The following is a 115343-nucleotide window of genomic DNA, read 5'->3' on the forward strand; positions in this document are numbered from 1 at the left end:
GGTTCGGTGTAAATGCACTGAAGTTTTATGCTAAGTTGCTTATACAAAAACTAGGTAAAAGGTAAAACATGAACGCGAACATTGAATTGATTATTTTTGACTGTGACGGTGTATTAATTGATAGCGAAATTATCAGCGCTACGGTACTTATTGAGCAATTATCTACCATAGGTATAGAGATTAATATCAACTACATCCAACAGCATTTTTTAGGATGTAGTTTTAGCTCCGTAAAAGAAAAAATACATAAAGCGTTTAATGTAAAGCTGCACAATAATTTTGAAAACGAATACCGTATTGCACTATTAACAGCGTTTGAGAGTAATTTACAAACCACCAAAGGTATTAAAACAGTTTTGTCTCAGCTTAGCGTACCGTTTTGTTTAGCAACAAGCAGTAGCCCGCAACGTACTGAAAAAGCATTAAGTCTTGTTGGCTTAACACCTTTTTTTAAAGAGACTGTTTTTACCGCTAGCGAAGTTAAAAATGGTAAGCCGGCACCTGATTTATTTTTGCATGCCGCTAAAACAATGAAAGTAGCACCAGAAAATTGTTTGGTTATTGAAGACAGCATGGCAGGAGTAACCGCCGCTTTATCTGCAGGTATGCAAGTTATTCACTATGAAGGTGGGTTACATATGTCTGATGCAACTCATGCGGTTTCAATACAGTTTCCAAACGTTACGGTAATGCAACATTGGGATACGTTTATAACATTGCAGCCAACACTTATGGCAAATAAATAGTTAGATAGGCATTACTAAGTGCCACACAAAAAAATAAAATAATAAATAAAAATAACTAAACAAAGGCATCCTTATGGATAACAAATCAAATTCAGAACTAAAACGCTTAGAAGATGCTGCGCGTGCTGCTTGGCTTTATTACGTAGCTAAAAACACACAAGACGAAATAGCTCAAAAGTTAGAAGTTTCTCGTCAGTCAGCACAACGTTTAGTTGCCCTTGCAGTAAATGAAGGGTTAATTAAAGTACGTTTAGAGCACCCTATTACCGAATGTATGGAATTAGCCCAACAGCTAAAAGATACATTTAACTTACTTGAATGCGAAATAGTGCCGAGCGATCCTAACGCCCCAAATTCTAGTTACGGTTTAGCCCAGTGTGGAGCCACTATATTAGAACGTTATTTAAAATCAGACACACCTAAAACCTTAGCTTTTGGTACAGGTAGAGCATTAAAAGCTTGTATCGACGAGCTACCTTCAATGCAATGTCAGCAGCACAAAATAGTTTCATTATTAGGTAATATGATGGCAGATGGTTCAGCCTCAGCTTTTGATATTGTGGTAACCATGGCCAATAAAGTTAATGCTAAACACTTCCCGATGCCGCTTCCTGTTATTGCATCAACCGTTGCAGAAAAACAAATATTGCACAGCCTTAAACCCGTAAAAAGTATTTTTAGCTTAATTGAGCAAGCTGACGCTACTTTTGTCGGCATAGGCCAAATTACCGAAAACTCCCCTTTATTATTAGACGGTTTTATTAACGACTTTGAGCTTGAAAGCGTAAAAAACGATGGTGCACAAGGCGAAATTATTAGTTGGTTATATGATAAAAATGGTCAGCTCCTTAACAATACCACCAACGAGCGAGTGGTAAGTTCTCCGTTAACCATTAATGCCAGTAAACCTGTTTATGGTATTGCTGCAGGTAGCGATAAAGTCAAAGCAATTCATGCAGCCCTTAAAGGTAAATTAATAAATTCATTGATTACAAATGAGTATACCGCCAAGGCCATACTTAGCATGTAATTAAAGTAAGTCCCAAAAAGTAGCTCCACAGTTAAAGCCTTGGTTTATAACTGCGGACAACGCTACTTAAAATAAGATGAAACGGTTAAATATTATTCATAAAACGTTTCAATTTCAAAACACATATCATGCACTGTTTATTTAACAGCCATGATAGAAGGAAAGCAAAAAATGGCCAATATTCATAGAGATAACTCATTTAGTAATATAAATGAAGAACAAATGCCAGTTGCAAAAAACAAATTGCATGGGTGGAAACATTTTGCAGGTTTATATGCTGGGGAGCATGTAGCCGCAACTGAATTTGTAATAGGTGCAACCTTCGTCGCATTAGGCGCTGCAACTACTGATATTTTACTGGGTTTATTAATCGGTAATTTATTAGCCATGTGTTCTTGGTGGTTATTAACAGCACCTATCGCTGTTGAAACACGCTTAAGCTTATACAATTACCTCAATAAAATTGCGGGTAATTCTATGACCAAGCTCTATAACTGGGCAAATGTTGTGATATTCTCCGTAATATCTGCCGCCATGATCACCGTATCTTCCACCGCGGTTAGGTTTTTGTTCGACATTCCAGCTCAGCTCAATTGGTACCCCAACAGTTTTTGGTTTGTCGCTATTGTGCTCGCCGTAGGATCTATCGTGGTGTTTGTTGCTATGTATGGCTTTTCAACGGTAGCTGACTTTTCTAAAATTTGTGCCCCTTGGTTATTTGTTATTTTTATTGCCGGTTCGTTTACCCTATTCCCTGCTTTATCTAACCATGTATTAGGCACAACAACTCTTAGTGGTTGGAGCGACTTTATTACCATTGGCGACAGCTCCATTTGGACAGGCTTCACCAGCGATGGTGAAAAAGGTATCGGCTTATTTGAAGTTATCGGCTTTGCATGGGCAGCTAACTCTATTACTCACTTTGGTTTAATCGACATGGCAATATTTCGTTTTGCTAAACGTAAAAGTTACGGTTTATTCTCAGGTGTTGGTATGTTCTTTGGCCATTACTTAGCATGGATATCTGCAGGTATTATGGGCGCTGGTGCAGCCGTATTACTTAAAACAACCATCACTTCGTTAGATCCAGGTGATGTGGCTTACCACGCATTAGGTTTAACCGGTTTTGTGATAATTATTATTGCTGGCTGGACAACGGCTAACGCTAATTTATACCGCGCAGGTTTAGCTGCACAGTCTATTTTTGTTAATCAATCACGCGAAAAAACAACCGCTATTGTAGGTGTTGTTACTGTTATTATAGCCTGTTTCCCTTTTGTATTTTCGCAAATGTTACCGCTATTAACTTACGCAGGTTTATTAGTTGTTCCTGTAGGCGGCATCGTATTTGCTGAGCATGTGTTATTTCCAAAAATTGGTTTAACGCGTTACTGGGCTAAGTATCAAAATATATCTCGCAGCGTACCAGCCATAGCAACTTGGGCCTTAGCTTTAGTATTCGGTTTTGGCTTAAATATTTTAGATGTTATGTCGTTCTACTACTTATTCATTCCTACATGGATTTTCAGTATTGTTGTTTACACCGTATTAGCAAAAAAATACGGTGCAGATAAAGACTACACAAAAGAAGTTGCTGCTGAAAATTTTGAACAAAAACAAATTATTGTTTATCAAGCAGAACAAGCGCGAAACGACACCCCCTTTGTTGAAGATACCAGCACAATCAGCAAAATATTAAATGCGGTATCAACAGTTTCGTTACTTATTATTACCGCGTTTGCTACCCAAGTTATGTTTTTCAGCTCAACGATGGACATATACGACACAAACAAAGTGCAATTTGAATATTACTGTTTCATTTTTACTATCGTTTATTTTGCTAGTGCTTATGCATCTCTTAAGCGCCAAAAAGCACTCAACAACTAACAACAGTAATACAAACTAATAAACACGCGCACATTAACGTTTAGGTTAACTAACAACACGCTAATGTGCTGCGTTTAACATAAAAAATTGAGTAACTACAAAACAGTTACCCTAATTTATTTTTAGGTTTAATCCTATTAAGTAAGGCCAAACACATGACAAACACCACACTAAATGAAACACAAAACGGTTCATTAAACCAACTTACATTAGCTAACTTACCTAGCCATATTGATATTCCTACTTATGATCGTAGCCAGTTAACCGCAGGTATTGTTCATATTGGTGTCGGTGGTTTTCATCGTGCGCATCAAGCTATGTACATTAATGAGTTATTGAAAACACCGGGGTCAGAACAGTGGGCAATTTGTGGTGTAGGTTTATTAGAAAACAACCGTGGTTTGCGTGATATTTTAGTTAAACAAGACTACTTATATTCGTTAGTGGTACGCCACCCTAATGGCCAAATAGACAACAAAGTTATTGGTTCGATGATTGATTTCATCTTCGCGCCTGACAACAAACAAACCGTTATAGACAAATTAGCTCATAGCGAAACTAAAATAGTTTCGTTAACCATTACCGAAGGGGGTTACAACTTACACCCTACTACAGGCGAACTTGATTTATTAAACGAAGGCATCGCACACGATATTGCTAACCCTAACGACCCAAAAACAGCATTTGGTTATATTGCTGCAGCATTACAAATACGTAAAAACAAAGGTATGAAACCCTTTACGGTACAGTCTTGCGACAACATTCAACATAACGGCGCCGTAACACGAAAAATGTTACTTACGTTTACCCAGCAGCAAGATCCTGAGTTAAGCCAATGGATTAAAACACATGTTGAATTTCCAAATGCTATGGTTGACCGTATAACGCCAGTAACAACAAAAACAGATATTGACTACGTTACTAAAACTTATGGTTTAACCGACGAGTGGCCAATTACCTGTGAATCGTTTTCGCAATGGGTAATTGAAGACAATTTTAGCGACGGCCGACCTAACTGGAATTTAGCAGGCGCACAGTTTGTAACAGACGTAACTCCCTTTGAAAAAATGAAAATACGTTTATTAAACGCTGGCCATTCAGTACTCGGTTTATTAGGTTCTATTCATGGTTATGCCACGATAGACGAAACTGTATCCGACAAAGATTTTGCACAATACCTACGTGCATTTATGGACTTAGAAGTTACGCCGTTATTAGATAAATTAGACGGTATTGATTTAGAAGAATACAAAGACACATTAATAGAGCGTTTTTCAAATCCAAATATTAAAGACAGCCTCGCGCGTATTTGTTCTGAAAGTTCAGCCAAATTGCCTAAATTTTTAATTGCCTCTATTAACGAGAACTTAGCCGCAGGTCGCGATTGCTCTTTAGCCACTTTAGTGATTGCCACTTGGTGTTTATACAGCGACAAACAAGTAAACCAAGCGAATAATCCGTTAGATATTCAAGACGCAATGCGTGACGAACTAGCAGAGTATGCTCAACAAACTCGTACCGACCAACTCGCTTTTTTAAAGTTAACGAGCTTATTCGACAATTTAATTAATCAAGCTGATTTTAGTGAAAATTATACAACAGCAATTAACGCGTTATATTCGCCAACAAGTAACATTAAAACCATAATGAAAAACACGCTTGAGCAAAAATACCATACCCTTGCTAAAGGAAAATAACATGAACAGTTTATTTATTAATCATAAAGCCCCTAGCAATATCACTATTAATTGTTTTGGTGAAGTACTATGGGATTGTTTTAGTAGCGGTAAGCGTTTAGGTGGCGCACCTTTAAATGTATGTTTGCGCTTAAACTCTCTTGGCATTAAAGCCAATATGATCAGCGCCGTTGGCAAAGACACCTTAGGCAACGAACTACTTAACGTGATTACAGAACGCGAAATGAACACCCACTTTATCGCTGTCAATCCCGATAAAAAAACCAGTACAGTACAAGTTACGTTAGACAAAAGTGGCTCAGCATCGTACGAAATTGTTGCAGATACCGCTTGGGATAATATTGACTTAACCCCTGCCCTTATCGAACAAGTACAATCGTCAGATATTTTTGTATACGGCAGTTTAGTTGCTCGTCAAGAAACCTCGTTAAACACTTTAAAGCAGCTAATAAATGTCGCTCAATTTAAAGTGTTTGACGTAAACTTACGCAAACCCCATTACAACATTGAAACCTTAATAGAGTTAATGCAAGCCGCTAATTTTATTAAACTAAACGATGATGAGTTATACGAAATAGCTTACGCGATGGGTTCTAAATTTAACTCGCTAGAACAAAATTTAGAGTTTATTGCAGAAAAAACTAATACACCTTACATGTGTGTAACCAAAGGTAATCACGGTGCATTACTTAAAATTAATGATAAAAATTACTACAACTCAGGCTTTTTAATTAAAGTTGTAGATACGGTAGGAGCTGGCGATTCATTTTTAGGTTCATTAATTTATCAACTATGTAACACCACCAATGCACAATACGCAGTTAACTTTGCCTGTGCTGTTGGCGCTATGGTGGCACAAAGCCATGGTGCCACACCTGAACTGTCAATGGAGGAAATTGAACAGTTTATGAATCCAACCTCTTAAATAGGTAGTAAACAATTAAGCACGGTGAATCTATTGAGTTAAATAATAATATTTAACCTTAACTCGGGATAATGAATATTAGTTAACCAATTAAAACAATTACTTATCAACAGCTTAATTTGTATTATTGTTTTTCTAAGCTATATTAGTCTCTCAACATTGATATTTTTGCGTATAACAAGGCTAATTTTTCTACCTAATAGCTGGCTATTAGTCATAAATTCAACGAAGTTAGGCGTAAAAATAACTTGTTGAGTAACTTTGCTTATCCCGAGCTGAGGTTATTTAACCTTAACTCGGGATAATGAATGTTAGTTAACCAATTAAAACAATTATTTATCAACAGCTTAATGTGTATTATTGTTTTCCTAAGCTATATTAGTCTCTCAACATTGATATTTTTGCGTATAACAAGGCGAATTTTTCTACCTAATAGCTGGCTATTAGTAATAAATTCAACGAAGTTAGGCGTAAAAATAACTTGTTGAGTAACTTTGCTTATCCTGAGTTGAGGTTATTTAAGTTTACTCATCATCACCGCTATTTAGCCAAATATCAGCATTAATGGTGGGTTTCTTTTTACGCTTTTTCTTACCGCTTCCAGCCGGTGCAGCCATAGGTTTTGTTTGTTCGGCAAACTCAGCTAGCAAAGCATCAATGGTATTTTCGTCAACTTCAAAGCCTTCAACTTGCTCGCGTTCAAGCCAAATTTTGTTCTTTTTCTCAATCACTTTAAAGTGATGATAATCTTCATGATCAATCAGCGATAAAGCCAAGCCTACTTCGCCAGCACGACCACTTCGACCAATACGGTGCATGTAATCAGACGGGCTTCGGGGTAAATCAAAGTTAATAACCACAGGTAGTTTTTCAATATCTAAACCACGTGCAGCAATGTCGGTAGCAATTAATACTTCTATTTCACCACTCTTAAAGCCTTCAAGCACTCTACTACGAGCGCCCTGACCTTTGTCGCCATGAAACACTTCAGCCGTAATACCGCGTTTAGAAAGCTTTGCCGCTAAATGTTCACAACTGTTTTTAGCATTTACAAAAATAAGCGCTTGTCGCCACGAATGTTGAATAATTAAATGGGCTAACACCGCGGTTTTCTCGCCTTTGTTCACCTCAAACACACGTTGTACCAAGGTACTTGCGTCAGCACTTTGTACTTGTATTTCAATCGGGTTATTCAGTAATTCTTGCGTTAAGGCTTTTACTTGATCAGGAAAGGTTGCTGAAAACAATAAGGTTTGTTTTTTAGTGGGTAATAAAGCTAATAGCGCTGTTAGCTCTTCGGTAAAGCCTAAACTTAACATGCGGTCGGCTTCATCAAGCACTAAGGTTTTAACCTTATCGAGCTTAATCGCATTACTTGAAATTAAATCGAGTAATCGACCCGGTGTTGCCACTAAAACATCCGTACCACCACGTAACGCCAGCATTTGCGTATTAGCTGACACACCACCAAAAACAGCCACTGTTTTTATTTCGCCATTAAAATGTACCGCGTACGACTTAATGCTATCAGCCACTTGTTTAGCTAACTCGCGCGTAGGTACTAAAATTAATTGAGTAACAAAGTTACCTTTATTACCTACAGTTTTACCTGAAGCTTTTTCAGCGTCTTTACTTTTAGAAAGCTGCTGCAAAATAGGCAATGCAAAAGTAGCCGTTTTACCCGACCCTGTATTTGCTCCTGCAATTAAATCGCGCCCAGCTAACACACTAGGAATAGCTCGTGCTTGAATAGGCGTTGGCTGCTGGTATTCCAGCTCAGTTAATCGAGCTAATAATTGGGGAATCAGGCCAAGTTCTGTAAAGCTGGCAGGCGTTGTAGGTATGGTTGTAGCTGTGGTAGCAACATCAGTTGAATCAGTGTTTTTGGCAGAGGTCATTAATATAAAGGGCTTAAAGCTAAAATAATTGCGGCTATTTTAACTTATTTAAAGCGGGTAAGTTAGTGAAATTAGATATTCATAAATAAACCCATTGAATACTTACTGAAGTCACTTTGCAACAGGAATAATTCATTGTTCAACGTTTTGGTTTAATTCAAAATAAAGGAGTATTACGCATAATAGAGTTAAAGCTTACTTTTTATCTTCTGCTTTAAGGTATCTGCTTTCATTCTCTTGCGTGGGTAACATGCAGGTATCGTACTTGCCAAATAAAGCGTAACGATTAAGAGCAATTCGATCATACAGCCAGCTTCTTATCGGCTTTGGCAATATTTTGAATACGTACAACACACGCCACGGGTACCCTAACTTATTTATAATATGTAAGAATGCGTCGCTCTTATCAAAACACTGATTACCTTCTACATATAACATAGTGTCGAAATGTTCTGTTGGCATATTAAAGTGTTTTAATATGCTCTGCCCTTCTGGCGATTGAACACTGCATAATTTAAAAAGCTGTTGCGTGTCGTACTTAATAATAAACTGACTCCACGCGTTACAAAGCTTACAGACCCCGTCGAATAAAATAACGCAGTCGTTTTCAGTAATATGAGGTGGGTATTTTACAACGGGCATGAGCTTTCCTTGTTATATGCTAAAAGTATAATACAAAAATGGTTAACTCATGTGGCGTTGTTGTCGTTGTAACGACTTGTTCTTAACTACTTGTTCTACTTGCGGAACAGCATAAAGATTAAGGCTACTGAACAAGCTTTTCAATTTAGCGGCTTCATAATCTTGTTCTATTTTTTCAATCACTAACGCATGTTTTTCAGGATATAAAGCTTCAACCGATTGCGAAATCAACTCAAATAACTTCTTCAAATTAATTTTATGTATTTGTCCTGTTTTGTTAAAAATCCATTCGGTAATCGCCATAAAATCATCAAATGGTTCGTCCGATAATATATGTGGTAACGAATATTTAAAACGACCTGAATTACCTATCATATCCCAATAGCGAGCAAAGCGATTAATACGTTGCATCGTAGGAAAGCTAACTCTGTCGGTACTTAAAATATTAAACGGTGGTAACGGATTAAAACGTAAATCGAATGCTTCGGTATGCCTGATAATGGGGCTACCTTTTAAACGTTTTAAAATACCCATTTGAATTTCATGAGGTCGACAATGATAAAGCTGGTTGAAGCTGTCTTTAAAGGTATCAAAGGTTTCGCCAGGTAAACCAAAAATCAAATCGGCATGAATATGCGCTGAAGTATGATCTCTTAACCAAAGTAGATTCTCTTTCGACTTAGCATTGTTTTGCTTACGACTAATATTTTTTTGCACTTCCACGTTAAAGGTTTGAATACCAATTTCAAACTGTAAGCTACCTTCAGGAAACTGCGCTAACAATTCTTTGAGTTTTCTAGGAAGATGATCAGGCACCACTTCAAAATGCAGATAAAGATCGTCAGTCATTCTGTCTAAAAAGAACTGCATAATTTGCATGGTGGTTTTAATGTTTAAGTTGAAGGTTCTATCAATAAACTTAAAGTTACGCGCGCCACGTTCATACAATATTTCCATTTGCTCAAGAAACGTTGTTAACTCGAACGGCGTAGAGGCTTTGTCTAAAGACGACAAACAAAACTCACATTTAAACGGGCAACCACGCGACGCTTCAACATAAAGCAAGCGATGCGTTAAATCTTCATCGGTGTAATATTCATACGGCAAAGCAATATCTTCTAACCCTACAGGTTGCGACTTAAGCACTTTTTTGTCGGGTAACTTGTTATTGAGTATGTCTTTACAAAGTTCGTAAAAACTAATATCTGCCGGACCCGTTAAAACATAGTCAGAATACTTAACAATAAGCTGTTCTTCAGTTTCGTAACTGACTTCTGGCCCACCTAACACCACCTTAATTTCAGGCGCTATTACTTTTAATAAACTCACAACATCAGTGGTTTCAACAATATTCCAAATATAAACACCAAAGCCAACAATAGTAGGTTTAGACGCTAAAATTTGCTCAACAATATCGATAGCGCGCGTTTGAATAATAAATTCTTGAATCTCGCAAAGCGGCTGTAGCTCTTTTAAATTAGCGTACAAATAACGTAAACCAAAACTGGTATGAAAATATCGAGCGTTAAGCGTAGCAAGCACAATCTTAGGCGCACCATAATTTTCAGCACTACCACTTTCAACATAAGTAACTACATCAGTATTATTGTTGATATCTTCACTTGAAGAAGAAAGCTGTGGAGTAACTTCAATAAAGTTTGACGTGTTTAAATCTGGCGAAGTTGTGCTAGATGAATCTGTAGTATTCTCTTCAGTTAAATGAATCTGCGTAACCGCTATTTCGGGATGTTTATTTTGCTCAGTCATACTGAATTTGAATACCTTGATTGGGTCTGTTGATCTTTTAAAGCTGATTCAGGGATTATACGGGGAATGTGGAAGTTATTCAGTAATCTTATTTTAGTTATAAATATAACTAATCCTTTTTTGTAAATCTCAAAATGAATTCATCACAACTAAGACGAAAAAAGCGAATAATTAGTTACGTCTATATAGGCATGAGTAGACTAAGATGAAAATTTATTTTATTAAAAAAATAAAATACAAACCAAACAGCCAATAAGGATATTTGATTTGTTTTTTGAGTAAACATGATAACATTTAAATTAACTAAACTTTCTTTTAAGAGCTTCAATAATTGGAGGTTTTTTTATATTACGAGGAATTATCGGATCATCTTTTTTATCTAATACCATTATTTCAATATCATTTGGTCCTATCTCCCACGCATCGATAATTTTAATATCAAATTTTTTAATTATGCTTATCTTCTTTGATGATGGGGGTAAGATATTTCCATTTTTAATAACTGCATAACTAACTAAATAGTTTTTACAAGTGTTATAGTTCGCCAAAAAACGATCTAAATTCTCAGTTGTTGTGGGAGTCATAGTCATTTTTCGAGCATTCATTTGAACTCTTTTACTAGTATCAAAATTAAACCTTTCACTTATACAAATTCTATAATGAGAAGGTGATTTTTGATCAATATTACGAATAATAGATATTTTCATTCTATTTGAGTGATCTTCATGACCAACCTCACGAATAAGATCTTCAAAGATTAATTGAGCAGCCTTATCATCTTCGAATAATAACATTAACTCGGGCGTACCATCTTGATGAATAGAAAATCCAGTCCCGCCCCAAACGGTTCTATCCCAGAGCCGTGTTTTAATTAAATTTTGTATTTTCATATCATTATGTGATAAGTGCTCATTGTTTGTTAAGCTCTCAGGAGACTCATTATTATCAGAATAATAATGAGTCTCCTGATTATTGTCGTCTAGTTTCTTTGGAAATTGTTCATCCCAAGGCCTTGGCCGTTTCAAACAATATTCAGATAACTTGTCGTCCATAAGAAGTTCTTTAATCTCAATTACAGCATTATTTCCCATAACATTCTGGAGTCCAACAAAACATTTACCAAAAGAAATTGAACGCTCCAATGCTCTATCATTTCCTAACATTGATTCCAGAGTTACCTCTGTGTTTTGTGGCCTCATAACATGAGAAAAAACATCAATGACAAATCGGTTAAGCCATTTTTGGATATCATGTTGACCTGATAGATTGAGCATATCTGCTGTAAAAGAAGAACAAGTTACTTCCATTTTCAAAATTGAATTAGAACTATCTATTTCATGTGATATGGCTATTTCATCTTCATCATCTGCTATAATTTCGATATCTAGCCTAGATTCGAAAACTATTACATGATCGACAATACAAGTTGAAAAAAAGCCTTCGAGTACAGACAAGAGTGTTTCTGCTAGCTCAACTAAAGGAGTTCTGAAAGGAAACGATATTTTTATTTCACACCCCATGACAGAGCTTTTTAAATGAGTGTATTTCCCTTCGCAAACTAAAAGAATAGGCACTATAGCACCAAGTTCAACATCTCTAACTATTTGGAGATATTCAATATATTCTTGGTCAATCTTTAATTCATATTCACCTTCTACAATGTCTTCATAGCCTAATGCGTATAATAAAACTGATCTGCTAACGAATAATTGATTGCGATCTAACAAATCTGGTAACTTACTAAATGAGCTTAATTTATTATGTTCCGTGTTCAAGATACATTGAGAAAGAAATGCATCAAAACTGTGTAACTCTCTTTCGGACATGACTGACTCTTCTACATTGCTATCAACCATACACGCTAGCTTCCACCACGAAAGTGCATAGTTTAGCCTACCAATTAAAAGTTCAATTTTGGCTAATCTTGTATAAATATAGACTTGTGCAACAATGAGTTCGCCACTTCTCCAAAACTCATCAGTTATAATGGAAGCAGCTAGTAATAAGTTGGCACGTGCAGCCCAAAACAAACCAACTTTTTGATACGCTCTAGATAAAATATTTAAACCAGCATAAAGATCCTTTTTTGCTTCCTTTTTATAAAGCCCTGTTAGCGATTTACCAATAAGTTTAATCGCCTGATATGGTTCACCTGACTCCAGACGACGAGCCCCCCTTTTTAACAAGAGTAATGACCCTTTTCTCTGTCCTTCTCGACAAGATGCTTGTTCAGTAAAATAGTCCAACAGCAATTCATAACTAACTAAGTCACCAAAAACACTATCAAGATCATTCACCAAATTATAAAGCTCATTAAATGGAAAGCCTACAAGGCAATCCCCCTCTTTAACAATCAAAAGAAGTGATGAAAAGACTTCAGATGCTTCTTCAATGCTCTCTGTTGTAAGTAGATATATTAGCTCAATATAAGCACGACACATAAGAGAATTACTTGGCCTCTCACCTCTTAATGATAATTTTAATAACACCTCCTGGATGTCTTTCTGGATTGGAGCTATATCAGTTTCATATTTTCCTTGATCTTCTCTATAATAAGATGAGTACAAGCTGAGCAAAGACAATACATTTCCCCATTGAACTGATTGCTCAATGCCTTTTGCTAATTCGATACATTTTAGTAAATTTTCTTCAAATAGTGTCATGTCTTCAAACCACCAGTATGATGCCCATGCATATTGATAATGAGCTGTAAATAAATGGTGTTTTGTTCCATGCTTTTTGGATGCCCGAATAGCTCTATCAAAAAGGCCTTGCGTTTCTATTAGAGGATTTTCTAGTTCTTTCGAAAGTACCGCTTCTTCTAGCATCCAATTTAATTGGTGAGGAAGAATTTGGCTGACATTAACTTTTTCATTAATTTCTTTTTTTATTTCTTTTAAACGAAGTTTTTTAGAGTAGTCACTAGCACCAACCTCTACTTCTCTGCGCCAATCTATATCTATGGATAAGGTATCAATAGCTAATTGTTCATAACCATTATTAAAAATTTGGTCGAGTATCCATGATCTATCTAATATTCTTACATCAATGCCAGTTTCTTTAGATAAAGAATCTTCCAAATCGCTGCGTTGATTTGCTTTTGCATACATATTTGTTACAAAAAATGCTTTTTTGTAATTCCTATCAGTAGCTTTTATCTTCCTAACATCTTTTCTACACTTTGCTTTCCAGTCTTCTTGTGTACTTACAGCGAATGCCCACCTCTCATCATTTGAATTATCATTCACACCAACATACCATAAATCTTTTAATTGCTCTGACACAGGAAAGGTTTGTGAATCAACTTTCCCATCTCCTCCCGCTACAGGACCTGTTTGTTCTAGTAAATTTGGACATATGATTCGCTCACAAAGCTGCTTCGAAAAATCCTCAAATGCTAACTCCATACTTCTTCTGTTAAGGATAGATAATTGATATTCCAAAACTGAACGATCTAACCTTCCAACATCTTTTATGACAGAATCAGAAAACCTCTCTGGTCTTCTAGATTTAAGGAATGATTTAGGAGAAGGTTTTAGATTACGATTTTCATTCATTTGGTATCCTTTTCTACTTGTAATTGTCTAATGTAAAAAATTATTATGTTGTTTCATAAACCTCGTTTACATAATAGATGCTTCAACAACATTCCTACACTTTGGAAACGTACTACATCCCCAAAATTCATTACCTGCGTTCTTACCTTTACTGGCTTTTCTTAAAACCATTTCTGCTCCACATTTTGAGCAAGATTTAATATGAGACTTAGCTTCTATAATTTCTTTAACATGTTTAATGTGTTGGCGGTTTGTTTTAAAGCCACGTTCTAACCTACCACTTTCTATTTGCTCAATAATGCGTTGTGTTTCTTCGTTATTAAAAACAATATCAGTTTTACTTTTTATGTACTCGATACCACCGCGAGCGAACCTAACATTTTCAGGCATTTTAGTTTTAAAGCTACTGTCGCCAATAAAGATGATAACGGAGAATATAGCAGTGTTTTCGGTATCATTATGAGCAAGTAAGCAAGACTCTAAGGTTTTAACGTGTTTATAATTTTGATGAAGTGGGTTCTGAAACTTTGATTTGTGTTTATAAATTTGTTGCGTCCATTGCTTTTGATTTTCGCTACCAAAAATCCAACCTTTCATGTTTTTGGTTTCAACAACGAAGATGCCGTATTGAGATACGATAATGTGATCAATTTGTGTTGTGCCCTGCTGTATATCATCAACAAATGTTGGCAACGTTACGTTTTTAATCAAATGATAGTCATTTTTGTTTAAGAAGAATTTTATCAGCAAGTTTACTTGCCACTCTCCAAGCACGCCTTTAAACCATGCTGACTTTAAAACACTGATCAATATGACAAAGGGTATTAAGTACCAAACGGCACTGAATATAATATTAAGGTGAGGTGTTAAATCCATCTATTGCTTTGTCCTTGTGAAAACTACTTTTACTTTCTGACGAAAGTTAATTTCATAATAAAATCAGCAACAACTAATCTACTATATAAAGATATAAATAAACAACAAATTACAGACGAAAAAAAACCGCTATTTTATTAGCGGTTTTTAAAATATAGCGATATAAATATAATCGCTGATTTTATTCTATAAAATTTATCGCGATCATAAAATAGCTACTTGTATCTCTTTTAGGCTATGTATAAATGTATTTAAAACAAGCATGTTATTTGTTTTTATTGTCTGTTTTAACTACTTTTAAATGTGCCCTTCTACGCTCTTCGTCAGCTTTTTCCATAGACTCATTTTCAGCGTCAAGCTCTTCTTCTGATTGATAAAGAAAATCCCAAGAGCCACATAAAATATGTGTGTCTGGATCTAACTCAGGAACTTCTCTATTTTCATCAAAAAGAAAATCAGCAAACTCTTTAGCACGCTCATCAAGCCATATCGAAAGCTCTGGAGAGCCTTCGGGAGGACGCTCTTTTTTCTTGTTGTCGTATGCGAGTTTTAATTTTTTAGTCATTCTTTTTTATTGGCTTTTATCTTTATATGTAACTACTTAGTTAGCGTAAAACGCCATAAGGCCTTTAAAAGTGAGCTATTACGCCGACAAAAACACCTTTTAACTCAACATCTGCATACAAATTGTTTACGTTTTCAAATTCTATTTTCTCGGCTTGATAGCCTACGGTAAGATTAAAGTCCATTTCAGCTTGATCAAGTAGTCGATAACTTAAGCCAACTTGATAGTTATAAAGTGAATAGTCGTCTTTCAATGACACATTACCTTGTGCAAATACACTTAAATTAGCTAACGGTAAGCTAGCGTTAGTGGCAACATACAACATAGGCACAACTTTGCTTTTCTTTTTATTATCTGTTGTTACTGTATCTGTTGTTTCTGTAACAGAATGATCATGCCCTTCGTGCTCTTCTACATCCCAAATAAAATCAGACGTTGTAGTAACTGTATTTGTTGTTGTGGTTACTGTAGCTGTGACATCAAAATCTCTAGCGGCTATGCCTAAATCAAATGAAAACAACGAATTGTCAATTACTTGATAATATAAAGTGTAATCGATATAACTGATGTTAAAGCTTGCATTAAGATCAGAATTTACATGAAGATTAACATGAGAAGTTTCGTTGTCGAATTTAGATTCTTGCACTACATTCATTTTAGCTGTGGTATCAAACTTGGTATTCGAAATACGTACATTAGGGAGAAAAGGAAATGGGTGTTCGGCGGCAACAAAGTAGTTATTTTGTTGTGCTTTTTTTAAATCTGAGTTAATTGGGTTTTGTTTATCACCAAAAAATCCACTTGCTTCTCTTTGCCAAATTTGACCGCCAAGATATAAACCAACTGAATTTGCTTGCACGTTAGAGGTACAAAATACAGCAAGCGTTGCTGCAAAAAACGTTTTTTTCATGTGGTAACTGTCCTTGATTTACGAATGTAATATTCCATGTTTATACCCGTTATCTGAGCAATAAGGTTATATCAAAAATGTATTATACCGTGACTTTAATACTGCCATTATTAAAATAAATGATTAAATATAGGCTTCATATTAAAAAATTAGCGGTTAGTTAACCTGAGTTTTTTTACTACTTTTGCAATACATGTTTCTTTATCTACTACCCATAACCCGTAGCTAATAGGTAATACTTCAACACCCGCACGTTTAAATAATTTGTAGGTGTTTAATTCAAAAAAGTCTGCCCATGGGCCAGGAAAACCGATCAGGTCTATGGCTAAGTATTGCTCCTTATATCGACACAGAATATCTACGTCTGTTCCTGCAATTGTGTAACCTGCCCACGTTTCAATATTTAATGTCGCTAATTCAGATATTACACTTTGCTGAAATTCGTCAAGTTGAGATGATACTGAATGGCTAGCTTCAAATTCGCTAATAGAGCTTAAGTATCTACGTAGTAAGTTGTGTTCAGGCAATTGAGTTTCATCTATCGATAGAAATAATATTTGCTTTTGCCTTGCCCGTGTAATGGTAACGTTAAAAACATCTGCTTTGTTTAAATATACCGCTGCGCGTTTTGAATTGTTATCGACAGAAAAAGAGATAAGCATAATGTCTCTTTCTTCTCCTTGAAAACCATAAGGCGTTGCGGCACGAATTTTATGTTTAATAATTTCAGCTTGGCTAAAATTGACTTCAATTTCTTTAGCTATGTGTTCAGCTTGATGCCTAAATGGTGAGATAACACCTATGCTGTGATCAATTCCAACTTGTGTGTCTGCTTCTATTTGGTCTTTAATCGCCTTGATTACATACTCAGTTTCTAAATGATTAACACCGACTTTGTCTCTAACGCCATTGACTCTTTGTAAGTGAAGATGACCACTACTTGTGCAGGGGCGGTGTTGCATAACCTTTAACTTATTTTGATAAAAGTATTGATTACTAAAATGAATAAGCTCAGGTTTACTTCTAAAGTGTTCATCTAAAAAAGCTAGCTGCTGATGGCTGGAGAGTGCAGTTAAGGCTAAATCTAAAATTGAATTATCACGATAACTTACAACGCCTTCACTATTAGGTTTGAGATCGTTTTTAATCGTTATTTGGGCTTCTTTGCTTTTAGCCAAGAACGAGTAATGCCTTAGCTGTTTGGTATCTCCAACCACCATCGCCCTTTTTGCGCGATAAAGTGCAGGTAAACAACTGCTGATATTGCATTGTGTTGCTTCATCGATAATAACTAAATCGAACATTTCTGCTTTTAAAGGCAACACTCTGTAAAGTGTATTCAAACTAACAAGCCAAACCGGAAAGGCAGAAAGCAATGAGGAATATTCAATATCGTCAAAAAGCTCAAATTGCCTTTTAGATGTTCGACTACGGATTGCTTTATTAAAGGCTTGTAGCGATGATCTTTGTTTTTCGACTAAGGTTTTTAAATTTCTATTTTTTAAGGCATTTAAATAATCGGCGGCAAGCTTTTCTCGCTGAATGTGCTTTGTATTTATTTCATTTAAAGCTGACCACTCTTTAGTAAGTTTTTTAATGCCACTTTGCGCTAAAGCTAAATATAAACGCGTTAACCATTGTGCATCTCTTTGTTGTAGCCCTTTTAATCTTTGCCCTCTTACAATGGCTTTCTGACAAAATTTAACAAAGCGTTTTTCTAATACATTTAATGCGTTATTGATCGTTTTTAATTCTAATTCGCAAGTATCAGGTGCTTTGCTTAACTCTTCTGAAAAATACCCTGCTAAAAGATTTTCAATGTAAGTTTTTAACTTTTTAATAAACGCTTTTTGTCCTGCTCTAATTGATACGTCACTTAAACCAAAGTTATCGCCTAACTTATCAGCGATCACATCTAAAGCGGCATCGTTATTAGCAACGATAAGTACAGATTCACCGCGTGCCATATGCTCTGCGGCAATGGCGGCTATTGTATAGCTTTTGCCCGTACCTGGAGGCCCAGAAGCACAACCTAAGTTAGCGTTTGCGGCAATTGATATGATTTTTTTCTGTGGTGTTGACAGCAAACCTGGTAGGTAATCGTATTTTAGAGGTTTGATTGCTTGTGAGTTGTTGGTTGCCTTTTGTGAAGGCAATAACAGCTCTGATAACGGTGGAGATAGGTTGTCAGATTCAATGATCTCTTCCAATTCATGAAGAACTCCACGACTACTTGTCGATCTTTCAACAAAAACCAACATGGATGCAGGAAGCAAGGTGGGTGTTTTTCTTTTTAATGCTTTTTTAATTTCGTTTGAGTTAACAAGGTTAGGAAAATTAAGTAACTCAAGTAAGTTTAATTCTATGGGGCTATCTTTGAGCCACGAAACCCACGTAGATGTAGATTGAATGTTGGTGTTATCTTCTAAGTCAGGCCTGCCATCACTTTCAGGCATTAATAATTGCGTTAATAATTCATTTATTTCAGGCGTTTGATTGTTAACAGAAAAGTAGTAATTGTTCTCATCTTTTTCGATTACAGCTTCATTAAACAAAATGGGTGTAACCACCTCTTTTATTTCGCCTTTAATCTCCAACTTACCAACTAAAATAAAGCTCACGTAAAGTAATACACGCTCGCGTTGATATACTTCAACACGCTTCATCATTTGTTCTGCAAAGTTTTCAGGAATAGGCATTCGGGGAAGAAAACCAGAGCCTAAATCATCTTGCCCTTCTAAAATAAGACAGTCATCTTTTTTAAGTTTACTTAGGTTCCATAAATTCAGATCTGCACTGTCTTCTTTGTAGCAATCTCGGTAAAAGGAAAGGATATTTTGGATCGACACTGTTAGCTTTGTCCTGACTGAATAAATGGATTTAAGAATTGAAATAGATATAATTTAAACATTTAAAATCAATCTATTAATATATAAGTACCTGTTTAAGAAACTATATTATAGGTAAGTAAGAAAAGCCATTGATGTAAGAGCTAGAACGATAGTTAAAATAAATAATAAGAGGTTGCGCTAAAACAGTTATGTGCTCTTTATCAAATTTTAGACGAAAAAAAACCGCGAATAAATAAGCGGTTTTTTAGCATGTGGCGGAGCTAATTGAACAAGTGATTAAGCTGAATTAACTGTTTCAACTTACTGCTTTATTGCAAACAACACTTTTTGAATTTCTTACCACTGCCACAAGGACAAGGATCATTACGGCCCGCTGTAGCTAAAGAGCTAACAGGAACACTGTTTTTTAGAATGGTATTTTCGTCGTACAGGATATTATCTAATAAACCGCCTTTCTCCATTAACGAATCAAAGCCATCTAGTTCTTCATCTTCTGGTTCGTTAGCAATCCAAGTATTTAGGGTATCAACAACATTAAAGTTTGTTTGAATTATGCCAGATTCAATAAGCTTGTGTGAACTATCGCTATTCCATACCATTACTTCACTTGGTTTAAAGCGGTCTTCATCGAATAGGTCTTTGTCACACAATTCGTTAAATTGGCTTTTGAAACTATCGAGTTGATATTTAATACAATAGTCTGCTAATGCACTTATTAAAAAGCTATTGATTGAACTTGGTAAAGCCAAAAATCCTGCTAGCCATTGAGTTATATGATCTTCTAGTTCAATTTTATCAATAACACCTGCTTCGTATTGAGCAAATACCGCTTCAATAGCAGATGCTTTGCAATACATGGCTTGATGACTACCCGTAATATAATTACATAAGGCTTGTGTATTACCGTCGGCGACATTATAAAATAGCGTAGATGTTACCTCGGTGAGTGCGTCATCAAATATGGTATCAATGGGCGTTGCCAATGAATCGCTGCGAGCAAATAACTGTAAACACTTTTCTAACGCTGGTGAGTATTTTAATTCTGCTAATAGTAATGTTCCAAAAAATAAAATAGCTTCTTGTTCATTTGTTAACGATGTATCGTCTGCGCTAAATTGATCTATCAGCCGTTCTAATTCAGGATAAAATGCCGACCAATTTTCTTTCGCTGCTTCTATACCGGCAATAGTTAATTTGTTGTCGTTTGTATTACTTATTGCCAATAAAATTTGTTCTACGTTCATTTAAAGTTCCGCGTTAACTAATCAATTCTGAGTGCATATACTGAAGTTCGTATACTAACATTTATTATTCTGGTAACCACGCAAAGCATCAAATTACAGACGAAAAAAACGTTATCTTTCGATAACGGTTTCTTAGAATGTGGCGGTGAGGTAGAAGTTTGAACTCTATAACAGGTTTATCGCTACAAACCCTGAGGTTTATATCTCAATAAATTCTAGACGAAAAAAAACCGTTATCTTTCGATAACGGTTTCTTAGAATGTGGCGGTGAGATAGAGATTTGAACTCTATATCAGGTTTAGCGCTACAAACCCTCTATTCTAAACATCAAACTTCAGACGAAAAAAAACCTGTTATCTTTCGATAACAGGTTCTTAGAATGTGGCGATGAGATAGAGATTTGAACTCTACAGCAGGTTTAGCGCTACAAACCCTTTTGGTTTACTAAACACTAAATAGCAAAAAGCCGCTACAAGTAGCGGCTTTTTAGAATGTGGCGGTGAGATAGAGATTTGAACTCTAGAAGGGCTACAAACCCTTGCCGGTTTTCAAGACCGGTGCTTTCGACCACTCAGCCATCTCACCTGAATGTAATAAAGCAACTGCTTGCCTTAAGACGAGGCGAATATTAAAGTGTGAAAAATAACTTGTAAAGTATTTATTTACATTAAGTGTTTGTTTGCTGAGTAATTAGTCAGTTTGCTTTCTATTTATACGTTAAAAGATAAATTATGCCTGAAAATATGAAGTGTCGTTGTCCTTGGTTGGATGTTACCAAACCTGATTATGTAAAATATCATGATGAAGAATGGGGTGTTCCTGTGGTTGACGACCAAACCTTGTTTGAGTATTTAACTTTAGAATCAGCACAAGCAGGTTTAAGTTGGTACACCATTTTAGTTAGACGTGATGGTTATAAAGCGGCATTTAATCATTTTAATGTTGAAGACGTGGCGCTGTTTGATGAAAACAAAGTTAACGAGCTTTTGCTTAACGATAAAATTATTCGCCACAGGGGTAAAATAGAAGCTACGATAAATAACGCTAAATGTTTCATTTTAATTCAACAGGAGTTTGGTTCGTTTAGTGAATACTTATGGCGCTTTGTTAATAACCGCACTATTGTGAATAGCTGGCAAAATAAGAACGACTACCCTGCTACGACTCAAGAGTCTGACGCACTAAGTAAAGACTTAAAAAAACGAGGATTTAAGTTTTTAGGTTCAACCACTTGTTATGCTTTTATGCAGGCGTGTGGCATGGTGAATGATCACAGTGTTGGTTGTTACAAACGGACACAAATAATTAATGAATATCAACAAGGTTAGTCATAGCAATTTGAAAAAACCCGTGCCATAATATGTCACAATGGTTTGTCGAAGATAAGTAGTAAAAATACTTGAACTTCATTAGTATGACCATATCTAAGAAGTATAACTACGTTTTTAAAGGAAAACAGTATGCAATCAAATATTAGTTTAAATGCAACTAAAAGCTCTGCAATTGAAATTAATAAAGTATTAAAAAATACTTATATGTTGTTATCAATGACATTAGCATTTAGTGCAGTAACTGCTGGTATCTCTATGTCTATGGGCTTACCTCATGGAGCTGCTTTAATCATGACATTAGTTGCTTTTGGTTTGTTATTTGTTGTTAACAAAAAAGCTGACCAAGCAAGTGGTATTTATTGGATTTTTGCTTTCACTGGTTTAATGGGAGCTTCTTTAGGCCCAATGCTTAACCACTACGCAGCTCTACCAGGCGGACCTTCTTTAATTATGCAAGCGTTAGGCGGAACAGCATTAATATTTTTCGCTTTATCGGGTTATGCATTAACAAGTAAAAAAGACTTCTCATTTATGGGTGGTTTTTTGATGGTTGGTCTTATCGTTGCTCTTGTAGCGGGTATTGCTAACATCTTCTTTCAAATTCCTGCGCTTTCTTTAGCTGTAAGTGCTGCTGTTATTATGATTATGTCTGGCTTAATTTTATTTGATACAAGCCGTATTATTCATGGTGGCGAAACTAACTACATTAGAGCTACAGTGTCTTTATACTTAAATATTTATAATATTTTTGTTCACCTACTTAGCCTTTTAGGTGTTTTTGGTAGTGATGATTAATAATCATTAATTTAAAGTGATTATCGGTTTATAATAAAAGCCTCGCAATGCGAGGCTTTTTTTTACTTTGTTATTTACGTTTAGCTTTTTAAACTTTTGGAATTATTCGTGCAAACTCTATCAGTTGTTATTACCACCCCACCCTGTAGCTATTCAACGATTACAGCTATTGATTACATTAACCATGCAATTAAAGCCGGTGTTAATGTTGTGGGTGTGTTTTTTTATCAAGACGGTGTGTTAAACGCGAGTGCGAATATAGCGATTGCGAACGACGAATATCAAACGCATAAACATTGGCAAAAGTTAAATACAGAGCATGGTGTTAATTTACATGTGTGTATTACGGCTTGTGAAAAAAGAGGCTTAAGCGACGATATTGGCGATACGGTTAACACAGAGGTTACGCAAAGTAATATTAGTCAATACTTTACGGTTTCTGGCCTTGGTGAGTTGGTAGAATTAACGGCTAAGTCTGAAAAAATGGTGCAATTTTAATGTCTGAATCATGTAAAAAAATCGCTATTTTAAATGCGTCTTCAACCATTAATCAAGCCAGTAAAGAAGCGTTAGATGCCGCATTAATTTATGGTTCGTACGAGCAATCGACTTCGTTATTTTTTCAAGGTGAAGGTGTAAGGCAACTAATAAGCAATCAACAACTTGAAACGGTTCACGTTAAAGATTATTTAAAAACAATGGCGGCATTAGCGTTTTACGACATTGAAAATATATATGCGTGTAAAGCATCACTGGTTGAACGAGGTTTAGCTGAAGGTTTTCATCTTGATGATGTGCAGGTTTTAAGTAGTGATGCATTTTCAGATAAGTTGCATCAGCACAATGTTATTTTAAGGTTTTAGTATTTTTATATGACTATTTTACATTTACAAAGAACATCTGCTTTTGATAAAAACGATTTTGCGCAATGTGTGTTATCTATTAAACCTGACGATGCTTTGGTGCTTATTGATGATGGTTGTTATAACGCAAGCCATTCATTGTTTATCAACTTTAAAAAACAAAACCCTACGGTTGCGGTATTTCATATACAGGAACATGCGCAAGCAAGAGCCATTGAGATTAACCATGATCAATCAAGCCCAATAACTATGGCTAAATTGGTTGAATTGACTTTTCAATATAACTCGACAATAACGTGGCAGTAAGCCGTTTTATGTATAAATTAGTGATATAAAGATGACAACAGAATTAGAATACAACGGGCAAATTATTCCTACGGATAAGCACGGTTACTTAGTTGACTTTACACAGTGGACAGAAGAACTTGCACCTTTGTTAGCTCAATCAGACGATATAGAGTTAACCGAAGCGCATTGGGAAATAGTAAGATTTGTACGAGAATTTTATTTAACTTACAACACATCTCCTGCGATAAGAGCATTAACAAAAGCGTTGAAAACAAAATTTGGGGAAGATAAGGCAAGTAGCCGTTATTTGTTTAGATTATTTCCTGATGGGCCTGCGAAACAAGCAACAAAATATGCAGGATTACCGAAACCTGCTCGGTGTTTATAATATTTGTTATTGTAAGTTTTTAAGGTAAAAGCGATCAAACACTAATATTAACAATACTTCCTAACGCTTCAGTACTTGCACCAGCAGGTTGTACAGTAACATTAGCTGACTGAATTAATTTAAGCGCCATTTGAGCTTCAATTTCAGCTTGGCTTTTTGCTAGCCCTGCGGTTTTAATTCCTTGTGCTGTGTCTGTTTGAGTCATTGCCGGATGGCTTGTGTTCATGGTGATAGACATAAAATAAGTCCTCAGTGGTTAACAATAGTAATAAATTCAGCTCAGGTTATAACTATAGTCTGTATTGATAAAAGATGCTAAAAAAAGCAGCATATTTTACAATATACTGCTTTTATTTTAATTAACCGACATTTAAGCTAAAAAATGTTTGTTATACCAGTGGTAATGTGGGTATTTCAATACCGGCCATTTCAAGCATTACCCTTACCACCTGACAACTATAACCAAACTCGTTGTCGTACCATACGTATAATACAGCTCTGTCGCCATCAACAATTGTAGCTTGTGAGTCTACAACACCTGCATAGCGCGAACCCACTAAATCAGTTGATACAATTTCTGTGGATGCGGTGTAATCTACTTGGTTTTGTAAATCTGAATTTAATGAGATTTGTCTTAAATAGTCGTTTAAGTCTGACTTAGTTGTGCTTTCTTTTAAGTTTAAGTTCATTATCGCCATAGATACATTGGGTGTTGGTACTCGGATCGCATTACCGGTTAATAAACCCGCAAGTTCAGGTAAAGCCTTAGCTACCGCTTTTGCTGCACCGGTTGTACTAATAACCATATTCAATGGTGCACTACGACCACGGCGAGGTGCTGGATGATAGTTATCAATTAAGTTTTGATCATTGGTGTATGAATGTACGGTTTCAACATGGCCGTTTTTAATACCAAACTTGTCGTTAAGCGCTTTTAACACGGGCGTAATAGCATTGGTAGTACAGCTAGCCGCTGACACTATAGTGTCTTCAGGTTTGATCATTTTATGGTTAACACCATAAACCACGTTTTTAATATCGCCTTTAGCAGGAGCTGTTAATAATACTTTACTCACGCCTTTCGATTTAAGGTGTTGGCCTAAACCTTCTTCGTCGCTCCAGATACCTGTGTTATCTACAACTAACGCGTTATTAATACCATATTCAGTGTAGTCAATTTCTGACGGTGATTTAGCGTAAATAACTTGAATAAAAGCACCGTTAGCTTTAATTACGTTGTTTTCTTTATCAATAGTAATACTACCGTTAAAAGCACCATGTACAGAATCTCTACGCAATAAACTTGCACGTTTTTCAAGATCATCAGCTTTACCAGGACGAATAACAATAGCTTTTAAATTTAATGCGCTGCTTGGACCTGTTCTTTCAATTAAAAGTCTAGCTAATAAACGGCCAATACGACCGAAACCATAAAGTACAACATCTTGAGAACTAGACTCTTGCGCTTTATTAGCAATAGTATTTAGTTCTTTATTTAAAAAATCTTCTATAGTTAAACCATTAGCCTCACCTTTAAACAAATAACGATAAGCTAGTTTACCTACATCTATGCGTGCAGGCGCAAGAGGAAGCTTACTAAGAGCCTCGATAAATGGGTAACTTTCTCTGAGTCTTAATTTAGTTTCTTCGTGAAGAGCTACAGATTTATGAGCTTTAATAATATCAATAGCAGATGCATTAACTAACGGACGCCCATGAATAGCAATTTCAATACCTTTATTTCTAAAAAGCTGGCCAATTATGGGTTGCATGTTTTCAGCAAGAGTCTGTCGTTCTTGCCAGCTACTTTGATATTGTTCTTCAAGAATACTTGTCATTATTTAAACCTTTTCATTTCTGTTGATTTCGCAATAAGCTATGATTGATTACTATCTAATTGGTATAAGAAAACCGCTGCATATTGTAAGTTATTATAAAAACTTTCACCATAGGTTACACAAAAATACTTTGTAAATTTTAGGAACATTAGGCATACGCATTATGAATAGAAAAAATAATTTAACATTAGTACTGCTAACAGGTGCTTATGTATTAATGTCGGGTTGTAATAAAGCCCCTAGTTTTGCAGACTTATGTGACAACCACCCAAAAATATGTAACGAGTTTAAAGAAGATTCGTGGTGTAAAAAAGAACGTATTGACGTTGGGTTTGCCAATTTAGCACAGCAAACATTACCCGCAGATGAGAATAAGTATAATCAACTTATTGGATACGAAAACTACGCAAAATGCATGGAACACGCATCTAAAATAGAGCATATAAAGTTTAAAGAAAAACAAAGTATGCGTATAAACAACGTCGTAGATGCTAAAAAAAGAATTAAAGAAATATCTGATACCACTAAAGATTCAAAACACCCTAGCCTACTGTATTACCACTGGACAAGGCATTTAAATAAAGATGCATTACAATCATTTTTAGCCTTGGAAGATACGCATCAACTTGAAACACCTAAGTTGCAATTTAACTTAGCAACTTACTATGCAAAACGAGATCAAAACAAAACATTAGATTTGCTGTATCACGCTTTAGAACTAACAACGGTTGATGAATCAATAAATACTGAGATATTTAAATCTATTGCCACAATTTTTGCTGACAAAAACAAGTATAAGCAAGTATACATTTGGTCTAAAATTTTACAGACTCATTCACCTGAAGATGAGTCTATAAAGAGGGTTGACTTAAAAAGCTATGCTAAAACCTTTAACTTAAAAAGTGACTTTTTAGACAACGTAGCATCTAAAACATTAAGCACGATTTTGGATGGTAAGTTTAAAAAGCCATGATGTTGTAAAGAAACTACAAAAGTATTATTACAACATAAGTTACATGTTACTTTGAAACGCTAGGCTTAACGAGTTAACACAGTACCTTTTCCCTGTAGGTAAAGGCCCATCGTCAAATACATGCCCTAAATGAGAGTCGCAAGCTGTACATGTTATTTCAACTCGCGTCATGTTGATTGAGTTGTCTGGCTTGTAACTTACATTGCCTGTTATTGCTTGGTAAAAGCTTGGCCAACCGCAGCCTGCATTGAATTTATGTTCTGAAGAAAACAAAGGTTTATCGCAACAAGCACAGAGGTACTGACCTGCCTCCCAATGGTCATTGTATATTCCAGTAAAAGGTCGCTCGGTTGCGGCTAATCTACACACTTTGTAAGCGTCTTCAGATAACTTGTTTTTATATTCTTCGTCTTTCATCATTAGATCCTAAAATTGAGCTGTAGGCTAACTATATCAAAGTTAATAGTACTTTCCTGTTAACTTTTAAAATAGATAAAAAAACCATGATTTACACTTTATTTTTGTTATAAAACAGTTGAAGAATTTTCATAAATTTAATGGGTTTAAATGTTCTAAATCATCACATGTTTTTTTATCAAAAATGTAAGTTTTACTTGAATTTTTCTCAAAATGATGTAATTTTACTACATTATTGTTATTTAGGATTAGATTATGACTATTAGAGTAGGTATTAACGGTTTTGGCCGTATTGGCCGTTTCGTATTTAGAGCAGCAGCAGAAAGAAATGATATTGAAGTTGTTGGTATTAATGATTTGATTGATGTTGACTACATGGCTTATATGCTTAAATATGACTCAACTCATGGTCGTTTTAAAGGTACTGTTGAAGTAGAAGACGGTAACTTAGTAGTAAACGGTAATACTATTCGTGTTACTGCAGTACGTAACCCTGAAGAATTAAAGTGGAACGACATTGACGTTGACGTTGTTGTTGAATCTACGGGGTTATTCTTAACAGATGAAACTGCTCGTAAACATATTACTGCTGGTGCGAAAAAAGTAATTTTATCTGCTCCTTCTAAAGATGACACTCCTATGTTTGTATCGGGTGTTAACTTTGATAAATACGAAGGCCAAGACATTGTTTCTAACGCCTCTTGTACAACTAACTGTTTAGCACCTATCGCTAAAGTGTTAAACGACAATTGGGGCATTGCTGACGGTCTTATGACTACAGTACATGCAACAACTGCTACACAAAAAACAGTTGATAGCCCTTCAGCTAAAGATTGGCGCGGTGGTCGTGGTGCTGGTCAAAACATCATTCCATCATCTACTGGCGCAGCAAAAGCTGTTGGTAAAGTAATTCCTGAGCTTAACGGTAAATTAACAGGTATGGCTTTCCGTGTTCCTACTCCTGATGTTTCAGTTGTTGATTTAACGGTTAACTTAAAGAAAGCAGCAACTTATGAAGAAATCTGTTCAGCAATGAAAGAAGCTTCGGAAGGCGCGTTAAAAGGTGTTTTAGGTTACACAGAAGATCAAGTTGTTTCTAATGACTTCGTTGGTGAAATCTGTACTTCAGTATTTGATGCTAAAGCTGGTATCGCATTAACTGATACATTTGTTAAAGTTGTTTCATGGTACGACAATGAAATTGGTTACTCTAACAAAGTTCTTGATTTAGCAGCACACGTAATTAACTACAACAAGTAGTAATAACTTAACTGATATAACGTTAATGAGTTAAATCAGCTGTTAAACAACGAAAGCCAAGCATTGCTTGGCTTTTTTATTACCTAATTTTTATGTTTTTCTTCTTTAAAACCTTACCTACCTACTAGTAGATAAATCTTGACTTACTTAAGTCGCAGGGCATAATAGCGTCAAGTTCATTTGAGAAACATTATGCTAAAGTTAAACGATACCGCACATAAAATATTAGATGTTGCTGAATTTTATACTCAAACCAAAGGCTTTAATGCCTTTAGTTACAAAGATATTCAAAACGATGTTGGTATAAAAACATCGAGTATTCATTATTACTTTCCTACAAAGAAAGAATTAGCACTCTCAATGACTGCACGTTATGTTGATAATTTTCACGCTAAGCTATTAGAAATAAGAGATCTTTACCCATCAGGTATTGAGCAAATAGTACAAATGGCCGAAGTTTATATTGATGTAGTAAAGCAAAATAAGTTTTGTATGTGTGGCATGTTAGCAAGCGAGTTAACCTCTATATGCGATGCTTCTGTTGCTAAACTTATATACTTTTTTGAAACGGTTCAATCTTGGGTAGAAGAAGCAATTACTTTAGGGCAGCACCAAAAAGCAATTAAACAAAATGTTTCTGCTAAAGCTTTTGCTATTTCATTTGTGTCTGTAATAGAGGGCGCAATGTTGATTGCTAGAACTAAAGGTGAACCAAATCACCTTATCACGGTGATCAATAATACGATTAACGATTTAAAGATCTAGCCATACTGTAAAAGTGATATCGAAAGCTCTACAGACATTCGTTTGTATAACGTAATTTTGATTAAATTATTCCATACATAAATAATATTTTAATTAATATAACCTCAGCTCGGGATAAGCAAAGTTACTCAACAAGCTATTTTTATGCCTAACTTCGTTGAATTTATTACTAATAGCCAGCTATTAGATAGAAAAATTCGCCTTGTTATACACAAAAATATCAATGTTGAGAGACTAATATAACTTAGGAAAACAACGATACAGATTAAGATTTTGATAAATAAGATTTTTAATTCATTATCTAACATTCATTAACCCGAGTTAAGGTTAATATAGTTTTTTTATTTAAAAACATTATCTACCTATTAATAGATACTCCAAAGGTATTAACATGACTTTAAAAATAAATGAAGATTTTAACAAACGAGTTATCGTTTCATCTAACAAATTAGCTTGGGTCCCCTCTCCAATGCCTGGCGTAGATAGAAAAATGCTAGATCGCATAGGCGATGAAGTTGCTAGAGCTACCACGATAGTTCGTTACAAGCCGTACAGTGAGTTTTCAGCTCACTTACATTCTGGTGGTGAAGAGTTTTTTGTTTTAGAGGGGGTATTCTCTGACGAACATAATAACTATCCAAAAGGTAGCTACGTGCGCAATCCTATAGGAACTCAACACACACCAAAAATTGGTGCTGAAGGTGCAACTATTTTTGTAAAACTTCATCAGTTTAGTTCTAACGATACAGAACAAAAAATCATTAGGACAACAGAACAAGCATGGTTACCCGGATTAGTAGAAGGTTTATCTGTAATGCCTTTACACGAATTTGAACACGAACATGTTGCGCTCGTTAAATGGGAACCTAATACCTTATTTAACTCACACCGTCATTGGGGTGGTGAAGAAATATTGGTACTCGAAGGAACCTTTCATGATGAATACGGAAGCTACCCTAAAGGTACGTGGATCCGTAGTCCACATTTAAGTACACACACGCCTTTTACTAAAGATGATGGCGCTATTATTTACGTTAAAACGGGTCACTTACCCGCATAGGATAATGAAATGAAAAAAAACACATTCGCATTGTACAAAATGTCTCATTGCCCTTATTGCATAAAAACAATCAAGGCCATTAAAAACTTAAAGATTGATGTTGAGTATAAAGACGTCAATGAAAGTGAAAAACATAACAAAACATTGATTCAAGAAGGCGGAAAGCGACAAGTACCCTGCTTAAAAATACCAAATGAAAATGGTACGTTTACTTGGCTATATGAGTCAGACGATATTATTAATTTTTTAACAAAATTAAGTATTAACTAATATATAGCCGTTATCATTTAAGATTCAGGTTTCAGTAGAAACTAAAAACAATTTAGGCACAGATTTAAATTTCCAAAAAAAGCTAAGGTCTACATCCATGTATGCAAGGCATTAAGTTTACCTCATGGTTATTCTCGGTAACTGCTCCTGCGTTACCCTAATGTCCTACATCCTTGCAGGAGCCTAACTAAAGTTAATAAGCCCCATAAATGATTTTTAGACCCATCATAGAAGCGCTTGAGTGGTAACGGGTATAGAGGTTACATAATGAAAATTTACGACGTAGAATTTTTCCAAACCCAGTAAGAGTACGTATCGCTTATTAGGCTTTGTAACAGGTTAAATTTTATCAAAAAAGTGAAGAGTATTAAAAATTAAGCATAAAAAAACCAAGCAATGCTTGGTTTTTTATCACTCAAAATAAATATTATTTTACGTGAGCTAATGCTTTTAAAGCTAAATCAGTAATTGCTGACCAGTTTTTGTTAGCAACAATTTCATCTGATACTAACCAAGAACCACCACAACAAGCAACATTTGGTAATGCTAAGTAATCACGTACATTATTAATGTTAATGCCACCAGTAGGACAGAATTTAATATCAGGGAATGGACCGCCAATTGATTGCAATGCTTTAACACCACCAGAAGCTTCTGCTGGGAAAAATTTCAGGTGATCGTAACCATAGTCAATACCATCCATAAGTTCTGAAATAGATGAGATACCAGGAATTAAAGCGATATCACCTTCTTTACCTGCTTGTAATAAGTCTTTTGTTAAACCAGGGCTTATCGCAAACTTTGCTCCAGCATCTTGACACTGTTGTAACATAGCTCTGTTTGTTACTGTTCCAGCGCCAACAACCGCTTCTGGTAATTCTTTGGCGATAATACTAATAACATCTAATGCAGCAGGCGTTCTTAAAGTCACTTCTAACACTTTAACATTTGCAGCTAAAAGAGCTTCTGCAATAGGTAAAGCGTCTGCTACGTCTTTAATAACAAGTACAGGAACGATTGGTCCCATAGCAAAAAGATCTTTTGGCGATACTTGCCAATTGTTTGATAACGTCATAATTTCTCTTTATACATTTTTTAAGGTAAGTTTTTGGCAAATAAAAGCAGTTGCACCAAGTAGACCCGGTTGTGGCTCGGTGATAACAAATGTTGGTATAGCTTGATTAAATGCTTCAAACCTACCTTTTGCTTCAAAACGACTTCTAAAGTTACTATTTTTAATATATTCGATAAATCGAGGCACTATGCCTCCGGCTATGTAAACACCACCGAAACTAGCTAAGGTTAACGACAAGTTACCAGCAAAGCTTCCTAATATTTCACAAAATTTATCTAATGTTTCTTTACACACTTCACATTCATTGTTGATTGCTTTTTGTGTAATATCTTTCGCTTCTAATGCTTCAGGCTTAAGCCCTTTGATAGACATTAGTGCTTGATAAATTTGCTGAATCCCTAATCCTGAAAGTACTTGTTCGTAAGAAACATGCTTATACTTTTTAAGTAAAAAATTAAGAATTTCTATTTCTGTTTCATCAGTAGGAGCGAAGTCAACATGACCGCCTTCACCACCTAAACTCACCCATTGATCATTTACGTTAACAACGTTAGCAACACCTAAACCTGTGCCAGGACCGCAAATTGAAATAGGTTTGCCCTTTACAACGTCACCAGTACCAAGCTGAACTTTTTGTTCGTTATTTAATAACGGAACAGCATGAGCAATAGCCGTATAGTCATTAATAAAATACATTTGACTTAAATTTAACGTTTTTTGAAGCTCTTTTTGAGAAAACTTCCACGGTAAATTTGTCATTGACATAAGATCATTATCAACAGGACAAGCTATAGCGAAACAAGCATTAAGTTCAGCATTACTAGTATCAATTTGAGACAAGTAATCTTGAATGATTTCAGCTAAACCAGAAAATTGATTACATTGATATAATTTCAGGTTACTGATATTGCCTTTTATATCCGTGGTACCAATTCTTAAATTAGTACCACCAATATCAGCAACTAAATTAATCGCTGAATTCATTTTTAAACGTCCTGATCAAACAGTGAACAAGCCCCTGTATTAGCTGAACTTAATGATTTACGCATAAATCCAAAGAGTTCACGCCCTAAACCTTCATGATGCCCATTCACTTGAAATTGTGCATTTTCACGTTTAGCAAGCTCTTCTTCACTAACTAAAAGAGTTAATTCGCCCGTTTCACCATTAAGTAAAATCATATCGCCAGTTTGAACTTTAGCGATTAAACCACCATCTAAAGCCTCAGGACATAAATGAATAGCAGCTGGAACTTTACCTGAAGCGCCTGACATACGACCATCAGTTAATAACGCCACTTTAAAGCCTTTATCTTGTAACACACCTAAAGGCGGAGTTAGTTTATGCAGTTCAGGCATTCCTCGTGCTTTAGGGCCTTGGAAACGAACAACAGCAACAAAATCTTTATCTAGCGCACCTGATTGGAAAGCTGCATCGAGATCATTTTGATCTTCAAATACAACAGCAGGTGCTTTAACTATTTCACAACCCGGTCTTAAAGAAGATGTTTTGATAACAGAAGTACCTAAGTTACCTTTTAGTACTTTTAAGCCACCATCAGCTTTAAAGGGCTGAGCAACTGTAGCTATAACTTCTTTGTCGCTTGACTCAGTTGCACCATCAACCCAAATTAACTCACCATCTTTTAATATTGGTTTTTGTGTATAACGTGTTAAACCACGTCCACAAATCGTTTCAACATCTTCATGAACAAGGCCGCCTTCAATAAGCTCTTTAAATAAAAGTGCCATACCACCAGATTGTTCAAAGTGGTTAATGTCTGCGTGTCCATTAGGATAAATGCGAGTAATAAGCGGAACAGCATCCGAAATGTCATTAAAATCTTGGAAATCAATGATAATACCAGCAGCACGTGCAAAAGCGATAATGTGCATGGTCAAGTTAGTAGAACCACCTGTAGCCGTTAGTCCTACAATAGCGTTAACAATTGAACGTTCATCAATCATTTCACCAATAGGCATGTAATTGCCTGCTTGTTCAGTTAAACGAGTTACCTGACGAGCTGCCGCTTTTGTTAATTCTTCACGTAATTCTGTATTTGGAGCAACAAATGAAGCTCCCGGTAAATGTAACCCCATCACTTCAACAACAAGTTGGTTAGAGTTAGCCGTACCAAAAAAGGTACAAGTACCGGCACTATGGTATGAAGCTGATTCAGCTTCTAGTAATTCTTCTTTACCTACTTCGCCTTTCGCAAATTTTTGGCGAACACGTACTTTTTCTTTGTTAGGTATACCTGAAGGCATAGGGCCAGCAGGCACAAATACTGTAGGTAAATGACCAAAGGTCATACTAGCGATCATTAATCCCGGTACAATTTTATCGCAAATACCTAGCATTAATGCACCATCAAACATGTTGTGAGATAAACCAACAGCCGTAGCCATTGCAATAACATCACGACTCATTAAGCTTAAATCCATACCTGGTTGACCTTGTGTAACACCGTCACACATAGCAGGAACACCACCAGCGAATTGCGCAACGCCACCGGTTTCAGATACTGCCGCTTTAATAATATCAGGGTATGTTTGATAAGGTTGATGTGCTGAAAGCATATCGTTGTATGCTGAAATAATAGCAATGTCTGAGTGATTCAAACCACGCAACTTTTGCTTATCTTCTTTTCCACACGCAGCAAAACCATGGGCTAAATTACCACACGATAAACTTGCTCGATGAACCGTTTTTGACTTAGCGGCTCTGATCTTTTTTAAATAAGCACTTCTAGAGTTCTTACTTCGTTCTATTATGCGCTGGGTAATATCTACAATTTCTTTTTTCATGAACTATTCTGCCCAATATACTTGTGTAGTGACTTTTTGATCTTGTAAGAACGCTCTTATTGGCATTTCAAAAAAATCAGCTCCAGCATTAGCTTGAGCTAATACTGTTTTCTTACTTTCACCGCACACATGTAAAATAATATTTTTACTTTGTATAAGATGAGAGAAAGTAAATGTAATACGATCATTAGGTGCCGTTTTAGGCACAACTTTCATCAATGCATCGGTATTATCAAGAGATAAACCTTGCTTAATTTGATCGCTACATGGAAATAATGATGCTGTGTGACCATCTTCACCCATTCCGAGAATTAAAACATCTAGCGGTAATAAGCTTTCTTTAGCCGCTATATTTAATTCAGCCAATGTGCTGTCAGATAACAATTCGCCCTTCTTAATATGAAAAAAGGTGGCGGCTTTAGCGTTGTTTTGTAATAAATTTTCATGTACTAATCGCGTATTACTTGCATCGCTTTCAAAATCAACCCAACGCTCATCAGCTAAAGTAATAGTGACTTTATCCCAAGCTAAATCAATTTGTGATAAGGCTTTAAAAAAACCTTTAGGAGTAGAACCACCTGATACAGCTAAGCTAGCTTTACCCTTTTCAGTAATCGCTTTATTTAATTCGTTAGCAACTTTTGTTGCTAACGCTTCGTCTAATTCATTACGTGTATTAAAATCATTAACCTGTTGCATTATTCAACCCACTGTCTGTCGTCACGAGCAATTAAAGAAATTGAAGATACCGGTCCCCACGACCCTGCAGGATATGGCTTAGGTGGCTCGTTAGTTTCTTTCCATGCCTCGATAATACTATCAGCCCATGTCCAAGCAGCTTCAACTTCGTCACGACTAACAAATAACGATTGATTGCCATTAATCACCTCAAGCATCAAGCGTTCATAAGCATCAACAACTCTTTCATTTTCATAGGTGTCAGAAAAACTTAAATCAAGTTTGTTTTCTTGAATGTGCATTTGTGAAGCTATGCCCGGAATTTTGTTCATCATTTGCAATTCAACACCTTCATCTGGTTGCAGACGAATAGTGAGTTTATTGGCAGGTAATTCTGAGTAGCTTTCTTTGAAAATGTTATGTGGCTGTTCTTTAAAGTGAACTACAATTTCACTGTGTTTAGCTGGCATTCTTTTACCAGTTCTCAAATAAAATGGCACGCCAGCCCAACGCCAATTGTCAATTTCAGCTTTAATTGCAACAAATGTTTCAGTATTACTATTCGCTTTAGCGCCTTCTTCATTTAAGTAGCCTGGTACTGGATTTCCATTTAAGAAACCGTCAGCATATTGACCGCGAACTGTTTTATCTTTGATGTTCATACGATCAATTGGTAGAAGTGCTTTTATCGCTTTTAATTTTTCAAGACGAATACTATCTGCACTTAAATCAGCAGGAGGCTCCATAGCCAGTAGCGATAAAATTTGTAATAGGTGGTTTTGGATCATGTCACGCATTTGGCCTGCGTCATCATAAAAACCCCAACGCCCTTCTATGCCAACACTTTCAGCAACGGTAATTTGCACGTGATCAATACTGTTTCTATCCCAGTTCGTTGTAAATAACGAATTAGCAAAGCGTAGTACAAGTAAGTTAAGAACGGTTTCTTTACCTAAGTAATGATCGATACGGTAAATTTGATTTTCTTTAAAGAAGCGAGATACTTGGTCGTTAATCACTTTAGAAGATTCTAAACAATGACCAATAGGTTTTTCCATTACTACACGATCTTTATCAGTAATTAAATTAGCAGCATATAGACCATCAGAAATATCACCAAAAATAGCAGGAGCTGTTGAAAAATAATAAACTCTTGTGTCATTAGCACCTTTTAATGTTTTTGCTAACTTATTGAATGAGCTTGTTTCTTTAAAATCTAGTTTTTGATAAACCAAACGATTTAAGAAACGTTCTAATGCGTCTTTATCTAAACCTTCTTTAACAAACTGCGTTAAATTTTCATTTACTATGCTGATAAAAGCTTTTAAATCATGCTCTTGACGAGCAACACCAACAATACGGCTTTCTGGGTTTAATAAGCCGGCACAGTCTAATTGATACAATGCAGGTAATAATTTACGGCGAGATAAATCCCCTAAGGCACCAAAAATTACGATTTCACTTGGCGCTTGGCTATCAAAATTATTCATAATATTATTTCTCTAAATTCGTTTATTACTTACTAGACCCTATTATAATACTTAATTTAGCTTGTGCTAACCCATCAGTAAAGAACTTTTTGTAATTTTATTACATAATACACTTTTATTACAAACTTACATTATCCGCAACTTTCAGCATTATTTTTGCTAAAAAATGAGCGAAACCAATTAAATATTTGCCAATATTTCTCATTTTCTTTATATTAGTAATAATTATGAAATAAATTTTCACTTTTTCTGTTATCATTTAGAAAATAAATTACAGTTAGTTTATAATATAAAAGATCTAGGGTTAGTAATTAATGAATATATTAGAAAAAATCGCCAATGAACTAGACACCTTTAGTAAATCAGAACGTAAAGTCGCCGATGTAATTCTTTCATCGCCCGGAACTGTAATACATGCAAGTATTGCTGCTTTGGCAAAACAAGCAAATATCAGTGAACCTACCGTAAATAGATTTTGTCGTAGATTAGACACAAAAGGTTACCCAGATTTTAAATTACATTTAGCGCAAAGCCTTGCCAATGGTACGCCTTATGTAAATAGACATGTTGACGAAAATGATAGTGCTGAAGAATATACAACTAAAATTTTTGAATCAACAATGGCAAATCTTGAACTAGCACGTAAAAGTTTAGACACTTCCACCATTAATCGCTCTGTAGATATTCTGACTCAAGCCAATAAAATTTCATTTTTTGGTTTAGGTGCTTCAGCAGTTGTTGCTCATGATGCTTTAAACAAGTTTTTTAGATTTAATGTTCCTGTTGTATATTTTGATGACATATTAATGCAACGAATGAGTGCTATAAATAGCCGTCAAGGTGATGTTGTCGTTATTATTTCTCATACAGGGCGCACTAAATCATTAGTAGAAGTCGCAAGCTTAGCTAAAGAAAATGACGCAACTGTTATTGGTATAACCACTGAAGGTTCTCCTTTAGCAAAAGAATGTAATATGGTTTTATCGATCGATGTTGCTGAAGATACTGATTTATATATGCCTATGTCTTCACGTATTGCCCAACTTACATTAATTGATATATTAGCGACTGGCTTTACTTTACGACGCGGCACTAAATTTAGAGACAACCTTAAAAAAGTAAAAGATAGTTTAAGAAGTTCGAGATTTGAAAGAAAAGAATAAAGATTTACCCTTTACCAATTAATTTAATTTAAAAAATTAAGGATTAAAATGCCTAGAAGAACGAAAATAGTTGCCACATTGGGTCCAGCAACTGAAAGCAGAGAAGTATTAAAAAGCGTTATTGAAGCAGGTGTTAACGTTGTAAGACTTAACTTTTCACACGGAACTGCTCAAGACCATATTGATCGTGCAAACACTGTACGTGAAATTTCTAAAGAACTAGGTGTATATGTTGGTATTTTAGGCGATTTACAAGGCCCTAAAATTCGCGTATCTACATTCAAAGATGGCCCTATCAAGTTAGCTATTGGTGATAAGTTTGAGTTAGATGCTGAACTAGGTAAAGGTGAAGGTACTCAAGAAAAAGTAGGTATCGACTACAAAAAATTACCTCAAGACGTAAATGTTGATGACATTCTATTACTTGATGACGGTCGTGTTCAGCTTAAAGTATTAAGCAGCACAGACACAAAAGTATTTACTGAAGTTACTGTAGGCGGCCCTTTATCAAATAATAAAGGTATTAACCGTCAAGGTGGTGGATTAACTGCTCCTGCACTAACAGAAAAAGACAAAGCAGACATTTTAACTGCTGCTGAAATTGGTGTTGATTTCTTAGCTGTTTCTTTCCCTCGTGATGCTGCAGATATGCGTTTAGCTCGTTCTCTAGCTGAAGCAGCTGGTTGTGATGCACTTTTAGTATCTAAAATTGAACGTGCTGAAGCAGTAAACGATGACCAAGTATTAGATGATATTATTTTAGCATCTGATGTTGTAATGGTTGCTCGTGGTGATTTAGGTGTTGAAATTGGCGATGCTGCATTAGTAGGTAAACAAAAACATATTATTGCTAGAAGCCGTCAATTAAATAGAGCTGTAATTACTGCAACTCAAATGATGGAAACGATGATTGAACAACCTATGCCGACTCGTGCTGAAGTTATGGATGTTTCAAACGCGGTATTAGATGGTACTGATGCGGTAATGCTTTCTGCTGAAACAGCTGCGGGTAAATTCCCTGTAGAAACTGTTAAAGCTATGGCTGCTGTTTGTGTGGGCGCTGAAACTCATCGTTCTGTAAATAGTTCAAATCACCGTTTAGAACTGAAATTTACTGAAATTTCAGAAACACTAGCTTTATCTGCTATGTACGCAGCTAACCATTTAGATGGTGTTAAAGCAATTATTGCGCTTACAGAATCAGGTCAAACAAGTAAAATAATGTCTCGCATTACTTCTGGTTTACCGATTTATTCTGTTTCAAGACATCCTAAAACATTGACTAGATCTGCAATATATCGTGGTGTTTATCCTGTACAATTTGATTCTACTTCTTGTGGTAACGATACGTTGTCAACTGAAACTCTTAAAATGGTTATTGGTAAGTCAGAACTAAAAGTGGGTGATAAAATCATATTTACGCACGGTGATTCAATGGAAACTGTTGGTGCAACTAATACACTTAAAATATTAACTGTTGAAGATAAACACTTAAGTTAATTAATTGCTTTAAACATAAAAAGGTAGCCTAAAGGCTACCTTTTTTATTACCTGAACTAATAAATAACGACATAATAGATTGATTTTATACTTAGCATTCGTATAAATGTTCAATTAATGATTAGCAGTATTTAAAGACACTAAACATTCTGACTAATTTTGATCGTAAACTTTCAGTTTCATACACAAAACCATCTTATGAATGACATTTTAGTTACCCATTACGAATTTACAATACTCTTTACTTTATCTTTATAGCTTCTACTTACTTTCAACTCTTTGTCATTACTCATAACAAGGTAGTATTCACCATTAAGTTGGCTGCAAAATTTACTAATGTAATTTTTATTAACCATTGTTGAACGGTGACTACGAATAAAAATTCTAGGGTCTAAGCTTTCTTCTAATTGCTTCATTGTTTGTCGAAGAATATGTGTTTCTGTCGCAGTATGCACGCACATGTAATCACCAGCAGCATCTATCCACAAAATATTTTTAACGGGTACCCTGCTTACTTCCCCAGCATCTTTTATGGCAAGTACATCTGAATAGTGATTAAAATGAATAGGTTTATTATTTTCTACAGCCTCTAAAATATCCTGACTCTTATTACCCGTTACATCACTGACAAGTTGAGCTAATTTTAATTTTTGTTCGGCATTGTCTTTATTAGCAATACGTTCTCTAATTTTTTCTAATGCGTTTTCAATACGAGAATCATCAGCGGGTTTTAATAAATAATCTTGAGCATGTATTTCAAAAGCTTTTAATGCATATTCTTCAAATGCCGTAACAAAAACAACAATTGGCATAGATAAGTTTTGAGCAATAATTTCGTTAACCACTTCAAAACCATTCAAACCTGGCATTTTTATATCAATAAACATTAAGTCAGGCTTATGTTCTTTGATTACTGCAAGAGCTTCCCGGCCATTACTACAATCTTTAATTATATTGATATCTTTATGCTCTGCTAACCTAACCATTAAGCCTTTTCTGGCCAATGGTTCATCGTCTACAACAATAGTGGATAAAACTTGTGTCATATTTCAGCTTCAACTTGGAGAGGAATTCTTATATTTACTTTAACACCTTTTGGAAAATTATTGGACACAATAAGAGAATAATCATTACCAAACAATGCTTGTAAACGTTCTCGAGTATTAACAAGTCCAATACCATTTTCGCGATGTAAGTTGTTATTAACGATAACGGCACCAGGACCATTATCTGACAATTCCATGTGTAAATTATTTTCAACAGCTTTCGCAGCTACAAAAATAGTTCCCCCTTCTTCCTGAACTGATATAGCATGTTTAATAGCATTTTCAGCAATTGGTTGTAAGATCATGCTCGGAACTAGCGCGTTATGACAGTTGTCATCTATATCAAAAATAACTTGTAAACGCTCTTCAAACCTAACTTTTTCTATGTCTAAATAAAGTGTTAGCACTTGAATTTCACTTTCAAGGGTGACTTTTTTCATTGGATCTTTATCTAAAGTATAACGTAGAAAGTCACTTAATTTGGTGACCATAGCATTAGCAACAGTATTATCTTTCACTAATATTAACGTTGAAATAGCATTAAGTGTATTAAATAAAAAGTGGGGATTTAATTGATATCTCAACATTTTTAGTTGAGCTTGGTGAGCTTCTGTATTCGCTGTTAATACATTTTGTTTTTCATTTTGAAGCATTTGATAATATTTAAGACCAAAATATAAAACACTCCAGCTGATCACTATATAAAATGACCACAGACTAAATTTAGTATAATAAATCAAGTATTCAGGGCGATAACCATGTTGATATATTTCCCAATAATTTAAATTTTTAATGACTTGCCAAATGACACCCGTTATAAATGAAACAACAATAAGACTGAACGCAATTTGAATAGGTTTAAAGTTCCAAACATAACGATATATGTAACGAAGTGGGACGGTTAGCATCCAACCAGAATAGGCATTAAGGAAAATAATAACAATGAAGATATCCCGAAGATCATGCAATAAAGATCCCAAGTAATGCACTAAAGCAAATCCAAACCAACCTACGGTATGCATTAGCCAAAATAACTTATCTTTATCTTTGATTAGGTTTTTCCAATTCACGAAAAACATCTCTATTTTATTTATACTGCATTATGCGGCAGGTTTTATCGCCCTGCACGGTAATTAACCGTAACATTCTAGCACCTTATCTCATTATCTCATTTAAAGGAAAATCACTAGCCCAAATACTATCAAATAATTTAAATTGTTCGAATGCAGATTTTTTAAACTTAATTTTACTCAACTGAGTTAATTTTTTCTCTTCCTTTTTTTCAATATACCACAACCCATTAAGAAGATATGAATATAATAAGTAGGTATTTAATAAGTTACGATCTATAACCGTACGGTAATTTAAAGATTCATAGCGGCTTAGTGTATAGGCTTGCTCATCTTTATTTAGCAAATTAATTGCAAAAAACATCGCAAGTTCAAACTCTTTTTCTGCTAAACAAGTACACTCAAAATCGATTAACCACGCTTTACCATAAGAAGTAATAATATTAGAAAAATTAATATCACCATGACAAACCACATAATTATGACTAAATTCTGTTGGAAGTTTACAAAGCAATGTCTGTATATGATCTTTTTGAGTATCAGAAAAACAAGAACTTTGAAAAGTTTGACTGATAATACTTATAATATTTAACGGCGGTACAACTACTTTTAATTGATGACATTGAGACATCAAATTAACTGCAGTGCTTATTTTATCTGTGTTTAAACTACTTATTCTATCGAGTGTTTGCCCCTCAATAAACTCATTTACCAACCAATGCTTATCTGCATAAATAATTTTAGGTGACAACCCACTATGAGAAGCAGCTTTGGAAGTTTTCATTTCATTTTCAAAAAATGAAATATTATCGTTATATTTTACAAAGTAACTTTGATCATTATGTTTAACTTTAAAACATAAACTGCTTTGCCCAGCCTCTATTTGATTAATAACAAAGGGTGATTGACGATTAAGCGCAGTAAAGCAAGGTAGCACCTTTATCATTGAACATAATTGATGATGGTTATGAATATGTTTAACCATGAATAATTTAATTCAACACTTCAGAATGAGTCATATCATCATCTTTATATTCTTGTCGCCAAATATAGTAACCGTAAGCTGCAATTAATATAAACACACCAAATAAGAAAGCAGTAGGCGTTAAACCTTTTTCTACATATAAATAAATAGAAACCGCGTCAATAACAATCCAATAGAGCCAGTTTTCAATCACTTTTTGCGCCACTAAATACGTTGAGAATACGGAAAATACAGTAGTCGCGCTGTCTAAATAAGGAAAATCCGTTGGTGTATATTTATCCATAAACCAGCCAACACTTAACGAAATAATAGTTAGTATGACTATAGAAATTAAATGTGTAGTCGCCGTGTATGTTTTTAGTTGAATGCTGTTACTATGAAAGTCTTCTGTAGGTTTATTCCAGCAATACCAGCCGTAAAAAGCCATTCCCATGTAATACACTTGCAGAAAGCTATCCATCCACAAATAAAATTTATAAAATAAAAAAGTGTAAATAACTGTACTTATAAAAGCAGCTGGCCAACACCAGATATTTTTTTTAGCGGCAAGCACCACATATAATAATGAAGCAATAACAGCAATGACTTCAAGAAGTGGTAGTGTTAAATAGTGATGTATAATATTTTCCATGACATGTAACCTTTTATAAATTAAGTATTACAGTTCAGGTTCAACTTCTGATCTATTTCCGCCAATAAACTTACAAACAAATACGGCGGCATCAACACTATGGTGAACTTTTTTAATTTCAGACATAACATGATGTACGGCTAAATCGTAATCTCCAAACACTTGCGTGCTCATACCATTAGTAACAACGTTTAAACCATCAACCCCGCGAAGTTTTTTAATAAAGTCCCATATTTCTTTTTTAAAGTTTTCTTCAGCTAATGGGTACAAACTAATTTCAATTGAAATATCCATAAAGGTCCTAAAATAATGAGTTTATGTAAACAAACGCCTATATCATTACAAAATAGGCGTTTTAATATATTAACTAAAATTTATAATCTAAAGTAATTCCCACTTGTCTTGGTGCACCATAACGTTGGTATTTTTTATTTACCCAATCTAGATCAGGTTCATTACCAAAGAAGAAACCACGAGTCGCTACTTTTTCATCTGTTAAGTTTCTTGCCCACAAAGATACAGACCAATCTTTGGCTTCATAACCTATTTTAGCGTTCACTAAATTAGCGCCTTCAGATTGTTCACTGTGACTATCAGAAAAGTAGAAATTATCTTTACCTGTTACGTTAATATTTGCAAATAGTCCCGAATCCGCCTGATAGGTAACACCAAAACTGTAGGTATATTTAGGTGAATGAGCGAGTTCTCTACCAGAAATATCAATGCTTGTGCCATATTTATCAAAATAGGCATAGTTGTCGTATGTTGCGCGTAAATAACCTAAAGTCGAATCGATAGTTAAGCTTTCAGTAACAGTATAATTAAGCTCTAACTCTAAACCATAAGCTTTTGAGCTTGTTGCATTTGCCGTGTAAATGGTAAATTGCTCTGGCTTAGCTGGATTTTGCTGTGAAGCATTAACTTGCTGATTTTTTCTATCCATATGAAAAAGAGCAAGTCGTGTGATTAATGTATTATCTAAAAAGTTAGATTTAAGCCCAATTTCTCGGTTAATTAACGTTTCAGTATCAAACTCTTTATACTGTTTTAATTCAGTAGGTAGCCCCATATTAAAACCGCCAGCTTTATAACCTCGCGCTAATCTAATATAAGCAGAATGCTGATGAGTGATAACCTTACTTAACGCTATATGACCACCCCACATGGTTTCATCTGGGTTAAAATTATCGCCTTCGCTATCTGAATATTCAGTTGTTCGTTTTTCAATACGAAGCCCTACAGATAACTGATGTGCATGAGGTAACCAGCTATCTAATTGTGTAAATACAGCATAATTATTAGCGGTATATTGTGAATCGAGAATTTCACTTTCCCAACCATTGTAATATGACTCTAAATCATTAGCTTCAGAGAGTTTACTAACATAAGCCCCTACTAACCAATCGGTAGAATCATTAAAGATTTTAGATGAATCGTTAGAGGTTAGCCTAAATTCTTGAGACCATACATCACGGTCTGCTTTTTTGTCCCATAAAAAGTCGTAAACACATGCTTCTCCTTCACAGTCTTTATCCAACCAGTATGCTGGGTTAGCCCAATCACCATCGTATGCATGTTGGTGCTCTGTAGTTGTATAACTACTTATTGCTTCAAACAGCCCAAAAGATAATCCGTTATAAGCAAACTTTAATGAGCTACCGTAAGATTTTTGGTTATCTGCACCGGGCTCGTCTGTAAGGGTATTAAAACCGTTATTGTCTAGTGTCCAAACATCAAAGCCGTTATCGTTATCAGCAAAAATATAGGTAAAATCTATTGAGAGATCTTCATCTGGAGTAAAGTGTAATTTAAATTTACCTGAGAACTCATCAATAGCATTGGTATCATCACGATTTAAAAATAGATTATCTCTATAACCATTTTGTTGATGTTGCTCTAAAGAAATACGATAGCTAAGCTCTTCTGTAATAGCACCTGAGCTAAAACCAGCAACATTAATTAAATCATCATTACCTAAAGTTGCTTTGAAACCATGCTCGCGTACCTGAGTTGGATCGTTCGATTTTAAATACACTAAACCCGCTAAAGCATTAGCACCAAAACGAGTACCTTGTGGGCCTCTAAGTACTTCAACTTGTTTTATGTCGTACATCGATGCAGCCATACCAAGACCAGATAAATCAATGTCGTCCACGATAAAACCTACAGATGAATTAGGCGCACCACGGTATTCTGAACGTTCACCCACGCCACGTATCTGTAAATATTTAGGACGCGATGTACCTCCAGAAAAATTTAAATTAGCAACGTTACCAATTAACTCTTCAAAATGTTGAATAGCTCTATCTTCAATTTGTTGCTCGCTGATAACAGCAATACTTGTAGGCACTTCAGCAAGAGATTGTGTTCTATAGCTTGAGCTAACGGTAATATGTTCTGTTTCGTCAGATTCATAGGCTTGAACAAAACTTGTAAAAGAAGCTAAATACGTAGTTAATGCAATAGATATTGCTGATTTAGAAAGGTTCATGTAGATCTCAATTTAAATAAAATAGTGATCTGGCTGAAAAGTGGCATTGTAGTGAAAGTAAACACAACCATTCCTCCGCCAGAATTAACTGGGTCAGGTTCAAAGGGTTTGCATTGCATCTCAGCCAAAATAAAAAATCTATTAAGGCACCCCTTGGTTTGGCGTGAATTCTAACAATATTTAAACGAATGTACAGAGTAAAAGAAAAATGAAGGGAGATTATTCAGCATTTTATTATCAGTTAAATAATAAAATGCTGTTAAAAAACCCAATATGAGATTTAAGACTAATTATTAAATAGAGAGCATTTTACCTAATGGCTCGCCACCCACTAAATGCATATGAATATGATAAACCTCTTGGCCACCATGCTTATTACAGTTCATAATTAAGCGATATCCATCTTCATTAATCCCCTCTTCCTTTGCTAATTTTCTAGCGACACTGAACATTCTTCCTATAGTAAGTTCGTCATCTTCAGTGATATCGTTTACCGTAGGAATTAACTTATTAGGGATAATAAGTATGTGGCTTTTAGCCTGTGGCGAAATATCTCTAAACGCTGTAACAAGGTCGTCTTGGTATAACAAAGGTGTTGGTATTTCTTGTCTAATTATTTTAGAAAAGATCGTTTCTTCTGCCATTACAATTCCTATATATTTTCATTCAAACTACATTCAGTTTAAAAACAAGTAAAACAGACTAAGCTGCACTAGAACTAAATAAATTTTGTTTGGTTTTTATTACCCACTGCGTTATATATTCAACTAACAAGTAATTAACGGGTACTAAAATTAACGTAATAAAAGTGGCAAATATAATACCAAAACTTAATGACGTTGCCATAGGTATTAAGAATTGTGCTTGAGTTGCTTTTTCAAACAGTAACGGCATTAATCCAAAAAAGGTAGTTAATGAAGTTAACATTACCGGTCTAAAACGTGAACGCCCTGCGGTTAAAACCGCTTCCATCAACTCAACACCTTGCTCACGCTTTTTGTTAATAAAGTCGACTAATACCAAACTGTCGTTAACCACAACGCCAATTAACGCCATCATGCCTAAAAGGCTAAAGATAGTAAGATCCATTCTCATGATCCAATGCCCCATTATTGCCCCAATAATTCCAAATGGAATGATCGACATAACAATAATCGGCTGAATATAAGAACGAAATGGTATCGCCAGCAAACAATAAATAATAAAAAATACAAAAATAAGACCTAAGGTTAAACTGTTAAACGACTCTGATTGTTCTTTAGCTTCGCCTTCAATAGCCAAACTCACATTAGGGTGTGAAGCAACCAACTCATCAACAAAAGGTCGTAAATCGGCATTTAATACTGTCATATTTGTGGTTTTTTTATCTACATCAGCCGTTACGTTTACACTACGAAAACGATCAATACGCGTAATAGCTGCTGGGCTTTTTCCAGGAACTAAACTGGCAATGTGCGATAAAGGTACTTGCCCGCCTGCTGGGGTTTCAATCAACATATCACGCAGGCTACTAATCGATTCTCGTTCTTCACGGGGAAACATAATGCTTACTCGCACATCATCACGTCCGCGTTGTATACGTTGAATTTCAGTACCAAAAAATGCACCTCTAACTTGCCGAGTCACATTGGCGCTTGATAAGCCCATAGCATACCCTTGCGCATTCAACACAATTTGAAGTTCTTCTTTCCCTTTAGATAAACTATCGGTAATTTCAAAAACAGAAGGATACGTTGCGAGTTTTTCTTTAATTTGATTCGCTACATCTTTTAATTCGTCGAAGTCATGCCCCATCAATTGAAAATCGATAGGTGAACCAGAACGTCCTAATTCAGCTCTATAAGTTAAACTTTCAGCTCCGGGTAATTCTCCAATTAAATTACGCCATTCATTTACTAATTGTCGAGAACCAATCCCCGTTGTATTTTGATCGGCAGGTAAAATTTCAAAACGCACACGTCCTGACTCATTACTGGTTATCGCTAATGTATTTAAAATAACGCTATTACCGTCTTCGTCACGATATTTATCTTGCAGTATTTTAGCTGCATTCGACATTTTTTGTACGTAACCATCAACCACATCAAAACTGGTACCTGCAGGCATAGTTAAATCAGCTCTTGCTGTTTCACTCGGTATACTTGGGAAAAATACAAACTTAGTCCAACCACTTGAAATAAACGCTGCAATTAAAATAAAAACACCCGCAAATAACGACAGTGTCGTAAGCTTATTTGTAACAGCTTTTTTAAGTAGCGGCTGATAATATTTTAGAATGGCATTTTCAAATCCATCAGCAAATCGCTGTTGCCATGCAGAAAATTTTGATTGTTTTGATTTTTCACTACGAAGCTTTAAGTGTTTTAAATGAGAAGGTAAAACAAATTTTGATTCGATTAATGAAAACAGTAAAACAGGAATAACAATCGCAGGAATTTGAAAGAAGATAGCTCCACGTCGCCCCTCTATAAAAGCTAAAGGTAAAAAGGCTGCAACAGTGGTAAGCACACCAAAAGTAACCGGCCCAGCGACTTCTTTAGTACCATTTATTGCAGCTTCTAAGCCTGATTTAGCGGTATGGGTATGACTATAAATATTTTCGCCAGTAACAATCGCGTCATCGACCACTATACCTAATACAAGAATGAAACCAAATAAACTCATTATATTGATGGTAACACCAATAAATGGCATGAGAATAAACGCGCCCATAAAACTAATAGGTATACCAATAAATACCCAAAAAGCGATAGAAGGTCTTAAGAACAAAGTTAATAAAATAAGAATAAGAATGCCACCTTGAATAGCATTCGTTATTAACGTGTTTAAACGACTTTTTACAATTTCAGAGTCGTCATCCCAATAACTTAAGGTAAAACCTACGGGTAATGTAGCTTGTCTTTCATCAATATATTCTCTAACGGCCTCAGCAACATCAATAGCATTTTGATTACCAATTCGGTATATATCAATCAATGCCCCTTGCTGACCATTAAAGCGAGCTCTAAGAGGTCTTTCACCAAAACCATCGTCTACTTTTGCAATATCAATTAAGTGTAATAAAGAACCATCTGGATTTGTTTTAATAACAATATTTTCATACTGTTCGCGGCTATAGGCTTGCCCTTTGCTACGAATGAGAACATCTCCACCTTCTGTTCTTACATTACCACCAGATACATCTTGAGAACTGGCTCGAACCGCCGCTAATATGTCTGATATAGATAAATTATATTGTCTTAAAGTATCCTGCTTAACTTCAATGATAATTTCGTAATCGCGTACAGCATCTAAAGAAAGTTGGGTAACTTCGGGTAAATTAAGTAAATCATCTCTAACTTTTTCAGCAAACTCTCTTATTTCTCGCTCACTGTATTCTGATGAAATTGTAACAGAAATTACATCACGTATATTTTGTCTAACTGAAGTAATAGGGTTTTCTATATCAGCAGGAAAGGTATTGATTGCATCAACTCGATTTTTTACATCAGAAAGTAATTGCCTTACATCGTAACCTGATTCTGCTTCTATTCTAACCGTTGCAGAACCTTCGACTGAGGTGCTGATCATTTTATCTATACCTTCAAGATCTTGAACAGCTTCTTCAACTTTAATAGCTAAGCCAAGTTCTACATCTTCAGGCGTTGCTCCACGTAACCTTAGCTTAACTTCTACAATCTCTGAGGCGAATGAAGGAAAAACTTCAACAGGTATATTACTTTTTAAGGAGAAAACCCCCATTAATAGAATGGTGATCATCAATAAATTGGCAGCAACATGATTTTTAGCAAACCAAGCGATCATTGTTCTGCTCCATTTGTATTACTCTGACGCTTTTCTCTTTGGGCTTTACGAAGCTCTCTTTGTTCAGGCGTTAAATTTTTCCGTTCTTTCTCATGACCTTTTATACCTGGTTCATTAGACTTGAGTTTATTCGAATTAACAACAGGTTCACCATCAATAGACTTAATAGCTACTCGCATACCTGAAGACACCTGTCCTAATGGTGTTAAAACTAAAAAGTCATTTTCATTTAAACCTTTATCAATAACAGACGATTTTCTGTTTTGCCAAACAATATTAATATTTCTTCTTTTTAACAGATTATCTTCTACAACATATACATAACTTCCTTGGTATATTGTTTTATTTGGTATTGTTATCGCATTTTCAATTACTTTACCTGAAATTTTCGCTGTAACATATTGACCTATTTTTATAGGATTAACCGCACTATTTTCTTTTCCGTAGGGATCATTAATTTGTGCAACAACAAATAATTGTTGAGACTTAGCATCTAGAGCGCCTTCGGTTCTTACCACCTTTCCTTGCCAAGACTGCTCACCAATAAGATCAGAGTAAAAGTTCACTTTTGGCAGTTCAATATTAGCGACTGTTGTTGAAGAAAAACGATTAGGTTCAGGTAATACAACATAAGGTAAGTCTTTATTTTTTATTGGTAATCGTATTTCCACATAATCTACCGCGTAAATTTCAGCTAATTGAGTATTTGGTGAAACAACCTGACCAATATCAACTTCCTTTTTTAATATACGCCCGGTATAAGGTGCTTTAATATCACTACGTTCTAATGCTAATTTTGCTTGAGACAGCGATGCTTCACTTGAAAGAACTTTGGCTTGAGCTGCCATTAACTGCGGTTTTCTTAACACTAAATCAGGCGCTTTATCAGTATTACCGAGTCTAACCCAATCTTGCTCGGCTTGTTCTGAACGTGCTTGTTCTTCTTGTAATGCTTGCTGTGCATTAAATAATGCCGATTTAGTTATTTGAATATTCGTTAATAAGTCTCGCTTATCTAATTGAATAAGGGTCTCACCTTTTTCGAAAAAACCACCTTCTCTAAATTTAGGGTTTATTTCAATAATCTGCCCTGATACTTGAGAATATAAAATGCTTTGTGTTCTAGGTTTTACGGTACCGTAACTTTCCACATCTATTTTAAGGTTTTCGGCCTTAATTTTAGTTACTTCAATATTTAGTTTAGCAACCGCTTCTTGCCTAGACTTCTTGATAGTCGGTGGATTAGAAACAACAACGTACGCCGTTACAGCGAAAGCGATTAAAACAAGTATTGGGAGTAATTTTCTTATAAGTTTCACGTTATTGTTCCTGAACATTTGAACGATTATTTTGATTAGCTAATAGAGTAGATTGTAATCCACCACCTAAAGCTAAATAGCTGTCAGCTCTATTTTGAAGAAGTTGATTGGTAAGTTGAATAAGTGTTGTTTGAGCATCAAACGCCCTTCTTTCTGACTCGAGTACCGTGGTATAAGTAACTAAGCCGCGCATATATTGATTAAAAGATAATTTTTGGGCTTCTAAAGCATTAACTTGCGCTTGTTTTGAGTAATTTAAACGCTCTATCAAAGATTCACGATTACTCATTAAGTTTTCAACTTGTTCAAAAGCGCTAAAAACTTGTGAAAGGTATTGTTGTTCTTTTTTTACAACTTCTAGTCTTGCCTGCTCTTCTAACGAAGCTAAAGCACCTCCATTAAAAATAGGTGTTGTTAAATTACCAATTAACGACCAGGTTAAAGGGTTTCCATTGAACAAATCACCTAGCTTACTATCAGCGTCTCCGTAGGTTCCACTTAAGGATAATTTAGGAAATCGTTGTTTATGTGCAACAGCAAGCCCTGCGTCTAAAGCTAATAATTCAAACCAGCTTGAAGCAATGTCGTTTCTACGAGTTAATAATTCAGCAGGTTTCTCAATATGAAAATCAATATTCATTTTAGGGAAACTACTTTCTACATCAAAGATTCCTTTTGGATAATCGCCTAACAATAATTCTAACGATCGTGCCACTTCTTTTACTTTTTGTTTTTGCTCTACAACACGTTCTAATTCGCGGTTAACACTATTTTTAGTTAAATAAACGTCTAACGCCTCACCTAAACCGAGTCGATAAGATGATTTGATCATCTCTAAGTTTTTGTTTAAGTTCTTCGCTCTTTCTTGATATAAGCTTAATAATTTTTTAGCTTCTATCAAACTGTACCAACGTTTAATAACATTGGTAACTAACGTTAATTTTTGATGTTCGTATTGCGATTTAGCTGATGCATACGCTAATTGCTGTTGTTGCTGTTTGTCTGAAAGTTGTCCCCAAATATCCACTTCATAACTTAAGTTAAGCCTAAGATTCGCTGTAGTTTGATATGTTTCAGTATTTTGGGTTAATGTTTTTCGCCTTGTATTATTGGCTGAAAGCGATAACTCAGGAAAATCACTCGCATTAGACACTACTAATCGTTCTTTAGCGAGAGCAACAGTAATCGCTTGAGATTGAAGATCATTGTTGTTTTCAAGCGCAACCTTAATTGCAGATACCAACTTATTATCTTCAAATTCTGTTACCCATTGATCAAAATGAGGTGTTTTAGAGGATATATGTACATTCGATGTGTTAGTTTGCCACTGTTCAGGCAACGCTATATTTCTACTCTCTTCACTGATTGCAGATGTATTTGAACAAGATTGAGTAAAAAAAACAAAAGGAAGTATTGTTATAAATAAGGCATAAGAAGGCTTATTTTTAAACTGATTAAAACAAGCTATAGTCAAAGCAATACCTGAAGATATTAATTATTATAGGTATACAATATAAATGAATGAACCTATATAAAACAAGCACTTTTACATTAGCTTACATAATTTAATCGCCTAATTTTAATAAGAAATTAAAGAAAAAATTAATAAAAAAGCCAATCACTTTTCAGTCATTGGCTTTGTTTTTTTAAAGAAAATGGTTTGCACCATTCAATTAATAAATATTGATTACGCGTTATAACCGTTCGGGTTATTTGACTGCCAGCGCCATGAATCATTTACCATATCTTCTAAAGACTTTTCGGCTTTCCAGTTTAGAACTGAAGCTGCGTGCGCAGGGTTTGCATAACATTGCCCAATATCACCTGGGCGACGCTCAACAATTTGGTAAGGTACATCTTTACCGCAAGCTTTAGAAAAGGCCTTTACCATCTCCAATACTGAATAACCTTGGCCTGTACCTAAGTTAAAGGTATGACAGCCCGCATTACCATGCAATGTTTCAATAGCTCTTACATGACCTTTAGCTAAATCAACTACATGAATGTAATCACGTACGCCTGTACCATCTACAGTATCGTAATCATTACCAAAAACAGATAAAAATTCACGTTTGCCTACAGCAACCTGAGTAATAAATGGCATTAGGTTGTTTGGAATACCTTTTGGATCTTCACCAATTGTACCTGAAATATGAGCGCCAACAGGGTTGAAGTAACGTAGTAATACTACAGATAAGTTACTGTTTGCGTTAACCGTTTCACGACACATTTGTTCAACAACTAATTTGGTTTGCCCGTAAGGGTTTGTTGTACTTAGTGGGAAGTCTTCAGTAATTGGAACCGTAGCCGGATCACCATAAACCGTAGCAGAAGAACTAAACACTAATGTATTTACGTTATGCTTTTCCATTACCTGCATTAATACACGAGAACCATTTACATTATTATCATAATATTTAAGAGGAACTTGCGTTGATTCACCTACAGCTTTTAAGCCAGCAAAATGAATTACCGCATCAATAGTATGTTGAGAGAAAGCTGCATCTAATGCTGCTTCATCACGTATGTCAGCATTGATAAAGGCAACTTTTTTACCCGCTATTTTTTCAACACGGCGTAATGACTCTTCACTACTGTTACTTAAATTATCAACAATAACCACTTCATGATTCGCTGCTAATAATTCAATACATGTGTGAGAACCAATATAACCTGCCCCACCTGTTACTAATATTTTCATGACAAAATCTCCAGTATATTTTTAATATTTAGTCCATAAACACTTATTTAAAAATGTTTTTTATCAACAATTGCACCGTGGTGTTGAACAACAATAGAAGCGACGCGAGCAGCGCTTACTAAAGCGTCTTGTATACCTTCACCTTTTAGACGAGCAGCTAAATAGGTTCCTGCAAACGAATCACCAGCAGCTGTTGAATCAATCTGTTTTGCTGCAGGAGTAAAAGGTAGATGATACTCTTTATTTGCTTCATCGTATGCATACACACCATCTTTCCCACACTTTATAACCTGTTCATTTACATTAAATTTTTTCATGTAAGAAATAACAGACTCTCGATCATTTTGATCTAATAAATCGCTATGATCTTCTAAACCGGGTAATACAAGATCACTTCGGCTGTATATTTCTTCTAACCAATGGATTGCATGTTCTTTGCTGTTCCACATTCTAGGACGATAGTTAGGATCAAAAACTATTTTTGCTCCTTTACTTTTTAACAGATCGATTAACGACATCAACTTATGTTTATCTTCATCGCTAAAAATAGCTAATGTTATGCCACTCAGGTAAACAAAATCAAAAGAACTTTCTGTTAATTGTTTAACATCTACTAATTGCATTAATTGTGTTGCAGCAGAACCATCGCGCCAATAAGAAAAGCTGCGTTCGCCTTCATCATCTGTAGTTATTGAATAAATACCAATAGGTTTATCTTGCGATATTTTTACAAAATCAGAATCTATACCTTCTGATTTCCATACTTTAAGCATTTCTTCGCTAAAACCATCTTTACCTACAGATGATAAATATTGAATATTAGCTTCAGGAAAGTAACGTTTAGCATACACAGCTGTATTATAAGTATCTCCAGCAAAAGACTTAACTAAACAGTTATTATTATCGGTTCGTAGTTCGAGCATACACTCACCAATGATTAACATAGACGACACGGTAATTCTCCATATAAAATGCAATAAAAAAGGCTAGTTATCACTAGCCTTTAATTATATCTATTATTTTAGGTAGAGCGCTACCATCATATAGCATTATCTTATATTTAAATCTTATTAAACAAAGATAGCTTCAGTAGAATCACCTTCAGAAAGAAGAGGTAACATAAGTTTATATTTATTTTGCAGGCTTTTAATAAAATGCTGGTTTTGTGCTAATTCAGGTTTAAATACTTGTTCAATTGAACATAGTATTTGAATATCGTGCTCAATATCATTATTACACAATGAAACTTTTTTCAGTAAATTGTCTGATAAAGGATCCACTAGTTCTTCTTTTTCTATATATCGTTTACGCAAAAATAAAAACCAAGCAACAATAGCTCCGCTTAACGATGCTATGCTTCGTTTATCATTAAGGTTTTGCTCTATTATAGGAAGAATTCTCATCGGCAATTTTTGCGAACCATCCCAAGCAATTTGAGCTAACAAGTGCCTTATGGCTGGATTTCTAAAACGTTCTAAAATTTCATTACTGTAAGCTTTAGCATCAAGTTCTTTAGGTGAAATAAATGATGGAATAATCTCTTCGTCTACCATTTTTTCAATAAAAGCAACCAAGTTAGGCTTTTGCATTGCATCAAAAACCGTTTCACAACCAAGAAGTACACCAATGTAAGCTAATGTTGAATGCGGACAATTAAGTAAACGTAATTTGGCATTTTCAAAACCTTCAACATCTGAAGTTAACACTGCTCCAGCAGCTTCCCATGCAGGTCTATCTTCAGGTAAGCAATCTTCAATAATCCACTGTAAAAAAGACTCTCGTTTAATAGGCCAATTATCTTTAATTGAAAACTCTTCTTCTATTAATTCACGTAAACTGTCATCAGTAGCAGGAGTAATACTATCGACCATAGTACAAGGACAAATAAGGTATTTTGATAACCAATCAGCTAAGTCATTGTCAAATGCCTGCGCAAACTGAATAACTGCAGCACGTAATTTTTTACCGTTGTCTGTAATATTGTCGCAACTAACAATACAAAAAGGAGCTAGCCCCTTTGTTTTTCTAATAGCTAATGCATTCGTTAACATACCAACAGCTGTAATAGCTTGTGCGCTATTTGATTCTTTTGCTGTAGCTAAGTCTTGAATAATTTCGCTGTGAGTAAGATCTAAGTGCCCTTCGTTATTTAAGCAGTAACCTTTTTCAGTAATAGTTAACGTAACAAACTTAGTGTTAGGAGTTGATAAACGCTCAATAACCGCTTTGTATTGTTGAGTTGCAATCAATACTTCAGTTATAGAGCCAACAACTTGATATGAATTTTTACTATCTAATTGCGCTAAACTATATAAACCATTTTGTGGTGTTAAAGCATCGCTTACGCCAGTCGAACGCATTGAAACGGCACTGATACTCCAATCGCCACCTTGAGATTGTAATGCTTGATGAGTATACCAAGCCTGATGACCTCTAAAAAATGCTCCTGGGCCTATGTGCACGATACCTATTTCAGGTTTATGATGCTCACTGCGGTATGTGGGTACATCAACCCCTTTATTTGCTAACTCATGTAATGATTTATCGCACAACAACTTCATTATTTTTCCTTTCAAAAAAACCAATTTAATTCAAATGCAATATACATTATTTATATTTAAATTCAAATGTAATTAAAAAGTTTTGCATATCCTTATTTCACTAAATAATAAGGATACTTTGTAATAAAACCTGTTTATAAAAAGATTATCTTTCTTAATATAAATAAAAAAGCCATTAATAAATTAATGGCTTTTAGCTAAATTAATGACTCATACTAGAACAAGTCATAGTTCATTTAAATAATTATAGGAAGGATAATAACTCTTCGTCTAACTGCATTAATGTTTTTGGATCTGCCATCATAGTTACGGCTAACGACTTAGTTCTAGGTAACATTTTTTCGAAATAGAATTCTGCAGTTTTAATTTTAGCGCGATAGAAATCTCTATTCTCTACATCACCAGCTAACTTCTCATAGGCAGATTGAGCCATTTGCGCCCACATATAAGCCATAATAATATAACCTGAATACATTAGGTAATCGACAGAAGCTGAACCAACAAAGTCTCTATTCTTTTTAGCTTTCATTGCTAATCTAAAAGTATGTTGTTGCCAATTTGCTACGGCTTTACTCAATGGCCAAATAAACTTATTCATTTGACGTTTATGAGGATTACTTGAGATCATGCTTTTTTCTTTACAGAAAGATAAAATTTCAAAACTAAACTCTTTTAAAGAACTACCTCTTGTTAATAAAATTTTACGTCCTAGTAAATCTAACGCTTGTATACCCGTAGTACCTTCATAGAGAGTAGCAATACGTGTATCTCTAACTATTTGTTCCATCCCCCACTCTTTAATATAACCATGTCCTCCAAATATTTGTAAACCATGATTAGCACTCTCTAAACCGAGCTCAGTTAAAAAAGCTTTTAAAATAGGTGTAATAAAACCTAACTGGGTATCTGCAATTTTTCTCTCTTCATCTGTTTTAGCCATTTCAATTTTATCAACGAGTTTTGCTGCAAAATAGATCATGGCACGCCCACCTTCAGAAATTGCTTTTTGTGTCATCAGCATTTTACGAACATCAGGATGAACAATAATAGGATCAGCTACCTTTTCAGGCGCTTTTTTACCCGTTAAAGAACGCATTGAAAGTCGCTCTTTAGCGTAAATAAGAGAGTTTTGAAAAGCTAACTCTGCAGCACAAACACCTTGTAGTGCTGTACCTACTCGAGCTGTATTCATAAAGGTAAACATACATTCTAAACCTTTATTTTCAGGCCCAATTAAAAAGCCTTTAGCATTATCAAAATTCAGTACAGCTGTAGAGGAAGCTTTTATCCCCATTTTGTCTTCAATAGAACCACAAGTCACATTGTTAAACTCACCAATATTACCTGCAGAATCTACTTGCATTTTGGGAACAATAAATAAAGAAATACCACGAGTGCCTGCAGGTGCATTAGGTAAACGAGCCAATACAATATGAATAATATTATCTGTTAAGTCGTGTTCACCCGCGGAGATAAATATTTTAGTTCCACTGATATCAAACGAACCATCATCATTAGGCACTGCTTTTGTTTTTACTTGCCCTAAATCAGTACCACATTGAGGTTCAGTTAAGCACATTGTGCCTGTCCAAGTACCTTCAGTTAATTTAGTTAAATAAACTTCTTTCTGCTCATCAGTGCCGTGTTCATGAATGGTATTCATCGCACCATGGCTTAAACCAGGATACATTGCAAACGACCAGTTAGCTGTTCCCATCATTTCAGATTTAACCATGCCTAATGATGAAGGTAAGCCTTGCCCACCGTAACCTTCAGGATGAGAAAGTGATTGCCACCCACCGTCAACATACTGTTGATATGCTTCTTTAAAACCTTCTGGAGTAGTAACTTTACCTTGTTCAAATGTACAACCTTCTTTGTCTCCACTTTGATTTAATGGCAAAAGTTCACCTTCACAAAACTTGGCACATTCTTCCATAATGGCATCAACTAAGTCTGGAGTAGCTTCAGCAAACTCAGGTATTTTTTCATAATGTCCGTAATAATCGAAAACATCTTCAATTAAAAACTTTATATCCTTTATGGGCGCTTTGTAAGTTAGCATCAGGCGTACTCCTAAAATTTAAGTGGATCTAATGCTTTCAATTAAACATTAAGTTTTGTAACAAGTCAACTGGTCGTACCTCTTATTTTAAATTATAAAAATCTAGACCATATAATAGCTTTATAAAGGATAGTTCATTTTTTAAAAATTGAATTGTTGATAAGCTTTAGTAGATGAAATGATTAATAAGCTGAATTTCAATTTAGCAAACTAATAAGTAATTAATTGATTTAATATTTTTTTTTATTTTATTATTACAATATCGATAGAGATTCAAAGAATATTATTCAATAAAAATAGTTAAGTAAAACAGACGTAAATTGAGTATGCGAAAATATTTTATTGATGCGTTAGATCAATAAGAGAAAATACATTTTGATAAAAAGGTGAATTACATCAGAGTAACATTCTATGTTGAAATAATGACGTTTACTGAATACTTTAGGAAGAATTTATACTATGAAATGCTATTGAACTAGGAGATATTATTTTAAAAATTGGCGGAGTGGACGGGACTCGAACCCGCGACCCCCGGCGTGACAGGCCGGTATTCTAACCAACTGAACTACCACTCCGCTATTTTTAAAAAGTTATAAAATAAGAAGAAAAAACAAATAAAATTGGCGGAGTGGACGGGACTCGAACCCGCGACCCCCGGCGTGACAGGCCGGTATTCTAACCAACTGAACTACCACTCCGCAGAGATTTTATTTGAGATTTATAGGTCTCACCTATTTTATATAAAAACAATTGGCGGAGTGGACGGGACTCGAACCCGCGACCCCCGGCGTGACAGGCCGGTATTCTAACCAACTGAACTACCACTCCGCTATATCGTTTTTAGATTTTTTTCAGGATTCTTAACCTTAGATTAATTGGCGGAGTGGACGGGACTCGAACCCGCGACCCCCGGCGTGACAGGCCGGTATTCTAACCAACTGAACTACCACTCCGCTATAAATCACTACAAACAACATCTCGTTGAATGCGGCGGAGATAATACGGTTATGAAGAGTGTCAGTCAACCACTTTTTTAATATTATTAACTGTATGGGTGATTGATGAACAAAACGTTGGAAAACTCATCAAATTTTCAATGATTCTTCTTTGTATTTTGCTTTTTTCTACGTAATGATAAAAATACAAAAACACAAACACCTAAAAGAATAATGACACCATTAACTACTCCAATCATGATATACATTTGTTTTTGCTCTTCTTCTTTCTCTGCTTTAAGTCTTGCCTCTTCAATAGCTCGAGCTTCAGCCTCTAATGCTTCTTTCTCTGCTTGTATTTCAGCTGCTGTTTTTCTTGGTACCATAACCTCGTTGCCTTCCTCATCAAAAGAAGGAACTAATAGCCCGTTTTTATTTTCAGCATTAAAGGTAAATTCGTGTAATGTTAAAACAAATTCACGACCTGTTATTGTTTTTCCGAAAACATCAACACTAACACGATGAACACCAGCCTCTGTATATTCTATCTCCTTTGTTCTGGAATGACTTTCTTCTTCAAGTAACGAGAATGGAACTTCTTGCTTATCAGGATACACAACCTTTCCTTGTAATATAATGCTACTAGGATCAACATAGGTTTCATCTATATCGAATGTAAGAATATGCTTAACTCCCTCTTCATCACTTGCTTTAACAGATATCTTAACGGGTGATTTTTGAACAATAATAGGTTTCTGTCTTAATTCCCTATTCATTAAAGGCATTTTTACATAATAAATAGGTACCCATTCACCTGGGGCAAAGTTTAAAACAAACTCCCCAGTATAAATTCCATCTCCAGCTTTTTCATCAAAGCCATAACCATCATCTAAAAAAGATCCCAACTTAATGGGTTGAGCACCAAAATTATCGTATAATCGGTTATTAGAACTGAATAAATCAATGTCTAAATTAACAACCGCTCTAAAGAGTGGATCACTTAACCCTTTTTCACCATTCATTAAACGACCTGTTACTTTTAATGTTTCTCCCGCTAATAAAATTTCTGGTAGAGGCTCTACTTTAATCACTACGTCTGTTACCACAAGAATTTGACTACCAGGTAATATTTGTCCTATAGCTTGCCAAGGTCCGGCCATTGGTTTTTTTATTTTGATTAAATCGTAGGTACGATCATCAAACCATTCAACACTGCCATCTTCAGGTAAACTATTTATTTTAAGTTTACTCCCATTAGGCCTGACAAGAATTATAGGTTGAGACCCTCTTTTTCGATAAAAAATCAGTTTTAATTCTTCTATATTGGCATCAATACGAAAGCGGTTATCAAAATAAGGTATTTGATTGGTTATATTGTCTGAATCGTAATAATTAACTTGAGGTACATCTTCTGCAGCAAAAACAAGTTGGGGCAAAAAAAACAATAATGTGCTTATATAATAAAATATATGAAACAATTTATTATTTTTCCTCATTGGTATGTTTCCCATTTATTTTCCCCATAGTGGTGAACTTCCTTTCTTTTCAATAATAGCTAAGCGTTCTTGATGTGCAATCACTTCATCGGCCGTAGCGCCAATAATCTTTAATTTTGGTCTATTAGGATCAAGTCTGCGAATCTCATTTGAGTCGCCACTTTCATTGTCTCCAACAAGTAAATTAAATGCTGCCTGCTTACGCGTCATTTCAACATAAACAAAGGCAAGCAATTGAGCATCAATTAATGCGCCATGATAGGTTCGGTCGACTAGCTTATCTACTTTATAAAACTTGGCTAAATAATCTAATGTTTTAGGTGAACCAAACTCATCTTTAGACACTTTCAATGTATCAATCACGGTGCACATATCATACGTCATAGGTACTTTTTTCGTGAGCATTGAAAACTCATGATCCATAAAGCCCACATCGAATTTCGCGTTATGGATAACTAATTCAGCACCATCAATAAATTTAATAAAATCATCAGCAACTTGTGAAAAAATAGGCTTATCACTTAAAAATTCATTCGTTAAACCATGAATATCAATAACCTCTTGTTCCATTTGAATTAAAGGATTGATATAAACATGGTAATTTCGACCGGTTAATTGACGATTAACCATTTCAACACAACCTATTTCAACTATTCTATGACCTTCTCGAGGGTTTATACCTGTTGTTTCTGTATCTAGAATAATTAATCTTTCATCTTGCTTTTCAATATTACTCACGTATAAAACCTTCTAATTGAAATTACTTAACGATTTTTTCAGGAAACTCTTGAATATTTAATTTTATCTTATGGCTGCTATATAAAAACACAATCAATAATAACGTTACCAACAATTGTATTAACAACCAAGATAAGGATAGAAGCGACAAGTAAAAATAACCAACAATACTCACACTTAAATCAACGAGTAGTGCAAATAATAAAAACTTTCTAATATGCTTCCAACAAACTTTAACCCATGGGTAGGCTTCAGGTCTTCTTAAACTAATAATAAGTACAACAAATAACCCCACAGCTCCTGAAACTAAACTTAAATAAAACATTTTAGGATCAGGAAAAACCATTTTAATGGTATCTGTTTGGTTTTTCATATTAGAAATAGACAATATCCACACTATATAGCCCCTTGTTACAAAAGCTAATATTGCATAAATGCTTTTAGATAACTTTAGACAGTCGAATTGATTAAAATCTTTAAGAGAATACTGCGCATATTGATGTTTACGCATCAGGAAACCTTTCTGCTCGATCTTTTTCTAAAAGGTTTTGGGCTAACGTAATAGCCTTAACCGTTTTAGAATTAAACTCTCGATTATATAATGTATAAACAACACAAATAGTAGCAACAATAGATAATAACGGATGATAAAACCAACACATGACCGCAATAGAAAAATAATAAGCACGTAAACCGTAATTATATGAATGGGCAGCTTGATCATGCACTACAGCCATTTGCCTAGCATAAGCTCTAAGATTTTCATTTAAACCGGTTTCATCAACAGGTGCAGCCCCTATCATTACATTTAAAAAGCCATATTGCCTCATTGACCAAGTAAATTTAAAAAACGACATGACAAAAATAAAAGCCAATATACCGAGTTTAAATTGAAACATATGCGCACTTGACATCGCAGCGTAAGGTATGGAATACAACACCTCTTGAACCTGTTCTGTTTTTGCAAACAGAGTAAGAATACCCGCGATAACCAGTAAAGTTGTAGAAGCAAAAAATGCAATATTACGTTCAAGGTTGGAAATTAAAGAAGCCTCCCCTACCCTAATATCTTTTGTTATAGCCTCATACATCCAGTGAATACGGTGCTGATTTAAACACCTAGCAATGCAATTGGTTGACTTGGCTTTTTTTCTTGCAAAAAACGTATAGCCCACCCAGAACGTAATCAAACAAAATAAAGCTGTGTAATCTAATAAATATAAAGACATTTAATTAAGCGCATAAAGTTTTTCTTTATTATGCAGTAGAGCCAGTAAAGATTCGACCCTTAAGCAAGGAAAAATTAAATAATATTTTCTTCTAATAACATAACTAAAATACAAATAAATAATTGATAATAAAACAAAGTATAAGTTGTACTCATATAGTATTTTTGTAACAATTTAAGATATACACAATTTAATATTAATTGAATTAAAAACAAATAAATCAGTTCAATTTATATAAACATAAAAACAACAATAATAATCAAACTTGGAGCATAAATGCGAAAGCTAAGGAATAGCTGTTTATATTTTTCAGCTGGCTTATTCTTATTAATATCACTGTTATCAACGGCTCAAACACAAATAAAAAGTAACGAGTTAATAATTCCTAACACAAAGGATTCTGTCGTTATCGATGGTGTTCTTGATGATATAGTTTGGAAAGACGCGCTTAGTGTTTCATTAAATATTGTTAATAGTCCTTGGGATAATTTGCCCAGTCCAGTTAAAACTCAAGCGAAAATCATTGAAAACGGAACTTACATTTATATTTCATTTATTGCTTTTGACCCAAATCCAAATGAAATACATGGTTTTTTAGCTGACCGAGACACCACTTGGGGCGATGATCTTGTCGGAATAAAACTCGATACATTCAATAGCCGACAATTAAACTATAATTTTTTAGTCAACCCATTTGGTGTACAAAACGACTCTATCGCCAATGAAGTTACGGGTGAAGAAAATCGATTATGGGACGGAAACTGGCACTCATTCGGGAAAAAAACAGCAACAGGATATCAAGTAGAAATAGCTATACCCTATAACATTTTAAATTTCGATGAAAATAACAACGAACAAACATGGGCAATTGAATTTGTTCGATTTTATCCTCGAGATGAACGCCTTCGTATTTCACACATACAACTCGATAAAGATAACAATTGCTGGCTATGTCAAATTCCTGAGATCAAAGGTTTCCAACATTCAAATTTAAAAGAAAACCTTACAATAACACCTTTTATTGTGGCATCTAAAAATCAAAACAGAAATTTACCTGATCAAAATTGGTCTGAATTAAACGATGTAGATGCGGGTATGGATATTCGTTGGGGGCCTAATGCAAACACATTACTTAATGCCACTATAAACCCCGACTTTTCAACCGTTGAGTCTGATGCTGGCCAACTAAACATCAATAATACATCTTCATTATTTTTTGATGAAAAACGTAGTTTCTTTTTAGAAAACTCTGATTATTTCAGTAGTAATTTTAACCTTGTTTACACTCGAAATATTGCGGATCCTGATTACGGCGCTAAATTAACAAGTAGAACAGATAAATACAGTTACGGTCTTTTTATAACAAACGACCAACAAACTACTTTTATTGTACCTGGAAATATTAGTGATGATATTGCCACTCTTGATAGAGAAAGTCACTCAGCAGCCTTTAACTACCGATATAACTACAACGACCAATTAACACTTGGCTTAGTTTCTACATTAAGAACAGCTGATAATTACCATAATGCATTAGCTGGTATTGATGCTAAATACAGAATTAATGACTCCCATACATTAAACGCACAATTTTTATATTCAAATACAGAATACCCTAATGATCTTTTTAAAAGCTTTTGCTTTGATGACGCAGAAGACGGTTGCCAACAGCAAGTCAGCAACGACTGTAAGTTTGGAAATTGTGCCTTTAACGAACAAGTTAACAGAACCAAACAAGAAGAAAGCTTCAGTGATCAAGCCTATAAAATTGATTACGAATATAAAACAGAATATTGGGAAGTAAATGTCAATCATGAAAAAATTGATAACCAATTTAGGGCCGATTTAGGCTTTATGACCAAAGCTGATCATCAACAAAATAAAGTAGAAGTTATACGTTTATTTTATGGAGACAACGATGACTTTTGGTCAGAAACATACATTTATAGCTCTTGGTATAATACAAAAAACGAAAATGGCGAATTTATTGAACGTGCTTTTGATGGAACGATTGAATTACTCGGCCCTAAGCTATCTTATGTAAGCGTGAATATATCGCAAGCAACTAAAGTAGGATTAAGGCATGATGACTCATTACTTAATTTAATAAATAATACCACCCAGTTTGATGAACAAGTGGTTAAGTTATACGCTGAGTTTAAGCCTTATAGCCATTTATTTACGGCTATTGGGTACGACTTCGGTGATAAAATTGATTATAACAACAATCGTTTAGGTACATATAATGAAGTTTATGCCGAGTTAACCAGCCACGCTACTGATCATTTATATATTTCGCTAACTCATACCTATAGCAATCTAAAAGCAGAGCCAACGTTTTCAAGTGGCAAAGATGATGTTTATACCGCTAATTTAACCAATCTACGTATTTCTTATCAATTTGATGTACAAAGCTATTTAAAATTTAATGTAGAATATTTTGACGTAGAATATAACACAGCAAATAACCCCTTCATTGCGCCAGACAACATCAATAAAGACCTATCAACTCAACTCATATATTCATATAAATTGAACCCTCAAACAGTATTTTTCTTAGGCTACTCAGACAACAGTATTCAAAACGACAGTTTAAATAAAATATCGAAACGAGAAAAAACATTTTTTAGCAAGGTGAGTTACGCATGGTCGCTATAACAGTTTAAACATTAAATAGTTATAGATTCATTAATCTGATGCGATGTACTTCTACCATGATGATAGCTAAATACAATTAAACGGGGGGAAAACAACTTCTTTTTATTTATGACTTTCCTGATAACACTATTCCGTCGTATATCACTTTACAAATATCTTGAACAGTATTTCATCAAGATAAAGTCAGTTAGGTTAAGACTATAAACATAAATTTTAGCTCTAAATCAGATAAATCAGATAAATCAAGTCTTAGTTTATTTTCCGGAAGACAATAAACCACCAATTTAACCACTTAATTGAATATAAAACCTATCAGCTAAGATAGCTTGAATGCTATACCATCAAATATTTCACCAATATGATGTGTCAAGTCTTTCGAGTTATTCTTTGAAAGTATCGACGATTTATCACGCTGTGATAGCTTGATATACAAGTACAGTATTTTACCTGTATATAGATGTAAACTGTATCTGATTTTTGGCAACTAGTGGTTCCAAATTTATTTATCGCGCGGGGTATCAAGTTCGACTTATCCATCTCAAATGTGAATAGATTTTGAGGAATAGCTGTTACAGTGATATTGGGGTAGGATTATTCACATAATAAATAACCAAGGCCTCTTTAAGCTTAGCGTTTACGCGACTTCACAGTTACCTTGGTTAGCATTTATTCGGGTTACTTATCAGCACGCCCCATAAACTTACATTCAGCCGTGTTTACTTTAATTTTATCACCTGTAGAAATATGTTCAGGAACTTGTACTGTTAACCCCGTTGAAAGCACCGCAGGTTTAGTACGAGCCGTGGCTGAGCCACCTTTAATTGATGGGTCAGTTTCAGTGATCACTAACTCAACACTTGCTGGTAAATCGATACCTACGGGTGCGTCATCTATTGATATAAGTAATAAACCTTCTGTTTCTTCAGTAATAAAACGTACTTCATCAGCAATTGCGTCAGTATTTAGGTTATATGGCGTATAATCTTCATTGTCCATAAATACATATTGATCACCATCAATGTATGAAAACATAACTGGACGACGTGTTAATTCAGCTAATTTAAGCATGTCGCTATCTTTAAACGTTTCATCAACTTTATGCCCCGTTACCACATCATACATTCGCATACGGTATAAACTACCGCCTGCACGACCTTGTGGAACAGAACGCTCAATATCTTTAATAATGTAAACACCGCCGTTATGTTCTATTGCAGTATTCTTTTTAACTTCACTTGCCTTTGGCATGAAAAACTTCCTTAAAATAATGAATGTGAGAAAAATAACATGAACTGGGTTTTATGCAAGAATTTATCAAAAATACCTTGTTAAAAATCAACTTAATCATAACTTAAAATGATAATTGTTACATGACAAGAAATTAATATGTCACTTTAGTATAAATTTTAAGTGCGGCAGTGAAGTCATCGATATGAAAAGCGTGTTTTATTCTATCTTTCTAAGCTGCCTGTGCGGCAGTGAACTTTCACCCGGTAAACCACTAAGTATTGTGCCATTTCTAAGCTGCCTGTGCGGCAGTGAACTCATTATTTGATAAGCTTCTTGCGCTATTTCATTTCTAAGCTGCCTGTGCGGCAGTGAACAATATCATTCACAGTCAAACCCTTACCTATACTTTCTAAGCTGCCTGTGCGGCAGTGAACCCAACATAACTACGCTCGACTTTCAATTTAGATTTCTAAGCTGCCTGTGCGGCAGTGAAGTTTTGTGGTCTGTTATCGGTTCGCCGTTTGTTTTTCTAAGCTGCCTGTGCGGCAGTGAAGTAGTTGTTGCTTAAATCAAGCAGTATATTTACTTTCTAAGCTGCCTGTGCGGCAGTGAAGTAAGATTATCAAAAGAATTTGTAATCTCAGTAGTTTCTAAGCTGCCTGTGCGGCAGTGAAGGAATAGCAACTCCATCGCTAACGCTGCCGCCCTTTCTAAGCTGCCTGTGCGGCAGTGAAGAAAATGAATTTGGCTGTTTCTGGTTTTGCTGATTTCTAAGCTGCCTGTGCGGCAGTGAAGAGTGAAATAATATCAAAAAAATAAGCAACAACAAAGGCTAAGGTAATTTAAAGTGTTTTACCCTAAATTTTTAGTCTACTTGTAACTTATTAATATTTATACGAATTTTTAAAGAGCGATTTTTTTGGTTAATTAAAACACTTAATGTGATTTTTGTATTCTTTTCAATAAATGAGCTTGTACATTTTGTCGTCCATCAAATATTGCCGTAACAAATACGTTATTATTTTTTATTTCGTAAATAATACTAATTTTATTAACGATAGTTTCAAGCTGCTTGGCTGTATTTATTGTATGAAGTTCATGCAGCTTATACCCTCACGTTGGTTGTTGTGTATGCGAATAAATTGCATGTTCTATTTCTTTAAGCTTTTTATCAGCAAAAACGAGATTTATTTTAGAAGTAAAGTATTCAATAATTTGTAGTAGGTCTAATTGAGCTTGAGTTGTTAGCTCAACGTGATAGTTCACTTGCTAATCCCATTTTATTTCTTATTTGAGCAAATGTTTCTTTAGCGCTTAGTGTTTTACCCTCAGCTATTTCTTTTTCGTCAAGTGCTGTAAGTTGTAGCATGACGATGGTTTCTTTGGTTTGCTCATATTCAGCAATTGATTGTACTACCATGGACGCTTCACCATTTTGGGTAATTATATAGGCTTCGCCATCATCTTTTAACTCTGCAGCAATTTTGGCTGCATTAGCTTTTAAATAACTGATCGGTTATATATGGTCGCTTAATGACATGGTGTTAACTCTAAATACAAGGTAAGACTAAATTTAATCATTGCGTATTTTTATTTAATGCACCCAATCTTCAATCACAAGACCATTAACTCGTTTAAATTCTCGGATGTTATTTGTTACTAAGATACACTTTTGTGAAATAGCATGCCCTGCAATGGCAGTATCATTACCACCTATTGGCGTACCTAATTCACTTAACTCTTTTTTAATTTTGGCAGAACAGTCAACCGCATCAATATCCCAAGGCAATATATTATCAAGACAGGTTATAAACTGATCAACGAGTAAACTATGTTTAGGCGATGCTTTTTTACCAAAACAGCCGTAACGCATCTCAGCATAAGTAATGGCTGAAATAACAATGGAATGCTGAGTAGAAACTTGCTGTAATTTTTGTAGAACAGAAACAGGGTTTTCTCTCATTATGAAGCTACATATACAAGTATCAAGCATATAAACATTTTTTGTCGCCATCATTAAAATTCCATTCGCCCTTCATCATTAATCACTTCATCACGCTCTGTTAGAAAATCGTCATCTGCTTTTCTATTAGATAATAATGACAACCAACTCGCCTTTGTTGGGCGTAATATGATGGTATCGCCCTCTTTTATAATTTCTAATTCATTTATGCCATCAAATTCCATATCTTTGGGTAAGCGAATAGCTTGATTTTTACCATTTTTAAAAATAGATACTGTACGCATTTTATCTCCTAAGGCTTAAAACCTATGCTCGACATATGTTTATAAGTTAAGTGTAGATAACAAAGTGACATATGTAAAGCATAGGCTTAATACAGACATAGTTAGAACCAAGGAACTGTGGCTTGTTCTTTACTCAGTCCGTAACAAGTAAACTCCCCTACTGTAGCTTCACTTACCTTTTTTTGGTCGATGAACAATCTAAATTGCTCACTTTTAGAAAGGCTATTCACATTGATAAAAGGTAGTTTAGATTGCTCGTCGTTAAAGCTGGCATAATGTTGTAAAGCTTGCTCAAACGTTTCATCTTTGCGTTTAGCTCTGCGTCGCGCTAATCGAGATAAGTTTGTTTTACACTGTTTTCGCTTTACACAAACATATTCACTCACGTTTTCAGGTACTGCTTTTATTGATGTTATATGCGTGTGATCACTAAACCGCTTTAACCAGCTGTTAATCGCTAATTTATCAAGCAGCTCTTCTGACGGCGCAAATATCCTCAATTTATTACCTAACGGAAACGCTACGTTTTTATTTCCCTTTGGTGAACATTGAGGAAAAGCCAAAGCAATAGCTGAACTGTTTTCTGCTATTTTGTTTTCAGCCAGCGCAATATGCACTTGCTGATAAACCTTTTGCCAAATAAAGCCGATCGTAATTTCGGGATCGGGCAGTAAGGTTATGTCTTGATAGTATTTCATCGCTATTCCTATTCGCCGAATACGCCACCACGAATTAACATCGCCATAATATAGTGCTGTTGTTCAACCGTAGGCTCTTTGCCTTTGATCATCCAAGCATCAAGTAAATTATAGAAATCTGTTTTTTCTTTTGGTTGACGATACGCTGCACCGCGGTTTGTTACTGATCCGTATGGTTCAACAGCAATAGGACCAACTTCATCAACAGCAGAGTGCCAAGTATCTATAGTGCGTAATGCATTGCCGATTTTTTGAGAGTGCATTGCAGCTTGGCCATCAAGTTGATACAAAAATTTACTTTTATCGCCTTTACCACCGCCCATCACTAACTCTTGAGATGGGAACACAGCTTGGCCTTCACCTAATTGGCTATAAGCTTCTACTTTTATAAGAACATGATTCTCGGTTAAGCCCTGTTGAATAAATTGTGCAAGTTGAGTGATTTTTGCATCACTTGAAAATTCACGTAATGAATAGTCTTGGCAATTAAATTCAATAGTTTGATTTGCCACGGTTACAACCACTTTTACGTTTTCGGCACCTACTCGGTTGCGCCATAAAAAACGAGCACTAGCAATATTAAAAGCGTAACGTTTTGACAACTCTTCAAAACTCACATCAGTTTGATATTGCGTAATTTTTTTAGCCAACTCAGCTTGATAATCAGGATTGTTACAGGTTGATGGTGTTGCCAAGTCACTTAATACTCGCAAGGTAAAAACAACTTTTAAGGTATCTGTGTTATGCGCTAATGCGGCAATATCAACTGTTTGTAAATTCGCTTTAGATACTTCTGCATCTAATTTTGTTGGATCGTTTGCTGTTGCAGCTTTTAAGCGGTTTGAAATTGTGCCACGTACTGCTTTTTCGCCCACTTGTATCGGCAGCCATACTTGCTGCTCCCAGTTGCCTGCAAGCATGAGTGCGTCTGATGGTACTAATTTAGCTTCAAATGCTAATACTGATGGTGTTTTTAATTTAATTTCGGCCATTTTTATTACTCCATTGATAAAATATTTTTGTTAATTTTTTTACTAAACGTTTTAAAAGTTCATTGCTTCATCATGATCAAAACTATCAGGTTCAATAATTTCGTCTGCGAAAGGGGTTGTTTTAGCGACATACCAAGGATATTGATGTTCATAACGCCAAATGGTTATTTCAATATTTTTTATGTTATGTACGCTTTTCCATTCACCTACGCTATAAGCACTTTCTGCAAAAACAGTGGGAACTGTTGAATCTCTTACATTGCTTACTTCGCCAGCTTCATAAATTGGAGAGATTGCACAATACCCCGTATTAATTGGCACTAAATAGCCACTTTGGGGTTTTGCTACATAATGCCAATTGGCTTTTTGATTTACGCTTTCAAGAGCTTCGGTTTCTTGCTCATCTTCACTTGTTACTTTTTCAGCTTTAAATTTAAGCTGGGCAAAATCACACCATGTATCAAATAAACAAGTGTTATCATTTATCGCTTTTTGCTCTTGAAAATGCTCAGCTAAATGAGCACTGCGATCAATCAAAGCAAAACCCGGCATTAATTTTCGTAATGTTTTTTGTTCTTCATTTAACGGGGTTAACTCAATACTTTCTATATGAGTAATTTGACCACCTGCTAAACGTAACTCAGGTACTTTTTGTTTAACATGTTCAATTAATTGTTCTGTAGTTTCTGTATCGCCCGCAATCAATCCATTAACTTCAATCAACAAAGATACTTGCATATGCATGCGCCCTTCTTCGTTAATGGGTGCCGTATTTCCTTGATGTGTGAGCGGATTACGCGACAAAGCAAAAACATAGTCGCCCCAACCTTTAGGCTGCCTTGCGTGTACCATATTTTTATGACTTATGACTGCAACTCCTCCTAAATTAACGGCTAACGTTTCAGGTAATTTACGAGACAAAGCATGGGCAAAACCCAAAAAATTAGTGATGGCAGGAAAACCATAAGTTAAACCGGCAATGGCATTGGCATTTTGTACCGATACTTTTTTAAGTAATAAATATTGGCTCATAATTACGCCTCCGCTAATTTAGGTGTGTTGTGTTCAAAACGCTTTAACTGATGCAAACAAACTTTAGAAAAATAAGCATGTTCGATATCACCCAAGCGATATTTTTCATCATTTTTTAATTGCTTAATTAACCAACTAGCAAAATCAGCGGCTATCACAGCTTGCCAGTCGAGCTTTTCACGCTCACGTTGAAAACTCTCATCTGGGTTATAAACATCAAGCCATAAAGCATAGGCATGTTTTAGTTTGCAATTTGATTCACTTGCCCACCCAGCTGGTAATGTTTGAATATTGGCTGCATGGATCATTAGTTGATCGAGTATGGGCAAAATAAAGTGATAATCGCGCTTGTAACGTACTTTAAAGTTATTTTCTTCAGGCTTTAATTTGCTTAAAAAGGCTTTAAAGTCTCGTAAGTACCCTGATACTTTATATGTCAGTTGTCGGTTGAATAAGCTGGTATTATTTATAGGCGGCTTAACTTGTGCCTGAAAAGTAGGAGGTGCGGTATTTAATAAAAAATTCTGACCATAACGTTCACTATTTAATTGTGAAATATTTTGAGGTTTTGAACCGCCAAAAGATTGTACGGCTGTATTTGGAAAGCTTATATCCATTCGTTCATGGTACTTATTTGCTCTGCGGGCATCACGAATATCTTTGGAATCACCAAACCGCGTCTCTGTAACTTTTTTATATAATTTATGCGCTAGTGCCGATGAAAATAGCGGGCACAATAAATGATATTCAACGTCATTACTTTCTGACTTAATCGGAAAATAAACCTGCTTACTTAAATTATGTGAGCTTAACTTTTCATCGCCCAGCGCTAATTTAAAACCATCTAGCCAAGTTTGTAATAATTCGGCATTATCTGTAAAAGCACTTAACGCTTGTGCATGATTTTGTTGAAGCTGGGTAATTAAACTTTCACCATTAACTGATACCTTCAAAAAAGAAGCTACATCAAATGTTGCTGAGTTCCCTGCAAAATCTTTCAAAATAACATCTAAACTAGCTGTATTTACATAATTTGGATTAGTCTCAATATTTGTAATAAATACACTGCTTGCTTTTGAATCGCCGTGACTATACTTGGGGGCATGAGTTGCTAAACTAAGCTGCTTAGCTCGCTTTGCGGCATCACTGATCCAATTTATTAATTTAAATTTATCTTCAATAGGTGCCGATTTTTCTGCGTATTCGGTTTTAGCTGCCGCTATCTCTATTTCGTTTTCACTTTTTTCTAGCACCTTATTCAGTGCTTTTTGAAAAGGTTCCAACTTAGCTTGTTTACGCTGCTCGATATAATCAGCTAGCGCTTGAGTTAATGTTGCTTCCATCGTTTTTCCTTTTACTTAATATCAAAAACACCCAGCTGCTCGTGCCAGTGCCAATTTAATTCTTGCTCTTTACTCGGTTCTCTTAAACCAATAACACCAAAATTTTCACTTACCTGTTGTAAGCTTTCATCTAATTTATCTGCAAAAATTTGGTAAGTTTCTTCAACGCTTAAGTTAAACCACCAATTATTACCTTGAGCTAATTCAATCACTTTGTTTTCATCAATAAAGCGATTGCTTTGCGCCTTATACTCATGCGGATAACGAGTATCATCAATTTGACTCCACGTTAATGTTTCGCCTTCTTCTAACCGTAAAATAAACTCTTCTTGTGGTTGTGATTTTCTAAACTCGGTTTGATGAATAAATTCAGCACTCCAATCAATTGCAGAGCCTTTTTTCCACCAAAGTGATGCGGTTTTATCAGAGTTATAAAATAAATCTTTTTTCTTTCCCCCAATAACATCCAATGTGACCCTTAATGATCTGTGCTCTTGAATTGCAAACGACTTAATTGCATTAGCAGCTTCTTTTTTATGAGTTTCTATCGGAGCTTTAGCAAAATCTCCTAGGCTCATTTGAGGTTCAACGATTCTTGGTATTGCTGAAATATTGTCTAACTCTGTTGTTAATAATTCATTCAAATCTTTACTGTTAAGTGGAAGCTCAGGGGTTTCAAAACCTGGCTTAAAGTAAGCCACTTTTTCACCTTTTAATGCGCGTATATTTTGGTTAAGCACCACCAAATTTTCGGTGGTAGGAGGGACTTGCCTATGTCTTTGTATACGCCCTGCTAACTGTATAATTGAACGTAGTGAGCTAGGCTCTGCAATTGCCCAGTCGTAATCATGGTCGCGCCCAACTTCCACGACAGATGTGCCTAATACAATAAACACATGATTTTCTGCCGAAGTTTTATTTAGTCCGTCAGCCTTTAATGCGTTGGCTATTTCAGGTTGTTGCCAAAGCGCTTGTTCATCATAGCGAGTTAAGGTTTTATCTAAGCGAGTTTCTTTATAAGAGCGTAACGCTAATGGAAACTGTGAATGATAAATACAAAAATGGAATTGATAGTTAGCCCTTGGCGACATAGCTAATAATATTTTAGCGACAGCAATCATCGGATTAATATTAGCCATTCTAACCACACCGATTGATATTTTTTTGCCGCTGCTATGTGTTACATGGTGTTGGTTATGTAATTCATAAATTTGTTGGTGAATGGTTTCTGCCACATTTTGAAAAACCTGCTGATTTTGTTCTGTTGAGCCACTATTGTTAGTGTCGGGCAACTCAATATTAACTATTTTACCTTTGCGTAATACTTTACTATTAGCCGTTAATTTTTTTATTCGTGACTCAATAAATGTATTATTTTTTTGTTTGAAGTCCTCTTTGTTTTTTATAAATTCAACTTCACTTTTGTTTTCATCAAACCAAGCACAAACCACACCTTGATTGCTGTTATGTGGGAAATTAGCTTGGTTATAATGTTTACGACCTGCAACATAAGCGTCGTATAAAGCACTGATAAGCGCAGGAGGTAAGGTTGCAGATGATAATAAAACCCGAGAACCTAACATACCTGCCCAGTTAACTAATCGACATAGTGCAGGCAGGTCTTCTAAACCAAAATCATCGGGTTCATCTAAAATTAAGTCTGATGTTAATAACCGCAGCATGGGCGCGATTTGTTTACCCCCTCGTTTACTTTCTGTGGCTGGCATTAAATGATCAATGGTACTAACCAAAATAGGCGCACTGATTAACTGCTCTAATTTAGGATTGCCTTTTAACCAATGCTTTAAACGCCCGTCGTAAATTTGGCCTTCGTAACTGACATATAATTGCTCAAAAAAATCTTGTGCGGACTCACTGCCATGATCAGGTCTTGCGGATGTTTCATCATCTTTATTTAATTGATGTAATAACTTAACGGCATTAGAACCAATTAAAACCGCGAGTTCATCATCACCTAATTTAAGTAGATCTCGATAAGCATCACCCGTTTGTAAGGTTAAAGTACGCAAACCTAAAGCAACTGAGAATCGACAACCTTCACGTTCATCCGCTAAGGCATACATAATTCGTGCATTGGCCATGGTTTTACCACAGCCTGTTGATGCCATGTTAATACCAAAGAAACCTTGTTTTTCACTGGTTTTAGCAAATTCTTTTGACGCTTTAAACGCTTTGTCTTGCCATTGGTATTTACGGTCTTTAGCACTTTGCGAAAAAAGTCTATGCTGCGCTAGTGCTGGCAATGTGTATTTTAAAGCCGGTAGATTTTTAGCGAATAAAAAAGCGTTATGAGCAACACCGATATTATGTTCATCTAATTTTTGTTTTAACTGATTTGTTTTTCTATCCGTATTGGCGTTAGCTTGATAGCTATTATCCCGCCATTTCATTTTTGAATCTTTAAGCTCAAGAGATGAATAATAATGATCAGCTAACATAAGTGACAATCTTGATAAATGACTGACAAAACGTTGATTCAACCAATCTATTTTTTCAGACAATTTATGATAGCTCAGTGCGCGTTTAGCAATTTCACTTGCTTTGTTTTGCCAAGTTTTACTCAGTAATGGCGTGCCATGTGTGAATGTCCAATTGCCCTTTATAACTGACTGTTCTATATCAGCTAAATTTTCTGCATTTTTTGAATTCCAATGACAATCAAAACATTTTGTCAGCCAATGTTGAGCTTCATCTAATTTAACTGAGTTGACTTGTGGGTAAGGTAAACGATGATGCGAGACAATTAGCCACGCGACTAATTTACCAAACTGTATATTTTCGCCAAACGAATTAAATGGATTTTGATGTTTTCCGTTATCTTTAAATAATATTTTGTGTATTTCATTTTCAGCCTGAGTAGCATTTGATTGCTGACTAATTTCTACCAGTTTTGTTAGCCACTCTTGATCGGTTAAATCTTTAATAAAGGCTTCAAATAACCTTAACGATACCCACTCATGACGGTATGGTTCAGATTTTGACTGTGTAGTGCCGGCTAACTTTTGTTGAAATAAATCATTTGCTTTACCAAAATCATGAAATAAACCCGCGAGACTTGAGGCTAACATTATTGCTTCGTTTAATTCCCAGCCGTTTTCCCATTCTTTATGACTAAGATCTAACTTGGTGTAATTCACCGCCACAATGCCCTCGCTATTAAACTTACTTTTATTCCCCACCACCCACAAAAACTGACTTCTTGAGCGTGAACGGATCCAATGGCAACTAACCGCTGTACTTTTGCTTGCTGTTTGGCGCAGCATTTTTTTAACGGTTAACAGGCCGTCTTCTGTTATTACGGTTTGCCAAGTGTTGTCGCCAATGCGGTTGGCGAATGCGTCGAGCACTCGGCGTGTTTTCTTTAGCGCGTTTTTTTCGCATTGGCTTACAAAGGTCACCATCATAATTTGTTGTCTTCTATTTTCTTTGTATCGCTGTAGTTGTGTAGCGCTATGTTTTTTACTTGTTCGAACATGTAATCGAGCGCTTTGTGGTCGGTAAAGGCTTGTAGTATTTGTTGCCTAAATTCTTGCTCGGTAGCATTTTCCTTGGCGCAAATAAATGCCCAAGGCAGTACTAGTACGTCTTTAATGAGGTCGGCAATATCAAAAATTAATGCACCACGGCGTGTTTTTCCGTGCATTACGGCAAAACCATGTGGAATACCTAATACCCACAATGTGCATGCAGCTAGCCCATAAGCTAAATAGTTACCATGGTTTAAAAAGTCGTTCGCTAAATCGGTACTTTGGTGTTGTCGGGTAAAACCTTCGAGCTTGGTGTTATTGGCGGCAAACTTGTAAAGCGCTTTGGTGAGCTGTGCTTCTGTAAGTAGTAAGTCACTTTGTTTTTTCGCTTGTTCGGTTCGTGTGGTAAATGTTGTTAATGCGGTTTGAATAGCTGTGTCGTTGAAGTTAAAGCCGTTTTGTTTTAAGTCTCCATCTTTTTGCCATACACGGTTAAGGTATTGAATACGTGCTGTTTGTATTTGTTTACCTGCGGCAAGGCGCTTTGCGTCGTCAAACCAGAATTGCATCCAGCCTTGTAGGTATTCGGTTGGTCGGTATTCGCTTTGTGGGGTCATCCATTCAATAGCGTGCTCTACATTGTTTGCCATATAAAGCGGTGTACCACCGCCACCACTAAAGCCAACTAACACACCTGCTTGACTTAGCATACGCATAGCGGCTTGGGTGATAGATGTGCCGTTACCTAAGAGTAATACGGTGGTGTTTGCGATTGGGATATTGTAGTACTGATTTTCTTTGTTGGTTTCGGTTAAGTATAAAACTCGACCGTCTTTTTGCATTACGCGGCAGTATTCTAGGTAATAAATATTTGCGCGTTTAGAGTGAAGTATTGTTTTTAGATCAGAGGGAGAGAAGTCTTCCATTACTATTTTATACCATTGTAAATCCTTTATTTATTCTAAGTTGCTAGATTCAATATGGCTTGTCAATGAAATTAATTTTGTTTTTAAAGTTCATAAACAAAAAAAGCTCAATACATGTGTATTGAGCTTGTGTTTTTAATTTTGTGCTTACTAATTAAAAGTTGGTGCAGATGGAGAGACTCGAACTCTCACGACCTAAGTCACCACCCCCTCAAGGTGGCGCGTCTACCAATTCCGCCACATCTGCATTGTAACTTTTAACTATTTAACTTTACGCTTACTGTGGGATGTCGCTTTCTTTAGCTGCATCAACAGTACTTGCTGGTACGTCAGCATTTTCAACAGGAGCAATAGCATCTGTAGGAATGTCGCTATTGCCAGGTATAGTTTGCTCAATACCTGCATCAAGGTTGTTCCATTCGTCAACGGCTTTAACTTTATTAGCCGTTAAGTTACCTAACACTAAGCTAATGCCGAAAAATGCGATGGCTAACCATGTTGTTGCTTTTGTTAAGAAGTTACCTGAACCACTTGAACCAAAAATAGTTGCAGAAGAGCCAGCGCCAAAAGATGCGCCCATATCTGCACCTTTACCATGTTGAATAAGCACTAAGCCGATTAAACATAAAGCAACGATTAAATATATAATAATTAATACTTGATATAACATTTTATGATCCTTGAGCTGCCGAACAAATTGTTTTGAATTCGTCGACTTTTAAACTAGCACCACCAATAAGACCACCGTCTATATCAGTTTGTGCAAATAATTCTTTGCTGTTAGCAGCATTTACGCTACCACCATACAATAATGACACACCTTCGGCGATTTCAGCATTGTTTTTAGCTAAAAACTGTCGAATAAATTGATGAGTTTCTTGTGCCATTTCCGGTGAAGCTGTTTTTCCAGTACCTATTGCCCATACAGGCTCGTATGCAATAACAACGTCTTTAAATTTTTCTATGCCAATTTCATCTATAACAGGTTGTAGTTGTTGAGATAATACGGCTTCTGTTCTTTCTTCTACGCGTTCAGCTTCTGATTCACCAATACATAAAATAGGTGTTAAATTGTTAGCTAAAGCGAACTTAACTTTTTGTGCTATTTGTGTATCAGTTTCACCAAAAATACTACGTCTTTCTGAATGACCAATTATCACATAGTTAGCTGACATTTCGTTAAGCATATCGGCAGAAATTTCACCGGTAAACGCGCCACTTGCATGTTCACTGATGTTTTGTGCGCCTAGTTTAATGTTTTTGTTTGCTATTTTTGAAGATAACGCACCTAAATATACATAACTTGGACAAATAACAATGGTTACGTTTTCAGAAAAATTGATGTTATTTAATTCACTTGTCATTGTATTAACTAGTGCTAAATTCCCGTTCATTTTCCAATTAGCGGCTATTATTTTTTGTCTTTGCATATTTATTCCTACATTAAAGCGGCGAGATATTAACTAACAAGTGAATAAGATACAAGTATTATGCTTAATATCTTATTCAAGTGGCTATTATTTACGCGTAAAAACAATTTAAGAGTGTATTTGAGCGTTATAAAATAGGTTTCGATTTAAGAAGCTTGTTTTACTGCATCAGCAATTAAGTTAGCTAATGAGGTTACTTCATCTAAATCTGGTCCTTCGACCATAACACGGATCAATGGCTCGGTGCCTGATTTGCGTAATAAGACACGACCTCTTCCTGCCAGTATTTGGTTAACGTCTTTCACTGAAGCTAATACAGATTCCGCCTGTAGAGGATCGGTATTACCTTCAAATCTTACATTAACAAGTAGTTGAGGTAGCATGGTCATACCTTGGCGCAGTTCGTGTAATGTCTTATCACTTTTACAAACGGCGGTTAGTACATTAAGCGCAGCGATAATACCGTCACCCGTTGAGGTATGTTTAAGATTAATAACATGCCCTGAGTTTTCAGCACCTAACTGCCAGCCTTTTTCTTTGAGCATTTCCATTACGTAGCGGTCGCCTACGTTACTACGTGCAAATGGTACGTCCATATCAGCGAGGGCTATTTCTAAGCCCATGTTACTCATTAAGGTACCAACAACACCACCTTGCATTTTACCCGACTGAATATCGTTGCGAGCTATTACGTATACGCATTCATCACCGTCAAGTACGTATCCTGTGTGATCAACCATCATTAATCTGTCGCCATCACCATCTAATGCGATACCTAAATCGGCATTATGTTCAACTACAGCTTTACTGATAGCGTCCATTGACGTGGCACCACAGCCGTCGTTGATATTTGTACCGTTAGGTTGTGCACCAATTTCAATAACTTTTGCACCAAGTTCTCGAAATACGTTAGGCGCGATATGATAGGTAGCACCATGAGCACAATCAACAACAATAGTCAGGTGGCTTAGTGAATATCTGCTTGGGAAGTTACTTTTACAAAATTCAATGTATCGCCCTGCGGCATCTTCAATTCGGTTAGCTTTACCTAGTTTAGCTGATTCAACACACACCATTTCTTTGTCTAATTCGTCTTCAATAGCTAATTCAATATCGTCGGGAAGTTTTTGACCATCTTGTGAAAAGAATTTGATGCCATTGTCGTAATATGGATTATGCGAAGCACTAATAACAATACCGGCTTGAGCTCGAAATGTTTTAGTTAGGTAAGCAATACCTGGAGTTGGCATTGGCCCTAGTAATCCAATATCAACACCGGCAGCTGAAAAACCTGCTTCTAAAGCAGATTCAAGCATATATCCAGATATACGGGTGTCTTTACCTATTAAAACTTTTTTAGTTCCTTTAGCCGCTAACACTTTACCTGCCGCATAGCCAAGTTTCATTACAAAATCAGGAGTAATTGGGTATTTACCTACTAAGCCTCTGATGCCGTCGGTACCAAAATATTTTCTTTCTGACATGCTTTTAATCCTTGTTCGTTATCTTTTAAATTTGTTAACGGTTTCTAAAACTTTCAGTGCATCAACAGTTTCTTTTACATCATGCACTCTTATAATATTTGCACCTTGCTGAGCCGCTATTACCGCTGTTGTTATACTGCCAGCTAAGCGTTCATCTACGTCTCTATTTAATAAATTCCCTATCATAGATTTACGCGATAAACCCGCTAGTATAGGTAAGTTAAAATTTTTGAAAGTAGAAAGTTGGGCAAGTAACTCGTAGTTTTGTTCAAGTGTTTTACCAAAGCCAAAACCGGGGTCTAAAATAATTCTGTCGGTAGTAATACCATGGGCGTTACAGTGAGCTATGCGCTCTTTGAAAAAAGTATGAATGTCGTTAATAAGATCGTCATACTGAGGGGCTGCTTGCATAGTACGAGGTAAGCCTTGCATGTGCATTAAACAAATAGGTAAATTTGTTTGCGACATAACGGCTAAGCAACCTTCATTTTGTAAGGCTCTTACGTCGTTTATAATATCGGCTTGATGCTCAATAGATTCGGCCATAACGCTAGCTTTACTCGTATCTATTGATACTTTAATCGTAAAGCGTTGCTTTATCGCTTTTAATAAGGGAATAACGCGGGCTATTTCATCTTTAACGGAAACATCTACCGCACCAGGCCTTGTAGATTCACCGCCTATATCAATAATTGAAGCACCATCTTCTATCATGCTTTCAACTTGTGCTAACGCTGCATCTATTTGAGTATATTTACCACCATCAGAAAATGAATCAGGGGTAATATTTAATATGCCCATTACGTCGATTGGTTGGTTAATATTAGCTGTTGCTTCAGTCAATGTGTTCTTCTCAAAGTACAGATAAAACAAAGCCTCGATAGTTGGATTCTACATTAAAATAGAAGCAACATATTGAGGCTAGGGTAACACTAGATGTACCTACTACTTCGCAGGTGCATCCGTTGGTGTTGTTAAGTCAGGTTCAATATCTTTTTTAGTATCAGCTTTAGGTGGTTCGTTTTTGTCGTTTGAACGATCACCATGAAAATCTGTTGGAGGTCTAACGTCACGACGTGCCATTAAGTCATCCACTTGCAGTGCATCAATTGTTTCATATTCCATTAATGCGTCTTTCATTGCTTCTAAGATATCGCGATTGTCTTTAAGAATTTGCTCTGCTCTTTTATAGTTACGAGTAATAAATTCTTTAATTTCAGCATCAATTGCTTGTGCTGTATCGTCAGACATATTTAATGATTTTGATGAGGTTCTTCCTAAGAAAACTTCACCTTCTTCTTCAGCAAATAACATTGGACCCATTTTTTCAGATAAGCCCCACTGAGTAACCATTTTACGAGCAAGTTCTGTTGCACGTTCAATATCGTTTGAAGCACCTGTAGATACTTTATCAAAACCGTAAATAAGTTCTTCAGCAATACGTCCACCGTATAAAGAAGAAATGTTACTTTCTAAATGCTGTTTGCTATGACTAAATCTATCTTGCTCTGGTAGGTACATAGTTACACCTAATGCACGACCACGAGGCATAATACTTACTTTATAAACAGGATCATGATCTGGTACTAAACGACCAACAATTGCATGGCCGGCTTCATGATATGCTGTCATTTCTTTTTCAGCATCATCCATTACCATAGAGCGACGTTCTGCACCCATTAAGATTTTATCTTTAGCTCTTTCAAACTCTTCCATGGAAACTAAGCGACGTGAAGTACGAGCAGCAAATAAAGCCGCTTCGTTAACTAAGTTAGCTAAGTCAGCACCTGAGAAGCCGGGTGTACCACGAGCGATAACCGCTGGTTTAACATCGTCACCTAAAGGTACTTTTCTCATGTGAACTTTAAGAATTTGTTCACGACCACGAATATCAGGTAAACCTACCGTTACTTGACGGTCAAAACGACCAGGTCTTAATAGCGCAGGGTCTAATACGTCTGGACGGTTAGTTGCAGCAATAACGATTACACCTTCATTACCTTCAAAACCATCCATTTCAACTAGCATTTGGTTAAGTGTTTGTTCACGTTCATCGTGTCCACCACCCATACCAGCACCACGTTGGCGACCTACTGCATCAATTTCATCGATAAAGATAATACAAGGCGCTGATTTTTTCGCTTGTTCAAACATGTCTCTTACACGAGATGCACCAACACCAACAAACATTTCTACGAAGTCAGAACCTGAAATAGTAAAAAATGGTACTTTAGCTTCACCAGCAATAGCTTTAGCTAATAGTGTTTTACCTGTACCCGGTTGACCAACCATTAAAACGCCTGATGGAATACGACCACCTAGTTTTTGAAATCTTGATGGTTCTCTCAAGTAGTCTACTAATTCAGAAACTTCTTCTTTAGCTTCATCACAACCTGCAACATCTGCAAATGTAGTTTTAATTTGGTCTTCACTTAATAAGCGCGCTTTGCTTTTACCGAAAGACATAGCGCCTTTACCGCCACCGCCTTGCATTTGACGCATGAAGAAAATCCATACACCAATCAGTAAAATCATAGGGAACCAAGAAACAAAAATAGTAGTTAAAAAGCTAGTTTCTTCAGGTAATTGACCTGACGCTTTTACACCTTGTTTAACTAAATCGTTTATTAAGTCACGATCGTAACCCCCAGGGATCACAGCAACGAATTCTTCGCCTGTTCTTTTAACACCTTTAATAACACCGCTTCTATCAACGGTTGCTTCTCGAACTTGTCCTTGACGAACACTTTCGATGAAACGGGTGTAATCAACTTGTTGTCCATTGCTGCTGTCAGGTGTAAAACTTTGAAAAACTGACATCAAAACAACTGCAATAACCAACCATAAAATAAGATTTTTCGCCATATCGCTCAACTTAATGACCTCTTTGTAACTTGTACATAATGTTTAAAAAGTGCCTTAGTTAAAATAATTGACTTAACTAAGCGCATGATTGCTCTAATTTACTATAATTTGTTGCTTGCTGCTATTTAAATCCTGTCGCAACAAGATAAACTTCTCTTGATCTTGCCCTAGAAGAGTTTGGTTTACGCGTTTTTACTGTTTTAAAAACCTTTCTGGCTTCTTTAACAAAGTTATCAAAACCATCACCTTGGAAAACTTTAACAACAAATGAGCCATTAGTTTTTAACACTTGATGACACATTTCTAATGCTAATTCGACTAAATACATACTACGGGCAGAATCAGCGGTTTCATTACCAGTCATATTTGCGGCCATGTCAGACATAACCACATCAATATTTTTTCCACCAATACGCGTTAACAAAGCATCTAAAACAGCTTCTTCTCTAAAATCACCTTGAAGAAAGTCGACACCAACAATAGGATCCATTGATAAAATATCACATGCAACAACTTGCCCAGACTCACCTACTGCTTTTACAGCATACTCAGACCACCCACCTGGAGCAGCCCCTAAATCAACGACTTTCATTCCTTGTTTGATTAATTTGTCTTTATTGTTGATTTCTTCAATTTTAAAAACAGCTCGGGAACGTAGCCCTAACCTTTGTGCTTTTTTAACGTATTCGTCATCAAAATGTTCTTGCATCCAGCGTGCGCTGCTAACGGTTTGTTTTTTTTTACTCATGAACTCTGCTTAACTTATTATAAAAATTATAGACATGTTAATTATAAAACATAACGATGGGAGTATTATGTTAGCTAACTTATATGACTATTTATGTTTAATTATTAATAATTTTAATTTATTTAAACTACCAATAAGTAAACATTAATTAGTATTACAAAGAAGATGGAGTTAAAATAGTGATAATTCAAGCTAACTTGTAACGAAAATTGTTAATGAACTTAAATAAAAAGCAAATCCAGCATGTAAAAGGTTTAGCGCATTCGCTTAAACCAGTAGTTTTACTAGGAAATAATGGCTTAACTGAAGCTGTTGTAGCGGAAATAGATTTCGCATTAAACCATCACGAATTAATTAAAGTTAAAATTAATGTTGAAGATCGCGATACTAAAGGTCTTATAGTTGAAGCGATTTGTAGAGAAACTAACTCTACAAAAATTCAGGTTATTGGTAAAACTTTAGTTATTTACCGTCAATCACCAGAAAAGAAAATTCATATCCCTAAAGGATAATTTTTTTCAATTGTTGTAAAAGCAAAAAAGCGAATCACTTCACATGAAGTGATTCGCTTTTTTATTGTTTGCTGTTTAGTGGAAAGTTCCTTTAGCCTTTGATAAGTATTTTATCTAACCACGTAAAAGGCAATACTCGTTTAAAAAACGCCATGATATAAGTTGGCTGAGTAACGTAATAGCGTGTTTTAGCTTTTTTACTTGATAACGCATGGAGTACTTTTTTAGTAACCGCTGAAGCTGGCAAAGTAAATTTATTACTCGGCCCTTCTTTACTTAGGCGATCAATTTGAATTTTGTAATTGTCTTTATGTACTGAGTTTTTTACATCGATAAATTCAAGTGTTTTGGCTAACGCATTGGCTCTAAATTGAGTTTCTATTGGGCCTGGTTCAATTAAGCTTACTTGAATTCCACTGCCTGTTAGCTCTAATCGTAACGTATCGGTATAGCCTTCAATCGCAAATTTTGATGCGTTATAAGCTCCGCGATAAGGCATTGCAACTAAACCTAATACTGAACTATTTTGAATAATGCGGCCAAAGCCTTGTTTTCGCATAACAGGAATAACGAGTCGAGTAAGGTAATGCCAACCAAAAACGTTAATTTGAAACTGTTCTTTTAGTGCTTGTGAAGGTAAGTCTTCTAACGCGCCCGCTTGACCATAAGCGCCATTATTAAATAACGCGTAAAGTGAGCCACCCGTTTGTTTTAACACCCAGCTAAACGCGGCATCAATAGATGGTTCGTCTGCTAAATCGAGTAAGTGAGCATTTAACCCAAGTGCGATTAAGTTATCAACATCGGTTTGTTTACGAGCCGTTGCAAATACCTGATAGCCTAGTTCTGATAATGTAATGGCGGTACTTAAACCAATGCCTGTAGAACAACCTGTGATCAATACACTTAAGTTTTTTGCCATGTTTTACCTTGTTAAATTCAACGCTATTTAACAACCAATCATACGCTAAATTGTTTCCTTTAATGACCAAAATTTTAAGAAAAACATCTACCTGACTTTAATCAAGAATAGCTTTTAAGTTATTTAACCCCGTTTGTAGGTCGTCACCTATTACTTGCTCAAAATCTATAAATAACAACATAAGGTTCATTGGGTAATCCATGTGCCCGCTAAATCCCCAAACCACTTTGGTCGTATTATCGTCTACGGCCTCAGTTACCATAAAAGCAGGATCTGTTGATTTAAACGGTTTTAAAAATCGCAATTCAAAATCTATACGGTAACCTTCATCAATCGCAATAATTTCTTGCTCGCCAGCGCCGACATCTTCTTTTTCAGAACTCCATGCAGAAACAAACCCCACTTGACCATCAATACCTCGGTATGTTTTTAGCATGTTTGGGTCCATTTGTGCCCACTTACTATAAAAACTTTGATTTTTTAAGTATTTGATATAATTAAATACTTCTTCTTTAGGTTTATTAATAATTACCGAACGTTCAACTTCGTATGAGTTTTCTGTAAAAACTGCAACAATTAACGGGATAGCAATAATAGTTAGCACAATTAACACAAGTTTTTTTAGCATAATATAAATCCTATGTCGTTTTATATCAGTTTGGTTCATGTATATAAAACAATCAACTTTACACTCAGGATAATTAGCTAAAAACATTCATTCGTTCTCTCTATTCTTTTTATAATAGATCTTCTATAAATTTCTTTGCTCCTAACGATGTCACGCGTAAAATAGTTTCTACAGACAATTTAGGATAAATTTGCTGCATTCCTAAAAAGCTTGAGTAAGCCATAACAGCCATGTCTTCAGCCATTGCTTTTTCTATTCCTAAATCAATATAACATTGTGCTAAATACTCTTGCCTTTGCGTATCAATAACACCTAAATGTTTAGCGATAGAAACTTCTTTCAACGCCCAAGCTCTAAGATGTAATTCGGTCAATAAATTATGACCTGCAATTATAGTATCTAGCTTTTGTAGCCGCTCTATTGGAGAAGATTCAGTATTAGCCTGCTCAATAAAATCTAAGGTCATTTTCTTAAACCAAAAATCCATGAGTTGCTTGATAAACTCTGCTCTATTTTTAAAGTGATGATAAAACGATCCTTTCGATACGCCTTTTTCTTCACACAAAGAGATTATTTTTAAAGCATCAGGACCTTTTTTTACTAATATAGTTAAAGCGAAATTTAACCAATCTTCTTTCGAATGACTTGTCTTTTTATTATTCATATTCTTCCTGCTTTAATCGCATTACTTATAACAGTTCTGGCAATAACATAATGAAACGGAAGAATAGCGTTTACATAAATACGGCCTATTAATGTTTTTTGATTAACTAAAGTAGATACAATAATATCGTTTTCATTTAGCGCTACAGATAAGTAAAACATCATGTGTTTGTCTTCAGCAAACGAAATTATTTCATCGTTATATTTTTCAGTTATAGTAAGGAAACCCGCTTTATCACCTATCGATAATTCCTCAGTTTTAGGATTCACCCCCTCTTGAGCTACTTCAAATCCAAAAAACGCAACAAGGTAATTTCTTATACGCATTAAAACGTTAACCCAGCTAGGTAAATAAGCAAAAATTCTGTACTGTATTTGACTCGGTGTAAGTGCTTTATTATTTCGCTTAACGCCTAAAGCATCTCTAAAATGATGATTAACTACTTTTTGATCAAGGCGATCATTAAAAGGTTTATGTAACGCTTTTATGTTGGTAAAAATATTGGCAAAAAATTCCATGTATTTAACTCCTTTACCTTTGAAATAAACATACCATACAGTATGGTATGTTTATTTCAAAGATATTTATGAAAAACAGCTATAAAACTTGATGATAAAGAACAGAACGTTGAACGAACTTAGCTTAACACTAACCAAATACCGACTAATATCATTAGGCACCCTGCAATAATATTCATCCATTTAATATTATCACCACGGTTTAAAAACAAGCGTAGACTTTTACCACCTGTGGCATAAGCCATCATGCTGATAAATTCAGTACAAATGATCACGCTTAATAGTACTAATAATTGAGGAGCGAGGTCATAATTAGCGTTAATAAAAGGAGGTAATAAAGAAACCATAAAGCCCCAGCCTTTAGGGTTTGCTATGGCGGTTATAAAACCTTGATAGAATAAGGCGCTTCTTTTGATGTTGGTTTGTTGGCCTGTTGAGGCAGACATTTTACCTTTTGAGCGACACATATTAACCCCAATATAAACAAGGTAAGCGCCACCAATCCATTTAAATGCAAGAAACACATCCGGATAATTTAGCATTAAACTCGCTACACCAATAACGGCGGCAGTAGCAACAAGAGAAACGCCGATAAGTTCGCCTATCATCATCCACATTGTTCGGCGAATACCTACACTCATGCCTAATGTCATTGCCAAGGTCATACACATACCAGGGGTTATGGACACAAAAAAGAATGTAGGTATAAATACCAATAAAATAGATGAGTCAAACACGCTAACCCGCTTTATTTATTTTCACAGTAGGTATTTTGGTATTTTTTCAAATCTCTTTTAACTTGAGGTGCGAGTAAATAAAGACCAATAATATTCGCGATTGCCATTGAGAAAAATGCAGAATCTGAAATTGCAATAATAGCGCCTAAACTTGCTGAAGCTCCAATAATCGTTGCCGAACAAAAAATCAATTTATACAACATAGCTAACTTTTTAGATTCGCCAAATACAAAAGCCCACGCGATAGAGCCGTAATAAGCCCAAGAGATCATAGTTGAAATCGCAAATAACAAAACACACACACTAAGCACGTAAGGAAACCACCAAATAACACTGGCAAATGCGTTTGAAGTTAAAGTAACACCACTAATACCATCTACATTTTGATAACTTCCGGTAATAACAATAACCAGTGCAGTAATTGTACAAATAACTACGGTATCAATAAATGGTTCAATTAAGGCAACATAACCTTCTCGCACAGGCTCTTTAGTTGATGCTGTTGCATGAGCAATAGAAGCTGCCCCCATACCCGCTTCACTAGAGAATGCTGAACGTTTAAAGCCTTGTAACATAACACCAATCATACCACCTACCACACCTGTAGGATTAAATGCACCTTCAAAAATCAGAATAAATGCATGAGGAATTTCTGCGTAGTGGTAAGCCAAAATAAATAAAGCCGCCGATAAATATATACCTGCCATTAACGGCACAACTTTCTCAGTAACTTTAGCAATACTTTTAATACCGCCAATAATAACTACACCAATAATAACGGCTAAAATAGTGCCAAATACCCAACCATTACTTGCCCAAAAACCTTGTTCGCTACCTAATACACTTACAAACTGCTGATAAGCTTGGTTAGCTTGCAACATGTTACTACCGCATAACGAAGCAACAATACAACAAACAGCAAAAAAGTAAGCGAGTGCTTTACCTGATTTATGATGACCTAGTTGTGATAGACCTTCGCTTAAGTAATACATTGGACCACCACGTACTTCACCTGCGGCGTTTATGTGTCGGTATTTTACCCCTAATGTACACTCTAAAAACTTAGTCGACATTCCCAGAAAGCCAGCCAGCATCATCCAAAAGGTAGCACCTGGTCCACCAATAGAAACAGCAATAGCAACCCCTGCAATATTACCTAAACCTACCGTGCCAGAAATAGCGGTAGCTAATGCTTGAAAGTGCGTAGTTTCACCGGGATCGTTTGGATCAGAAAAGTCTCCTCGAATAACTCGGCAAGAGTGTTTAAAGCCTCTGATATTAATGAAACCAAAATAACCAGTAAACACAACGGCAGCAACAATAAGCCACATAACAATTAATGGAGCGTCGACTCCACCTAAGTTAACGGTGTAAAAAATAATACTGGTGAATACATCGGCGATGGGTTGAAGCATTTGATCAACTTGCTGATCTATAGATAAATTTTCGGCTCGAACATTAAAACTTAAAATCAATAAAACAATACTTGTGGCGAGTTGTTTCATCCAACATCCTATTTTTATTCTTCGTATTTAACTTATTATTACATAGTATTTTGCTACTAATTAGTTATATTTTCGACTAATATTGATATTTATTATAACAATATAAACACAGTTGGTGACACTATGAGTACTTTAGATAATATTGATCGACAATTAATAAGTTTACTTCGAACGGATGCTAGAACTCCTGTATCAACTTTAGCCCAAAAAATTAAAGTGTCGCGGGCTACCATTCAAAACAGAATGAGTAAGCTAGAAAAAAATGGCGTTATTACCGGATATACGGCACTTGTTTCTTCCTCAACCAATCAAAACATGTCGTTAATCAGAGCTCATATGAGTATCGAATTAAAAGGCATTACCACTAAAAAAATAAAACTAGCGCTGAAAACTGAACCAAGTATTTGTGCCATTCATACAACAAATGGCCACTGGGATATGATCATTGAATTACAAACAGATTCACTTGAAGAATTAGACAAAATTCTCGGGAGAATTAGAAGTATTCCTGAAATATCGTCTTCAGAAACCAGCATATTACTGACTTCTGAACGCATTAGATCGGCATAATAGAAACAATCAACTCTTTTTAGGTAGATGAATTCCTGCAATCATGCAACGAATAGAGCCTCCTGCTAATTCTACAGTCGAAACATCAATGGCAATAATATCAACAAACTCTTCTATCGTGGCTACTTGTTCTGGCTGTAAAGAGTTAACGCCTGTTTGAGACATAACTAAAAATTGGCCTTTTTCACTTTCTACTTCTATGGCATTACCGGCAAACTGTTCAATTTGCTCTTCAGATAAAGTAATAACAATTTTTCCGCTTGCTTCTATAGTGTTCACGATAGTTTTACGCTCAACTTTGTCTTTAATCATATCTAAAGCAATTAAAACAAAATCAGTTGCAACACACATAAACACATTCGTGTGGTAAACAGAAACGCCCTTTTTATCAAATGCATCAAAAGCAACGCCTTGATAACCAAAGTCTCTACAAAAATGACCTAACGCAGTAATATCCATCCGATTAGACTTCACTGCATAAGCAATTCTATTACTATGATCTAACACCATAGAACCTGTACCTTCTAAATACAGTTCCTTTAACTCAAAGTCTGAATAGTCAACAACTCGACTTACCTTATATGTACTTGAAAGAAAATCAATAATATCAGCTCGCCTTTCAGCTCTTCTGTTATGGCAATACATAGGGTATACCCCTATGTCACCATTATGGTGTGTTGAAAACCAATTATTAGGAAAAACAGAGTCAGGTGTTACTGTGGTTTCATCATCAAATAAATGAACAATTATTCCGTAGTTTTCTAAAGTTTTGGCTGCATTAGAAACCTCATCAAAAGCCCGCTTGGACAACTCTTTAGCATCAATAGCGCTATTATTTGTTTGAAAACTATTATCATTGGCGGTTTCAGGGTTTGGACGAAAATAATGTGGGCGTATCATTACAACGGATTTTGGCGCTTGTGCTAAATTATTTATCACTTCATTTCCTACTAATTATAATAAAACTTAATTAAGTAGAAATTTTATAGTGTATTAAAGCTAACATTTAGTAAAAAATTACAGTCAAATAGTTAAAAAAGCAAACATATTGCTAACAGTAAATCCCATATTTGACACAATAATAATATTTAATAGAAAAACAATAAATCCAAGCATGCTATAAGTTAATAAAATTAATCTATTAGATGATAAATTCCCGTTTGTGATAGGCACTAGCGATCGGTATTCTGACCTTGTTTTGAAATCTCCCCGATTTCTTTTAACGAAATGTTGTTTTGTTTGAATTTGTATAATTTTTGGGTATCTTCGGATACCCTTTTTTTTGCCTGCCACTTTATTTCATCACACACTTATTTTGCCATCAGAATAATTTATACGTTACCCAAGTTTAATCACTACAAAACAGCCCTATGTGTTTTATACAAAAAATATAAGTGAATATAATTAATCTATTAGATGATAAATTCCCGTTTGTGATAGGCACTAGCGATCGGTATTCTGACCTTGTTTTGAAATCTCCCCGATTTCTATTAACGAAATGTTGTTTTGTTTGAATTTGTACAATTTTGGGTATCTTATGATACCCTTTTTTTTGCCTGCTACTTTATTTCATCACACACTTATTTTGCCATCAGAATAATTTATACGTTACCCAAGTTTAATCACTACAAAACAGCCCTATCTGTTTTATATAAAAAGCATAAGTGAATATAATTAATCTATTAGATGATAAATTCCCGTTTGTGATAGGCACTAGCGATCGGTATTCTGACCTTGTTTTGAAATCTCCCCGATTTCTTTTAACGAAATGTTGTTTTGTTTGAATTTGTATAATTTTTGGGTATCTTCGGATACCCTTTTTTTTTGCCTGCCACTTTATTTCATCACACACTTATTTTGCCATCAGAATAATTTATACGTTACCCAAGTTTAATCACTACAAAACAGCCCTATCTGTTTTATACAAAAAATATAAGTGAATATAATTAATCTATTAGATGATAAATTCCCGTTTGTGATAGGCACTAGCGATCGGTATTCTGACCTTGTTTTGAAATCTCCCCGATTTCTTTTAACGAATGTTGTTTTGTTTGAATTTGTATAATTTTTGGGTATCTTCGGATACCCTTTTTTTTATCTGTAATTTAATACTTTCATAAACGTTTAACTAACCACTCCCAACTTTATTCCCATTACTCTTTTATTATTTAATTAAAAATTTCAGCTAAAAATAAAAACTGATAACACTATGTTTTATGACAGAACACATGTTCATCAATAAAGCTATTAGAAGTATATACCCGTTACCAATCAAGAGGCTATTTCAGAGCACCTTCAATGATTACGGGTATAAAAATCACCTAAAATATTAAAGATGAATTTTCTTCACTCATGGCATTTATTTTAATCGTTTGTCGCAGTCACTCAAATTAATTACATTTACTCCGTCATCACGGTGGTGGCATTAAACAAACGGAGAATACCCATGAAACTTAAACCTTTACTATTAACAACACTTATTAGCTCGACAATACTTGCGGCTCCATTAACAGCAGTAGCGAGTGAAACAAACCTGAAAGTTGCAGTAATAAAAGATGCTGCCGCTAGCGAGTCAATTCTTAACGGTGAATACAAAGAAGTGATTGCTAACCTTTCAAATAAAAGCCAAGATTTTGAAGAAAGCACAACCTTATGTGTAGCTTACTTAAAATCAGATAACGAAGAAATGTCTGAAACAGCATGTACCGCAGCCATAAGAAGTGCAAAAAAGTTAGATGCTAGCAGTAAAAAAATGCGTTACCTACAATCTATTAGTTACAACAACCGTGCGGTTGCTCGTTACTTAAAAGATGATATGAGTGGTGCAATGAGCGACTTAGCTTTAGCTAAATCTTTAGATAACAACCCGTTAGTTCAAGAGAACTTATCATTAATCAATAGCAAAGTTGAGCTAGCTGATGATACTAATTACTCAACCTACGCAGACTAAACATTAAGAGGAATATATGTTTAAAAATATAATAACAATAAATATTCTATCCATTCGACAGCAAAGGGTGTGAGTGATAGTTAGAAAATAAGGTGGTAAAACTTAAACTTGTTAGTTAAATACCGAGTGTAAGCTAACAGATTACCACCTTATAACTACTACCTCACAACTCCTTTAATAAATACTTTCCTTAAAATTCACACCTTGTCTGTAAAATCACTTAAAAAAACAAACCCAACCTAGACTCTGACTTTCGGTTATATATACCCGTTACCAATCAAGAGGCTATTTCAGAGCACTTGAGCGATATCAATTCAAGGCAATGCTTTGCAATAATGGTCGTTCCCTTATAAAAAGAATTAACGAAGAAGTAATTTTGCTCAAGCGCTTCTTCGATGGGTCTAAAAACAATTTATGCTTCGTTATTAACTTTAGTCAGGTTCCTACATGGATGTAGGATATTAGGGTAACGCAGGAGCAGTTACCGAGAATAACCATTACTGAAATTTAATGCCTTGCATACATGGATGTATGTACTTAGATTTCGTCTGGAACATGAAATCTGTGCCTAAATTGTTTTTAGTTCCCACTGAAACCTGCATCTTGAATGATAACGGGTATAACACAATAAATGTAAGTAACAGAGCTAAAAATTCTGTTGTTGGTGCTGCATCCCCCCATACAGAAAAAAACAAAGGTAATATAAAAATTAAGGGCAATGAAAAACAATAGGTTTTCATTAAACCTAAAACATCCGCTCACTTGGCATGAGTAATTACTTAAAAAAGCGATTTGTCATCTATCTAGATAAAGCTTTCTAAATAAAAAAGGAGCTCTATGAGCTCCTTTGAAGTTATTGGATCGTGAGTACACAACTAACACATAGTAAAACTTATTGTTGCTCAGCCTTTTGCCAAACACGTACGTATTCTATTTCGTAATCAACAACGCCATCATCTTTCTTACCTTCTGGGCTATTGATTTCCAGCTCTTCTTTACTTTTTGGGTAACCCACCCAAGGAAATACTTCTTGATCTAACCAAAGGTTAATAGGATTAGTTGCTACATAGCCATTGTAGTCTTCTGGAACGTCTCGGTTCTTTTTAGCCCAAGCAGTAACTTCTTCCGCAGTAACTTGGCTAAATAATTTACCATCCACAAAGTATTTAACACCGGTTTCATCCCATTCAATACCATAAATATGGAAAGCATCAGCTACCCTAAAGCCTAAATCTTTTTTCTCTGTATAAGTAGGTTTACCTCTAAGGTTTTTCCAATCACGAATAGACCACCAAATTTGACGATCTAAATGCTCTTTACCTGGTTCACTGTGGTAGCCAAGCAGTTCAAAAAAATCAAACTCTAAACCTTTGCCCATAGACCAAAATGCGCTTGTGATCTCTGCGTCAGCCGCTTTGCTTTTTATTTCAATATAACCGTACTTGAACTCTTTTCTTGAAATAATACAAGCGGTAGTAATGTTTGCATAAGCCATTGGCTCACCAAAAACTGGCTTATGAATTTCTTTAATGAAAGGAAAGTCAGGCTCCCAACGAGTTTCAAGAACTAACTTACCGTCTTCTAAACGATAATTCCTACCTGAGAATTGAGAAGGCGCACGTCCTGTCCAAACCTTTTTGTTAGGTTTGTCTGGGTGTTTATAAACAGGTTTACCGTCTTCAAACTTACCTACAATATACCAACGATCTTCGTCGAGCGTTTCAGCGTCAAACTCATCACTAACAACGCTGTTGTATATCCATTGGCCTTTATTTTCAGGATCTGAAAAAGGAAGTGCTGCGATACTGCCTACTTTTGATAGCTTTTTGTCGCCAGATGAATCCAGAGTAGAATTACATCCAGCTATAGATAATCCAGCAACTACAAGTACTGCAATACAAGTTGAATTTGACTTAAGTCGGTTTATTATTTTCATGTTATTTTCACTTTTATTATAATTAATGAACTAATAATAACCAATCAAACATAATATGAATATACATATCATACATACAAGTGTTACAAATCGTTTAAATAAACAAATGTATAGCCAACAGATAATACCAACCGTAATAAATACCTTCCCTAAAGGGAGTCCGTGCTTAGGTTCACTCTGGAACAATGACCGCTGTATTTGACCCTTTACTCTTACTATAAAATAGGTCAATTCATTAATACGTTTGGTATGAGATAGTTTTAGATATGTAAAAGAATATCAAACAAGAATTATTTTAATTGTAACTGCTGTAAGGAATATTGTGGGGTGAGTTCAAAGGCTTGCTCAGCGTTATCACGTTTACGTGTTGCTGTAATTTTGAAGGATTTTTCTTTTACATGTTTTCCAAACAAATCAACCTGAAAAGTTAAAGGTAAATATATATCTTTGAATGTAAATTTCCCTGTAAGAGATAACTGTAATGCCGGCTCTGTTTTACGGCCATGGCTATGACCTAAAATAGATTTAAGTAGCAGATCTTGTAGCGCTAAAGCACCTGTTGTATCCCTAAGTATAATGTGCTTTTTAATCGTATTTTCAATAAGTGACTGATGAAAATCAAATTCTTCTTGCGATATATTACCATCATGATCGTCATCTATATTCTTAAAAGCAGAAACAGGCACCGATAACATGATAAACACATCATTACCAATAATGTCTAATGTCCCCTGCTGCGCTTGCACTGTATGTGCTTGATTGGGCAGAACAATTAAAGCACTTAATGCAATACCAATCACCATAATTAAAGCGTACTTAGAGATGAATTTCATACTTATCCTTCTTAAATATATTAACTTTCCATAATTAACATCACTTCAGGTAAAGTTCTTTAACGTGGTTTACGTAATAAAATTTATAGATCACCCTACTATTATAGCGAGTATTGAATAATTTCCACCCCGCTTTTTACAAAAATCACATCAATGCCATAGTAATAATATCTACAATTCATTTATTTGGGTGGGCTTTAGTCACATTAAAAAGGTAAGGATAGAAAGAAATTGAATCAAGAGTAGGTCAGGTTTATGCTTTAAATACAAAAAATCACTAGAACGTGTTGACCTTTCGGTTGTTATTTTTTCAAATTAAGCACGATTTAATCTAGGCGTTGCGATTACGTCATAGTTATTCTCTATAAAAGCGCAACAACAATTAAATTTCGTTTAAATACACCTTAAAACACACTCGTTTAGCATCTGCTTCATCCTTTTTAAGTAGAACAACTACCTATCAAAAGCGAAGCCTTGCATAAATGCCAAACGAACTGTTTCAAAATATACCGCAAAGCTCAACACCCGCTAAAGTAACTATTTTACGTGAAATAAAAATTTACTTTTCGTGTTTAATTTTAAGGCCTGTTAAAAACGCTGATAAAACGTCATCAGAACATTCTTTATAATGTTTGTGATTTACGTTTCTAAAAAAGGAGCTTAACTCGTATTTACTTAATGTTATTTTACCTAATTCTAAAATGGCAATAACATCATCAGCTTTTAGCGTTAAAGCAATTTTAAGTTTATTAAATATTATATTGTTATTCAGGCTAACTTCTGCTGCACGTTCAGGACCGTCGCTTGGCCCACGTTGATCTACAATCAAACCATTTAAAAACCCGGCAAACTCAACATCAAGCAACTCTTTATACGTAGGGTCATTTTTTTCTACAAAAATTTGAGTTAATTGATCTGCTGATATTTCACAGTGACCAAGCCCAAATACAGAACATATTTTATCATTGCTAAAGTCGAAAATATTACACACACGTTTAAGAGTTACATTATTTATCATTAAATTGCCTAAAGGTAAAAATTGCTTTGAAAGGTTTTTCAAAATATTGCAGCATTATAGCCCATCTAGAGAGTATTACGCCTACACATTTTTAAAATATATGCGCAACAATAAGTTCTCTTTTCTTTATATCAACGAACTTAAGTTATTTATGTTTATTACATTGTATAAAATAAGACGATTTACATGATACTTGCCCTAAACGAACTACCTCTAATTAGAGGTAGTTTTAGACCCCTCCGCCCCCTCGATGAATAGATTGTTACAAACAAAGGTTGAACGATTATTCAAGTAATTCTATAGTGTTGTTAATTCGCGCTGATAAACATTGAATATCATCAGCAATCGGTCAACAACCGAGCCTGTATTTTGATACATCATCAAAGACAACTCACACTTAAAAATTCAACAAAATGCTAGGAGAATATGATGGAAAACCAATACACACCACCTAATATTTGGACTCACGATACTGAAAGTGGCGGCAAATGGGCAAGTATTAATCGTCCAGTTTCAGGCTCAACTCATGAAAAAATCCTACCTGTTGGTAAGCATGCCCTACAACTTTATTCTATGGGTACACCTAACGGCCAAAAAATAACAATTATGTTAGAAGAGTTATTAGCATTGGGCAAAGATGCTGAATACGATGCTCACATGATAAACATTGGAGAAGGTGATCAATTTTCGTCAGGTTTTGTGGCTGTTAATCCTAATTCAAAAATTCCTGCTTTAGTTGATCACTCAAATGAAGTGGCTGAACCTATATTCGAATCGGCTTCTATTTTGGTTTATCTAGCAGAAAAATTTAATGCTTTATTACCTGAGAAAGGAATTAAGCGAACACAAGTATTCAATTGGTTATTTTGGGTGCATGGTGCAGCTCCTTATTTAGGCGGTGGTTTTGGTCATTTTTATTCTTACGCACCAGAGAAATTTGAGTACCCCATCAACCGTTTTACTATGGAAGTTAAACGCCAATTAGATGTATTAGACAAACAATTAGCAAAAAATGAATTTATCGCAGGTGATGAACTAAGTATTGCAGATATTGCTACTTGGCCTTGGTATGGCAACTTAGTATTAGGTCATCTTTATGATGCTAAAGAATTTTTGCAAGTAGATGATTACACACATGTACAACGCTGGGCTAAAGCAATGGCTGAGCGTCCGAGTATACAACGTGGTCGTATTATCAACCGAACTTGGGGCGAACCATGGGAACAACTTGAAAACCGCCATAATGCTGAAGATGTTGATAAAGTACTCGCGTTAAAGCTTAAGTAATAAATTATAATACATATTTTATAGCTAGATAACGCTTCTATTTGAGCATGCGTTATATTTTGAGAACAGTTCTTTTGGTATTTATGCAATGCTTAATTTTTTATAGATAGCTATTCTACTTAAAAATATAACGCAGCAAAAATAGTAAACGGGCCTTGCCTAACAAATCCATTTAAACAAATAAGTGTGCCTATTAAATTACAATAGGCACACTACAAATTAGGCATTTAATACCCAATCGATTAAGGTAACGCACAAACCTCTTCTTCTTGTTTATTATAATAATCAGCAGACAATCCAATTAACTGTGGAACTGTTGCTGAAATAGTAATTGATGAAAAAGTACCAATCAAAATTCCCGTAAACAATGAAATAGCGAAGCCTGATAACGACTCCCCTGCAAATATCCATATCGCTAGAATAGTTGCCAGTGTTGTACCTGAAGTGATCAAAGTTCTTACAATAGTCGATTTAATTGCTAAGTTAACAATATTTTCAATACTGGCGCCTGAATTACGTTTCATTATTTCACGAATTTTATCGCCGACAATAATCGAGTCATTGAGTGAATAACCAATAATCGCCAGTAAACTAGCCACAATAGTTAAATCGAACTTAATACCAAGCCAAGCGAATAGCCCAAGAACCACAATAACGTCATGACACAAAGCTATAACAGAGCCCGCAGCTAAACGCCATTCAAATCTAAACGACAAGTAAAGCAATATAACGATTACAGCCGTTATCAAAGCGAGTCCTCCTTGATCAATCAGCTCATCTCCCACTTGGCTACCAATGTAGATAGAATCTTGCGGTGTAATGTTTAAGCCACTTTGTTGAGAAAAGTCAGTTAACCAACTTTTACCTTTTAAACTAATATCGTTATCGGCTTGCTGTACGCTCCAATGGGTACCATTTTCGGCTGAAGCTAAGCCAAATGTATCGGGTAAATAGTCGGTTAATAAGGTTTCCATGTCTGCTTTATTCACAGACTCTTGAGTGGTAAATTCTGTTAAATAACCACCGGTAAAGTCTAAACCTAAATTCAAACCTTTACTCAATACGCCTGTTAGAGAAAAAATAACTAACGCTGCGGCAAAATATAAGCTGATAACACGAAATTTACTTAAGGTTTCTGTTTGATTTAAAAGAAAGTTGTTCATAGTTTTACTCCAAGTAACTGAGACTTGTTTTCACGAATAGAAAAGTTAGTTAATGCTTTGGATACGAATACGCCAGTAAACATGCTGGTTAAAATGCCTAAACATAAAATAATGGCGAAACCTTTTACCGCTCCGTAACCAATGGCATATAAAATAATGCCTGTGATCATTGTGGTAATGTTTGCATCTAAAATCGTTGAAAAAGCATTATTATAGCCATATTCAATCGCTGAAAGTACTTTACGACCGCGTTTCAATTCCTCTTTTATCCTTTCAAAAATAAGTACGTTAGTATCAACCGCCATGCCGACCGTTAACACCAAACCAGCAATACCCGGAAGTGTTAGTACCGTGCCAGGTAATAAAGACATTAAACCAAGTAAACTCACCAAATTTAAAGCTAAAGCTACGTTAGCGATCAAACCTAAACTGCGATACCAAACAAACATAAACACTAAAGTAATACCTATGCCTATGCTTAACGCTTTAATACCGTTGTCTATATTGTCTGCGCCTAAAGTTGCTTCAATACTACGTTGCTCAACAATCGTTACAGGCGCTGTCAAAGAACCTGCACGCAGCAATAACGCTAACTCTTGCGCTTCTTGTGGGCTCGACATATTGGTAATACTGAATTGCGCCCCTAAATGTTGCTGAATCGTTGCAACGTTAATTACTTTGCTCTTCTTCACCATCACATCGTTAACATCACGATAAAACTCAGAAAAAACAGTCACCATTGGCTTGCCGATATTCTTCTTAGAGAAGTTAGACATTTGCTTTCCGCCAACATCATCTAAGGTCAAATTAACTAACGGCATACCCATTTTGCCAACGCCTGAACGTGCATTTTTAATATGGCTACCAGAAAAAACCACTTGGCTGTTCATGCGAAGTCGTTGACCATTCTTATCCGTCATTTGAATAATGCCCGCGGCTTTTGAATTTTCAGCCAGTTGGTAAAAGTCTAACGAAGCCGTTGCACCAATAATTCTTTTCGCTTCTTCAGGATCATGAACACCCGGTAATTCAATGCGAATTCTGTTTTTACCCTGCTTTTGAGTTACTGCTTCGGTAATACCTAACTCTTCAATTCTGCCACGCATAGTTTTAAGGGTTTGGGTCATAGTTTCTTGACGAAACAGTACTTGTTCTTTCTCTGAATAGGTTAAAACAACTTGGTTATCATCAAGTTTATTTTGGCTCAGTTCAGGGTACGTTTTCTTAATTTCAGACAACAACGTGCCTTCACTTAACTGCTTTGCAGAAGAAAAGTTAATGACAATTGAATGATTATCTGGCTGAGCTACTTTGCTTAAACGAATGCGGCTATCAATTGCTAACGTTTTAACATCCAAAGCGATACCCGTTAACTTATCGAATAATGCGCGTTCAGTATCTACATCAAGTACAAACAGCACACCACCACTTAAATCTAAACCCAGTTTAATGGGCTGACCATGTAACATTTTTAACCAAGTAGGCGCTGTATTTTCTGTCACGCTTTCAATAGAAAAACTATCGCTAAGTTCAGCGCTTAAAAGCTTTTCAATGGCTTTTTGATCCGCTTCGTTCGATAGCGTGATAGACGTTGTTGATGCTGATGTTCTTATCTCATCAATGGCGAGGTTGTTCTTAGCTAACAAAGTATTAATTTCTTGTGCAGATACTTGTTCAGCTTGGCTGTTATTGTTAACTAAATTAACCGTTAACTTGTCAGAATATAAGTTAGGTAACGCGCTAACTATCATAAATAACAATATGAAGATAATGACAATGTTCTGCCATTTTGTGTGTTTTACGTGCTTTTTATTACGTGAATTCATCATAAAATCTCTAACACCCATTCCATAAATTCTTAATAAGGCAATGAAACAGATATAAATCAAATAGCACCGTACTTTGCTCAAACAATTCAATTAAAACCCAGCTAAGAAGTTAGATTTATAGATCGCAAGTACAGTAAGTCACTGATGATAAACATCAGCATGGAAAATTAACTTGATTGATTTGCTGTTCAGAAAATACAGATATGTACTTTCATAAACGCATTTTATGAATTAACTGTGGTAAGTCGTTCGAGAAGAATACAAAGAGTTGCCGTCTTTCCAACCAGAAAGTCGAGATGAATTGCTGCTATGACTTAATTGTTCAAACCATGGTGTTATTACAGGAGGATTCGCTAAATGCTTGAATATACAGGCGTTAAGTTTAATTTTGAAAAACTCAACAATAAGCACATATTCAGGACTGTTTTGAACTTCAACAGAAAATAACGAAGCGTTAAGCCTACTAGAACTTGGCAAATTATATAAAACTTGAGGTGCTTCTGTATCTATACTTGAATCTTCTTCTAAGTCTAGATCAGAAACAGTTTGCTGTACTAACTGAGAAATATTCTCATGAAATAAATAAGCATTATGATTAATTTTAGAGATCGGCAAAGCACCAGCTGTTTTAGCCAGAACTAATAAAAACAATAAAATTGTTAATTTACGCCACATGAAAATAATCCCACCGCTTAGATAGTTTATTATATGGCTCTTTTTTTGAGTTTCAACGAGCTTATTCACTTAAATTAATATGTTTTATTTAAACAGCTAAATACGACTTAAAAATGAATATTGCGCTATTAACATTTGTACATTAAAACGTCACACAGGTTCGACCACTTACATTTTCAGATTAAAGCGCTGCTTTTATTTTTAATTTGGTTTTTTATCCTGAAATCTCTGTAAATACCAACATTAATCATTATTGATGTCATCTATCATATCTTTTTTTAACTTGTATCCATTTGAATAATAGATGAATCAACTGGGTATAAAATTATTGTGAGGTATGAATGAAAATTTTAGTCTTAGGCTCTGGTGTTATAGGAGTAACCAGTGCTTGGTATTTAGCTAAGTCTGGCCATGAGGTTACAGTGGTGGATAGACAATCAACGGTAGCTAACGAAACAAGTTTTGCGAATGCAGGTCAAATTTCTCCAGGCTATTCAGCTCCGTGGGCAGCACCGGGTATTCCAGCAAAAGCAATGAAGTGGCTTATGCAAGAACTTGCGCCTTTAAAAATTAACGTAAAAGATTTTGATCTAGAAACCATCGCGTGGATGACCAAAATGGTCGCTAATTGTAATGGCAAAGATTACCACATAAACAAATCAAGAATGATGCGAGTAGCGGAATACAGTCGTAACTGTTTAAGAGAACTTCGTAACGAAATTTCTATTAATTACGACCATAGAACGCAAGGCACATTGCAATTATTTCGTACGCAAAGCCAAGTAAAAAGCTCGCAAAAAGACATTCAAGTATTAAACGAAAGTGGCGTTGATCATCAAGTATTAACCCCCGACGAATGCTTAATGTACGAACCAGCCCTAAAACATACTATTCATAAAGTTGTTGGCGGTATTCGTTTACCCAATGACGAAACAGGTAACTGTCATATGTTTGTAACCCAATTAGCTCAAGAATGCGAAAAGTTAGGAGTGAAGTTTGTTATGAATACCGACATTCAAAAACTCAATAAACAAGGCGATGTATTAACTAGTGTATCAACAAATAAAGGGGAATTTATTGCCGATGCTTATTTAATGGCTTTAGGTTCATACTCTACACATATGCTGGCTGATATCGGAATAAAAATCCCTGTTTACCCGATAAAAGGCTACTCGCTTACAGTACCTATTGATGATTTTTCAGCTGCACCTGAATCAACCATTATGGATGAAACATACAAGGTTGCGATCACTCGATTAGGTGATCAAATACGAGTGGGCGGCACAGCAGAAATCACCTCTTATAACTTAGCATTATCAGAGAAACGTCGTAAAAATATCGAGTTTTCGATTGCTGATTTATTCCCTCATGCAGCTGATTTAAGTAAAGCTGAATTTTGGACAGGATTAAGACCTATGACACCAGACGGCACGCCTATTTTAGGTAAAACGGGTATCGACAATTTATTCCTAAATACAGGTCATGGCACTTTGGGCTGGACTATGGCAGTTGGCTCAGCGAAGTTTGTTAGCGATGTTATTAGTAATAAACCACCTGACATTGATGAAACGGGCTTATCAATAGCACGTTACAGACATTAGGAGGATATATGGCTAGGACAGCAACTGCAGTTATTAAATTAAATGCAATTAAACAAAATTATTTATACGCAAAATCACTCGCTAAACCCGCTAAAGCTATTGCAACCGTTAAAGCAAATGCCTACGGACACGGAGCTATTGAAGTCGCCACAGCATTAGCCGATGTTGCTGACGCCTTTGGTGTTGCATGCATTGAAGAAGCAAAAGAGTTACGTGATGCGGGTATTAAACAACCTATTTTATTGTTAGAAGGTTTTTTTACCGCCGACGAATTAACCTACATTAGTGAAAACAATCTATGGTGCGTAATACATACACAATATCAGCTTGACGCCATTAAAAAGGCTCAACTTACTAAGCCAATAAATGTTTGGTTAAAAATGGATTCAGGTATGCATCGTTTAGGTTTTTTACCTGATGAGTACGCGCATGCTTGGCAGCAATTAGATCAAATGAATCAAGTTGATCAAATTGTACACATGAGCCATTTTTCATCGGCAGATGATGTAAACTCTTCGGCAACTCAGCGTCAAACAGCACTATTTTTAAATACAATTAACCATTTACCTGGAGCCATTAGTTTAGCTAATTCATCAGCTATTTTAACAAACGCAGTTAACTCAGCTAATACGGTTCGTGATATTAAAAACAGCTGGATACGACCGGGAATTATGATGTATGGCGCTTCGCCTGTAGAAGATAATGACATAGCTAATACACTAAAACCCGCTATGTTATTTAATGCCAAAGTTATTGCTCAACGCACCGTTAATATAAACGATGGCGTTGGTTATAACGCATTATGGAAAGCTAAAAGCACGACACAAATAGGCACAGTTTCTATTGGATATGCAGATGGTTATCCTAGGCATGCAGCCAACGGCACTCCTGTTTATATTAATGGAAAAAAGAGCCGTATATTAGGTCGAGTCTCTATGGACATGTTGATGGTTGATTTATCTATGTTCGAAGGTCAAAACTGTGTAGGTTTTGATGTTGAGCTATGGGGAAATAATATTTTAGCGAACCAAGTTGCTAAGTACTCAGAAACAATTGCTTACGCTTTATTTTGTGGTTTAACACGCCGCGTTAATAAGCAATACATAAGCTAAACATAGGTCAGCTAAACGGTATTAGATAAATAATATTTAACCTCGTCATTGTTCGAGGTTAAATATTTTTATGAGGTCATCGTTTAAGTTAAAAATATAAAGTTCTTATAAAAACTCTGTTTTTGACTGTCTTGCATTGATCACATTGTTAACATCAAGTTTCTGGGTTTCTTTAGATGCTTTTACTTCAATCCCCTCATGATTTAATAACCATAGCTTACGTTCAATTCCGCCAGCATAACCCGTTAACGAACCATTAGAACCCACCACTCGATGACACGGTACAATGATGCTAATAGGGTTTCGACCATTTGCCCCTCCAACAGCTTGCGAACCTTTAGGTTTATTCACCATTTTTGCAATATCAAGGTACGATACCGTTTTACCAAAAGGTATTGTAGATAAACACTGCCATACACTTTTTTGAAATTCAGTTCCTTTAGGATCTAACGGTATATCAAATTGGCTTAGTTCACCTTTAAAATATTGCTCAAGTTGCTGTTTACATAACGCGGTATAGTGATTAGGCGATATATCCCCGCTTTCTTCACCACAAAAAATAACATGAGCAAGGCCGTTTTCTGTCGTTTTACATTCAATTAATCCTAAAGGCGAATTAAAATAATCGATGTATGTTTTAGTCGATGTATTGGTACGCGCTTGAGTATTCATTACAGCTGACTCCATAATTGAAAGGTTAAATAGCTACGCCATGGCGATACTTGCTCAGGCGAGAAATCGGCTTTAAATTGTGTTTTAAGTTGTTCCATTGCTTTTTTCACGCCTAAGTCTCCTGCTAAAAATATATCAGGATCACTTAAACCTCTAAGCTGTGCGTATTCTACAGTCCAAGGCCCTATGCCCTTTAATTTAAGCCACTGACTGGGGTCGTTAGGTGTATCGCTAGTTATAAAATGCTGAGCTAAGTTTCGTAGGGTTTGTTTACGTGAACCGGGCATTTTAAAAAAATCTAACTCGTTATTAGCAATAGCTTCAGGCGTTGGAAATAAATAACGAGTGACTTTATTGTTATCAAGTTTATTTCCTAAATTAACAACTAAGGTTTCAACTAAATTTTTTGCAGCATTAACTGATATTTGTTGCCCAAGTATGGCTCTTATGCCAGCTTCAAACATATCCCAAATACCGGGTAATCTAATACCTGTGTTGAGCTGAAAATCTGTAACAAAACTCTGCTGCAGATCGTGCTCTACTGCTTGCATATCTACATTTAAATCTAGAACACGTTTAATGTTGTTAACAATGCCTTTTAAGTGTTTTACATCGTCTAGCCCTATAGTTACGTCAAATCTATTTTTACCATTAACATGTGTTGCAGTAAAACTTCCTTGGGTATCTAACCACGTAAAATTTCGGCCATAGCTATTTTTTTCGCACCACTCAAGTCCTTTAATTGCTCTGGCTTTAAGTAAATTTTGCATATATGGCCAATTAAATGGAGGTCTGTAATACAATTTAAGTTGTAGTGTATTTTGCTTGTTGCCTCCCGATTTACGTAATGACGATGGTGTTAATTGAAGTTGCGATTGAAAACAGTCGTTAAATCGTCTAATGCTTGAAAAACCACTTGCCAACGCCACTTGCGTAATAGGTAATTGCGTTTGATGTAGTAGCTGCTTGGCAAATAAACACTGTTGATAAAGGGCGTATGCCTTAGGCGACATACCTAAATGCTTATCAAATAATTGTCGTAAATAACGATCACTAATGCCTAATCGTTCTGCGAGTTTAGGTAATGAGCTTTGTTGCAAAGCACCGCTATCAATTAAACAAATTGCTCTGTCGAGTGTTGCGTTTACGCCTTTCCATGCAGGTGAATTTGGCGCACTGTCTGGCCTACAACGTAAACAAGGACGAAAACCTGCATTTGCGCATTCAACCGCGCTTGAAAAATACAGAACGTTTTCTTCTTTAGGTGGATAAACAGGACAAATAGTTCGGCAATATATTTTAGTGGTTTTAACTGCCGTAAAAAATTTACCGTCGAAACGCGGGTCGCGAGATAATCGAGCTTTTTGGCAAATTTTAACGTTTAACATAACGACCTAAGATAAGTGTTTTTGATAACGACATCATAACGAATTTTTTAATAAAAACTGGTCATTATCGGAACTGAATGTTTATAAAACAAAAAAACGAGCCGAAGCCCGTTGTTTAAATTGACGAATATAAAAACCAATACATACTTACGTTTATTTTTTATCGCGCTTATACAAAGCCTCTATCGTACTCGTTTCAATCGTATTCGCATTAATCATATAACCTGCTAATGCACCAGAGGCATCTTCAGGTAGTTCAAGCTTTTCTACCGAAAGTGCATATACGGTAAATTGATAGCGATGAACACCATGGCCTTCTGGTGGACAAGCGCCTCCAAAGCCACGGCTACCAAAATCACTTTTAATTTGCATGCTACCTTCTGGCGCTTTATTCATTTTAGTATTACCTGCGTCAGTTGCTAATTCAGTAACCGCTACGGGTATATTAACTACTTGCCAATGCCACCAGCCGCTGCCTGTTGGTGCGTCAGGATCATATACTGTAATAGCAAAACTCTTAGTATCTTTAGGTGCATTACTCCATTTTAACTGAGGAGATAAATTACTTCCTGTACAGCCAAAACCATTAAACACCTGTGTTTTATTCATTAATTCGCCTGCTGTAATATCTTTACTCGTTAAAGTAAAAGAACCCGCAAAAATAGATGCTGATACTAACAGCGGAAAAATTGAAAAAACTTTAAGAGATATATTCATACTTATTCCTTCTTTATTCGTGATTTATTTGCTGTATAGCTTACAGCTTTTATTTAAAATAATTTATGCCCAAAGCGTCAACTTTTCGCCCTAATCAGTCATTCTTGTTTTTCTTAATTCAGAAGGAGTTAAACCAAAGCGATTTTTAAACCGTTCTGTAAACCGTGATTGAGATTGGTATCCACATTTTTCAGCAATTAAGGCTATTGAGTTAGATGTTGTTTGCAATAAATGTAGGCCTAATCCTAATCGGGTTTGATCTTTAATTTCTTGAATACTTGTTCCTTCAGCCTTTAATTTTCGGCGCAAAGTAGACTCACTCATAGCCAGTTGATCACAAATAACATCTAGAGTAATTTCTTGTTCAGGCTGAGCAGAAAATATATCGTGTAGTTTATAACTCACTTTAGGGTTGCTGAACATTGAGAGGATTTCTGTATGTCCCATAAAACAAAGTAATTCTAACAGCTCTTTTTTTCGTAACCCCCATAATGACTCTGGAGCCCACATAGCACTTTCAACAAATTGTTGTAAACACTGATACAACACAGGTGTTGTACTACCTAAACAATAAGGTTTTACATGAGAAGTATGGATATTAAACCCATTAATATCTTGGTAATCAAAATCGATCAGTAAAGCAAAGTATTCTTCATTTTTAGGTATATTACGCAAATTGATTGATGGACTGTCTGATAAAAAAACAAAGTCACCTGTTTGACATATTATTTCATTATCTACCCCTAAAATTTTGGTGCCGCTAAGCACAACAATCAACAAAGGTTTTACAATAGAAACGTTTAGAATACGCTGCTCTTTTACTGAAGAATAAACGGTAAAAGGCAATTTTTTATTCTCGTCCATTGTGTTTTTAATGGTATTAATCAAACTTTCCATAATAACTCTGTATATCTTCATGCTAGGTATATACCCGTTACCAATCAAGAGGCTATTTCAGAGCACTTGAGCGATATCAATTCAAGGCAGTGCTTTGTAATAATGGTCGTTCCCTTATAAAAAGCATTAACGAAGAAGTGATTTTGCTCAAGCGCTTCTCCGATGGGTCTAAAAACAATTTATGCTTCGTTATTAACTTTAGTCAGGTTCCTACATGGATGTAGGATATTAGGGTAACGCAGGAGCAGTTACCGAGAATAACCATGACGTAAACTTAATGCCTTGCCTAAATTGTTTTTAGTTCCCACTGAAACCTGCATCTTGAATGATAACGGGTATATATCAAATAAAAGCTTAAAACGCTTAGTTAATCATTGAACTAACAGGTTCTATGAATTAACTAAGTAAAGGGCTTTAATTTCATCTGCTATTATTTTTACCGCTTGTTCTACTACGCTTTCATCTTGAGCGTAAGATAAACGTATACATTCATATTTATGTTGCCAATTATCATCGATACCAATAAAGAAGTCTTCTCCCGGAATAATTAACACACCTTTAGCTTTTAAGCGTTGATATAGCTCTTTGGAAGTAATAGGCAAACCTTCTAACCACAACCATAAAAATATGGCACCTTCAGGTTTGTGTATTTTAAAAGGAATTCCCGCTAAGTTTTGTTTTAATAACTCAACGGTTTTTTCTGCTTTTTGTTGGTAAAACGGTGTTATTTTATCCGTTAATATTTGAATATCATTTTTACTAAATAAATCTTTACTCAGAGCAGGGCCTAAATTACCGCAAGCAAGGTTGGTGATAATATTGGCATTGGTAAAGTCTTTAATAAATTGCTCATTGGCAATGACTATTCCGGTTCTAATTCCAGGTAAGCCCAGTTTCGATAAACTTAATACTACAATCGTATTTTCGTTCCAGTGAGGTTTAGCATCAGTAAATAAAATATTAGGAAAAGGTAAACCATAAGCACCGTCAATAATTAATGGAATATTGGCTTGTTTAGCTATTTGGTCTAAATGAACAATTTCTTCATCGGTGATCACATTACCTGTTGGATTGGTTGGCCTAGACACAGATAAAGCAGCGATACTGTTATCTATATTTAACGTTGAAAAATCAACATGATATTTAAAGGTTTCATTGTCAATAATTTCAATACTTGGCTTGGTTGAAGAAAAAAATTCATCAGATAACCCAGCATCAGCATAACCTACATATTCAGGTGCTAGTGGAAAATGTATGGTTTTTTTATCGCCATTTTCCATCGTACCCGCCAACATATTATAAATAATAAAAAAAGCGGATTGACTCCCGTTTGACACTGCAATATTTTTATCACTAATGTTCCAATTAAACGCTTCAGCTAGATAGTTAGCTAATTGCTCACGAAAGCCCTTTTCTCCTTGAGGTGATTGATAAATACCTAATAAGTTATGACGAGCAATAGGGTCTTGAGCAATACTTATTAATTGCTTTTCAAAATAAGCCTCAACTTCAGGTACTCTGCCTGGGTTACCTCCGCCCATAAATAACATGTCGGGGTTTTCATTTAATGCACTACCAAGGTCGTCCATTAATTCCACAATGCCTGACTTGCCTGAGAATTTTTGACCAAAGTTAGAATAATTCATAGAGATCTCATTTTTATAATGTATTTAATGGCTTAACGCATCTGATTATTTTCTTCATCTTTTGAACAGAAAGGTGATTTTTTCTAATTTATCGCTCCAAAATAGTGCACCATAAAAAGACTAAAAGACTATAAAACTTATAAATCAGCAACTTAACAATGGCTCATGTTTTGCTTTATTAGTATTAACCAAAATAAGGAGTGTTTGCTTTTGAACCTATTGTTCTCACCTATCAATTTTTTAATAAAAATAGTGGGCTTTACTCAGGTAACTATTTTTACTTTGTTATGCACATTAGCGCTTTATTTTGCCTGTTTAACAATAGAAGGTATGTCTTTGTCTATTGTTTTTGCCTGTTATTTTTATTTACTGCTTGGTATCGCGATTATAACAAGAAATCAAATCAATCATTTAACTCGTGTGCTAAAAAATATTAATGTACACGATTTTGATCACCGAGATGTGCATTTTAATAGTATTTTCAACACTGAATTGTTAGAGCAATTATTACGTACTTACCGCGAATTAGGTCGGCTTAACAACTATAACGAAGAGCGTAATAAAGAAGTAGAGTTTTCTGCTATTCAAGTAATAGAAACCTCATCGAAAGTTAAAGACAATGTCCACAAACAATCAGATGCAACTACATCAACCGCGGCAGCTATTGAAGAATTAAGTCAGTCGTTAATTGAAGTGAATAATGAAATATTAAGTACACACGAATCTTCTTGTTTAGCCTCAGATATTGCTGAGCAAGGAAAAAGCGCCTTACAATCTTTAAGTTTAGCAGTAACCGATGTGAGTAATCGTGCGCAATCAACCCAGCAACGTATGATATTACTCAATGATTTAGTTAAAGACGTTGGAAAAATCACCCAATCTATTCAGCAAATATCACAACAAACCAATTTATTAGCCTTAAATGCCTCTATAGAAGCAGCTCGAGCAGGAGAAATGGGACGAGGTTTTGCAGTAGTTGCTGAAGAAGTACGTGAACTTGCGACAAAAACCAATAATGCGACCGACGCGATTGTTACCAACATAAATTCAGTACTTGTAGAAACTTCCGAAATAGTAAAAACCATGACCGAAGTGGTAGAAAAAACAGAGCAAAGCTTAGAAAAAACCGCACAAGTAGATGAAGCATTTAGCAATATTTATAATGCGACTGACCAAGTTAAATTACGCATGGAGGTGGTAAGTGCAGCTTCACAACAACAAACAGCCGCAACCCATGAAATAGCAGAGCATATTTCACTTGTTGTTATTGGCGCGAAAGAAAATGCTGAAATAGCAAACCAATCGGAATCTGTTGCCAATCATTTACGAAAACTCACTCAAACGAGTGTTTAGGAGCGTGTATGGGATACTTTTTTATTAGTGCAATTTGTTTGTTAATTGTATGTATTTTAATGATTAAACGATTTAACAAAAATAAAATTAAACAAACTCAATTATTAGGTATTAGTTATATTACACAATTAAAGCCTCTTATTTCTCTTGTACAGCAACATCGTGGCTTATCGTCAGCATGGTTAAACGGTGATCTAACAGTTAAACCTAAAATAACCAGTTTACAAAAACAAATTGAAAACATTATCAGCAAGCTTAAAAAAACCGAGTTACACACCAATGAACGCTGGGGAAGTTTTTATGACCATTGGCAACGTTTACTAAACCTTAAAACTAAACCTTCTGTAGCTAATAGCTTTGAACAACATTGCTTACTGATTAAAAATTTATCTTATTTGTTAGAAGACACCTCAGAAACATACTTATTAACAGCAGAATATTGTAATGAATTTCCTAATATTGGTTACACTTGGAGAGAGTTAATTATTGCCACTGAAAATATTGGCCAAGCCAGAGCCATAGGAACCAGTGTTTGCGTACAAAAAGTTTGCTCAAGTGTTGATAAAATCAGATTAAATTTTTTAACTGAGAATATGCAAAAAATAACCGCAAACACATTACATAAACTCCATTATTTATCGGATGATGTAGATCAACACGACGACTATATCAACATCGCCACCTTAAAAATGGAAGAGTTTACTCTCGTCATTTCCAAAGAACTGGTCAATAACTCAGTAATAACCATAGAGCAGCAACACTATTTTGCACTGGCAACCTCAACAATAGCCGCTTTTGATGATATTTTTTATCATCAGGTAGAACAACTTAAAAAACTTATTTAGTGGTTGGCATTAAGTAACAAAATAGAAATGAGCAACATAATTTAATTTGATAAAACAATATCGAAACCTTGCTTCGCTTTAGTTTTCATGAAGTCGCAAATTTTCCAACTTTGTGGATTCCAGCCCAATAAAAATCGATAAAAATCAGCCCACGCGACAGGATAAAGATAAGTTGTTTCAGCAGCTAACGCATCAAAGTCTAACGCGATATTGTATTCGGTTAACGCTTGCTTTAATTGCTTTAGGTATTCGTTAAGTATTAACGGTTCAAACTCAATGAGCTTGTCTTCACTTAAACAACTCCCCACTAAATAAGCGAGATCTTTTACACCAGAACCACGGCCAATATATTGAAAGTCTACCGCAGCTACCTCTTCATTATTAACGTGAAAACATAAGTTTTCAAACTTAGCATCACCATGTACTAGGGTTTGAAATTGTGTATTATTTAACGTGTTATCAATCGCCTGAGCGTGTGTTTTATAGCCACTTTCAATCATAGCTCGCCACTCATCTTGTCGAGTTGCTAAGTGCCAATAGGTTCCTATTTCCCATAAACCTTCAGCTGAACTACCCATAAACTTTGCATGAAAATATGCTAGCCAACGTATCGCTAATCGTAAACTGCTCCAATCAGCCGAAGCTTTACGAATAGAGTAGCCTGCACTATCTAAATCTTCCATCACCAGTAATGTATGGCTGTCGTTTGTACTACTAGCCATTAAATGAGGGACTTTACAAAAAGGGCTATGCTTAGGTGTATTGGCAAGATGCGAATAATGTTGATAAAAGCTCGCTTCAACTTGATACGATTGTATTTTTCGTTGATGGCTAGCCGATGTATTCCAACCTCTTGGATGCTCACTGGCGTTTTCAGGAGCGATAACTTTTACAATATAACTTTGCCCACTTTTATTACTTTTACAGCGAATAATTTGGCCATAGCCACTCCATAGCGATTGCACCTCCTCTTCAAGTACAATGCTGGTATCATTTAACAGTGATTTTATTTGAGTGAGTACATCCATAAAAATTATCGTTTCCACAAAACATTAATCAACGCGCCACCCACCACTAATCCACCACCAATTAAAGTAGTAACAAGCGGTACTTCGCTAAAACATAACCAACCAATAAATACCGAAAACACCACTTGTACATAAGCGTAAGCCATTGCTTTGTTGGCATCTTCACAATGCAGCGCTTTGGTTAATCCCACTTGCCCTACTTGAGTAAAAATCCCTACCAAAAGTAACAGTCCAAAAGCCGGTAATGAAGGCATAACAAAATCGCTACCTAATAAAGCAATGGCGATAGGAAGCGAAACAAAAGGAAAGTAAAAAACAATCACTGAGCTGTCTTCAGTTTTTGTTAGTTTTTTTACAATAACGTAGGCAACCGCACTACCAAAAGCCCCCAAAATAGCAGCACCGATACTTATCCATGAATATTGCATTGTGGATATTGCAGAAGAAGAAAATTGAATATTAGGCGAAACCATGACACTTAAGCCCAAAATACTTATAACAATACAAAGTAAAGTAGAACGCTGTACTTTTTCTTTTAAAAATATAACCGCTAACACCGCCGTAAAAACCGGATGTAAATATTGTAAAATAGTTGCTTCAGCTAAAGGTAGTGTGGTTACAGCATAATAAACAAAAATAAGGGCTAATGCCCCTACAACCCCTCGTGCAACTAACCAAGGTTTATTGTTACCCCATAACGATATGCCTTTACGCTTAATATCAACATAACTAATAAAGCCAGAAACAATTGCCCTAGCTGCAACAATTTCTAATACTGGAATACCGTATGTACTTACCAATTTGACACAAGCCGCCATGAGTGAAAAACCCAAAGCAGAAAGAAGCATATACCACACACTAGCCGGCAAAGTATTTTTTAATAAAGCGATCATGAAAGGTAAATAAAATAGGAAGAATTGAAAGCGCTATTTTACGCTGTTCCTCTCAAAAATAGTAGCTCAGTTAACTGAGTTATTTCTCCTAACACCTGAATAAATATGCTGCGAATAACTTAATTGTCATTATTTATTAAACAATCCGTCACATGTATTCAATACACTTCTCCTCTTCATACTTTTCAACATAAAAATAGATACAACATGTATAAAAAACTTTCACTACTTTTAATCACCCTAAATTTATTTACAGCCAATGTATTTGCTGCAAATGATACCAAGCTTATTTTAGTTACAATCGACGGACTACGCTGGCAAGAAATGTTTTCTGGTGCAGATAAAAACTTACTCAATAACAAAGAATTTGTGCGTGAAGGCTTCAAAGTTAAAGAGAAGTTTTGGCATAACAATGAGGCACAACGTAGAGAAATGCTAATGCCTTTTATTTGGCAAACTGTTGCCAAAGAAGGTGTATTAATAGGTAACCGCAACATAGGATCTACTATGTCTGTTGCTAACAAATGGCACTTTTCTTATCCCGGTTACAGTGAAATATTTACAGGGGTTGTTGATCACTCTCTCGACAGCAATGCTAAAAAAGAAAACCCACAAGTGTCATTTTTAGAATGGTTAAACAACAAACCTTTTTATCAAAATAAACTTGCAGCTTTTGGTAGCTGGGATGTGATCCCGTACATATTAAATACACAGCGTAGCAATTTATATATAAACGCCGGTTTTATGGAAGCAAAAGGTTATCCATTATCTGAAGAAGCTCAATTACTTAACCAGTTACAAAAAGAAATTCCGAGTCCTTGGCATAATGTTCGTTTAGATAGCTTCACCTATAGATACGCAAAAGATTACTTATTAAATGTAAAACCTAAGGTGATGATGATTTCTTTTGGAGAAACCGATGATTTTGCACATGACGGACATTACGATAGTTATTTAACGTCTGCTCATCAAACAGATGCTTTTATTGCCGATTTGTGGAACACCATTCAAACTACCCCTAATTATAAAGATAATACCGTATTAATGATCACCACAGATCATGGCCGAGGAAGCACAGCTAAAGATTGGCAACATCATGCCTCGCCTCTTGCTATTCAAAACTACATGAAAAATTTAAAAGAGTTTCCAAACGGCATTGTTGGCTCAGAAAATATTTGGTTTGCTGCTATTGGCCCTAAAATAAAAGCTCAGGGCGAATTAAAAACAGCAGAAGAGGTAAAACAAAAACAGATTGCAGCTACCGCATTAATGCTTTTGAATGAAGATCCGCAAGCCTTTAATCCTAAAGCAGGTAAAGCAATTAAAGGGCTACTTAAATAAAAGTAACTTTTCAATAAGCAGATCAATTAATCGTATTATCATTATATTTTGATTAAACGATTAAATTGATCTGACTTTTTAAGTTTATAAAATCACACGGCACACACAACAAACATAATGAAACATGGCTAATAGCCTTAAATAGGTATGGGGTTTCATTGAAAAATTATAAAAATAAATTTTCTAATTATATCAAATACATTTCCCCCTATAATATTTCCAACTAAAACGTTAACTAAAGTTATATAATACTTCATATATAAAAAACAAAAATCAAATAAACCAAGTTAACAATTGACAATGATAATATTACATGTGATATTTTTATATTTTA

The 115343-nt window shown here is 35.4% G+C and carries 100 protein-coding genes, 6 tRNA genes, 1 CRISPR repeat array and 1 riboswitch; of the genes, 28 read left to right on the forward strand and 78 right to left on the reverse strand.

Annotation, left to right across the window (positions count from 1 at the left end; all coding sequences use genetic code 11):
- Positions 1-68 precede the first annotated feature (68 nt).
- The 5 genes from B0X80_RS04290 to B0X80_RS04310 all read left to right on the forward strand — a co-directional run bounded on the left by B0X80_RS04290 (position 69) and on the right by B0X80_RS04310 (position 6285).
- Positions 69-746 carry an HAD family hydrolase gene (locus tag B0X80_RS04290; protein ID WP_077338573.1) on the forward strand — a complete coding sequence of 226 codons (678 nt, stop codon included), beginning with the start codon at positions 69-71 and terminating at the stop codon, positions 744-746.
- Between the two features lie 73 nt (positions 747-819).
- Positions 820-1776, forward strand: coding sequence for a sugar-binding transcriptional regulator (locus tag B0X80_RS04295; protein ID WP_077338574.1), 957 nt, complete (start codon positions 820-822; stop codon positions 1774-1776).
- Positions 1777-1947: 171 nt separating this feature from the next.
- Entirely contained in the window at positions 1948-3663 is a 1716-nt protein-coding gene (locus B0X80_RS04300) for a purine-cytosine permease family protein (RefSeq protein ID WP_077338575.1), read from the forward strand.
- 155 nt (positions 3664-3818) lie between these two features.
- Positions 3819-5360, forward strand: coding sequence for a mannitol dehydrogenase family protein (locus B0X80_RS04305; RefSeq protein WP_077338576.1), 1542 nt, complete (start codon positions 3819-3821; stop codon positions 5358-5360).
- 1 nt (position 5361) lies between these two features.
- A complete protein-coding gene (locus tag B0X80_RS04310) occupies positions 5362-6285 on the forward strand; it encodes a carbohydrate kinase family protein (RefSeq protein WP_077338577.1) in 924 nt (307 codons plus the stop codon).
- A gap of 524 nt (positions 6286-6809) precedes the next feature.
- Here the strand turns inward: B0X80_RS04310 and B0X80_RS04315 are convergent.
- From B0X80_RS04315 to B0X80_RS04360, 10 genes are all read right to left on the reverse strand, one after another.
- Positions 6810-8183 (reverse strand): DEAD/DEAH box helicase, encoded by a 1374-nt coding sequence (locus B0X80_RS04315; RefSeq protein ID WP_077338578.1) that lies wholly within the window; start codon positions 8181-8183, stop codon positions 6810-6812.
- 195 nt (positions 8184-8378) lie between these two features.
- Positions 8379-8825: a thiol-disulfide oxidoreductase DCC family protein gene (locus B0X80_RS04320; protein WP_077338579.1), complete on the reverse strand. Its 447-nt coding sequence runs from the start codon at positions 8823-8825 to the stop codon at positions 8379-8381.
- 42 nt (positions 8826-8867) lie between these two features.
- Positions 8868-10592 carry a B12-binding domain-containing radical SAM protein gene (locus B0X80_RS04325; protein ID WP_077338580.1) on the reverse strand — a complete coding sequence of 575 codons (1725 nt, stop codon included), beginning with the start codon at positions 10590-10592 and terminating at the stop codon, positions 8868-8870.
- A 299-nt stretch (positions 10593-10891) separates the two neighbouring features.
- Complete coding sequence (locus tag B0X80_RS04330; RefSeq protein WP_077338581.1) at positions 10892-14149, reverse strand: hypothetical protein; 3258 nt, start codon at positions 14147-14149, stop codon at positions 10892-10894.
- 66 nt (positions 14150-14215) lie between these two features.
- Entirely contained in the window at positions 14216-15025 is an 810-nt protein-coding gene (locus tag B0X80_RS04335) for an NERD domain-containing protein (RefSeq protein WP_077338582.1), read from the reverse strand.
- Between the two features lie 265 nt (positions 15026-15290).
- Positions 15291-15590 (reverse strand): hypothetical protein, encoded by a 300-nt coding sequence (locus B0X80_RS04340; protein WP_077338583.1) that lies wholly within the window; start codon positions 15588-15590, stop codon positions 15291-15293.
- 64 nt (positions 15591-15654) lie between these two features.
- Positions 15655-16500, reverse strand: a complete 846-nt coding sequence (locus B0X80_RS04345; RefSeq protein WP_077338584.1) for a TIGR04219 family outer membrane beta-barrel protein — start codon at positions 16498-16500, stop codon at positions 15655-15657.
- Positions 16501-16649: 149 nt separating this feature from the next.
- A complete protein-coding gene (locus B0X80_RS04350) occupies positions 16650-19349 on the reverse strand; it encodes a DEAD/DEAH box helicase (RefSeq protein ID WP_245825388.1) in 2700 nt (899 codons plus the stop codon).
- Positions 19350-19660: 311 nt separating this feature from the next.
- Entirely contained in the window at positions 19661-20596 is a 936-nt protein-coding gene (locus B0X80_RS04355) for a DUF1186 domain-containing protein (RefSeq protein ID WP_077338585.1), read from the reverse strand.
- Between the two features lie 494 nt (positions 20597-21090).
- Positions 21091-21181: transfer RNA gene (locus B0X80_RS04360), tRNA-Ser, on the reverse strand.
- Positions 21182-21327: 146 nt separating this feature from the next.
- On the opposite strand from B0X80_RS04360, the gene B0X80_RS04365 reads away from it, so the two are divergent.
- The 6 genes from B0X80_RS04365 (at position 21328) to B0X80_RS04390 (ending at position 24261) form a co-directional block, all read left to right on the forward strand.
- Complete coding sequence (locus B0X80_RS04365; RefSeq protein ID WP_077338586.1) at positions 21328-21924, forward strand: DNA-3-methyladenine glycosylase I; 597 nt, start codon at positions 21328-21330, stop codon at positions 21922-21924.
- Positions 21925-22056: 132 nt separating this feature from the next.
- Positions 22057-22722 (forward strand): Bax inhibitor-1/YccA family protein, encoded by a 666-nt coding sequence (locus tag B0X80_RS04370; RefSeq protein ID WP_077338587.1) that lies wholly within the window; start codon positions 22057-22059, stop codon positions 22720-22722.
- A gap of 108 nt (positions 22723-22830) precedes the next feature.
- Entirely contained in the window at positions 22831-23220 is a 390-nt protein-coding gene (tusD, locus tag B0X80_RS04375) for a sulfurtransferase complex subunit TusD (protein ID WP_077338588.1), read from the forward strand.
- Positions 23220-23585 carry a sulfurtransferase complex subunit TusC gene (tusC, locus tag B0X80_RS04380; RefSeq protein ID WP_077338589.1) on the forward strand — a complete coding sequence of 122 codons (366 nt, stop codon included), beginning with the start codon at positions 23220-23222 and terminating at the stop codon, positions 23583-23585. Before tusD ends, tusC begins: the two co-directional genes overlap by 1 nt.
- Before the next feature lie 9 nt (positions 23586-23594).
- Entirely contained in the window at positions 23595-23891 is a 297-nt protein-coding gene (gene tusB, locus B0X80_RS04385) for a sulfurtransferase complex subunit TusB (protein WP_077338590.1), read from the forward strand.
- 31 nt (positions 23892-23922) lie between these two features.
- The gene (locus B0X80_RS04390; RefSeq protein WP_077338591.1) at positions 23923-24261 is read left to right on the forward strand and encodes a TusE/DsrC/DsvC family sulfur relay protein; all 339 of its coding nucleotides are present in this window, start codon (positions 23923-23925) and stop codon (positions 24259-24261) included.
- A gap of 34 nt (positions 24262-24295) precedes the next feature.
- Here B0X80_RS04390 and B0X80_RS04395 read toward each other — a convergent pair whose 3' ends face one another.
- Together B0X80_RS04395 and B0X80_RS04400 are read right to left on the reverse strand one after the other, a co-directional pair.
- Positions 24296-24499 (reverse strand): hypothetical protein, encoded by a 204-nt coding sequence (locus B0X80_RS04395; RefSeq protein WP_077338592.1) that lies wholly within the window; start codon positions 24497-24499, stop codon positions 24296-24298.
- 151 nt (positions 24500-24650) lie between these two features.
- Positions 24651-26099, reverse strand: a complete 1449-nt coding sequence (locus tag B0X80_RS04400; RefSeq protein ID WP_077338593.1) for a glyceraldehyde-3-phosphate dehydrogenase — start codon at positions 26097-26099, stop codon at positions 24651-24653.
- A 163-nt stretch (positions 26100-26262) separates the two neighbouring features.
- On the opposite strand from B0X80_RS04400, the gene B0X80_RS04405 reads away from it, so the two are divergent.
- Positions 26263-27072, forward strand: a complete 810-nt coding sequence (locus tag B0X80_RS04405) for a DUF2989 domain-containing protein (RefSeq protein ID WP_077338594.1) — start codon at positions 26263-26265, stop codon at positions 27070-27072.
- A 39-nt stretch (positions 27073-27111) separates the two neighbouring features.
- Here the strand turns inward: B0X80_RS04405 and msrB are convergent, their stop codons facing one another.
- Positions 27112-27492 carry a peptide-methionine (R)-S-oxide reductase MsrB gene (gene msrB, locus B0X80_RS04410; protein WP_077338595.1) on the reverse strand — a complete coding sequence of 127 codons (381 nt, stop codon included), beginning with the start codon at positions 27490-27492 and terminating at the stop codon, positions 27112-27114.
- A 252-nt stretch (positions 27493-27744) separates the two neighbouring features.
- Between msrB and gap the strand changes: the two genes are divergently transcribed.
- From gap to B0X80_RS04430, 4 genes are all read left to right on the forward strand, one after another.
- Positions 27745-28749, forward strand: coding sequence for a type I glyceraldehyde-3-phosphate dehydrogenase (gene gap / locus B0X80_RS04415; protein WP_076417941.1), 1005 nt, complete (start codon positions 27745-27747; stop codon positions 28747-28749).
- A 192-nt stretch (positions 28750-28941) separates the two neighbouring features.
- The gene (locus B0X80_RS04420) at positions 28942-29514 is read left to right on the forward strand and encodes a TetR/AcrR family transcriptional regulator (protein ID WP_077338596.1); all 573 of its coding nucleotides are present in this window, start codon (positions 28942-28944) and stop codon (positions 29512-29514) included.
- A 391-nt stretch (positions 29515-29905) separates the two neighbouring features.
- Positions 29906-30574 carry a cupin domain-containing protein gene (locus tag B0X80_RS04425; protein WP_077338597.1) on the forward strand — a complete coding sequence of 223 codons (669 nt, stop codon included), beginning with the start codon at positions 29906-29908 and terminating at the stop codon, positions 30572-30574.
- Positions 30575-30583: 9 nt separating this feature from the next.
- Positions 30584-30844: a glutaredoxin family protein gene (locus B0X80_RS04430; protein WP_077338598.1), complete on the forward strand. Its 261-nt coding sequence runs from the start codon at positions 30584-30586 to the stop codon at positions 30842-30844.
- Positions 30845-31271: 427 nt separating this feature from the next.
- Here the strand turns inward: B0X80_RS04430 and B0X80_RS04435 are convergent, their stop codons facing one another.
- The 5 genes from B0X80_RS04435 to zwf are packed head-to-tail and all read right to left on the reverse strand — an operon-like array spanning position 31272 to position 36894.
- Entirely contained in the window at positions 31272-31919 is a 648-nt protein-coding gene (locus tag B0X80_RS04435; protein ID WP_076417937.1) for a bifunctional 4-hydroxy-2-oxoglutarate aldolase/2-dehydro-3-deoxy-phosphogluconate aldolase, read from the reverse strand.
- A 9-nt stretch (positions 31920-31928) separates the two neighbouring features.
- Entirely contained in the window at positions 31929-32903 is a 975-nt protein-coding gene (locus B0X80_RS04440; RefSeq protein WP_077338599.1) for a glucokinase, read from the reverse strand.
- 2 nt (positions 32904-32905) lie between these two features.
- Positions 32906-34726 (reverse strand): phosphogluconate dehydratase, encoded by a 1821-nt coding sequence (gene edd, locus B0X80_RS04445; RefSeq protein ID WP_077338600.1) that lies wholly within the window; start codon positions 34724-34726, stop codon positions 32906-32908.
- Positions 34727-34729: 3 nt separating this feature from the next.
- A complete protein-coding gene (gene pgl / locus B0X80_RS04450; RefSeq protein WP_076417934.1) occupies positions 34730-35425 on the reverse strand; it encodes a 6-phosphogluconolactonase in 696 nt (231 codons plus the stop codon).
- On the reverse strand, positions 35425-36894 hold the full coding sequence (gene zwf, locus B0X80_RS04455) for a glucose-6-phosphate dehydrogenase (RefSeq protein WP_077338601.1): 1470 nt from the start codon (positions 36892-36894) through the stop codon (positions 35425-35427). The genes pgl and zwf overlap by 1 nt, the downstream gene beginning before the upstream one ends.
- 314 nt (positions 36895-37208) lie before the next feature.
- Here zwf and B0X80_RS04460 point away from each other — a divergent pair, with 314 nt between their 5' ends.
- Positions 37209-38057 (forward strand): MurR/RpiR family transcriptional regulator, encoded by an 849-nt coding sequence (locus B0X80_RS04460; protein ID WP_076417932.1) that lies wholly within the window; start codon positions 37209-37211, stop codon positions 38055-38057.
- A 48-nt stretch (positions 38058-38105) separates the two neighbouring features.
- A complete protein-coding gene (gene pyk / locus B0X80_RS04465) occupies positions 38106-39557 on the forward strand; it encodes a pyruvate kinase (RefSeq protein WP_077338602.1) in 1452 nt (483 codons plus the stop codon).
- 221 nt (positions 39558-39778) lie between these two features.
- On the opposite strand, the gene B0X80_RS04470 is transcribed toward pyk, so the two are convergent.
- The 22 genes from B0X80_RS04470 to B0X80_RS04575 all read right to left on the reverse strand — a co-directional run bounded on the left by B0X80_RS04470 (position 39779) and on the right by B0X80_RS04575 (position 62628).
- Positions 39779-40603, reverse strand: a complete 825-nt coding sequence (locus B0X80_RS04470) for a LytR/AlgR family response regulator transcription factor (protein WP_077338603.1) — start codon at positions 40601-40603, stop codon at positions 39779-39781.
- Complete coding sequence (locus B0X80_RS04475; protein WP_077338604.1) at positions 40600-41682, reverse strand: sensor histidine kinase; 1083 nt, start codon at positions 41680-41682, stop codon at positions 40600-40602. The genes B0X80_RS04470 and B0X80_RS04475 overlap by 4 nt, the downstream gene beginning before the upstream one ends.
- Before the next feature lie 76 nt (positions 41683-41758).
- Positions 41759-42658: a phosphotransferase gene (locus B0X80_RS04480; protein WP_077338605.1), complete on the reverse strand. Its 900-nt coding sequence runs from the start codon at positions 42656-42658 to the stop codon at positions 41759-41761.
- Between the two features lie 7 nt (positions 42659-42665).
- Entirely contained in the window at positions 42666-43289 is a 624-nt protein-coding gene (gene pnuC, locus B0X80_RS04485) for a nicotinamide riboside transporter PnuC (protein WP_077338606.1), read from the reverse strand.
- 27 nt (positions 43290-43316) lie between these two features.
- Positions 43317-43583 carry a hypothetical protein gene (locus B0X80_RS04490; RefSeq protein ID WP_077338607.1) on the reverse strand — a complete coding sequence of 89 codons (267 nt, stop codon included), beginning with the start codon at positions 43581-43583 and terminating at the stop codon, positions 43317-43319.
- Positions 43584-43656: 73 nt separating this feature from the next.
- Positions 43657-45780, reverse strand: a complete 2124-nt coding sequence (locus B0X80_RS04495; RefSeq protein WP_077338608.1) for a TonB-dependent receptor — start codon at positions 45778-45780, stop codon at positions 43657-43659.
- 53 nt (positions 45781-45833) lie between these two features.
- Positions 45834-45944: riboswitch (TPP riboswitch) on the reverse strand.
- Positions 45945-46073: 129 nt separating this feature from the next.
- Positions 46074-46424: an HIT domain-containing protein gene (locus tag B0X80_RS04500; RefSeq protein ID WP_077338609.1), complete on the reverse strand. Its 351-nt coding sequence runs from the start codon at positions 46422-46424 to the stop codon at positions 46074-46076.
- A 58-nt stretch (positions 46425-46482) separates the two neighbouring features.
- Positions 46483-49584 carry an efflux RND transporter permease subunit gene (locus B0X80_RS04505; protein WP_077338610.1) on the reverse strand — a complete coding sequence of 1034 codons (3102 nt, stop codon included), beginning with the start codon at positions 49582-49584 and terminating at the stop codon, positions 46483-46485.
- A complete protein-coding gene (locus tag B0X80_RS04510) occupies positions 49581-50903 on the reverse strand; it encodes an efflux RND transporter periplasmic adaptor subunit (protein ID WP_245825389.1) in 1323 nt (440 codons plus the stop codon). The genes B0X80_RS04505 and B0X80_RS04510 overlap by 4 nt, the downstream gene beginning before the upstream one ends.
- A gap of 1 nt (position 50904) precedes the next feature.
- Positions 50905-52377 (reverse strand): efflux transporter outer membrane subunit, encoded by a 1473-nt coding sequence (locus tag B0X80_RS04515; protein ID WP_175623873.1) that lies wholly within the window; start codon positions 52375-52377, stop codon positions 50905-50907.
- Between the two features lie 213 nt (positions 52378-52590).
- Positions 52591-53604, reverse strand: coding sequence for a UDP-glucose 4-epimerase GalE (gene galE, locus B0X80_RS04520; protein ID WP_077338613.1), 1014 nt, complete (start codon positions 53602-53604; stop codon positions 52591-52593).
- Between the two features lie 47 nt (positions 53605-53651).
- The gene (locus tag B0X80_RS04525) at positions 53652-54548 is read right to left on the reverse strand and encodes a sugar kinase (protein ID WP_245825398.1); all 897 of its coding nucleotides are present in this window, start codon (positions 54546-54548) and stop codon (positions 53652-53654) included.
- A gap of 126 nt (positions 54549-54674) precedes the next feature.
- Positions 54675-56165 (reverse strand): mannitol dehydrogenase family protein, encoded by a 1491-nt coding sequence (locus B0X80_RS04530; RefSeq protein ID WP_077338614.1) that lies wholly within the window; start codon positions 56163-56165, stop codon positions 54675-54677.
- A 244-nt stretch (positions 56166-56409) separates the two neighbouring features.
- On the reverse strand, positions 56410-58230 hold the full coding sequence (locus tag B0X80_RS04535; RefSeq protein ID WP_077338615.1) for an acyl-CoA dehydrogenase C-terminal domain-containing protein: 1821 nt from the start codon (positions 58228-58230) through the stop codon (positions 56410-56412).
- 498 nt (positions 58231-58728) lie between these two features.
- Positions 58729-58805 (reverse strand) — tRNA-Asp (locus B0X80_RS04540).
- Positions 58806-58851: 46 nt separating this feature from the next.
- Positions 58852-58928, reverse strand: a tRNA-Asp gene (locus B0X80_RS04545).
- A gap of 53 nt (positions 58929-58981) precedes the next feature.
- Positions 58982-59058, reverse strand: a tRNA-Asp gene (locus B0X80_RS04550).
- Positions 59059-59106: 48 nt separating this feature from the next.
- Positions 59107-59183 (reverse strand) — tRNA-Asp (locus B0X80_RS04555).
- A 140-nt stretch (positions 59184-59323) separates the two neighbouring features.
- Complete coding sequence (locus B0X80_RS04560; protein ID WP_175623874.1) at positions 59324-60610, reverse strand: TIGR03503 family protein; 1287 nt, start codon at positions 60608-60610, stop codon at positions 59324-59326.
- Between the two features lie 66 nt (positions 60611-60676).
- On the reverse strand, positions 60677-61399 hold the full coding sequence (gene dnaQ / locus B0X80_RS04565) for a DNA polymerase III subunit epsilon (RefSeq protein ID WP_077338617.1): 723 nt from the start codon (positions 61397-61399) through the stop codon (positions 60677-60679).
- A gap of 22 nt (positions 61400-61421) precedes the next feature.
- A complete protein-coding gene (locus B0X80_RS04570) occupies positions 61422-61910 on the reverse strand; it encodes a DUF2919 family protein (RefSeq protein WP_076418710.1) in 489 nt (162 codons plus the stop codon).
- Positions 61903-62628, reverse strand: coding sequence for a DUF599 domain-containing protein (locus B0X80_RS04575; protein ID WP_076418711.1), 726 nt, complete (start codon positions 62626-62628; stop codon positions 61903-61905). The genes B0X80_RS04570 and B0X80_RS04575 overlap by 8 nt, the downstream gene beginning before the upstream one ends.
- Before the next feature lie 276 nt (positions 62629-62904).
- Here B0X80_RS04575 and B0X80_RS04580 point away from each other — a divergent pair, with 276 nt between their 5' ends.
- Positions 62905-65286, forward strand: a complete 2382-nt coding sequence (locus tag B0X80_RS04580; RefSeq protein WP_077338618.1) for a carbohydrate binding family 9 domain-containing protein — start codon at positions 62905-62907, stop codon at positions 65284-65286.
- A gap of 675 nt (positions 65287-65961) precedes the next feature.
- Here B0X80_RS04580 and efpL read toward each other — a convergent pair.
- From efpL to rlmE, 18 genes are all read right to left on the reverse strand, one after another.
- Positions 65962-66534 (reverse strand): elongation factor P-like protein EfpL, encoded by a 573-nt coding sequence (efpL, locus tag B0X80_RS04585; protein ID WP_077338619.1) that lies wholly within the window; start codon positions 66532-66534, stop codon positions 65962-65964.
- 208 nt (positions 66535-66742) lie between these two features.
- A CRISPR array of direct repeats spans positions 66743-67311; the repeat unit is 28 nt; unit sequence TTTCTAAGCTGCCTGTGCGGCAGTGAAG.
- A 318-nt stretch (positions 67312-67629) separates the two neighbouring features.
- Positions 67630-67782: a hypothetical protein gene (locus B0X80_RS20425; RefSeq protein ID WP_175623875.1), complete on the reverse strand. Its 153-nt coding sequence runs from the start codon at positions 67780-67782 to the stop codon at positions 67630-67632.
- On the reverse strand, positions 67766-68029 hold the full coding sequence (locus B0X80_RS04590; RefSeq protein WP_217697133.1) for a type II toxin-antitoxin system Phd/YefM family antitoxin: 264 nt from the start codon (positions 68027-68029) through the stop codon (positions 67766-67768). The genes B0X80_RS20425 and B0X80_RS04590 overlap by 17 nt, the downstream gene beginning before the upstream one ends.
- A gap of 81 nt (positions 68030-68110) precedes the next feature.
- Positions 68111-68533, reverse strand: a complete 423-nt coding sequence (locus B0X80_RS04595; RefSeq protein ID WP_245825390.1) for a type II toxin-antitoxin system VapC family toxin — start codon at positions 68531-68533, stop codon at positions 68111-68113.
- Positions 68533-68763, reverse strand: coding sequence for a type II toxin-antitoxin system VapB family antitoxin (gene vapB / locus B0X80_RS04600; RefSeq protein ID WP_077338620.1), 231 nt, complete (start codon positions 68761-68763; stop codon positions 68533-68535). Before vapB ends, B0X80_RS04595 begins: the two co-directional genes overlap by 1 nt.
- A 101-nt stretch (positions 68764-68864) precedes the next feature.
- The gene (cas6f, locus tag B0X80_RS04605; protein ID WP_077338621.1) at positions 68865-69461 is read right to left on the reverse strand and encodes a type I-F CRISPR-associated endoribonuclease Cas6/Csy4; all 597 of its coding nucleotides are present in this window, start codon (positions 69459-69461) and stop codon (positions 68865-68867) included.
- A gap of 8 nt (positions 69462-69469) precedes the next feature.
- The gene (gene csy3 / locus B0X80_RS04610; protein WP_077338622.1) at positions 69470-70453 is read right to left on the reverse strand and encodes a type I-F CRISPR-associated protein Csy3; all 984 of its coding nucleotides are present in this window, start codon (positions 70451-70453) and stop codon (positions 69470-69472) included.
- Between the two features lie 51 nt (positions 70454-70504).
- A complete protein-coding gene (gene csy2, locus B0X80_RS04615; protein WP_077338623.1) occupies positions 70505-71485 on the reverse strand; it encodes a type I-F CRISPR-associated protein Csy2 in 981 nt (326 codons plus the stop codon).
- 2 nt (positions 71486-71487) lie between these two features.
- Entirely contained in the window at positions 71488-72828 is a 1341-nt protein-coding gene (csy1, locus tag B0X80_RS04620) for a type I-F CRISPR-associated protein Csy1 (RefSeq protein ID WP_077338624.1), read from the reverse strand.
- 11 nt (positions 72829-72839) lie between these two features.
- Positions 72840-76253, reverse strand: a complete 3414-nt coding sequence (gene cas3f / locus B0X80_RS04625) for a type I-F CRISPR-associated helicase Cas3f (protein WP_077338625.1) — start codon at positions 76251-76253, stop codon at positions 72840-72842.
- Positions 76250-77242 (reverse strand): type I-F CRISPR-associated endonuclease Cas1f, encoded by a 993-nt coding sequence (cas1f, locus tag B0X80_RS04630; protein ID WP_077338626.1) that lies wholly within the window; start codon positions 77240-77242, stop codon positions 76250-76252. The genes cas3f and cas1f overlap by 4 nt, the downstream gene beginning before the upstream one ends.
- Before the next feature lie 162 nt (positions 77243-77404).
- Positions 77405-77489: transfer RNA gene (locus tag B0X80_RS04635), tRNA-Leu, on the reverse strand.
- Between the two features lie 30 nt (positions 77490-77519).
- On the reverse strand, positions 77520-77912 hold the full coding sequence (secG, locus tag B0X80_RS04640) for a preprotein translocase subunit SecG (RefSeq protein ID WP_077338627.1): 393 nt from the start codon (positions 77910-77912) through the stop codon (positions 77520-77522).
- A 1-nt stretch (position 77913) separates the two neighbouring features.
- Positions 77914-78672, reverse strand: coding sequence for a triose-phosphate isomerase (tpiA, locus tag B0X80_RS04645; RefSeq protein ID WP_077338628.1), 759 nt, complete (start codon positions 78670-78672; stop codon positions 77914-77916).
- 146 nt (positions 78673-78818) lie between these two features.
- Positions 78819-80156 (reverse strand): phosphoglucosamine mutase, encoded by a 1338-nt coding sequence (glmM, locus tag B0X80_RS04650; protein ID WP_077338629.1) that lies wholly within the window; start codon positions 80154-80156, stop codon positions 78819-78821.
- A gap of 18 nt (positions 80157-80174) precedes the next feature.
- On the reverse strand, positions 80175-80957 hold the full coding sequence (folP, locus tag B0X80_RS04655) for a dihydropteroate synthase (RefSeq protein WP_077338849.1): 783 nt from the start codon (positions 80955-80957) through the stop codon (positions 80175-80177).
- A gap of 144 nt (positions 80958-81101) precedes the next feature.
- A complete protein-coding gene (gene ftsH / locus B0X80_RS04660; RefSeq protein WP_245825391.1) occupies positions 81102-83021 on the reverse strand; it encodes an ATP-dependent zinc metalloprotease FtsH in 1920 nt (639 codons plus the stop codon).
- A 121-nt stretch (positions 83022-83142) separates the two neighbouring features.
- Entirely contained in the window at positions 83143-83769 is a 627-nt protein-coding gene (gene rlmE, locus B0X80_RS04665) for a 23S rRNA (uridine(2552)-2'-O)-methyltransferase RlmE (RefSeq protein ID WP_076418994.1), read from the reverse strand.
- A 215-nt stretch (positions 83770-83984) separates the two neighbouring features.
- Here rlmE and yhbY point away from each other — a divergent pair, with 215 nt between their 5' ends.
- The gene (gene yhbY, locus B0X80_RS04670; protein ID WP_077338631.1) at positions 83985-84281 is read left to right on the forward strand and encodes a ribosome assembly RNA-binding protein YhbY; all 297 of its coding nucleotides are present in this window, start codon (positions 83985-83987) and stop codon (positions 84279-84281) included.
- A 91-nt stretch (positions 84282-84372) separates the two neighbouring features.
- Here the strand turns inward: yhbY and B0X80_RS04675 are convergent, their stop codons facing one another.
- The 6 genes from B0X80_RS04675 to B0X80_RS04700 all read right to left on the reverse strand — a co-directional run bounded on the left by B0X80_RS04675 (position 84373) and on the right by B0X80_RS04700 (position 89255).
- The gene (locus B0X80_RS04675; protein ID WP_077338632.1) at positions 84373-85203 is read right to left on the reverse strand and encodes an SDR family oxidoreductase; all 831 of its coding nucleotides are present in this window, start codon (positions 85201-85203) and stop codon (positions 84373-84375) included.
- Positions 85204-85300: 97 nt separating this feature from the next.
- Positions 85301-85831 (reverse strand): SRPBCC family protein, encoded by a 531-nt coding sequence (locus B0X80_RS04680; protein ID WP_077338851.1) that lies wholly within the window; start codon positions 85829-85831, stop codon positions 85301-85303.
- Between the two features lie 109 nt (positions 85832-85940).
- Positions 85941-86495, reverse strand: a complete 555-nt coding sequence (locus B0X80_RS04685) for a TetR/AcrR family transcriptional regulator (protein ID WP_077338633.1) — start codon at positions 86493-86495, stop codon at positions 85941-85943.
- The gene (locus tag B0X80_RS04690) at positions 86492-87013 is read right to left on the reverse strand and encodes a DUF2867 domain-containing protein (protein WP_077338634.1); all 522 of its coding nucleotides are present in this window, start codon (positions 87011-87013) and stop codon (positions 86492-86494) included. The genes B0X80_RS04685 and B0X80_RS04690 overlap by 4 nt, the downstream gene beginning before the upstream one ends.
- Positions 87014-87132: 119 nt before the next feature.
- Positions 87133-87750, reverse strand: coding sequence for a LysE family translocator (locus B0X80_RS04695; protein WP_077338635.1), 618 nt, complete (start codon positions 87748-87750; stop codon positions 87133-87135).
- An 11-nt stretch (positions 87751-87761) separates the two neighbouring features.
- A complete protein-coding gene (locus tag B0X80_RS04700; RefSeq protein ID WP_077338636.1) occupies positions 87762-89255 on the reverse strand; it encodes an alanine/glycine:cation symporter family protein in 1494 nt (497 codons plus the stop codon).
- 123 nt (positions 89256-89378) lie between these two features.
- On the opposite strand from B0X80_RS04700, the gene B0X80_RS04705 reads away from it, so the two are divergent.
- The gene (locus B0X80_RS04705) at positions 89379-89825 is read left to right on the forward strand and encodes an Lrp/AsnC family transcriptional regulator (RefSeq protein ID WP_077338637.1); all 447 of its coding nucleotides are present in this window, start codon (positions 89379-89381) and stop codon (positions 89823-89825) included.
- A gap of 9 nt (positions 89826-89834) precedes the next feature.
- Here B0X80_RS04705 and ctlX read toward each other — a convergent pair whose 3' ends face one another.
- The gene (gene ctlX, locus B0X80_RS04710; RefSeq protein WP_245825400.1) at positions 89835-90761 is read right to left on the reverse strand and encodes a citrulline utilization hydrolase CtlX; all 927 of its coding nucleotides are present in this window, start codon (positions 90759-90761) and stop codon (positions 89835-89837) included.
- Positions 90762-92271: 1510 nt separating this feature from the next.
- On the opposite strand from ctlX, the gene B0X80_RS04715 reads away from it, so the two are divergent.
- The gene (locus B0X80_RS04715) at positions 92272-92775 is read left to right on the forward strand and encodes a hypothetical protein (protein WP_077338638.1); all 504 of its coding nucleotides are present in this window, start codon (positions 92272-92274) and stop codon (positions 92773-92775) included.
- Between the two features lie 892 nt (positions 92776-93667).
- On the opposite strand, the gene B0X80_RS04725 is transcribed toward B0X80_RS04715, so the two are convergent.
- The 3 genes from B0X80_RS04725 to B0X80_RS04735 all read right to left on the reverse strand — a co-directional run bounded on the left by B0X80_RS04725 (position 93668) and on the right by B0X80_RS04735 (position 96562).
- On the reverse strand, positions 93668-94711 hold the full coding sequence (locus tag B0X80_RS04725) for a family 16 glycosylhydrolase (RefSeq protein WP_077338640.1): 1044 nt from the start codon (positions 94709-94711) through the stop codon (positions 93668-93670).
- A 290-nt stretch (positions 94712-95001) separates the two neighbouring features.
- On the reverse strand, positions 95002-95544 hold the full coding sequence (locus B0X80_RS04730) for a hypothetical protein (protein WP_077338641.1): 543 nt from the start codon (positions 95542-95544) through the stop codon (positions 95002-95004).
- A 559-nt stretch (positions 95545-96103) separates the two neighbouring features.
- Positions 96104-96562, reverse strand: a complete 459-nt coding sequence (locus B0X80_RS04735) for a YehS family protein (RefSeq protein ID WP_077338642.1) — start codon at positions 96560-96562, stop codon at positions 96104-96106.
- Positions 96563-96991: 429 nt separating this feature from the next.
- On the opposite strand from B0X80_RS04735, the gene yghU reads away from it, so the two are divergent.
- Complete coding sequence (gene yghU / locus B0X80_RS04740) at positions 96992-97849, forward strand: glutathione-dependent disulfide-bond oxidoreductase (RefSeq protein ID WP_077338643.1); 858 nt, start codon at positions 96992-96994, stop codon at positions 97847-97849.
- Positions 97850-98091: 242 nt separating this feature from the next.
- Here the strand turns inward: yghU and secF are convergent, their stop codons facing one another.
- The 3 genes from secF to B0X80_RS04755 form a co-directional block, all read right to left on the reverse strand.
- Positions 98092-99012 carry a protein translocase subunit SecF gene (gene secF, locus B0X80_RS04745; RefSeq protein WP_077338644.1) on the reverse strand — a complete coding sequence of 307 codons (921 nt, stop codon included), beginning with the start codon at positions 99010-99012 and terminating at the stop codon, positions 98092-98094.
- Entirely contained in the window at positions 99009-100841 is a 1833-nt protein-coding gene (gene secD, locus B0X80_RS04750) for a protein translocase subunit SecD (RefSeq protein WP_077338854.1), read from the reverse strand. The genes secF and secD overlap by 4 nt, the downstream gene beginning before the upstream one ends.
- Before the next feature lie 231 nt (positions 100842-101072).
- Positions 101073-101516, reverse strand: coding sequence for a hypothetical protein (locus B0X80_RS04755; protein ID WP_077338645.1), 444 nt, complete (start codon positions 101514-101516; stop codon positions 101073-101075).
- Between the two features lie 341 nt (positions 101517-101857).
- Here B0X80_RS04755 and B0X80_RS04760 point away from each other — a divergent pair, with 341 nt between their 5' ends.
- The gene (locus B0X80_RS04760; RefSeq protein WP_077338646.1) at positions 101858-103117 is read left to right on the forward strand and encodes a D-amino acid dehydrogenase; all 1260 of its coding nucleotides are present in this window, start codon (positions 101858-101860) and stop codon (positions 103115-103117) included.
- An 8-nt stretch (positions 103118-103125) separates the two neighbouring features.
- On the forward strand, positions 103126-104229 hold the full coding sequence (alr, locus tag B0X80_RS04765) for an alanine racemase (protein WP_077338647.1): 1104 nt from the start codon (positions 103126-103128) through the stop codon (positions 104227-104229).
- A 105-nt stretch (positions 104230-104334) separates the two neighbouring features.
- Here alr and B0X80_RS04770 read toward each other — a convergent pair whose 3' ends face one another.
- The 5 genes from B0X80_RS04770 to B0X80_RS04790 all read right to left on the reverse strand — a co-directional run bounded on the left by B0X80_RS04770 (position 104335) and on the right by B0X80_RS04790 (position 109549).
- Entirely contained in the window at positions 104335-104901 is a 567-nt protein-coding gene (locus B0X80_RS04770) for a methylated-DNA--[protein]-cysteine S-methyltransferase (protein ID WP_077338648.1), read from the reverse strand.
- A complete protein-coding gene (locus B0X80_RS04775; RefSeq protein ID WP_077338649.1) occupies positions 104901-106289 on the reverse strand; it encodes a DNA-3-methyladenine glycosylase 2 family protein in 1389 nt (462 codons plus the stop codon). Before B0X80_RS04775 ends, B0X80_RS04770 begins: the two co-directional genes overlap by 1 nt.
- A gap of 153 nt (positions 106290-106442) precedes the next feature.
- A complete protein-coding gene (locus B0X80_RS04780; RefSeq protein WP_077338650.1) occupies positions 106443-107006 on the reverse strand; it encodes a YbhB/YbcL family Raf kinase inhibitor-like protein in 564 nt (187 codons plus the stop codon).
- A gap of 90 nt (positions 107007-107096) precedes the next feature.
- Positions 107097-107903 (reverse strand): helix-turn-helix transcriptional regulator, encoded by an 807-nt coding sequence (locus B0X80_RS04785; RefSeq protein ID WP_077338651.1) that lies wholly within the window; start codon positions 107901-107903, stop codon positions 107097-107099.
- A 389-nt stretch (positions 107904-108292) separates the two neighbouring features.
- A complete protein-coding gene (locus tag B0X80_RS04790; RefSeq protein ID WP_077338652.1) occupies positions 108293-109549 on the reverse strand; it encodes a valine--pyruvate transaminase in 1257 nt (418 codons plus the stop codon).
- A 210-nt stretch (positions 109550-109759) separates the two neighbouring features.
- Here B0X80_RS04790 and B0X80_RS04795 point away from each other — a divergent pair, with 210 nt between their 5' ends.
- Together B0X80_RS04795 and B0X80_RS04800 are read left to right on the forward strand one after the other, a co-directional pair.
- On the forward strand, positions 109760-110902 hold the full coding sequence (locus B0X80_RS04795) for a methyl-accepting chemotaxis protein (protein ID WP_245825392.1): 1143 nt from the start codon (positions 109760-109762) through the stop codon (positions 110900-110902).
- A gap of 8 nt (positions 110903-110910) precedes the next feature.
- Positions 110911-111747, forward strand: coding sequence for a hypothetical protein (locus B0X80_RS04800; protein ID WP_077338653.1), 837 nt, complete (start codon positions 110911-110913; stop codon positions 111745-111747).
- A 41-nt stretch (positions 111748-111788) separates the two neighbouring features.
- On the opposite strand, the gene B0X80_RS04805 is transcribed toward B0X80_RS04800, so the two are convergent.
- Positions 111789-112775 (reverse strand): phosphotransferase, encoded by a 987-nt coding sequence (locus tag B0X80_RS04805; protein ID WP_077338654.1) that lies wholly within the window; start codon positions 112773-112775, stop codon positions 111789-111791.
- A 5-nt stretch (positions 112776-112780) separates the two neighbouring features.
- Positions 112781-113668 (reverse strand): DMT family transporter, encoded by an 888-nt coding sequence (locus B0X80_RS04810; protein ID WP_077338655.1) that lies wholly within the window; start codon positions 113666-113668, stop codon positions 112781-112783.
- Between the two features lie 207 nt (positions 113669-113875).
- On the opposite strand from B0X80_RS04810, the gene B0X80_RS04815 reads away from it, so the two are divergent.
- A complete protein-coding gene (locus B0X80_RS04815; RefSeq protein ID WP_077338656.1) occupies positions 113876-115009 on the forward strand; it encodes an alkaline phosphatase family protein in 1134 nt (377 codons plus the stop codon).
- Positions 115010-115343 lie beyond the last annotated feature (334 nt).

Origin of the sequence: Pseudocolwellia agarivorans (assembly GCF_002000085.1) — a bacterium.
In the GTDB taxonomy this organism is placed as follows: Bacteria; Pseudomonadota; Gammaproteobacteria; order Enterobacterales; family Alteromonadaceae; genus Pseudocolwellia; species Pseudocolwellia agarivorans.

Bases quoted from the DNA above. Each gene is read 5' to 3' on its own strand.
- csy1 (WP_077338624.1), bottom strand. From the start codon at position 72,828: ATGGAAGCAACATTAACTCAAGCGCTAGCTGATTATATCGAGCAGCGT.
- edd (WP_077338600.1), bottom strand. From the start codon at position 34,726: ATGAAAAAAGAAATTGTAGATATTACCCAGCGCATAATAGAACGAAGT.
- msrB (WP_077338595.1), bottom strand. From the start codon at position 27,492: ATGATGAAAGACGAAGAATATAAAAACAAGTTATCTGAAGACGCTTAC.
- B0X80_RS04570 (WP_076418710.1), bottom strand. From the start codon at position 61,910: ATGCGTAAACATCAATATGCGCAGTATTCTCTTAAAGATTTTAATCAA.
- alr (WP_077338647.1), top strand. From the start codon at position 103,126: ATGGCTAGGACAGCAACTGCAGTTATTAAATTAAATGCAATTAAACAA.
- pgl (WP_076417934.1), bottom strand. From the start codon at position 35,425: ATGCAACAGGTTAATGATTTTAATACACGTAATGAATTAGACGAAGCG.
- B0X80_RS04595 (WP_245825390.1), bottom strand. From the start codon at position 68,533: ATGATGGCGACAAAAAATGTTTATATGCTTGATACTTGTATATGTAGC.
- B0X80_RS04505 (WP_077338610.1), bottom strand. From the start codon at position 49,584: ATGATCGCTTGGTTTGCTAAAAATCATGTTGCTGCCAATTTATTGATG.
- B0X80_RS04700 (WP_077338636.1), bottom strand. From the start codon at position 89,255: ATGAAACAACTCGCCACAAGTATTGTTTTATTGATTTTAAGTTTTAAT.
- B0X80_RS04780 (WP_077338650.1), bottom strand. From the start codon at position 107,006: ATGAATATATCTCTTAAAGTTTTTTCAATTTTTCCGCTGTTAGTATCA.
- ftsH (WP_245825391.1), bottom strand. From the start codon at position 83,021: ATGGCGAAAAATCTTATTTTATGGTTGGTTATTGCAGTTGTTTTGATG.
- B0X80_RS04315 (WP_077338578.1), bottom strand. From the start codon at position 8,183: ATGACCTCTGCCAAAAACACTGATTCAACTGATGTTGCTACCACAGCT.
- tpiA (WP_077338628.1), bottom strand. From the start codon at position 78,672: ATGCAAAGACAAAAAATAATAGCCGCTAATTGGAAAATGAACGGGAAT.
- cas1f (WP_077338626.1), bottom strand. From the start codon at position 77,242: ATGGAAGACTTCTCTCCCTCTGATCTAAAAACAATACTTCACTCTAAA.
- yghU (WP_077338643.1), top strand. From the start codon at position 96,992: ATGGAAAACCAATACACACCACCTAATATTTGGACTCACGATACTGAA.
- rlmE (WP_076418994.1), bottom strand. From the start codon at position 83,769: ATGAGTAAAAAAAAACAAACCGTTAGCAGCGCACGCTGGATGCAAGAA.
- B0X80_RS04500 (WP_077338609.1), bottom strand. From the start codon at position 46,424: ATGGCAGAAGAAACGATCTTTTCTAAAATAATTAGACAAGAAATACCA.
- vapB (WP_077338620.1), bottom strand. From the start codon at position 68,763: ATGCGTACAGTATCTATTTTTAAAAATGGTAAAAATCAAGCTATTCGC.
- B0X80_RS04420 (WP_077338596.1), top strand. From the start codon at position 28,942: ATGCTAAAGTTAAACGATACCGCACATAAAATATTAGATGTTGCTGAA.
- B0X80_RS04425 (WP_077338597.1), top strand. From the start codon at position 29,906: ATGACTTTAAAAATAAATGAAGATTTTAACAAACGAGTTATCGTTTCA.
- B0X80_RS04535 (WP_077338615.1), bottom strand. From the start codon at position 58,230: ATGCTAACTTACAAAGCGCCCATAAAGGATATAAAGTTTTTAATTGAA.
- B0X80_RS04435 (WP_076417937.1), bottom strand. From the start codon at position 31,919: ATGACGTTATCAAACAATTGGCAAGTATCGCCAAAAGATCTTTTTGCT.
- cas6f (WP_077338621.1), bottom strand. From the start codon at position 69,461: ATGAAATACTATCAAGACATAACCTTACTGCCCGATCCCGAAATTACG.
- B0X80_RS04470 (WP_077338603.1), bottom strand. From the start codon at position 40,603: ATGACACAAGTTTTATCCACTATTGTTGTAGACGATGAACCATTGGCC.
- tusB (WP_077338590.1), top strand. From the start codon at position 23,595: ATGACTATTTTACATTTACAAAGAACATCTGCTTTTGATAAAAACGAT.
- B0X80_RS04805 (WP_077338654.1), bottom strand. From the start codon at position 112,775: ATGGATGTACTCACTCAAATAAAATCACTGTTAAATGATACCAGCATT.
- B0X80_RS04800 (WP_077338653.1), top strand. From the start codon at position 110,911: ATGGGATACTTTTTTATTAGTGCAATTTGTTTGTTAATTGTATGTATT.
- B0X80_RS04730 (WP_077338641.1), bottom strand. From the start codon at position 95,544: ATGAAATTCATCTCTAAGTACGCTTTAATTATGGTGATTGGTATTGCA.
- yhbY (WP_077338631.1), top strand. From the start codon at position 83,985: ATGAACTTAAATAAAAAGCAAATCCAGCATGTAAAAGGTTTAGCGCAT.
- B0X80_RS04815 (WP_077338656.1), top strand. From the start codon at position 113,876: ATGTATAAAAAACTTTCACTACTTTTAATCACCCTAAATTTATTTACA.
- tusC (WP_077338589.1), top strand. From the start codon at position 23,220: ATGTCTGAATCATGTAAAAAAATCGCTATTTTAAATGCGTCTTCAACC.
- B0X80_RS04460 (WP_076417932.1), top strand. From the start codon at position 37,209: ATGAATATATTAGAAAAAATCGCCAATGAACTAGACACCTTTAGTAAA.
- secF (WP_077338644.1), bottom strand. From the start codon at position 99,012: ATGAACAACTTTCTTTTAAATCAAACAGAAACCTTAAGTAAATTTCGT.
- secG (WP_077338627.1), bottom strand. From the start codon at position 77,912: ATGTTATATCAAGTATTAATTATTATATATTTAATCGTTGCTTTATGT.
- B0X80_RS04790 (WP_077338652.1), bottom strand. From the start codon at position 109,549: ATGAATTATTCTAACTTTGGTCAAAAATTCTCAGGCAAGTCAGGCATT.
- galE (WP_077338613.1), bottom strand. From the start codon at position 53,604: ATGAAAATATTAGTAACAGGTGGGGCAGGTTATATTGGTTCTCACACA.
- B0X80_RS04525 (WP_245825398.1), bottom strand. From the start codon at position 54,548: ATGTTAATCATTGGTGAGTGTATGCTCGAACTACGAACCGATAATAAT.
- B0X80_RS04295 (WP_077338574.1), top strand. From the start codon at position 820: ATGGATAACAAATCAAATTCAGAACTAAAACGCTTAGAAGATGCTGCG.
- B0X80_RS04760 (WP_077338646.1), top strand. From the start codon at position 101,858: ATGAAAATTTTAGTCTTAGGCTCTGGTGTTATAGGAGTAACCAGTGCT.
- B0X80_RS04330 (WP_077338581.1), bottom strand. From the start codon at position 14,149: ATGAATGAAAATCGTAATCTAAAACCTTCTCCTAAATCATTCCTTAAA.
- B0X80_RS04305 (WP_077338576.1), top strand. From the start codon at position 3,819: ATGACAAACACCACACTAAATGAAACACAAAACGGTTCATTAAACCAA.
- B0X80_RS04705 (WP_077338637.1), top strand. From the start codon at position 89,379: ATGAGTACTTTAGATAATATTGATCGACAATTAATAAGTTTACTTCGA.
- csy3 (WP_077338622.1), bottom strand. From the start codon at position 70,453: ATGGCCGAAATTAAATTAAAAACACCATCAGTATTAGCATTTGAAGCT.
- B0X80_RS04480 (WP_077338605.1), bottom strand. From the start codon at position 42,658: ATGGTTAAACATATTCATAACCATCATCAATTATGTTCAATGATAAAG.
- B0X80_RS04325 (WP_077338580.1), bottom strand. From the start codon at position 10,592: ATGACTGAGCAAAATAAACATCCCGAAATAGCGGTTACGCAGATTCAT.
- gap (WP_076417941.1), top strand. From the start codon at position 27,745: ATGACTATTAGAGTAGGTATTAACGGTTTTGGCCGTATTGGCCGTTTC.
- B0X80_RS04735 (WP_077338642.1), bottom strand. From the start codon at position 96,562: ATGATAAATAATGTAACTCTTAAACGTGTGTGTAATATTTTCGACTTT.
- B0X80_RS04725 (WP_077338640.1), bottom strand. From the start codon at position 94,711: ATGAAAATAATAAACCGACTTAAGTCAAATTCAACTTGTATTGCAGTA.
- B0X80_RS04775 (WP_077338649.1), bottom strand. From the start codon at position 106,289: ATGTTAAACGTTAAAATTTGCCAAAAAGCTCGATTATCTCGCGACCCG.
- B0X80_RS04690 (WP_077338634.1), bottom strand. From the start codon at position 87,013: ATGGAATTTTTTGCCAATATTTTTACCAACATAAAAGCGTTACATAAA.
- B0X80_RS04490 (WP_077338607.1), bottom strand. From the start codon at position 43,583: ATGGATATTTCAATTGAAATTAGTTTGTACCCATTAGCTGAAGAAAAC.
- B0X80_RS04320 (WP_077338579.1), bottom strand. From the start codon at position 8,825: ATGCCCGTTGTAAAATACCCACCTCATATTACTGAAAACGACTGCGTT.
- B0X80_RS04395 (WP_077338592.1), bottom strand. From the start codon at position 24,499: ATGTCTATCACCATGAACACAAGCCATCCGGCAATGACTCAAACAGAC.
- B0X80_RS04345 (WP_077338584.1), bottom strand. From the start codon at position 16,500: ATGAAAAAAACGTTTTTTGCAGCAACGCTTGCTGTATTTTGTACCTCT.
- efpL (WP_077338619.1), bottom strand. From the start codon at position 66,534: ATGCCAAAGGCAAGTGAAGTTAAAAAGAATACTGCAATAGAACATAAC.
- B0X80_RS04530 (WP_077338614.1), bottom strand. From the start codon at position 56,165: ATGAAGTTGTTGTGCGATAAATCATTACATGAGTTAGCAAATAAAGGG.
- B0X80_RS04370 (WP_077338587.1), top strand. From the start codon at position 22,057: ATGCAATCAAATATTAGTTTAAATGCAACTAAAAGCTCTGCAATTGAA.
- zwf (WP_077338601.1), bottom strand. From the start codon at position 36,894: ATGAATAATTTTGATAGCCAAGCGCCAAGTGAAATCGTAATTTTTGGT.
- B0X80_RS04715 (WP_077338638.1), top strand. From the start codon at position 92,272: ATGAAACTTAAACCTTTACTATTAACAACACTTATTAGCTCGACAATA.
- B0X80_RS04755 (WP_077338645.1), bottom strand. From the start codon at position 101,516: ATGTGGCGTAAATTAACAATTTTATTGTTTTTATTAGTTCTGGCTAAA.
- B0X80_RS04390 (WP_077338591.1), top strand. From the start codon at position 23,923: ATGACAACAGAATTAGAATACAACGGGCAAATTATTCCTACGGATAAG.
- glmM (WP_077338629.1), bottom strand. From the start codon at position 80,156: ATGTCAGAAAGAAAATATTTTGGTACCGACGGCATCAGAGGCTTAGTA.
- B0X80_RS04680 (WP_077338851.1), bottom strand. From the start codon at position 85,831: ATGCTAAAAAAACTTGTGTTAATTGTGCTAACTATTATTGCTATCCCG.
- B0X80_RS04405 (WP_077338594.1), top strand. From the start codon at position 26,263: ATGAATAGAAAAAATAATTTAACATTAGTACTGCTAACAGGTGCTTAT.
- B0X80_RS04575 (WP_076418711.1), bottom strand. From the start codon at position 62,628: ATGTCTTTATATTTATTAGATTACACAGCTTTATTTTGTTTGATTACG.
- B0X80_RS04770 (WP_077338648.1), bottom strand. From the start codon at position 104,901: ATGAATACTCAAGCGCGTACCAATACATCGACTAAAACATACATCGAT.
- B0X80_RS04335 (WP_077338582.1), bottom strand. From the start codon at position 15,025: ATGGATTTAACACCTCACCTTAATATTATATTCAGTGCCGTTTGGTAC.
- B0X80_RS04810 (WP_077338655.1), bottom strand. From the start codon at position 113,668: ATGATCGCTTTATTAAAAAATACTTTGCCGGCTAGTGTGTGGTATATG.
- B0X80_RS04785 (WP_077338651.1), bottom strand. From the start codon at position 107,903: ATGGAAAGTTTGATTAATACCATTAAAAACACAATGGACGAGAATAAA.
- B0X80_RS04340 (WP_077338583.1), bottom strand. From the start codon at position 15,590: ATGACTAAAAAATTAAAACTCGCATACGACAACAAGAAAAAAGAGCGT.
- pyk (WP_077338602.1), top strand. From the start codon at position 38,106: ATGCCTAGAAGAACGAAAATAGTTGCCACATTGGGTCCAGCAACTGAA.
- secD (WP_077338854.1), bottom strand. From the start codon at position 100,841: ATGATGAATTCACGTAATAAAAAGCACGTAAAACACACAAAATGGCAG.
- B0X80_RS04355 (WP_077338585.1), bottom strand. From the start codon at position 20,596: ATGAACGTAGAACAAATTTTATTGGCAATAAGTAATACAAACGACAAC.
- B0X80_RS04495 (WP_077338608.1), bottom strand. From the start codon at position 45,780: ATGAACCTTTCTAAATCAGCAATATCTATTGCATTAACTACGTATTTA.
- pnuC (WP_077338606.1), bottom strand. From the start codon at position 43,289: ATGGAAAATATTATACATCACTATTTAACACTACCACTTCTTGAAGTC.
- B0X80_RS04685 (WP_077338633.1), bottom strand. From the start codon at position 86,495: ATGAATAATAAAAAGACAAGTCATTCGAAAGAAGATTGGTTAAATTTC.
- B0X80_RS04310 (WP_077338577.1), top strand. From the start codon at position 5,362: ATGAACAGTTTATTTATTAATCATAAAGCCCCTAGCAATATCACTATT.
- B0X80_RS04290 (WP_077338573.1), top strand. From the start codon at position 69: ATGAACGCGAACATTGAATTGATTATTTTTGACTGTGACGGTGTATTA.
- B0X80_RS04300 (WP_077338575.1), top strand. From the start codon at position 1,948: ATGGCCAATATTCATAGAGATAACTCATTTAGTAATATAAATGAAGAA.
- B0X80_RS04475 (WP_077338604.1), bottom strand. From the start codon at position 41,682: ATGTTTTTCGTGAATTGGAAAAACCTAATCAAAGATAAAGATAAGTTA.
- folP (WP_077338849.1), bottom strand. From the start codon at position 80,957: ATGGGCATATTAAATATTACCCCTGATTCATTTTCTGATGGTGGTAAA.
- B0X80_RS04675 (WP_077338632.1), bottom strand. From the start codon at position 85,203: ATGGCAAAAAACTTAAGTGTATTGATCACAGGTTGTTCTACAGGCATT.
- B0X80_RS04400 (WP_077338593.1), bottom strand. From the start codon at position 26,099: ATGACAAGTATTCTTGAAGAACAATATCAAAGTAGCTGGCAAGAACGA.
- cas3f (WP_077338625.1), bottom strand. From the start codon at position 76,253: ATGATGGTGACCTTTGTAAGCCAATGCGAAAAAAACGCGCTAAAGAAA.
- B0X80_RS04365 (WP_077338586.1), top strand. From the start codon at position 21,328: ATGCCTGAAAATATGAAGTGTCGTTGTCCTTGGTTGGATGTTACCAAA.
- B0X80_RS04430 (WP_077338598.1), top strand. From the start codon at position 30,584: ATGAAAAAAAACACATTCGCATTGTACAAAATGTCTCATTGCCCTTAT.
- B0X80_RS04580 (WP_077338618.1), top strand. From the start codon at position 62,905: ATGCGAAAGCTAAGGAATAGCTGTTTATATTTTTCAGCTGGCTTATTC.
- B0X80_RS04440 (WP_077338599.1), bottom strand. From the start codon at position 32,903: ATGAATTCAGCGATTAATTTAGTTGCTGATATTGGTGGTACTAATTTA.
- csy2 (WP_077338623.1), bottom strand. From the start codon at position 71,485: ATGAGCCAATATTTATTACTTAAAAAAGTATCGGTACAAAATGCCAAT.